104 protein-coding genes, 1 other RNA gene and 1 riboswitch (1 of these 106 only partly in view) are annotated in these 114,133 nt (G+C 63.1%); of the genes, 64 read left to right on the plus strand and 41 right to left on the minus strand.

Annotated features, from left to right (window positions below; all coding sequences use genetic code 11):
• A protein-coding gene (locus V4T21_RS01940; RefSeq protein ID WP_332712268.1) for a DUF7133 domain-containing protein crosses the window boundary here: on the plus strand, positions 1-1,629 show its 3' portion. 705 nt of this gene lie to the left of the window's left edge; 1,629 of the gene's 2,334 nt are visible here — the last part of the coding sequence; its start codon lies beyond the left edge, outside the window; the stop codon is at positions 1,627-1,629.
• Between the two features lie 174 nt (positions 1,630-1,803).
• On the opposite strand, the gene uxaC is transcribed toward V4T21_RS01940, so the two are convergent.
• Genes uxaC through uxuA form a run of 3 tightly spaced genes read right to left on the minus strand, consistent with a single transcriptional unit; the run spans position 1,804 to position 5,969 of the window.
• Positions 1,804-3,210, minus strand: coding sequence for a glucuronate isomerase (uxaC, locus tag V4T21_RS01945; protein ID WP_332712271.1), 1,407 nt, complete (start codon positions 3,208-3,210; stop codon positions 1,804-1,806).
• 43 nt (positions 3,211-3,253) lie between these two features.
• Positions 3,254-4,726: a mannitol dehydrogenase family protein gene (locus tag V4T21_RS01950; RefSeq protein WP_332712274.1), complete on the minus strand. Its 1,473-nt coding sequence runs from the start codon at positions 4,724-4,726 to the stop codon at positions 3,254-3,256.
• Between the two features lie 49 nt (positions 4,727-4,775).
• Complete coding sequence (gene uxuA / locus V4T21_RS01955; protein WP_332712700.1) at positions 4,776-5,969, minus strand: mannonate dehydratase; 1,194 nt, start codon at positions 5,967-5,969, stop codon at positions 4,776-4,778.
• A 156-nt stretch (positions 5,970-6,125) separates the two neighbouring features.
• Here uxuA and V4T21_RS01960 point away from each other — a divergent pair, with 156 nt between their 5' ends.
• On the plus strand, positions 6,126-7,160 hold the full coding sequence (locus V4T21_RS01960) for a Gfo/Idh/MocA family protein (protein ID WP_332712277.1): 1,035 nt from the start codon (positions 6,126-6,128) through the stop codon (positions 7,158-7,160).
• Positions 7,153-8,172, plus strand: coding sequence for a Gfo/Idh/MocA family protein (locus V4T21_RS01965; protein ID WP_332712280.1), 1,020 nt, complete (start codon positions 7,153-7,155; stop codon positions 8,170-8,172). Before V4T21_RS01960 ends, V4T21_RS01965 begins: the two co-directional genes overlap by 8 nt.
• Before the next feature lie 15 nt (positions 8,173-8,187).
• Here V4T21_RS01965 and V4T21_RS01970 read toward each other — a convergent pair whose 3' ends face one another.
• On the minus strand, positions 8,188-8,376 hold the full coding sequence (locus tag V4T21_RS01970; RefSeq protein ID WP_332712283.1) for a DUF3008 family protein: 189 nt from the start codon (positions 8,374-8,376) through the stop codon (positions 8,188-8,190).
• A 192-nt stretch (positions 8,377-8,568) separates the two neighbouring features.
• Here V4T21_RS01970 and amaB point away from each other — a divergent pair, with 192 nt between their 5' ends.
• The gene (gene amaB / locus V4T21_RS01975; RefSeq protein WP_332712286.1) at positions 8,569-10,062 is read left to right on the plus strand and encodes an L-piperidine-6-carboxylate dehydrogenase; all 1,494 of its coding nucleotides are present in this window, start codon (positions 8,569-8,571) and stop codon (positions 10,060-10,062) included.
• Positions 10,063-10,186: 124 nt separating this feature from the next.
• On the opposite strand, the gene V4T21_RS01980 is transcribed toward amaB, so the two are convergent.
• Both V4T21_RS01980 and V4T21_RS01985 read right to left on the minus strand, forming a co-directional pair.
• A complete protein-coding gene (locus V4T21_RS01980) occupies positions 10,187-10,591 on the minus strand; it encodes a MerR family transcriptional regulator (protein WP_332712289.1) in 405 nt (134 codons plus the stop codon).
• Between the two features lie 4 nt (positions 10,592-10,595).
• A complete protein-coding gene (locus V4T21_RS01985) occupies positions 10,596-12,308 on the minus strand; it encodes a long-chain-fatty-acid--CoA ligase (protein ID WP_332712291.1) in 1,713 nt (570 codons plus the stop codon).
• A gap of 328 nt (positions 12,309-12,636) precedes the next feature.
• Here V4T21_RS01985 and V4T21_RS01990 point away from each other — a divergent pair, with 328 nt between their 5' ends.
• From V4T21_RS01990 to ykgO, 9 genes are all read left to right on the plus strand, one after another.
• Positions 12,637-15,120 carry an acyl-CoA dehydrogenase gene (locus tag V4T21_RS01990; RefSeq protein ID WP_332712294.1) on the plus strand — a complete coding sequence of 828 codons (2,484 nt, stop codon included), beginning with the start codon at positions 12,637-12,639 and terminating at the stop codon, positions 15,118-15,120.
• A gap of 63 nt (positions 15,121-15,183) precedes the next feature.
• On the plus strand, positions 15,184-17,145 hold the full coding sequence (locus V4T21_RS01995; RefSeq protein ID WP_332712296.1) for a 3-hydroxyacyl-CoA dehydrogenase NAD-binding domain-containing protein: 1,962 nt from the start codon (positions 15,184-15,186) through the stop codon (positions 17,143-17,145).
• 3 nt (positions 17,146-17,148) lie between these two features.
• A complete protein-coding gene (locus V4T21_RS02000) occupies positions 17,149-18,435 on the plus strand; it encodes an acetyl-CoA C-acetyltransferase (protein WP_332712299.1) in 1,287 nt (428 codons plus the stop codon).
• 267 nt (positions 18,436-18,702) lie between these two features.
• Positions 18,703-20,295: a peptide ABC transporter substrate-binding protein gene (locus V4T21_RS02005; protein ID WP_440589606.1), complete on the plus strand. Its 1,593-nt coding sequence runs from the start codon at positions 18,703-18,705 to the stop codon at positions 20,293-20,295.
• A gap of 114 nt (positions 20,296-20,409) precedes the next feature.
• Positions 20,410-21,333 carry an ABC transporter permease subunit gene (locus tag V4T21_RS02010; protein ID WP_332712302.1) on the plus strand — a complete coding sequence of 308 codons (924 nt, stop codon included), beginning with the start codon at positions 20,410-20,412 and terminating at the stop codon, positions 21,331-21,333.
• On the plus strand, positions 21,333-22,244 hold the full coding sequence (locus V4T21_RS02015) for an ABC transporter permease (protein ID WP_332712305.1): 912 nt from the start codon (positions 21,333-21,335) through the stop codon (positions 22,242-22,244). Before V4T21_RS02010 ends, V4T21_RS02015 begins: the two co-directional genes overlap by 1 nt.
• A 3-nt stretch (positions 22,245-22,247) precedes the next feature.
• Positions 22,248-23,240, plus strand: coding sequence for an ABC transporter ATP-binding protein (locus V4T21_RS02020; protein ID WP_332712307.1), 993 nt, complete (start codon positions 22,248-22,250; stop codon positions 23,238-23,240).
• A complete protein-coding gene (locus V4T21_RS02025) occupies positions 23,240-24,268 on the plus strand; it encodes an ABC transporter ATP-binding protein (protein ID WP_332712309.1) in 1,029 nt (342 codons plus the stop codon). The genes V4T21_RS02020 and V4T21_RS02025 overlap by 1 nt, the downstream gene beginning before the upstream one ends.
• Positions 24,269-24,409: 141 nt before the next feature.
• The gene (ykgO, locus tag V4T21_RS02030) at positions 24,410-24,535 is read left to right on the plus strand and encodes a type B 50S ribosomal protein L36 (RefSeq protein ID WP_332712312.1); all 126 of its coding nucleotides are present in this window, start codon (positions 24,410-24,412) and stop codon (positions 24,533-24,535) included.
• A 681-nt stretch (positions 24,536-25,216) separates the two neighbouring features.
• Here ykgO and pyk read toward each other — a convergent pair.
• Both pyk and V4T21_RS02040 read right to left on the minus strand, forming a co-directional pair.
• Entirely contained in the window at positions 25,217-26,653 is a 1,437-nt protein-coding gene (pyk, locus tag V4T21_RS02035; protein WP_332712315.1) for a pyruvate kinase, read from the minus strand.
• Positions 26,650-27,129: a DUF1036 domain-containing protein gene (locus V4T21_RS02040; protein ID WP_332712317.1), complete on the minus strand. Its 480-nt coding sequence runs from the start codon at positions 27,127-27,129 to the stop codon at positions 26,650-26,652. The genes pyk and V4T21_RS02040 overlap by 4 nt, the downstream gene beginning before the upstream one ends.
• Before the next feature lie 232 nt (positions 27,130-27,361).
• Here V4T21_RS02040 and V4T21_RS02045 point away from each other — a divergent pair, with 232 nt between their 5' ends.
• Positions 27,362-27,643: a DUF2312 domain-containing protein gene (locus V4T21_RS02045; RefSeq protein WP_332712320.1), complete on the plus strand. Its 282-nt coding sequence runs from the start codon at positions 27,362-27,364 to the stop codon at positions 27,641-27,643.
• Between the two features lie 307 nt (positions 27,644-27,950).
• Here V4T21_RS02045 and dxs read toward each other — a convergent pair whose 3' ends face one another.
• From dxs to V4T21_RS02065, 4 genes are all read right to left on the minus strand, one after another.
• Entirely contained in the window at positions 27,951-29,894 is a 1,944-nt protein-coding gene (gene dxs, locus V4T21_RS02050) for a 1-deoxy-D-xylulose-5-phosphate synthase (protein WP_332712323.1), read from the minus strand.
• 120 nt (positions 29,895-30,014) lie between these two features.
• Entirely contained in the window at positions 30,015-31,658 is a 1,644-nt protein-coding gene (locus V4T21_RS02055) for a peptidoglycan L,D-endopeptidase MepK (RefSeq protein WP_332712325.1), read from the minus strand.
• Between the two features lie 477 nt (positions 31,659-32,135).
• A complete protein-coding gene (locus V4T21_RS02060; protein WP_332712328.1) occupies positions 32,136-33,770 on the minus strand; it encodes a L,D-transpeptidase family protein in 1,635 nt (544 codons plus the stop codon).
• A 160-nt stretch (positions 33,771-33,930) separates the two neighbouring features.
• Positions 33,931-35,418 (minus strand): sigma-54-dependent transcriptional regulator, encoded by a 1,488-nt coding sequence (locus V4T21_RS02065; protein WP_332712331.1) that lies wholly within the window; start codon positions 35,416-35,418, stop codon positions 33,931-33,933.
• A gap of 169 nt (positions 35,419-35,587) precedes the next feature.
• On the opposite strand from V4T21_RS02065, the gene V4T21_RS02070 reads away from it, so the two are divergent.
• From V4T21_RS02070 to V4T21_RS02105, 8 genes are all read left to right on the plus strand, one after another.
• A complete protein-coding gene (locus V4T21_RS02070) occupies positions 35,588-37,393 on the plus strand; it encodes a M3 family oligoendopeptidase (protein WP_332712333.1) in 1,806 nt (601 codons plus the stop codon).
• A 42-nt stretch (positions 37,394-37,435) separates the two neighbouring features.
• Positions 37,436-37,609, plus strand: coding sequence for an aa3-type cytochrome c oxidase subunit IV (locus tag V4T21_RS02075; RefSeq protein ID WP_332712336.1), 174 nt, complete (start codon positions 37,436-37,438; stop codon positions 37,607-37,609).
• A gap of 57 nt (positions 37,610-37,666) precedes the next feature.
• Positions 37,667-39,097 (plus strand): Re/Si-specific NAD(P)(+) transhydrogenase subunit alpha, encoded by a 1,431-nt coding sequence (locus V4T21_RS02080; RefSeq protein WP_332712339.1) that lies wholly within the window; start codon positions 37,667-37,669, stop codon positions 39,095-39,097.
• Entirely contained in the window at positions 39,097-39,393 is a 297-nt protein-coding gene (locus V4T21_RS02085; protein WP_325486371.1) for a proton-translocating transhydrogenase family protein, read from the plus strand. Before V4T21_RS02080 ends, V4T21_RS02085 begins: the two co-directional genes overlap by 1 nt.
• 7 nt (positions 39,394-39,400) lie before the next feature.
• The gene (locus V4T21_RS02090; RefSeq protein WP_332712706.1) at positions 39,401-40,801 is read left to right on the plus strand and encodes an NAD(P)(+) transhydrogenase (Re/Si-specific) subunit beta; all 1,401 of its coding nucleotides are present in this window, start codon (positions 39,401-39,403) and stop codon (positions 40,799-40,801) included.
• Positions 40,802-40,865: 64 nt separating this feature from the next.
• Complete coding sequence (locus tag V4T21_RS02095; protein WP_332712347.1) at positions 40,866-41,615, plus strand: hypothetical protein; 750 nt, start codon at positions 40,866-40,868, stop codon at positions 41,613-41,615.
• Between the two features lie 85 nt (positions 41,616-41,700).
• Positions 41,701-42,345, plus strand: coding sequence for a DsbA family oxidoreductase (locus V4T21_RS02100; protein WP_332712350.1), 645 nt, complete (start codon positions 41,701-41,703; stop codon positions 42,343-42,345).
• A gap of 53 nt (positions 42,346-42,398) precedes the next feature.
• Positions 42,399-43,202 carry an alpha/beta hydrolase gene (locus V4T21_RS02105; protein WP_332712352.1) on the plus strand — a complete coding sequence of 268 codons (804 nt, stop codon included), beginning with the start codon at positions 42,399-42,401 and terminating at the stop codon, positions 43,200-43,202.
• Positions 43,203-43,389: 187 nt separating this feature from the next.
• Here the strand turns inward: V4T21_RS02105 and rpsU are convergent, their stop codons facing one another.
• The 3 genes from rpsU to purE form a co-directional block, all read right to left on the minus strand.
• Positions 43,390-43,611 carry a 30S ribosomal protein S21 gene (gene rpsU / locus V4T21_RS02110; protein ID WP_332712709.1) on the minus strand — a complete coding sequence of 74 codons (222 nt, stop codon included), beginning with the start codon at positions 43,609-43,611 and terminating at the stop codon, positions 43,390-43,392.
• A gap of 151 nt (positions 43,612-43,762) precedes the next feature.
• The gene (locus tag V4T21_RS02115; RefSeq protein WP_332712355.1) at positions 43,763-44,854 is read right to left on the minus strand and encodes a 5-(carboxyamino)imidazole ribonucleotide synthase; all 1,092 of its coding nucleotides are present in this window, start codon (positions 44,852-44,854) and stop codon (positions 43,763-43,765) included.
• Positions 44,847-45,311 (minus strand): 5-(carboxyamino)imidazole ribonucleotide mutase, encoded by a 465-nt coding sequence (purE, locus tag V4T21_RS02120; protein ID WP_440589611.1) that lies wholly within the window; start codon positions 45,309-45,311, stop codon positions 44,847-44,849. Before purE ends, V4T21_RS02115 begins: the two co-directional genes overlap by 8 nt.
• Positions 45,312-45,490: 179 nt before the next feature.
• Here purE and V4T21_RS02125 point away from each other — a divergent pair, with 179 nt between their 5' ends.
• On the plus strand, positions 45,491-47,758 hold the full coding sequence (locus V4T21_RS02125; protein ID WP_332712359.1) for an AI-2E family transporter: 2,268 nt from the start codon (positions 45,491-45,493) through the stop codon (positions 47,756-47,758).
• A gap of 97 nt (positions 47,759-47,855) precedes the next feature.
• On the opposite strand, the gene V4T21_RS02130 is transcribed toward V4T21_RS02125, so the two are convergent.
• Entirely contained in the window at positions 47,856-48,668 is an 813-nt protein-coding gene (locus tag V4T21_RS02130; protein WP_332712361.1) for a siderophore-interacting protein, read from the minus strand.
• Between the two features lie 29 nt (positions 48,669-48,697).
• The gene (locus V4T21_RS02135; protein WP_332712363.1) at positions 48,698-48,913 is read right to left on the minus strand and encodes a YdcH family protein; all 216 of its coding nucleotides are present in this window, start codon (positions 48,911-48,913) and stop codon (positions 48,698-48,700) included.
• A 124-nt stretch (positions 48,914-49,037) separates the two neighbouring features.
• On the opposite strand from V4T21_RS02135, the gene V4T21_RS02140 reads away from it, so the two are divergent.
• A complete protein-coding gene (locus V4T21_RS02140; protein WP_332712366.1) occupies positions 49,038-49,214 on the plus strand; it encodes a YdcH family protein in 177 nt (58 codons plus the stop codon).
• A gap of 68 nt (positions 49,215-49,282) precedes the next feature.
• On the opposite strand, the gene V4T21_RS02145 is transcribed toward V4T21_RS02140, so the two are convergent.
• The 3 genes from V4T21_RS02145 to V4T21_RS02155 form a co-directional block, all read right to left on the minus strand.
• On the minus strand, positions 49,283-50,095 hold the full coding sequence (locus tag V4T21_RS02145) for a sulfite exporter TauE/SafE family protein (RefSeq protein ID WP_332712368.1): 813 nt from the start codon (positions 50,093-50,095) through the stop codon (positions 49,283-49,285).
• Positions 50,096-50,163: 68 nt separating this feature from the next.
• Positions 50,164-50,895: a DUF1013 domain-containing protein gene (locus V4T21_RS02150; protein ID WP_332712371.1), complete on the minus strand. Its 732-nt coding sequence runs from the start codon at positions 50,893-50,895 to the stop codon at positions 50,164-50,166.
• Between the two features lie 120 nt (positions 50,896-51,015).
• Positions 51,016-52,035 carry an alpha/beta hydrolase gene (locus tag V4T21_RS02155; protein ID WP_332712374.1) on the minus strand — a complete coding sequence of 340 codons (1,020 nt, stop codon included), beginning with the start codon at positions 52,033-52,035 and terminating at the stop codon, positions 51,016-51,018.
• A gap of 206 nt (positions 52,036-52,241) precedes the next feature.
• Between V4T21_RS02155 and V4T21_RS02160 the strand changes: the two genes are divergently transcribed.
• Positions 52,242-52,424 (plus strand): DUF1192 domain-containing protein, encoded by a 183-nt coding sequence (locus V4T21_RS02160; protein ID WP_332712377.1) that lies wholly within the window; start codon positions 52,242-52,244, stop codon positions 52,422-52,424.
• Between the two features lie 337 nt (positions 52,425-52,761).
• Positions 52,762-53,274: a protease adaptor protein RcdA gene (rcdA, locus tag V4T21_RS02165; protein ID WP_440589607.1), complete on the plus strand. Its 513-nt coding sequence runs from the start codon at positions 52,762-52,764 to the stop codon at positions 53,272-53,274.
• A gap of 104 nt (positions 53,275-53,378) precedes the next feature.
• On the opposite strand, the gene rpmE is transcribed toward rcdA, so the two are convergent.
• Positions 53,379-53,603 carry a 50S ribosomal protein L31 gene (gene rpmE / locus V4T21_RS02170; protein ID WP_332712382.1) on the minus strand — a complete coding sequence of 75 codons (225 nt, stop codon included), beginning with the start codon at positions 53,601-53,603 and terminating at the stop codon, positions 53,379-53,381.
• A 212-nt stretch (positions 53,604-53,815) separates the two neighbouring features.
• Here rpmE and V4T21_RS02175 point away from each other — a divergent pair, with 212 nt between their 5' ends.
• A complete protein-coding gene (locus tag V4T21_RS02175; RefSeq protein WP_332712384.1) occupies positions 53,816-55,627 on the plus strand; it encodes an ABC transporter transmembrane domain-containing protein in 1,812 nt (603 codons plus the stop codon).
• An 81-nt stretch (positions 55,628-55,708) separates the two neighbouring features.
• Here the strand turns inward: V4T21_RS02175 and V4T21_RS02180 are convergent, their stop codons facing one another.
• From V4T21_RS02180 to V4T21_RS02200, 5 genes are all read right to left on the minus strand, one after another.
• Positions 55,709-56,734: a peptidoglycan -binding protein gene (locus V4T21_RS02180; protein ID WP_332712387.1), complete on the minus strand. Its 1,026-nt coding sequence runs from the start codon at positions 56,732-56,734 to the stop codon at positions 55,709-55,711.
• A 12-nt stretch (positions 56,735-56,746) separates the two neighbouring features.
• On the minus strand, positions 56,747-57,751 hold the full coding sequence (locus V4T21_RS02185) for a flagellar motor protein MotA (RefSeq protein WP_332712390.1): 1,005 nt from the start codon (positions 57,749-57,751) through the stop codon (positions 56,747-56,749).
• A gap of 136 nt (positions 57,752-57,887) precedes the next feature.
• The gene (locus tag V4T21_RS02190; RefSeq protein WP_332712392.1) at positions 57,888-58,679 is read right to left on the minus strand and encodes an inositol monophosphatase family protein; all 792 of its coding nucleotides are present in this window, start codon (positions 58,677-58,679) and stop codon (positions 57,888-57,890) included.
• A 227-nt stretch (positions 58,680-58,906) separates the two neighbouring features.
• Positions 58,907-59,470 (minus strand): elongation factor P, encoded by a 564-nt coding sequence (efp, locus tag V4T21_RS02195; protein WP_332712395.1) that lies wholly within the window; start codon positions 59,468-59,470, stop codon positions 58,907-58,909.
• Positions 59,471-59,568: 98 nt separating this feature from the next.
• Complete coding sequence (locus tag V4T21_RS02200) at positions 59,569-60,177, minus strand: hypothetical protein (protein WP_332712398.1); 609 nt, start codon at positions 60,175-60,177, stop codon at positions 59,569-59,571.
• A 67-nt stretch (positions 60,178-60,244) separates the two neighbouring features.
• Between V4T21_RS02200 and V4T21_RS02205 the strand changes: the two genes are divergently transcribed.
• Entirely contained in the window at positions 60,245-60,601 is a 357-nt protein-coding gene (locus V4T21_RS02205; RefSeq protein ID WP_332712400.1) for an MmcQ/YjbR family DNA-binding protein, read from the plus strand.
• On the opposite strand, the gene V4T21_RS02210 is transcribed toward V4T21_RS02205, so the two are convergent.
• Positions 60,602-61,132, minus strand: coding sequence for a dihydrofolate reductase family protein (locus V4T21_RS02210; RefSeq protein WP_332712403.1), 531 nt, complete (start codon positions 61,130-61,132; stop codon positions 60,602-60,604).
• A 49-nt stretch (positions 61,133-61,181) separates the two neighbouring features.
• On the opposite strand from V4T21_RS02210, the gene V4T21_RS02215 reads away from it, so the two are divergent.
• The gene (locus V4T21_RS02215) at positions 61,182-61,754 is read left to right on the plus strand and encodes a TetR/AcrR family transcriptional regulator (RefSeq protein WP_332712406.1); all 573 of its coding nucleotides are present in this window, start codon (positions 61,182-61,184) and stop codon (positions 61,752-61,754) included.
• Positions 61,755-61,761: 7 nt separating this feature from the next.
• Here V4T21_RS02215 and V4T21_RS02220 read toward each other — a convergent pair whose 3' ends face one another.
• The 4 genes from V4T21_RS02220 to V4T21_RS02235 form a co-directional block, all read right to left on the minus strand.
• Positions 61,762-62,829, minus strand: a complete 1,068-nt coding sequence (locus tag V4T21_RS02220) for a tetratricopeptide repeat protein (protein ID WP_332712409.1) — start codon at positions 62,827-62,829, stop codon at positions 61,762-61,764.
• Complete coding sequence (locus tag V4T21_RS02225; RefSeq protein WP_332712411.1) at positions 62,826-63,398, minus strand: thiamine phosphate synthase; 573 nt, start codon at positions 63,396-63,398, stop codon at positions 62,826-62,828. The genes V4T21_RS02220 and V4T21_RS02225 overlap by 4 nt, the downstream gene beginning before the upstream one ends.
• Positions 63,399-63,557: 159 nt before the next feature.
• Positions 63,558-64,580, minus strand: a complete 1,023-nt coding sequence (locus V4T21_RS02230) for a class I fructose-bisphosphate aldolase (RefSeq protein ID WP_332712414.1) — start codon at positions 64,578-64,580, stop codon at positions 63,558-63,560.
• A gap of 154 nt (positions 64,581-64,734) precedes the next feature.
• Entirely contained in the window at positions 64,735-65,940 is a 1,206-nt protein-coding gene (locus V4T21_RS02235) for a phosphoglycerate kinase (protein WP_332712417.1), read from the minus strand.
• A gap of 180 nt (positions 65,941-66,120) precedes the next feature.
• Here V4T21_RS02235 and V4T21_RS02240 point away from each other — a divergent pair, with 180 nt between their 5' ends.
• Entirely contained in the window at positions 66,121-66,603 is a 483-nt protein-coding gene (locus V4T21_RS02240; protein ID WP_332712419.1) for a hypothetical protein, read from the plus strand.
• A 97-nt stretch (positions 66,604-66,700) separates the two neighbouring features.
• On the opposite strand, the gene gap is transcribed toward V4T21_RS02240, so the two are convergent.
• Together gap and tkt are read right to left on the minus strand one after the other, a co-directional pair.
• Entirely contained in the window at positions 66,701-67,708 is a 1,008-nt protein-coding gene (gap, locus tag V4T21_RS02245; protein WP_332712421.1) for a type I glyceraldehyde-3-phosphate dehydrogenase, read from the minus strand.
• A 64-nt stretch (positions 67,709-67,772) separates the two neighbouring features.
• Positions 67,773-69,746, minus strand: a complete 1,974-nt coding sequence (gene tkt / locus V4T21_RS02250) for a transketolase (protein WP_332712423.1) — start codon at positions 69,744-69,746, stop codon at positions 67,773-67,775.
• Positions 69,747-69,941: 195 nt separating this feature from the next.
• Here tkt and V4T21_RS02255 point away from each other — a divergent pair, with 195 nt between their 5' ends.
• Both V4T21_RS02255 and V4T21_RS02260 read left to right on the plus strand, forming a co-directional pair.
• Entirely contained in the window at positions 69,942-70,238 is a 297-nt protein-coding gene (locus V4T21_RS02255; RefSeq protein ID WP_332712426.1) for a DUF4164 family protein, read from the plus strand.
• The gene (locus V4T21_RS02260; RefSeq protein WP_332712428.1) at positions 70,231-70,611 is read left to right on the plus strand and encodes a cell division protein ZapA; all 381 of its coding nucleotides are present in this window, start codon (positions 70,231-70,233) and stop codon (positions 70,609-70,611) included. Before V4T21_RS02255 ends, V4T21_RS02260 begins: the two co-directional genes overlap by 8 nt.
• A gap of 108 nt (positions 70,612-70,719) precedes the next feature.
• Here V4T21_RS02260 and V4T21_RS02265 read toward each other — a convergent pair whose 3' ends face one another.
• Positions 70,720-71,247: a YcxB family protein gene (locus V4T21_RS02265; protein WP_332712431.1), complete on the minus strand. Its 528-nt coding sequence runs from the start codon at positions 71,245-71,247 to the stop codon at positions 70,720-70,722.
• 170 nt (positions 71,248-71,417) lie between these two features.
• On the opposite strand from V4T21_RS02265, the gene ssrS reads away from it, so the two are divergent.
• The 5 genes from ssrS (at position 71,418) to V4T21_RS02290 (ending at position 75,352) form a co-directional block, all read left to right on the plus strand.
• A non-coding RNA gene (ssrS, locus tag V4T21_RS02270) (6S RNA) lies at positions 71,418-71,576 on the plus strand.
• Between the two features lie 23 nt (positions 71,577-71,599).
• The gene (locus V4T21_RS02275; protein ID WP_332712434.1) at positions 71,600-72,190 is read left to right on the plus strand and encodes a 5-formyltetrahydrofolate cyclo-ligase; all 591 of its coding nucleotides are present in this window, start codon (positions 71,600-71,602) and stop codon (positions 72,188-72,190) included.
• Positions 72,187-73,005: a TIGR00282 family metallophosphoesterase gene (locus V4T21_RS02280; RefSeq protein ID WP_332712437.1), complete on the plus strand. Its 819-nt coding sequence runs from the start codon at positions 72,187-72,189 to the stop codon at positions 73,003-73,005. The genes V4T21_RS02275 and V4T21_RS02280 overlap by 4 nt, the downstream gene beginning before the upstream one ends.
• An 82-nt stretch (positions 73,006-73,087) precedes the next feature.
• Complete coding sequence (locus V4T21_RS02285) at positions 73,088-74,503, plus strand: alanine/glycine:cation symporter family protein (RefSeq protein WP_332712712.1); 1,416 nt, start codon at positions 73,088-73,090, stop codon at positions 74,501-74,503.
• A 102-nt stretch (positions 74,504-74,605) separates the two neighbouring features.
• A complete protein-coding gene (locus V4T21_RS02290; protein ID WP_332712440.1) occupies positions 74,606-75,352 on the plus strand; it encodes a YebC/PmpR family DNA-binding transcriptional regulator in 747 nt (248 codons plus the stop codon).
• 64 nt (positions 75,353-75,416) lie between these two features.
• On the opposite strand, the gene V4T21_RS02295 is transcribed toward V4T21_RS02290, so the two are convergent.
• Entirely contained in the window at positions 75,417-76,220 is an 804-nt protein-coding gene (locus V4T21_RS02295; RefSeq protein ID WP_332712442.1) for a GGDEF domain-containing protein, read from the minus strand.
• Positions 76,221-76,405: 185 nt separating this feature from the next.
• Between V4T21_RS02295 and ruvC the strand changes: the two genes are divergently transcribed.
• The 7 genes from ruvC to tolR all read left to right on the plus strand — a co-directional run bounded on the left by ruvC (position 76,406) and on the right by tolR (position 80,873).
• Positions 76,406-76,909, plus strand: a complete 504-nt coding sequence (gene ruvC / locus V4T21_RS02300; protein WP_332712445.1) for a crossover junction endodeoxyribonuclease RuvC — start codon at positions 76,406-76,408, stop codon at positions 76,907-76,909.
• Positions 76,906-77,523 (plus strand): Holliday junction branch migration protein RuvA, encoded by a 618-nt coding sequence (gene ruvA / locus V4T21_RS02305; RefSeq protein ID WP_332712448.1) that lies wholly within the window; start codon positions 76,906-76,908, stop codon positions 77,521-77,523. Before ruvC ends, ruvA begins: the two co-directional genes overlap by 4 nt.
• A 43-nt stretch (positions 77,524-77,566) precedes the next feature.
• Complete coding sequence (gene ruvB, locus V4T21_RS02310) at positions 77,567-78,607, plus strand: Holliday junction branch migration DNA helicase RuvB (protein WP_332712451.1); 1,041 nt, start codon at positions 77,567-77,569, stop codon at positions 78,605-78,607.
• Positions 78,604-79,110: an NUDIX hydrolase gene (locus V4T21_RS02315; RefSeq protein WP_332712454.1), complete on the plus strand. Its 507-nt coding sequence runs from the start codon at positions 78,604-78,606 to the stop codon at positions 79,108-79,110. The genes ruvB and V4T21_RS02315 overlap by 4 nt, the downstream gene beginning before the upstream one ends.
• Positions 79,107-79,532, plus strand: coding sequence for a tol-pal system-associated acyl-CoA thioesterase (ybgC, locus tag V4T21_RS02320; RefSeq protein WP_332712457.1), 426 nt, complete (start codon positions 79,107-79,109; stop codon positions 79,530-79,532). Before V4T21_RS02315 ends, ybgC begins: the two co-directional genes overlap by 4 nt.
• Positions 79,533-79,713: 181 nt before the next feature.
• Positions 79,714-80,418 carry a protein TolQ gene (gene tolQ, locus V4T21_RS02325; RefSeq protein ID WP_332712714.1) on the plus strand — a complete coding sequence of 235 codons (705 nt, stop codon included), beginning with the start codon at positions 79,714-79,716 and terminating at the stop codon, positions 80,416-80,418.
• Positions 80,418-80,873 (plus strand): protein TolR, encoded by a 456-nt coding sequence (gene tolR, locus V4T21_RS02330; protein ID WP_332712460.1) that lies wholly within the window; start codon positions 80,418-80,420, stop codon positions 80,871-80,873. Before tolQ ends, tolR begins: the two co-directional genes overlap by 1 nt.
• Here tolR and V4T21_RS19250 read toward each other — a convergent pair.
• Positions 80,816-81,673, minus strand: a complete 858-nt coding sequence (locus V4T21_RS19250; RefSeq protein ID WP_502256349.1) for a hypothetical protein — start codon at positions 81,671-81,673, stop codon at positions 80,816-80,818. The two genes, tolR and V4T21_RS19250, sit on opposite strands and share 58 nt — an antisense overlap.
• On the opposite strand from V4T21_RS19250, the gene tolA reads away from it, so the two are divergent.
• The 11 genes from tolA to V4T21_RS02385 all read left to right on the plus strand — a co-directional run bounded on the left by tolA (position 81,660) and on the right by V4T21_RS02385 (position 95,799).
• Positions 81,660-82,049, plus strand: a complete 390-nt coding sequence (gene tolA / locus V4T21_RS19255) for a cell envelope integrity protein TolA (RefSeq protein WP_502256351.1) — start codon at positions 81,660-81,662, stop codon at positions 82,047-82,049. The genes V4T21_RS19250 and tolA overlap by 14 nt on opposite strands.
• Before the next feature lie 214 nt (positions 82,050-82,263).
• Positions 82,264-83,592 carry a Tol-Pal system beta propeller repeat protein TolB gene (tolB, locus tag V4T21_RS02340; RefSeq protein WP_440589608.1) on the plus strand — a complete coding sequence of 443 codons (1,329 nt, stop codon included), beginning with the start codon at positions 82,264-82,266 and terminating at the stop codon, positions 83,590-83,592.
• 250 nt (positions 83,593-83,842) lie between these two features.
• Positions 83,843-84,340, plus strand: coding sequence for a peptidoglycan-associated lipoprotein Pal (pal, locus tag V4T21_RS02345; protein WP_332712469.1), 498 nt, complete (start codon positions 83,843-83,845; stop codon positions 84,338-84,340).
• 152 nt (positions 84,341-84,492) lie between these two features.
• Entirely contained in the window at positions 84,493-85,521 is a 1,029-nt protein-coding gene (ybgF, locus tag V4T21_RS02350; protein WP_332712472.1) for a tol-pal system protein YbgF, read from the plus strand.
• 5 nt (positions 85,522-85,526) lie between these two features.
• A complete protein-coding gene (gene tilS, locus V4T21_RS02355) occupies positions 85,527-86,810 on the plus strand; it encodes a tRNA lysidine(34) synthetase TilS (RefSeq protein WP_332712475.1) in 1,284 nt (427 codons plus the stop codon).
• 105 nt (positions 86,811-86,915) lie between these two features.
• On the plus strand, positions 86,916-88,853 hold the full coding sequence (ftsH, locus tag V4T21_RS02360; RefSeq protein WP_332712478.1) for an ATP-dependent zinc metalloprotease FtsH: 1,938 nt from the start codon (positions 86,916-86,918) through the stop codon (positions 88,851-88,853).
• A 109-nt stretch (positions 88,854-88,962) separates the two neighbouring features.
• Positions 88,963-89,952: an ABC transporter substrate-binding protein gene (locus V4T21_RS02365; RefSeq protein WP_332712481.1), complete on the plus strand. Its 990-nt coding sequence runs from the start codon at positions 88,963-88,965 to the stop codon at positions 89,950-89,952.
• A gap of 892 nt (positions 89,953-90,844) precedes the next feature.
• Positions 90,845-92,602 carry a methyl-accepting chemotaxis protein gene (locus tag V4T21_RS02370; protein ID WP_332712484.1) on the plus strand — a complete coding sequence of 586 codons (1,758 nt, stop codon included), beginning with the start codon at positions 90,845-90,847 and terminating at the stop codon, positions 92,600-92,602.
• A gap of 85 nt (positions 92,603-92,687) precedes the next feature.
• The gene (locus tag V4T21_RS02375; RefSeq protein WP_332712487.1) at positions 92,688-93,542 is read left to right on the plus strand and encodes a class I SAM-dependent methyltransferase; all 855 of its coding nucleotides are present in this window, start codon (positions 92,688-92,690) and stop codon (positions 93,540-93,542) included.
• Between the two features lie 91 nt (positions 93,543-93,633).
• Complete coding sequence (gene glmM, locus V4T21_RS02380) at positions 93,634-94,977, plus strand: phosphoglucosamine mutase (protein ID WP_332712490.1); 1,344 nt, start codon at positions 93,634-93,636, stop codon at positions 94,975-94,977.
• Positions 94,978-95,079: 102 nt separating this feature from the next.
• On the plus strand, positions 95,080-95,799 hold the full coding sequence (locus V4T21_RS02385) for an outer membrane protein (RefSeq protein WP_332712492.1): 720 nt from the start codon (positions 95,080-95,082) through the stop codon (positions 95,797-95,799).
• 21 nt (positions 95,800-95,820) lie between these two features.
• Here the strand turns inward: V4T21_RS02385 and V4T21_RS02390 are convergent, their stop codons facing one another.
• Positions 95,821-97,020, minus strand: coding sequence for a benzoate/H(+) symporter BenE family transporter (locus tag V4T21_RS02390; protein ID WP_332712494.1), 1,200 nt, complete (start codon positions 97,018-97,020; stop codon positions 95,821-95,823).
• 298 nt (positions 97,021-97,318) lie between these two features.
• On the opposite strand from V4T21_RS02390, the gene V4T21_RS02395 reads away from it, so the two are divergent.
• From V4T21_RS02395 to serA, 6 genes are all read left to right on the plus strand, one after another.
• Positions 97,319-97,459 (plus strand): hypothetical protein, encoded by a 141-nt coding sequence (locus V4T21_RS02395; RefSeq protein ID WP_332712496.1) that lies wholly within the window; start codon positions 97,319-97,321, stop codon positions 97,457-97,459.
• A 74-nt stretch (positions 97,460-97,533) separates the two neighbouring features.
• On the plus strand, positions 97,534-98,631 hold the full coding sequence (locus V4T21_RS02400; protein ID WP_332712498.1) for a DUF418 domain-containing protein: 1,098 nt from the start codon (positions 97,534-97,536) through the stop codon (positions 98,629-98,631).
• A gap of 40 nt (positions 98,632-98,671) precedes the next feature.
• A complete protein-coding gene (locus V4T21_RS02405; protein WP_332712500.1) occupies positions 98,672-99,781 on the plus strand; it encodes a THUMP domain-containing class I SAM-dependent RNA methyltransferase in 1,110 nt (369 codons plus the stop codon).
• 112 nt (positions 99,782-99,893) lie between these two features.
• Positions 99,894-101,516 (plus strand): ABC-F family ATP-binding cassette domain-containing protein, encoded by a 1,623-nt coding sequence (locus V4T21_RS02410; RefSeq protein ID WP_332712501.1) that lies wholly within the window; start codon positions 99,894-99,896, stop codon positions 101,514-101,516.
• Between the two features lie 849 nt (positions 101,517-102,365).
• A complete protein-coding gene (locus V4T21_RS02415) occupies positions 102,366-103,556 on the plus strand; it encodes a phosphoserine transaminase (protein ID WP_332712506.1) in 1,191 nt (396 codons plus the stop codon).
• 63 nt (positions 103,557-103,619) lie between these two features.
• Entirely contained in the window at positions 103,620-105,209 is a 1,590-nt protein-coding gene (serA, locus tag V4T21_RS02420; RefSeq protein WP_332712509.1) for a phosphoglycerate dehydrogenase, read from the plus strand.
• Between the two features lie 46 nt (positions 105,210-105,255).
• On the opposite strand, the gene V4T21_RS02425 is transcribed toward serA, so the two are convergent.
• Complete coding sequence (locus V4T21_RS02425) at positions 105,256-106,230, minus strand: DMT family transporter (protein ID WP_332712512.1); 975 nt, start codon at positions 106,228-106,230, stop codon at positions 105,256-105,258.
• A gap of 130 nt (positions 106,231-106,360) precedes the next feature.
• On the opposite strand from V4T21_RS02425, the gene V4T21_RS02430 reads away from it, so the two are divergent.
• A complete protein-coding gene (locus tag V4T21_RS02430; protein ID WP_332712515.1) occupies positions 106,361-107,650 on the plus strand; it encodes an adenylosuccinate synthase in 1,290 nt (429 codons plus the stop codon).
• Between the two features lie 59 nt (positions 107,651-107,709).
• Complete coding sequence (locus V4T21_RS02435; protein ID WP_332712517.1) at positions 107,710-109,896, plus strand: hypothetical protein; 2,187 nt, start codon at positions 107,710-107,712, stop codon at positions 109,894-109,896.
• A gap of 6 nt (positions 109,897-109,902) precedes the next feature.
• On the opposite strand, the gene V4T21_RS02440 is transcribed toward V4T21_RS02435, so the two are convergent.
• From V4T21_RS02440 to thiB, 3 genes are read right to left on the minus strand one after another with little or no spacing between them, the layout of a single operon-like run.
• On the minus strand, positions 109,903-110,535 hold the full coding sequence (locus tag V4T21_RS02440; RefSeq protein WP_332712520.1) for a thiamine ABC transporter ATP-binding protein: 633 nt from the start codon (positions 110,533-110,535) through the stop codon (positions 109,903-109,905).
• Complete coding sequence (locus V4T21_RS02445) at positions 110,522-112,120, minus strand: ABC transporter permease family protein (protein ID WP_332712523.1); 1,599 nt, start codon at positions 112,118-112,120, stop codon at positions 110,522-110,524. Before V4T21_RS02445 ends, V4T21_RS02440 begins: the two co-directional genes overlap by 14 nt.
• Before the next feature lie 4 nt (positions 112,121-112,124).
• A complete protein-coding gene (gene thiB, locus V4T21_RS02450) occupies positions 112,125-113,132 on the minus strand; it encodes a thiamine ABC transporter substrate binding subunit (protein ID WP_332712526.1) in 1,008 nt (335 codons plus the stop codon).
• Between the two features lie 92 nt (positions 113,133-113,224).
• Positions 113,225-113,323, minus strand: a riboswitch (TPP riboswitch).
• A 32-nt stretch (positions 113,324-113,355) separates the two neighbouring features.
• Between thiB and V4T21_RS02455 the strand changes: the two genes are divergently transcribed.
• Positions 113,356-114,018, plus strand: a complete 663-nt coding sequence (locus tag V4T21_RS02455; protein ID WP_332712529.1) for a thiamine diphosphokinase — start codon at positions 113,356-113,358, stop codon at positions 114,016-114,018.
• Positions 114,019-114,133 lie beyond the last annotated feature (115 nt).

Consider the following 114,133-nt stretch of genomic DNA (forward strand, 5'->3'; position numbering starts at 1 on the left):
CGCATCCTGCGCCAGGGCAACTCCGCCGCACCCTCGATGAGCTACGTTCCCGATCATTATTATGGCCGCAGCACCGTGTTCACGCGCAACCGCGGCAATCATGAGTGGATCGGCGGTCCGAGCCGCGACGCCAACCGCGTCTGGCCCATCCGCCCCACCCCGGGCATCAACCGCGGCTATGTCGATGGCGTTCTCGACGAGAACGGCGCGATGATGGAGCTGACCTCGGCCGGCGGCCTGGCCGTGCACCGTGGCACCGCCCTTCAGGGCAGCGACTATGGCAATGTGTTCGTGCCCGAACCCGCGGCCCAGCTCGTCACCATGAGCACGCTTCAGGACAGCGGCGCGGGCATCTACCTGCGCAAAGCCTATGAGCGTGGTGATTTCCTCACCTCCACCGAAGAGCGTTTCCGCCCGGTTTACACCATGACCGGTCCCGACGGCGCGCTCTATGTGCTCGATCTCTACCACGGCATCATTCAGGACGCCGTGTTCCTCACCAACTACCTCAAGAATTGGGTCGACGAGCACGATCTTGGCGACACCCACGGTGCCAACGGCCGTATTTACCGGGTAAGCCACGAAGACGGCACTGCGTCCGAAGCCGTCGATCTCACCCAGTCCTCGCCCGAGGAACTGGTGGGCCTGCTCGAGAATGAAAACGGCTGGTATCGCGATCACGCACAGCGTCTGATCGTGGTGCAGCAGCAGGCCGACGCCGTTCCGGCGCTGACCGAGCTGTTCAACTCCGATGCCGACGACGTCGCCCGCCTCCACGCCCTGTGGACACTCGATGGTCTCGATGCGGTCGATCCCGAACTGGTCATCGCCGCGCTCGGCGATGCCAACCGGGATATCAAGGCAGCCGCCCTGCGGATTTCCGAAGGTTTCCTCAGCGAAGGAAACGCGGAAGTCGTGGAAGCTGTCCTGGGCCTTATCGGTAACACCGCCAATGATTGGCAGGTTCAGTACCAGCTCGCCGCTTCGGTCGGTGAATTGGACGATGCCAACCGTCTCGATGCGATCATCGACGTCATCGATATGTACGGCGCCGACTATATCGCCCTCGATGCCGCGCTGAGCGGTGTCCGTGACGAAGAGGTCATCGATCTGCTCCACGCTCTGTTCGCGCTGGAAAACGGTAGCGCTGGCGTTCGTAACGCCATCACGACCGTGACCTCGGGACTTGCCCGTGTCGGTTCGGCCGACGACGTCACCGATATGCTTTCGGCGATTGGTGCGTCCGAGCGTCCGGCCTGGCAGCGTGAAGCGGCCCTTCTGGGTCTCGAAGTTGTGCTCGCCGGCGTTGCCGATCCTGGTCTTGCCCCTGCGCTGCCGCGCAGCCAGGCCGGTTCCTGGACGGTTGGCGATCTTGGCGAGCGTGCGTTTGCCGATTTCAACGCGGAAGTGAACGCAGCCGATGCCGAGGCGGCCGAACAGCTTGCCGAACAGCGGGCTGCCAATGCTCCGCAGCGCGAAGAATCGGCAATGACCGAGATCGACGGCATCCCGATGCTGGCCCTGGAAGAAGCCCCCGAAGACTTCCTTGCCCTGGGCGAGGATGAAGCGGTGGCCGGTCGCATCGCAGGCGTTACCGCGCTGATGACCTGGCCCGGCAAGGACCAGTAACGTCCAAAACTGCACGAGATGGAAAGAGGGGCTTCGGCCCCTCTTTTTTGTTGCGCGGTCCGCGCGGCTTTTCGAGGCGCCAGCCCGGTTCGTTTCGGCGGTGTATAAATGATTGAGCCGGCCCGAAGCTATCGGGCCGGCTCAATCGCAATCATCGTATTGGTTTTCGGTCTCTTAGAGCCGATAGGCCTTCTTGGCCAATCCATAGGACAGCTCTTGGATCAGCCCCGCCGCCTCGTCTTCCCGAATGCGGTGGTCGGCGACCAGACGCGCGAGGAATGCGGAATCGACGCGGCGGGCGATGTCGTGCCGGGCCGGGATCGAGGGGAAGGCGCGGGTGTCGTCGTTGAACCCGACGCTGTTGTAAAAGCCCGCCGTCTCGGTGGTCAGCTCGCGATAGCGCCGCATGCCTTCCGGGCTGTCGTGGAACCACCATGCCGGCCCGAGCTTGAGCGCCGGATAGACGCCGGCCAGCGGCGCCAGTTCGCGCGAATAGGCCGATTCATCGAGCGTAAAGATGATGAAGGTGAGCCGTGGGTCCAGTCCCACCGCCGAGAGCAGGGGCTGCAGCGCCCCGACATAATCGGTGCGCGAGGGGATATCGAACCCCTTGTCGCGTCCGAAACGCCCGAAGATTGCGGAGGAATGGTTGCGGAAGGAGCCTGGATGGAGCTGCATCACCAGCCCGTCGTCGAGGCTCATCTTGGCCATTTCGGTCAGCATCTGCGCCCTGAACAGCCGGTGGTCCTCGGCGTTCGCCTTGCCGGCGCGCACGCGGTCGAACAAATCGCCCGCCGCGTCGTCGGAAAGATTGGCCGTATCGGCGGTCGGGTGTCCGTGGTCGGACGCCGTGGCGCCGCGCTGCTTGAAGAAGGCCCGGCGCTTGCGATGGGCGTCGAGATAGCCCTGCCAGCGTCCGGTGTCGCAATCGGTGAGGTCCCCGAATGCGTCGAGATTGGCGGCAAAGCCTTCGAAATCGGGGTCGATCACCGCGTCGGGACGATAGGTGGTGACGACTCGTCCCTGCCAACCGCTCGCCTTGATTTCATCGTGCCATCGCAGGTCGTCGAGCGCCCCTTCGGTGGTGGCGATGACCTCGATGCCGAAGCGCTCGAAAAGCGCGCGCGGCTTGTAATCGTCTTGCGCCAGCCGTTCGGCGATGCGGTCGTAATAGGCGTCGGCGTTCTTGAGGCCCAGCGGTTTGTGAAGGTCGAACAGGGTCTCGAACGTATGGTCGAGCCACATGCGCGTCGGCGTGCCGGCGAACAGATGATAGTGTTCGGCAAAGCGCCGCCAGATGGCGCGCGGATCGGTTTCCACCGGTTCGCCGCTCAGCGTGGCGATGCCGATATCCTCGAGCCGGACGCCCTGGCTGAACAGCATCCGGAACACATAATGGTCCGGAACGACGAGCAGTTCGGCGGGATTGGCGAAATTCTCGTTGCGGGCGTACCAGCGCGGATCGGTATGGCCGTGCGGGCTCACGATAGGCAGGTGGCTGACGCTCTCGAACAGGTTCCGCGCGATGTCGCGCTCGATGGGATTGGCCGAAAAAAGCCGGTCAGGGTGCAGCAACGACATGGAACCTCCTTGATTTGAGCCGGGGCCATTCGCCCCGGTAAAATTAGCTCCCCGCCCGCGCGAGCGCCGCCGTGATGGCCGGCTCGACACCTTCGGCTTCGAGCAGCGCGACGTGGCGCTCCACGGGCTCGCGCACAAGCGCGACGTCCGCCAGGTCCTCACCGAAGATTTCGGTGATCGAAAAGATCGCGGCGACGAGACTCGCAATGTCGGTGCTGCCGCGCACCGCCTGCTGCAACCGTTCGGCAAGGGGATCGCTCAGCGTTTCCTCGTTGCGAACCGTGCGGGCAAGATAAGCGATCCACCCGGCGAGGGTGAGGCAAAGCAATTCGATCGATTGCCCGTTCTCCAGCCGCTCGCGGATCGGCATCAAGATGCGCTGGGGCAGCTTCTGGCTGCCATCCATGGCGATCTGCGCGCAACGATGCTGCAGCGCGGGGTTGGAAAACCGCTTAAGCAGCCTGTCGCGATAGTCTTCCAGATCAATGCCCGGCACATCCAGCGTCGGGATCACTTCCTGGCTCATCAGCGCGAACAGCAGGCTGCGGATCGTATCGTTCTCCACCGACGTCGAAACGAAATCATAGCCCGCGAGCTGGCCCAGATAGGCAATTGTCGAATGGGAGCCATTGAGCATGCGCAGCTTCATGAGCTCGAAAGGTTCGACATCGGCCACAAGCTGCACGCCGGCCGATGCCAGATCGGGGCGCCCGGCGGCGAAATCGTCCTCGACCACCCATTGGCTGAACGGTTCGGTGATCACCGGCCAGGCATCTTCGAACCCCAGAATCTCGCCGACATCGTCCTTGTCGCTTGCCGAAAGTGCCGGCACGATCCTGTCGACCATGGTGGAGGGAAAACTGACATTGGCCTCGATCCAGTCGGCCAGCGAGGCGTTCCAGAGCCGGGCGAATTCGAGAACCGTCCGGCGGGCGATCTGCCCATTGCCCTGCAGATTGTCGCAACTGAGAACCGTCACTCCCGGACGCCCATGCGCGCGCCGACGCTCGAGCGCGGCGACGATGATGCCGGGCACGCTGCGGGGCTGGTTGGGGTGGGAGAGATCGTGGATGATGTCGGGGTGGTGGGCCAAAAGATGTCCGCTGGCGGAGTCGTGGCAATAGCCCTTTTCGGTCACTGTCAGCGAAAAGATGCGGATCGCCGGATCGGCCATGCGCGTGATCAGCGGCTGGGTGTCCTGGGAGGCGTCGAGGATATCGATCACCGACCCGACCACCCGCGTCTGCGCGCCCTCGGCATCCCTGGCTGTCACCGAATAGAGGTAGTCCTGCGGCGCCAGAGCGGCCTTGGTGTCGGGCCGCCGCACGCTCGCCCCGACAATGCCCCAGCTCGGATCGGTCGCCAGCATGTCGTCGATATAGACCGCCATATGGCCGCGATGGAACGCGCCGATCCCGATATGGACGATGCCCGCCGTTACGCTTTGCCTATCATAGGCGGGGATTGCGACAGCCGGCGCGAGGCCGGTCAGCCGGGCGGAATTGAGACGCTGCATCGTGGACCTCATGGCTGTCGCTGGCGACAAATCGATTGCTCCGGATTGCTTATGCCAAAGCGTGCATCACGCCGCGCAGTTCGGCCAGCCCCTTGAGCCGTCCGACTGCCGGATAGCCGGCACGCGCGCCGCGCGCGGCATCGTCAAGCAGGTCGTGGCCGTGGTCGGGGCGCATGGGAATCTGCCAATCGCCCCGGCCTTCGGCAACGCGCCGATCCTGCTCGCGCAGAAGCGCGTTGACCACGGCAACCATGTCGATATCGCCACCCAGATGGTCGTCCTCGAGAAAGCCCGTGGGCGTGCCCTCGTGATAGCGGGTCACGTTGCGCAGATGCGTAAAGAAGATTTTCGAACCCAGCCGCTCGACCATGCCGGGCAAATCATTGTCGCCACGCGAACCGAGCGAGCCCGTGCAGAAGGTGATGCCGTTGGCGGGGCTGTCGACGGCTTCGACCAGCTTGCGATAGTCGTCCTCGGTCGAAGCGACCTTGGGCAGGCCGAGCAGCGAGAACGGGGGATCGTCCGGGTGGCAGCAAATGCGCACGCCCAGCCGTTCGGCCGTCGGCACGACCTGTTCGAGGAAATCGAAGAGATGGCGGCGGAGCTGTTCTGAATCGATGGCGCTATAGAGCGCGAGCTGGTCGCGAAGCGTATCGACAGTCCAGTTCTCGACGGCGCCGGCAAGACCGGCGACGATGGCGTCGGCCAGTTCGGCCTTTTGCTGGTCGGTCATCGCGTTGGCGCGGCGCTCGGCTTCCTTGACGATATCGGCCGGAAAATCCTCGGCGGCACCGGGGCGCGCCAGGATATGGATGTCGAAAACCGCGAAGGCCGCAAGGTCGAAACTCATCGCCGTGCCGCCATTGGGCAGCACCTGGCGATGGTTGGTTCGCGTCCAATCGAGGATCGGCATGAAATTGTAGCAGATCACCTCGAGGCCGGAGGCAGCGAGGTTTTCAAGGCTGGTATTCCAGTTGGCGATGTGCTCGCGCCAGTCGCCGGTCTGGGTCTTGATGGCCTCGGAAACCGGCAGGCTTTCCACAACTTCCCACGCAATTCCGGACGCCGAACCATCAGGGCCCACAAGGGTTTCCTGCTGGCGCTTGGTGATTTCGTCCGGCGTCCAGATGGTCCCGGGAGGGACGTGATAGAGGGACGTGACGATTCCCTCGGCCCCCGCCTGGCGCGCATCGCGCAGGGTGACCTTGTCATTGGGTCCGAACCAGCGCCAAGTCTGTCGCATCAGCCGCTTTTGCACACCATCCTCCTTCTGCCCCTCTCCGTTCAAGCGGCGGGGTTGTCTCTTATTCGCACGTAGGATACTAGGATACATATTGTACTAAAGATTGTCTGGCAAGCGCGGTTCTGCACACTATGCCGGGTAAAACAGGAGGAAGAGATGGTCGGGATCGGGATTGTCGGCGTGGGCATGGTGGCGGGCATTCACGCCCGGGCGCTTCAGGATCTCTCGGACATCGCCGAGGTCCGCGCCGTCTATGACCGGGACGAGGGTCGTCTGGGCGAATTTTGCGAGAAATGGAGCGTGCCGGCGGCCGCCAGCCTCGATGAATTGCTCGGCCATAAGGATATCGAGGTGGTGATCGTTCTCACCCCGCCCAACGCAAGGCGCGATATCGTTGCAGCCGCCGCCAAGGCCGGCAAGCACATCCTTCTCGAAAAGCCCTTGGAGCGCGACAGCGTCGCCGGCCAGGAACTCGTCGATATCGCGAGCGCCGGCGGGGTTACGCTGGGCGTCGTCTTCCAGCACCGCTTCCGGGAAGCCTCCCTCAAGCTCAAGAGCCTCATCGAGACCGGCGCGCTGGGCAAGCTCGGCATCGCGCAGGTCAATGTTCCCTGGTGGCGCCCTCAATCTTATTACGACGAGCCGGGCCGGGGCACCTATGCCCGTGACGGCGGCGGGGTGATGATCAATCAGGCGATCCACACGCTCGATCTGCTGCAGGTCTATACCGGGCCGATCAGCGAAGTTATGGCGCTGATGGGAACCTCCTCCATCCACAAGATGGAAGCGGAAGATTTCGTCGCCGCCGGCGCCCGCTTCTCCTCGGGCGCAATGGGCTCGATCGTCGCGACCACCGCCGCTTATCCCGGCGGCGCCGAAACCATCGAACTGGGGTTCGAGAACGCGGCGGTTCACTTGGGCTCGGGCGTCCTCACCGTTTCCTATCATGATGGCCGCACCGAAAGCTTCGGCGAAGAGGCGGGCACCGGCGGCGGCGCCGATCCCATGGCCTTCCCCCATGATTGGCACACCTCCGCCCAGCGCGATTTCATCGAGGCGGTCCGCGATGGCCGTCAGCCCACTGTCACCGGCGCCGAAGCCCTCAAGGTCCACCGGCTGATCGACGCGCTCACCCTTTCCTCGCGCGAAAAGCGCGCGGTCGCGCTCAGCGAGGTGGGTGCCGATGAGTAATGCCGATGTGGTGATGGGCGTGATCGGCATCGATCACCGCCATATCTATGGAATGTTGGCCGGCATGGTCGATGCCGGCGCGCGCTGCAAGGGCTGGTGGACCGAGGGCGAGCCCAAGACGCTGGCCGGCTTTGACAAGCGCTTCGGCGATCTGCCCCGCGCCGACGATTACCGGCGACTGCTCGAAGATCCCGAGATCAACCTCGTGCTGATCGCAGCCCCGCCCCAGCACCGCGCGGCGCTCGCCATCGAGGCGATGGAGCATGGCAAGGACGTCATGCTCGACAAGCCCGGCTGCATCGCGTTCTCCGAACTCGAAGCCATCAAGGCCGCCGTGGCGCGCACGGGCCGCATCTGGTCGGTGGATTTTTCAGAGCGCTTCGAAGTTCCCGCCTCCATCAAGGCGCTCGAACTTGTGAGGGCAGGGGAGATCGGCAAGATCGTCCAGACTCTCGCCGTGGGGCCGCACCGGCTCAACCGCGCCACGCGCCCTGACTGGTTTTTCGACAAATCGCTTTATGGCGGCATCCTGGGCGATATCGGCACGCACCAGATCGACCAGTTCCTGACCTTCACCGATTCCGACGACGCCGAAATCGTCTCGGCCAGTGTCGGCAATTATGCCAATCCCGACGATCCGGCCTTCCAGGATTTCGGCGAAATCCTCCTCAAGAGCGACAAGGCGCGCGGTTACGCCCGGCTCGACTGGTACACTCCCGACGCGCTGCCCAATTGGGGCGACGGGCGCCTCTTGGTCCTGGGGACCGAAGGCTATATCGAATTGCGCAAATATGTGGACGTTGAGGGCCGCCCGGGCACCGACCATCTGTTCATGGTCAACAACACCCGCTCGACTCATATCGATTGCTCGGCCGTCCCGCTCACCTATTTCCGCGATCTCGCCGCCGATGTTCTCGAACGCACCACACGGGCGCATACGTTCGAGCACGCCGCGACCGTAACGCGGCTGGCGCTTCAAGCCCAGCAGATGGCCGAGGAGGCGTCGCATTAACCGGCGATAAGGCGCTCAGGACTCCGATTTGTGCTCGGGCTTGCCCTTGCGCTTGGTCGAGGCCATCTCGTCAAGCTCTTTTTCGCTCATGGATTCGTACATCGATTTCGATGCACCCTTGAGTTCCTTGACCTTGGTGTCGCCGCGCTTGGCAGAGAGCGCGGCGCCGGCCGCCTTCTGCTGTGCTTTCGATTTTGCAGGCATGGTATTCTCCATCCGGGCCATGATGGCTCAGCAAAACAACATCGCTTCCGCCTCGCGGGTTCCTCGGGCCGATATCAGTCCCGCTCATCAAGCGATCACCAATCATCGTTTTGCCCTCGCGTGGGCTTCCTCTAGACTTGATACCAAGCAGGCCCGCAGAGGCCGGCAATCAGGAGCAAGAGGAACCCGTCCATGTCCCATGCCGATATTCTCAAGGCCGCCTTTCTCGATCCATCCGATTTGACCGGCGGCGCGCTCGCCGCGCACAGCCCGATCGATGGCGCGCTGATCGGCGAGGTGGCGACCCATGACGCAATCGAGGTCGAAGCGATGATCGCGCGGGCGCGAACCGCGTTCGCCGAATGGAAACTGGTGCCCGCGCCGCGCAGGGGGGAATTGATCCGCCTGTTCGGCGAGGAATTGCGCGCCGCCAAGGACCAATTGGGGGCGCTGGTTTCCCTCGAAGCGGGGAAAATCCTTCAGGAAGGGCTCGGCGAAGTCCAGGAAATGATCGACATCTGCGATCTTGCCGTCGGCCAGTCGCGGCAACTTTTCGGGCTAACCATCGCGTCCGAGCGTCCCGGCCATTCCATGCGCGAGACCTGGCATCCGCTGGGCGTGGTCGGCGTCATCTCGGCCTTCAATTTCCCCGTCGCGGTCTTTGCCTGGAATTTCGCTTTGGCCACGGTCTGCGGCAACACGACGATATGGAAACCCTCTGAAAAGACTCCCCTGACGGCGCTGTCGGTCAAAAGAATCTTTGAAAAGGCGCTGGCCCGGTTCGGCGATGTGCCCGCGGGCCTGTTGCAGGTGGCGATCGGCGGGGCCGATGTGGGCGAAGCGCTGACCGGGTCGAAACACGTGCCGCTCGTCTCGGCCACCGGCTCGACCCGCATGGGCCGCGCGGTGGGTCCCAGGGTCGCCGAACGGTTCGGCCGGACCATCCTCGAATTGGGCGGCAACAACGCCATGATCGTCGCCCCCTCGGCCGATCTCGACAATGCTGTCCGCGCCGTGGTCTTTTCGGCCGTCGGCACCTGCGGCCAGCGCTGCACGAGCCTGCGGCGGCTGATCGTCCATGAGGATATCCGCGACCAGCTCGTCGAGAAGCTCAAGACCGTCTATGCTAGCCTGCCCATCGGCAACCCGCTCGAAACCGGCGTGCTCGTCGGCCCCTTGATCGATGGGGGAGCGTTCGAGGCCATGCAGCATGCTCTCGACAAGGCGAAAGGGCAGGGCGGCAAGGTCACGGGCGGCGAGCGGGTCGAGGCCGTCGAGGGTGGCCATTACGTCCGCCCGGCCATCGTCGAAATGGTCGAGCAGGCCGATATCGTAAAGCACGAAACCTTCGCGCCGATCCTTTACGTGCTGACCTACAAGACCCTGGATGAGGCCATCGGGCTCCAGAACGACGTGCCCCAGGGGCTCTCGAGCTGCATATTTTCCACCGATGTGCGCGAAACCGAGACGTTCCTTTCAGCCGCCGGTTCGGATTGCGGCATCGCCAACGTCAACATCGGCCCCTCGGGCGCCGAAATCGGCGGCGCGTTCGGCGGCGAAAAGGAAACCGGCGGCGGCCGCGAAAGCGGCTCGGACGCCTGGAAAGCCTACATGCGGCGCCAGACCAACACCGTGAACTATTCCCGCGACCTGCCGCTGGCCCAAGGGATCAGGTTCGATATTTAGGGCTTCATCCGGTCAGGCCCAAATCCCCCTTCGTCGTCCTCGGGCTTGACCCGAGGACCCACGCAGCGCTTCAACGCCCTCAACGAAAGTGAGAACCGAGGGGCCGGTTCGCAACGCCAAAACCCTACCCCTCATCCCCCGCCCGCAACCTCTCGTCGGCCAGATTGCGGATTTCGCTCAACTCCTCGATCGTCGTCTCCAGATCGGTCAGTTGCGCCCGCAACAGGCCCAACCGCTCATCGACCTTGTCGATCAACAGCTTCACCTGCGCGGTCCGTGTGCCATCCGCATCGTAGAGGCTGAGATATTCGGAAATATCGCGCAGGGAAAACCCTAGCCGCTTGCCGCGCAGGATCAGGATCAGCCGCGCCCTGTCGCGGCGGCGGAACACGCGGGTCGAACCCAACCGATCCGGTTTCAAAAGCCCCTTGGTTTCATAAAACCGGATGGCGCGGGTCGATATGCCGAATTCCTTGGCAAGATCGGCGATGGCGAACAAATCGCGCTTGTCGGCATCGAGCTTGTTCAACGTTTCATCCCCCGCTCCTGACGGTCTTTTCGTAATCCTCGCGCAAATCCTTCTTGGAGAGCTTGCCGATCATGGTCTTGGGCAACTCGTCCCTGAAGATGATCTCGCGCGGCATTTCGAGCTTGGAAAGGCGCTCCTTGAGGAAGGATTTGAGTTCGTCCGCGCCCAGCGTCTCGCCTTCCTTGAGCTTGACATAGGCCACGGGCGCCTCGCCGCGATAGGTGTCCTTGACCCCGATCACATTGGCCTCGTCGATGCCCGGATGCTGGTAGATCGCATCCTCGATGGCGCGTGGATAGACGTTGAAGCCCGAACAGATGATCAGATCCTTGATCCGGTCGACAAGAAAAACATAACCGTTCTCGTCGAAATGGCCCACATCGGCGGTGCGCAGATAGCCCTCGGCCGTGAAGGCCTGTCGGCTCGCTTCCGCATTGTCGTAATAGGCCGCCATCACCTGCGGCCCCTTGACCACCAGTTCGCCGCGTTCACCATGCGGCACTTCCTTTTCCGGATCATCGAGGTTCATGAAGCGGATGTCGGTGGCGGGAATGGGCAGGCCGATCGAGCCGGGCGGTGAAGCGGAATGGAGCGCGGCGCAGGTTACCACCGGCGAGGCCTCGGTCAGCCCGTAGCCCTCGGCTAGCATGGCGTCAGATTTCTTTGCGAAGGCCTCGCGCGTTTCGCTCGAAAGACTGGCGCCGCCCGAAATGGCAAATTGCAGCGGCGCGAGGACTTCGGCGGTCACCGCCTTGTTGCCGGCCAGGGCGTGCAGCAGTGTGGGCACGGCCATCACCACATTGGGCCGTGTGCGCTTCATCAGCGCGATGAAGGCCTTCATCTCGAACCGGGGCAGCATCACCACCTGCGAACCACTGCAGAGCGGCAGGTTCATGCAGGTGGTCATCGCAAAGATATGGAAAAAGGGCAGGACGGCGACGACCTTGGTTTTGGGGTTGAACAGCCCGCACCCCCAGATTTCGAGTTGGGCCCGGTTGGCCGCGATATTGGCATGGCTGAGCATGGCCCCCTTGGGCTGGCCCGTGGTCCCGCCGGTATATTGCTGCACGGCGATATCGGATTGGGGGGCGATGGACACCGGGGAGGGCGTGCGCGCCAGCGCGATCAGCTCATCGAAGGACACCACCGATCCCTTGACCTGAGATTCCTCGGGCTTGGCGAGGTCGCGGGCCTTGAGGGTCTTATAGAGAACGCGCTTGAAGCCCGGCAGCGCATTGGGAAAATGGCCCACGACAAGCTTCTTGATCCCGCCGTTCGCCGCCAGTTTCTCGGCGCTGGCAAAGGTCACCTTGAGATCGAGGGTGATGAGGATTTCGGCGCCCGAATTGGAAATGATGTGGCTCAATTCGGAGAGCGAATAGAGAGGATTGCAGTTGACCACCGTCGCCCCGATCTTGAGCACCGCAAAATAGGCGATGACGTAATAGGGCGTATTGGGCATCAGCAGCGCCACCCGATCGCCCTTTTTTACGCCGAGTTCGGTTTGCAGCGCGCCGGCGAGGGCATTGATCCGCTCCGCGAGTTGCCGGAACGATGTCGTCGCCCCTAGAAAATCGAGCGCCGGCGCATCGCCCATCCGGGCGCAGGAGGCCAGAAGCTGCTCATGGACCGGCGTCGTGTCGATCGACGCATCCCAATCTATCCCCTCGGGATAGGATTGCGTCCAGGGGTGCTCCGCGGTGGCAGGTCTATCCATATTTCTCCTCCTCGGGGACGGCTCGTCCGATCCTTGTTTTAACCGAACAATGTCACGGCCTGACGTTAGCGTCAAACATCTCCCCCAACGTCATGCTCCATTTCCATGGCGCATTTACGGCCTCTCGAAATACCGGGGCGTGCCGGCAAAATGGAAACGAATCCGCCGGCGAGGCGTTGTAGCCTCGACCGCGACTTTTCCGCAGCGGCGCCACATGGGACGGCATGGGTATGACCTTAAAGGCATTATATTGACGTTTACGTCCATAGATTTATGCTCACAGCACTCGACAGGCGCCGCACGCAGCTTCGGCTAGGGGAGACGACCCATGGTTCTTGCTCTTATTGTCCTGAGCATCATCGCTTTCTTCGTCATGGCCATCCGCCAGTCGCCCCTCTGGCAGTGGGCCATCGCTGCCGCGGTGATCGGCATCCTCGCCATGCTGCGCCCGGAAGAAGGGCTGGCGTTTTCCGCCAGCGCCGGCGGCTGGATCGTCGCGCTGCTCCCCGCAATCGTCCTCGGCCTGCTCTGCCTAGCGCCCATCCGACAATTGGTCCTCACTGGCCCGGCCTATGGAATGGTCAAATCCATCCTGCCGCGCATTTCGCGCACCGAGCAGGAAGCGCTCGACGCCGGCACCGTGGGTTGGGACGCCGAGATTTTTTCGGGCTCTCCGGATTGGGACAAGCTCTTTGCCATCCGCAAGCCCGACCTCACGCCGGAAGAACAGGCCTTCGTGGACGGCCCCTGCGAAGAAGTCTGCGCGATGATCGACGATTGGGACACGCGCCACAACCGCATGGATCTGCCCCCCGAGGTCTGGCAATTTCTCAAGGACAAGGGCTTTTTCGGCATGCTCATCGGCAAAGAGCATGGCGGATTGGGTTTTTCCGCCCAGGCCCAGAGCCAGATCGTCTCCAAGATCGCCTCGCGCTCGGTCGCTGCCGGCATCACGGTCATGGTGCCCAATTCGCTCGGGCCGGGCGAATTGCTGGAAAAATACGGCACTCCCGAGCAGCAGGGCCAATATCTGCACCGCCTCGCCAAGGGCGAGGAAATTCCCTGCTTTGCGCTCACCGGCCCCCATGCCGGCTCGGACGCCGCCGGCATGCGCGATGTGGGGGTGGTGACCCATGGCGAATATCAGGGCCAGCAGGTCCTTGGCGTCAAGCTGAGCTGGGACAAGCGCTATATCACCCTCGCCCCCGTCGCCACGCTTCTCGGCGTCGCGTTCAACCTCTACGATCCGGACAATCATCTGGGCAAAGGCCAGGAGATCGGCATCACGCTCGCGCTTATTCCCGCCGATTATCCAGGCGTTGAAATCGGCCGCAGGCACATGCCTGCTCGCGCCGCCTTCATGAACGGGCCGACCTCGGGCAAGGACGTCTTCATCCCCATGGAGTTCCTGATCGGGGGTACCCAATATGCGGGGCAGGGCTGGCGCATGCTCATGGAATGCCTGGCCACCGGCCGCGCCATTTCGCTCCCTGCCATCGGCACGGTTTCGATCAAGGGCGCGCTGCGCGTCACCTCCGCCTATGCCCGCATCCGCCGCCAGTTCGGCATCGCCATCGGCATGATGGAGGGCGTGGGCGAAGCCATGGCCCGTCTGGTCAAATCGGCCTATCAGTTCGAGGCCGCCCGCGCCATGACGGCGGCCATCGTCGATGACGGCCAGAAGCCCGCCGTGATCTCGGCGGCGCTCAAATACCGCGCCACCGACGAAATGCGCGGCCGCATGGACGATGCACTCGATATCCATGGCGGACGCGCCGTGCAGGATGGGCCGTCCAATTACCTCTTTTCGGGCTATCAGACCGTCCCGGTCGCGATCACCGTCGAGGGGGCCAACATCCTCACCCGCACGCTGATCACTTTCGCCCAAGGCGCGCTCCGCGCCCACCCTTATCTGCTCAAGGAAGTCCAGTCGGCGCAAAACGCCGACAGGCGCGCCGGCCTTGCCGAGTTCGACAAGGCGTTCTCGGGCCACATCGGCTTCATCCTGCGCAACATGACCGCCTCGTGGTGGCACAATCTCACCTTTGGGCGCTTCGCGTCCTCGCCGGTCGAGCACGAGCTCAAGCGCTGGTATCGCCAGCTCCACCGCTATTCCCAAAGCTTTGCCTTGGCCGGTGACTGGACCGTGGCGTTCCTGGGCGGCGATCTCAAGCGCAAGCAGATGCTTTCGGGCCGCATGGCCGACGTCTTTTCCGACCTTTACCTGCTGTCCACTGCCCTCAAGCGCTATGAGGACGATGGCCGCATGCCCGAGGATATCCCGGTCATCGACGCCATCGCCCGCGACCGGATCGCCGCGATCCAGAAAGGTCTGGGCGAGGTCGTCGACAATTTCCCCAATCCGTTCCTCAAATTCGCGCTCGGCGTGCTCATTTTCCCGCTCGGCCGCCGCGCCCGTCCGTCCTCGGACCGCGAGAATTTCCGCCTCGCCCGCGCCGTCCTGGGCCAATCGAACTTCCGCGACCGGCTGACCCGTGGCGTCTATGTCTCCTTCGACCCCGCCGATCGCACCGGCATCCTCGAAGACGCGCTGGTCAAGGTCGAAGCCGCCGCCGAGATCGAAAAGAAGTTCTTCCGCGCCATCAAGAAGGCCCAGATCGATCGCCGGCTGGATCGCGACGCCATCGCCGACGCCGTCGAAAACGGCATCCTCACGCCCGAGGAAGCGCAAATCATGCGCGATGCGGACGAAGCGACCGATCGCGTCATCGAGGTCGATGATTTCGCACCGGACGAGCTGGCCCGTCCATCACGGCATCGGAGCGATCCGTTTACCGAGGCGGCGGAATAGGCGGTTGCGAACGGCAAGCAATCGTTCCACCCTTCCGCCGCACCAAACCAGAGGAGCTCAGCCTTGGCGCAACCCGATACGCCACAGACCCGGCACTGGCAGTTCTCAACCGATGTCGAGCAGATCGGCTGGCTGACGCTGGACGTAAGGGACAATTCGGTCAACGTCCTCAGCCGCGAGGTGATCGCCGAGCTCGAAACGCTGGTCGCCCATTTCGAAACCCTCGTCAAGGCGGGCGAACTGGTGGGCGTCGTCCTGCTTTCGGGCAAATCGGGCTTCATCGCCGGCGCCGACATTTCCGAATTCGACCAGATGAGCGACCCCGCCGTACTGCCCGAGGCGCTCAAGCGCACGCACGCACTGTTCCAGCGCATCGAAAACCTCAAATTCCCGTTCGTCGTCGGCATTTCCGGCTTCTGTGTCGGCGGCGGGCTGGAGCTGGCGCTTGCCTGCCATTACCGCATCGCCGTCGATGACGAGGCGACGCGGCTGGGCTTTCCCGAGGTCAATCTGGGCATCTTCCCCGGCTTTGCCGGCACCGGGCGCTCCATCCGCCAGGCCGGGCCGGTCGATGCCATGCAATTGATGCTGACAGGAAAGATCGTCCGCGCCAGGCAGGCGAGGGCCCTCAACCTCGTCGACAAGCTCGTCCGCCACCGCGACACGCTGCGCTGGGAGGGTCGCAAGGCGGTGCTCTCAAAGCGTAAGTCCGCCCCGGCACCCTTTGCCAAGCGCCTCATGGCGCTCGGCCCCATGCGGTCGCGGGTTGCCGAAAAGATGCGCGAGGAGGCAAGCAAAAAAGCGCCGAAAAACCACTATCCCGCCCCTCATGCTCTGATCGACCTGTTCGAGAAATATGGCGACGACCCCAAAAAGATGATCGCCCACGAGATCGACGCCTTCGTCCCGCTGATGGCCTCGCCGACGGCGCAAAATCTGCGCCGGGTGTTCTTTCTTTCGGAAAGCCTCAAGCGGCTCGGGCTCAAGGACAAGCCCAAATTCACCCGCGTCCATGTGGTGGGCGCCGGCGTTATGGGCGGGGATATCGCCGCATGGTGCGCCTATCGCGGCCTCTATGTGACGCTGCAGGATATGGATATGGAGCGTATCCAGCCCGCGCTCGACAGGGCCAAAAAGCTCTTCAAGAAGCGCCTGAAAACCAGGCAGGCCGTCGATGCCGCCATGGCGCGTCTGGAACCCGATGTTGAGGGCAAGGCCATCGGCCGTTGTGACGTGCTGATCGAAGCGGTGGTCGAAAAGCTCGAGGTCAAGCAGCAGATTTTCGCCGACGCCGAGCAGCGCCTCAAACCAACGGCGATCATGGCCACCAACACCTCCTCGATCGAGCTCGAACGCATCGCCGAGGCTCTGGACAATCCCGCCCGGCTGATCGGGCTGCACTTTTTCAATCCCGTCGCCCAATTGCCGCTGGTCGAAGTCATCCGCTCGACCCTCAATGACGATGAAGCGATCAGGCGCGGCACGTCCTTCGTCCTCGCCATCGGCAAAAGCCCGGTGGTGGTCAAGTCCGCACCGGGCTTTCTCGTCAACCGGGCGCTCATGCCCTACATGCTCGAATCCATCGACAGGGTGGAAAAGGGCGAAAGCGCGGAACAGCTCGATGCCGCCGCCGTGGCGTTCGGCATGCCCATGGGGCCGATCGAGCTCATGGATACCGTCGGGCTCGACGTGGGGGCATTCGTCGCCAAGGAACTGGGCCAGAAAATCCCCAGCGACAGCCGCTTTGCCAAATTGATCGCGGCGGGCAAGCTGGGCCGCAAGACGGGGCAGGGGTTCTACAAATGGGAAGACGGCAAGCCGGTTAAGGAAAAGCCGCCCGCCCATGGCAACCTCGAAGGGCTGGGCCGCGATCTCGTCCAGCCGCTGGTCGATACCGCCGAAGCTATCGTTTCCGAGGGCGTTGTCGAAAGCGCCGACATGGCCGATATCGGCATGATTTTGGGCACCGGCTTTGCCCCGTTCCTGGGCGGTCCCATCAAGGCACGCCAGGATGGAAGGGCTTAAGAAATGAACCAGACATTGCGCAGGGTCGCCATCGTGGGTTCGGCACGCATCCCGTTCTGCCGCGCCTACACGGGTTATGAAAACGAGAGCAATCTGTCGATGTTGGCCACGGCCATCGGCGGGCTGGTTGAAAAATTCAGTCTCAAGGGCCAGCGGATCGGCGAGGTGATGGCCGGTTCGGTCATCTCCCATTCCAAGGATTTCAACCTCGCCCGCGAGGCTTTGCTCGATGCGGGGCTTTCGCCCCATACGCCGGGCACCACGGTGCAGATCGCGTGCGGCACCTCGCTTCAGGCCGCGCTGATCCTGGCTGCCAAGATCGCCACGGGCGAAATCGACAGCGGCATCGCCGGCGGGTCCGATACGGTCTCGGACAGCCCCGTGGTCCTCGGCCCCAAAATGCAGAAGCGGATGATCGCGCTGTCGCGCGCCCGGACGGCGGGCGAAAAGCTGGCGGCCTTCAAGGGCTTCAATTTCGGTGAAATCGCCCCTGTCGCGCCCTCTACGCAGGAGCCGCGCACCGGGCTATCGATGGGCGAACATTGCGAATTGATGGCCAAGCAATGGGGCATTTCGCGCGAGGCGCAGGATCTTTTCGCCCTGCGCAGCCACCAGAATGCCGCTTCGGCCTATGATGCCGGTTTTCACGACGATTTGATCGTCTCCTGCGCCGGCATCTACAAGGACAACAATGTCCGCCCCGATACCAGCCTCGAAAAAATGGCGACCATGAAGCCCGCCTTCGACAAGCAATCGGGCAAGGGCACGCTCACCGCCGCCAATTCGACCCCGCTCACCGACGGCGCCTCCTCGGTGCTGCTGGCCAGTGAGGACTGGGCGCGCGAGCGCGGCCTGCCCATCCTTGCCTGGCTCACCATGGGTGCGGTTTCGGCCAATGATTTCGCCCATGGGGACGGGCTTTTGATGGCGCCCACCATAGCTGTGTCCGATCTCCTGCGCCGGTCGGGACTTTCCTTTGCCGATATCGATCTGTTCGAGCTCCATGAGGCGTTCGCGGCACAGGTTCTGTGCACGCTCGCGGCATGGGAAGATATCGACTACAATCAGGCCGTTCTGGGGAGGGATGGTCCGCTTGGACCCGTCCCTGTGGAAAAAATCAACGTGTTCGGGTCGTCTTTGGCGTATGGCCATCCCTTTGCCGCCACGGGTGCACGCATCCTGGGCATGACGGCCAAGATGTTGAATACGCTGGAAAAACAGCGGGCGCTCGTTTCGGTTTGCACGGCTGGCGGCATGGGCGTGGCCGCCATTGTTGAGCGGGCCGGTTAAACAGTGCTTGTCAAAGTCAATTGCGCAAGGATAGGCTCCGCTTTCAGATCAACGGGGAAAGTTTTTCCCCGTTGATCCGCATTTGAGCTGCTCCATTTCAACAAAAGAGAGCAGCCGATGGGCTGGAAGCATCACCTGGAGCGTTCCCGGCAAAAGTGGAGCTCACTTTTGCGGTTAGGGAGCGCGACAAAACAAAGATTTAGAGCAGTCTAGCGATTCGAAGAAAAGCGAGAATGCTTTAGGTTGCAGTCAAAGGAGACGACCATCATGTATCTCAAGCACGTCCTTGCGGGCGGCGTCCTTGCCGGCCTCATGGCAGTGGCAATGGCGGGTACCGCCTCGGCGGAAACACTCAACGTGTTCAACGGCGGCGAGCCGGCCTCCATCGATCCGCACCGCGTGTCGGGCGATTGGGAAAACCGCATCGTCGGCGATTATCTCGAAGGTCTGATGACCGAAGATTCGCACGCCGAGCCGATGCTGGGCCAGGCTTCCGATTACACCGTCTCCGACGATGGCCTGGTTTACACCTTCACCATCCGCGAAGATGCCGTCTGGAGCGATGGCGAGCCGGTCAAGGCCCAGGATTTCGAATACGCCTTCAAGCGTCTGCTCGATCCTGAAAGGGCGTCGGACTACGCCTATCTGCAGTACCCCATCAAGAACGCCGAAGCGGTCAACGCCGGCGAGATGGAAGCCGACGAGCTGGGCATAAGTGTAATCGATGACAAGACCATCGAATTCACGCTCGAGCAGCCCACGCCTTATTTTGTCGACGCGCTCACCCACTACACCGCCTTCCCGGTGCCTATGCATCTGGTCGAAGAGTTCGGGGATGAGTGGATTCAGCCGGGCAACATCGTTTCCAACGGCGCCTACACCATCGTCGAATGGATTCCCAACAGCTACATCCGTTCTGAAAAGAGCGAGACCTATTACGATGCCGAAAACGTCGACATCGAAGAGGTCTATTACTACGCGATGGATGATATCTCGGCCGCCTTCCAGCGCTTCCGCGCCGGCGATTTCCACATCCTGACCGACTTCCCGACCGATCAGTACCAGCTCCTGCAGGACCAGTATCCCGGCCAGGCGCGCGTCGATCCGTTCCTGGGCGTCTATTACTACGTCATCAACCACAACAAGGAGGAGCTGGCCGATCCTGCGGTTCGCGAAGCCATGTCGATGGCCATCAACCGTGACGTGATCGGGCCCAACATCCTGGGCACGGGCGAATTGCCGGCCTATGGCTGGGTCCCGCCGGGCACCGCGAACTATGATTTCGAGGGTTACGTTCCCGATTGGGCCGACCTCGAATATGGCGAGCGTGTCGCCGAGGCCGTGTCGATCATGGAAGCAGCTGGCTATTCGGCCAGCAACCCGCTGACCCTGCAGCTTCGCTACAACACCAATGAAAACCACCAGCGCATCGCCGTGGCCATCGCCGCCATGTGGGAGCCGCTGCACGTTCAGGTCGAATTGTTCAATTCCGAAGTCGCCGTCCACTACGACGCGCTTCAGAACAATGATTTCGACGGTGTTGGCCGCGCGGGCTGGCTGATGGACTATAACGATCCCATCAACATGCTCGAACTGCTGCGTTCGGACATCATCTACAACTACGGCCGCTACAACAATCCCGAGTTCGACGAACTGCTGCGCGAGAGCGCCACGATCCTCGACATGGATGCGCGCGCCGAAGTGCTGCGTGAGGCCGAAGTGATCGCCATGAGCGAAACCGCCGCCTTCCCGCTTTACTACTACGTTTCCAAGAACGTGGTGTCGCCGGAAGTCGAAGGCTTTGAATCCAACGCCAAGGACATCCACCGCACGCGCTGGTTGTCGATGTCGGAAGACTAGGTTAATATACGATTAAGCATGGCCGCGGGGCTTTGTCCCGCGGCTTTGCCGTATTGAAAAACGGGCATCGGCTGTGTTTACCGGCACCGCCCGTCAAAAGATCGGTACCTCACTATGATCAGATATGTGCTGCGCCGCATACTTGCGGCGCTCCCCATCGCGTTTATCGCGATCACGCTCTGCTTTATCGTGCTGCGCCTGGCTCCCGGCGGCCCCTTCGACGGTGAGCGGCCCCTGCCTCCGGCCGTGCTTCAAAACGTTTTGGCGCACTACAATCTCGATAAGCCCATCTGGGAGCAGTATCTGCTCTACGTTGGCGGCGTGCTGCAGGGCGATCTCGGCCCCTCGATGACGTCCTATGATTTCTCGGTCAGCCAGCTTCTGGCCATCGGGCTGCCCTTCACGCTGATGCTGGGCTTCACAGCCTTCGTTCTGGCCACCACCATCGGGGTGATCGCCGGCATCATCGCGGCGGTGAACCAGAACAAATGGCCCGATTACGCGCTGGTCTTTTTCGTCATGATCGGGGTAATCGTCCCCAACTTCCTGATCGCGGCGCTGTTGCAGCTCTGGTTCGGCGTCTATCTGCGCTGGCTGCCGGCCGGCGGTTTCCCCTATTTCTCCATCGCGCATTTGATCCTGCCGGTGATCGTCCTGTCCTGGCCACACGCGGCGCGCATTTCGCGCCTGATGCGCGGCTCGATGATCGAAATCCTGGGCACCAATTATATCCGCACCGCCAAGTCCAAGGGCATCGGCGAGCGGCTGGTGCTGGCCCGCCACGCCATCAAGCCCGCGCTGCTCCCGGTGGTTTCCTATCTCGGGCCGGGGCTGAGCTATCTGCTCACCGGATCGCTGGTCGTCGAACAGGTGTTCGGGCTTCCCGGCATCGGGCGCTATTTCATCAACGCCGCGCTCAACCGCGATTACGGCCTCGTTCTGGGCACCACGATCTTCTACGTGATCCTCATTCTCATCCTCAATCTCCTGGTCGACATCGTCTATGCGTGGATCGATCCCAAAGTGAGGTACCGCTGATGGCCGGCCTGACTGGTAAAGACACCGTGCTGACCGAGTATGCCGAGCAGCTCGAAACCCCGCAGGGCCGCTCGCTCACCCAGGATGCGCTCTATCGCCTCTCGAAAAACAAGGCGGCGATGATTTCGATCTTCGTCCTCCTGGCGATCATCCTTGCCGCCTTCATCGGCCCGTTCTTCGTGCCCTGGGGCGTGGGCGAGGTCGACTGGACCGCCATGCGCCAGCCGCCCAATTGGGAAGCTGGCCACTATCTGGGCACCGACCAGAACGGCCGCGACATGCTCGCCCGCCTCTTCCAGGGCACGCAGATGAGCATCATTGTCGCCGCCGTCGCCACCTTCGTCTCGGTGTTCATCGGGGTGATCTACGGTGCGGTAGCCGGCTATTTCGGCGGGCGGGTGGATTCGCTCATGATGCGCTTCGTCGACATCATGTACGCGCTGCCCACCATTCTGTTCATCATCATCCTTGTGGTGATCTTCGGGCGGTCGCCGGTGCTGCTGTTCGTGGGCATCGGCATGCTCGAATGGCTCACCATGGCCCGCATCGTGCGCGGCCAGACCCTCTCGCTCAAGGAGCGTGAATTCATCGAAGCGGCAAGAGCCGGCGGCGCTGGCCCCTTCACCATCATCATGCGTCACATCGTGCCCAATCTGACCGGCCCGGTGGTGATCTATGCGACGCTCACCATCCCCGAGATCATCCTGACCGAGAGCTTCCTTTCGTTCATCGGCCTGGGCGTGCAGGAGCCGCTGACTTCGCTGGGCACGCTGATCTCCAATGGCGGGCCGGTGGCCGAGGTCATGCCGTGGCTGTTGATCTACCCGGCGATCGTCCTGGTCTCCATGCTGTTGTGCCTCACCTATATCGGCGACGGCCTGCGCGACGCACTCGATCCAAAGGACCGTTGATCCATGACTGAGAATGTTTTGGAGGTCAAAGACCTCTCGGTCACCTTCCAGTTGCAGGACCGGCAGGTGCAGGCCGTTCGGGAAATGAACTTTTCTTTGAAGGCCGGCCAGACCCTTGCGGTGGTGGGCGAAAGCGGCTCGGGCAAGAGCCAGGCGTTCCTCTCCATCATGGGGCTGCTGGCCCGCAACGGCACGGCCACCGGCAGCGCCAAAGTGGCGGGCACCGAGCTCGTGGGCATGCGCCCGCGCGATCTCGACGCGATCCGGGGCAAGGACATCGCGATGATCTTCCAGGATCCGATGACCTCGCTCAACCCCTATATGCGGATCGCCGACCAGATGGTCGAGGTGCTTATCCGGCACAAGGGCATGAACCGCAGGCAGGCGCTGGAAAAATCCGAGCAGATGCTGCGCACCGTGCACCTGCCGGACGCCAAGCGCGTCATCCGCGCCTATCCGCACGAGCTCTCGGGCGGCCAACGCCAGCGCGTGATGATCGCCATGGCGCTCCTGTGTGAACCCAAGGTTTTGATCGCCGACGAACCTACGACCGCCCTCGACGTAACGGTTCAGGCCCAGATGCTGCGGCTCTTTAAGGAGCTGACCGAAAAGTTCAACACAGCGCTGGTGATGATCACCCACGATCTGGGCGTCGTCGCGGGTCTCGCCGACACCATGATGGTCATGTATGGCGGTCGTGCCGTCGAAAAGGGCACCGTCGAGGAGCTGTTCTACAGCCCCCGCCACCCCTATACGCTGGGACTCCTGCACTCGACTCCCCGCGTCGAAGCCAAGCGTAAGCGTCTCGATCCGGTCAAGGGGCAGCCGCCCAACCTCACCAATCTGCCGCCCGGCTGCTCGTTCAATCCGCGCTGCGCGTTCCGCACGGAAATCTGCGTCAAGGAACGCCCGGCGCTGATGCCGCGCACCGACGGCCGCGTGTCGGCCTGCCACCATGACGATGCCGTCAAGAATACCAACGAAAAGGTTGCCTGATGAGTGATCAAACAGGCGTATTGCTGAACGTCCAGAACCTCACCAAGCGCTTCGCCATCGAAGTGGGCCTGTTCAAGAAGCCCTTGATGCTGACGGCCGTCGACGATGTGAGCTTTACGGTCAATCGCGGCGAAACGCTGGGGATCGTAGGCGAGTCCGGCTGCGGGAAATCCACGCTCGGCCGTTGCATCCTCCAGCTCATCGAGCCCGACGACGGCAAGGTGATCTGGCTGGGGCGCGACCTCACCGAGTTCAAGAAGGACGAGATGCGCCGTGCGCGCCAGGACCTCCAGATCATCTTCCAGGACCCGCTGGCCTCGCTCAATCCGCGCATGACGGTGGGCGAGATCATCGCCGACCCCCTGCGCACCCTCAAGCCGGAGATGAACAAGAAGCAGCGTCTCGCCCGCGTGCGCGAGGTGATGGATGCGGTGGGGCTGCTGCCCGAAATGATCAACCGCTACCCGCACGAGTTTTCCGGCGGTCAGGCCCAGCGCATCGGCATCGCCCGGGCGCTGGTCACCGGCCCCAAGCTCATCTTGTGCGACGAGCCGGTCTCGGCCCTCGACGTTTCGATCCAGGCGCAGATCCTCAACCTTCTGGCCGATCTCAAGGATGAGTTCGGGCTGACGCTGATCTTCATCAGCCACGACCTTTCGGTGGTGCGCCACGTCTCTGATCGTATCCTCGTGCTCTATCTGGGCCGTATCGCCGAGCTTGCCGAATCCGAAACCCTCTACAACGACCCGCGCCACCCCTATAGCCGGGCGCTGCTTACCGCCGTGCCGATCGCCGATCCCCGGCAGGCGCGCGAGCACCGGATCGAAGGGCTGGAGGGCGAAATCCCATCGCCCATCAATCCGCCTTCGGGCTGCTATTTCCGCACCCGCTGCCCCTATGCCATCGACCGCTGCGCCGAGATCGTCCCGCCTCTGGAAGTGACCGACAACGGCTCGCAGGCTTCGTGCATCCGCTGGGAAGAAATCGCCGCCGATCCGGTCGGAACGCGCACGCGGGCGCGGAATTGAGGGCAGGGCGGAGGCTCGCAAATTGTCGTTCCCGAGCCTTCCGACTCGCGTTGACAGTTCGGGGCTTTGCCCCTATGTTCCGCCCAACTTCTTAAGCGGTGCCTTGAGCTCCGCCGATCTTTTATTGTCTGAGAGATAAAAATGAAAATCCGCAACTCGCTCAAGGCGCTCATGGCCCGTCACCGGGACAACAAGCTGGTCCGTCGCCGTGGCCGCGTCTATATCATCAACAAGGTCAACAAGCGCATGAAGGCCCGCCAGGGCTAACCTGCCGCTTCATCGGCTTTAAAAAGGCTCGCTTCGGCGGGCCTTTTTGTTTGCCGATTGTGCAAATGCGCGAAGTGTAAGCGAAGGCCCGCGGCCACACGCTCCGCCCCTCCACCTCGTCGTCCTCGGGCTTGACCCAGGGACCCACGAGGCTTCGACACCCCCAGCAGAAGTGCATCCCCAAACCCCTCCTGCATTTTCTTGCAGCGTTGCGGATTGTCGGGTCACGCCCGACAATGACGAGGAGAGATTAGCGAGACGCTCGAACCCCGCACTTGGGGCCGCTCGATGACAGGTGCACCACCATCGCCCAATCAAACCCCTGTCACCCCCCCGGCTCTCCGGCCGGGATGACTCCGTGGGTAAGGGCGCGCCGAGCTTGCCCGAAGCGGAGAGAGCTTTGGCGAACCGTTCTCCAACCTCGCTGTCCCGGGCTTGACCCGAGGACGATGCAGCGCTCCCACCTCCTCAGAGGAAGTGTGATCCCCAGCGCTCGTGGCAGCTCAGCTCACCGCCCCTGCGGGGCCTTCTCGCCTCAAGGGGAGAAGGGGTGATTGGGCAAGGCCAAAGCAGGAACTCAAACGCTGCCACGCGCTACCCTTCTCCCCTTGAGGGAGAAGGTGGGCCGGCGAAGCCGGGTCGGATGAGGGGTGCCAGCGCCTGCCGGAAGCGCAGCGTCCCCTAAGACCCCCCAGCCCCATCCTGCCCCACGAACGCAATCCGCAGCATATTGGTCGCCCCGGGCGTTCCCAGCGGCACGCCGGCGGTGATCGCCACGCGGTCCCCCGGTCGCGCCAACCCTTCCACATAAGCGATTGAGCACGCCCGATCGACCATGTCGTCGAGCGAAATCGCGTCCTCGGTCTGCACGCAATGCAGCCCCCAGACGATGGAAAGCCGCCGCACCGTCGAGAGCTTGGGCGAAAGCGCGATAATGGGTTTGGAGGGCCGCTCGCGGCTGGCGCGGATGCCCGTCGAGCCCGACGAGGTGTAGGTGACGATGGCCGCCAGATCGAGCGTTTCGGCCACCTGGCGCGTCGCCGCCGAAATGGCGTCGGCTGCCGTTGCCTCGGGCTCGGTGGCCTGGGCGCGGATGATGCCGGGGTAGAGCGCGTCCTGTTCGACCGCCTCGGCAATCCGGTTCATTGTGGTCACCGCCTGCACCGGGTAGGAGCCCGAGGCGCTTTCGGCCGAAAGCATGATGGCGTCGGCGCCCTCGAACACGGCGATGGACACGTCCGAAACCTCCGCGCGGGTGGGCACAGGCGCGGTGATCATGGATTCGAGCATCTGGGTGGCCACCACCACGGGCTTGCCCAGCCGGCGGCACATGCGGGTAATGCGCTTTTGCATGCCTGGCACCGATTCGAGCGGCATTTCCACGCCCAGATCGCCGCGCGCGATCATGATGGCGTCCGAAAGCCTGATGATTTCCTCGAGCCGTTCGATGGCCTGGGGCTTTTCGATCTTGGCCAGAACCCCGGCGCGTCCCTGGACGATCTTGCGCACGTCGATCATATCTTCGGGGCGCTGCACGAAGGAAAGGGCGATCCAGTCGATCTCCTCGGCCAACGCGGCCTGCAGGTCCGATCTGTCCTTGTCGGTCAAGACGCCGACGGCCAGAATGGTGTCGGGCAGCGAAACGCCCTTCTTGTTGGAAAGCTTGCCGCCATAAACCACTGTGGTGTTGATGGCCTCGGGCGAGATCGCCGAAACGCGCAATTCGATCTTGCCGTCGTCGAGCAGCAGCCGGTCGCCGGTCTTGACTGAGGAAAAGATTTCCGGATGCGGCAGGTAAACGCGTGTCTTGTCGCCGGGCTTGTCGGAGGCGTCGAGCGTAAAGGTCTCGTCCTTGGCCAGCATCACCGAGCCCTCGGCAAAGGTGCCGACCCGGAGCTTGGGGCCCTGCAGATCGACCAGAATGCCGATGGGATAGCGCACGACGCGCTCGACTTCGCGGATCTTGGCGACGGTTTCGCGCATCAATTCATGGCTGGCATGGCTCATATTGATGCGGAACACGTCGGCGCCGGCGCGCACGAGCTCCTCGATGACCTTGGGGTCGTTCGAGGCCGGTCCAAGCGTTGCGACGATCTTTACGCGGCGCGATCTCTTCATTGAACATCCAGACTGGTTGAATTGTTTTCGGTCAATTGCATGGTCCAATCGGTACGGCCCTGCGTATCGATTTCAAAAAATCCGGTGCGCTCATAGCCGCGCGCCAGGCAATCCTCGACGCCGAAGATGGTAAAGCTCGAATCTTGCGTGCACATGAACACCGAGCCGTCCCATGCGCCGCCGGCCATGTCGTCGACGGCGTAGAGGTAATAGTACCGCGAGCCCAGATCCCCCTGATAGACCGTCGCGCAGGCTTCCGGGTTGGCAACCCACCAGCCTTCCGATTGCCAGCCGGAATCGGCCCGATATCCGAAGGCGATGGAAATCGTGCTCTGGGTCTGGTTGCAGACCCGCAGATCGGCCAGCGCCGGCCGGGGCAGGGCCACCGACGCCGGCAGCATGACGAGGGCAGCGATCGCGAGGGTGCGGAGCATGGACGACACGGGGTTGGTTCGCGTGGGTGAAAAATGAGCCATGGTGTTTCTGATCAAGGGGTTCGCTTATGTCAATGGGCAGTGAGCTTCATGCTATTATAGGCCTTGGCGCGCTGGGCCGGGCCTGCCGCTCTAAACCGGCGGCGGGGCAAAAATAGGTTGGGGCGCATCGCGCTTTCCACACCCTTTCACGAATTTGATCACGAGCCTTGAACTCGCCCCGCCGATGGGATTGATAAGCGGCAAGGAACTTTACTTTTGGAAAGTGTGATTCATGGCTGACCACGGCATCGCGCGCGACCAGTTGCGCGCCTTCATCGAACGGATCGAACGCCTCGAGGAAGAAAAAAAGGCCATCGCCGACGATATCAAGGAAGTCTATGCCGAGGCCAAAGGGTCGGGTTTCGACACCAAGGTCATGCGCACCATCGTCCGCATCCGCAAGCAGGACCGCAACGAACGCGCCGAGCAGGAAGCCATCCTCGACCTCTACCTCCACGCCCTGGGCATGGCCGATCCCGGTTCGCAAGCCGAATACGACGAAGCGGCGGAATAAGGCCTACGGCGTGGGGATAAGGCGAAGCGGTGCCTCAAACACCTGCGCTGTCATTCCGGGTCTTATTCCCGGAATCCAGCCTCAGCGCTTCCCCATCCCCCGAGGTTTTGACACGCTCATTTCCTCCACCTCGTCGTATTCGGGCTTGACCCGGAGACCCGCAAGGTTTCCACGCAACTCAGAAGAAGTGTGTCCTCCAACCCCTCCCGCACCTGGGCAGCGTTGCGGATTGTCGGGTCACGCCCGACAATGACGAACTGAAAGGTCGGAGCAGGCCCTAGCCTGCAGGGAGAGCGACCGCCCCCCTCTAAACCGCCTCATGCCCGGCAGCCCGCAGGGCACGTAACGCGTTTTCCTGATCGCCCAGCGCCAGCAGCGCCGTTTCCACGATCCCGTTCCGGTCCAACCCCGCCTCGGCGTACATGTCGGTCTGCCCCGCCTGTTCGATATAGCGGTCGGGCATAACCAGCGGCCGGAACTTCAGCCCATGATCGAGCAGCCCGAGCTGGGCCAGCCGGGTCGCGACGTGCGAGCCGAACCCGCCGATCGCGCCTTCTTCCACGGTGATCAGCACCGCATGCCCGCGTGCCAGCCGGGCCAGCAGGTCCTCGTCGAGCGGCTTGGCGAAGCGTGCATCGGCAACCGTGGTCGAAAATCCATACGTTCCCAGCGTTTCCGCCGCCGCAAGGCATTCGGAAAGCCGCGTGCCCAGCGAGAGCAGCGCCACGGTCGTGCCCTCTTTCAAAACCCGCCCGCGCCCGATCTCGAGCGGGGTCCCGTGTTCGGGCATTTCCACCCCCACGCCCTCGCCGCGCGGATAGCGGAAGGCGATGGGGCCTTCGTCATAGGCGGCGGCGGTCGCCACCATGTGGCGCAGTTCGGCCTCGTCGCCCGCCGCCATCACCACAATGCCCGGCAGCGCCGAAAGATAGGCGACGTCGAACGAGCCCGCATGGGTCGGCCCGTCGGCGCCCACATAGCCGGCCCGGTCGATCGGGAAACGCACCGGCAGGTGCTGGATCGCCACGTCGTGGACCAGTTGATCATAGGCGCGCTGGAGAAATGTCGAATAGATGGTGCAGAAGGGTTTCAGCCCCTCGGTCGCCATGCCCGCCGCAAAGGTCACCGCGTGCTGCTCGGCGATCCCCACGTCGAATGTGCGCTCGGGAAACCGCTTTTCGAACTTGTCGAGCCCGGTCCCCGAGGGCATCGCGGCGGTGATCGCGACGATCGCCTCGTCGCGCTCGGCCTCGTCGATCAGGCTCTCGGCAAACACCGATGTGTAGGACGGCGCGTTGGTGGAGGCCTTGGCCTGCGCCCCGGTGATGACGTTGAACTTGGAAACGCCGTGATATTTGTCTGCCGCCTGCTCGGCGGGGGCGTAGCCCTTACCCTTCTGGGTCACCACATGGATGAGGATCGGCCCCGTCTCGGCGTCGCGCACATTCCTGAGCACCGGCAGCAGATGATCGAGATTGTGCCCATCGATCGGCCCGACGTAATAGAACCCCAGCTCCTCGAACAGCGTGCCTCCGGTCCAGAACCCCCGCGCATATTCCTCGGTCTTGCGCGCCTTGTCCTTGATGAAGGGCGGCATCACGCTTTCGACGAATTGCTTGGCGGCGCCGCGCAGCCCGCGATAGGCGGGGCCGGATACCAGCCGCGCCAGATAGGCGCTCATGGCGCCCGTGGGCGGGGCGATCGACATGTCGTTGTCGTTGAGGATGACGATCAGCCGGGCGTCCATCGCCCCGGCGTTGTTCATGGCTTCATAGGCCATGCCCGCCGAGATGGCGCCGTCGCCGATCACCGCGATCACGTTGCGCTTTTCGCCCTTGAGCTCGGAGCCCACAGCCATGCCCAGGCCCGCCGAGATCGAGGTCGAGGAATGGCCGGCGCCGAAGGGATCGTACTGGCTTTCCCCGCGCTTGGTGAACCCGGAAAGCCCGTCCTTCTGGCGCAGCGTGCGGATGCGGTCGCGCCGTCCGGTCAAAACCTTGTGCGGGTAGGCCTGGTGGCCGACGTCCCAGATGATCCGGTCGTTGGGGGTGTCGAAGACATGGTGCAGCGCCACGGTCAGCTCCACCACGCCCAGCCCGGCGCCCAGATGCCCGCCGGTCACCGAAACCGCGTCGATCACTTCGGTGCGCAGCTCGTCGGCGAGCGTCGTCAGCTCCTCGCGCTTCAAACCCTTGAGGTCGGCGGGCGAGCCGATGGTATCGAGCAGCGGAGTGGCTGGTTTTTCGGACACTTGGGTTGCCTTGTGAACGCTGTGTGAGGGCGGCGTAACCGTATTGTCACATTTTCGGGTCGCGCCCGCCTGATGTAGTCAGGCGGAGGCTTTTTGGCAACCAAAGAGGACCGAACTGTGTCAGTTGGCCTGCGGATCGTAGTGGACCCAGATGGTCTGGGCCGGCCCGAACGTGCCGCTCGACTGGCCCACCGACGCGGTGCGGGTGAACCCGGTGGCCGCAACGATCTCCTCACCGCCCGATCCGGCGCTCGAAGCCTCGCCCGCAAAGGCGAAGTGATCGCTCGAAAGCGCCGCCGGCGCCAGAAGCGTATCGGTCACCGTTTCGAGCTCGGGGGCGAACAGCGTACCCTCGGCAACCGTGATGGTGCCCATGGCGTTTTCGGTCGCCGTGTCGATACCGGCCGGCTCGTCGGCAGGCATGGCGGCGTTTTCGAACAGCGAGGCAAAGGCGTCGAGATCGGTTTGCTGGCTCGATGAAGCAGCCTCGATGGCCGCATCGAACCCGGCGCGCAGCGGCACTTCGGGGGCAGCAGTCTGCGGATCGATCGCAGCGGTGACGGCGGGCGTGAACTGCGGACGCGGCTGGGGCACCGGCGCTTCCTGGATCGCGGCGATCTGGAGCGTGCCCCCGCCCGTGGGCGCATAGGCCGAAGGCGTTTCGGCGCGCAATTCGGCCAGGGCGCGAGACATCGAGGGCGGCAGCGGCGCGTCGTCGATTTCGCCGGTGTCGGCCATGGCGACCTGCCGGGTCATTTCGGCGGCGTCGATCACCTGGAAGGGGATCGTTTCGGGCACGGCCGGCCCATCGGCCACCATGGTTCCGGCGATGAGGTCGGCGGGGCGGACCGGCGGGGCAGGGGGCTCGGCGGAAACCTGCTGCACCGCAGCGACCGAAGCCGCCGGAGCCGCAGCCGCCTGTGCCGGCGCGGCGGCCGCCACGGCAACCGGAGCGGCCTGCTGCTGAGCCGCCGGCTGTTCATTGCCGCCGGTGATCATGTCCCAAAGCGTGCGCGGGCGGTTGCCATCGGCCACCTGCACCGCGCCATTCATCGAAGCGCCGGCGTTGCAGGGCACGCGGTGGCAGCGCTCCCATTCGGCCTGGGCGACCTGATAGCCTTCCTGGGAGAGCACACGTCCGTTGGAGGGGATGTGCAGCGTGCGGCCATCGGGAAAAATCTCGCGCAATTGCGCCTCGGTCATGCGCGGCCAGGCGCGCACCGAGCCGGTGTCGAGATGGACGAACGGGCTGCCCGATGTGGGATAATAGCCGACCCCGCCCACCTGAATACGCATGCCCAGCGCGCGAAGCGTCGAGATCGGCACGCCGGGAATGTAGAAATCGATCGCCTTGCCCTTCATGTGCTGGGAATTGTCGGCGACCCCAGAAGAATTGGAGGCCAGCATCGCGTTGGTGGCCGGCGAGCGATAGGCGGAAACGATATGGATGGGCTGGCTGGCGCCGGCCTGCTGATAGACTTCCCACAGCACGTCGAACAGCGCGGGGTCCATCTTGGCGGGCTCGTTGCGCCGCCAATCACGCAAGAACACGTTCAGCCGTTCGAGCGCCGACTGGACGAAGCGTCCGTCGCGCTTATAGACGATCCTGATCGTTTCCTTGGTGTGGGTATAATAGAGATAAAGCTCGCGCTCATTGGCTGCCTGGGCCGGCACGATCATCGCCAGAATGGATGCCAGTGCGATGGTTGAGGCCAGAACGGTCCGCATGAAACGGTTGACTGAACTCGATACACTACGCGTCACGCCGCTTTGCCCGTATTTGATTTAAAACCCGGCGGCACCCTACCAGCAACCCCTGCGAGAAACGTTAACGCTAACGGGAAGTGTACGTGCCCCTGTGCCTTGCCCATATCCGCCCAAGCTGAGGGCTAAAGGCGGCGCGAGAATGGCGAAATTGTTACCGAAGGCTTAAAGGCGGAGAAAATCCACCTCCCCCGCACGCCGATGCGTCGGCGAAAGACACAACCGCCAGAAACATACCCCGACCCTTCCCCACTCCCACCGCCGTCACCCCGGGTTTATCCCGGGGCAACAAGTGGGTGTTTGAGGGGAGAAGGGGGCTCTCTTGGTTAGCTCCAATCCTTCCCCAACCTCAGCTCCCCTTCTCCCCTGGTGGGAGAAGGTGGCCGCGAAGCGGTCGGATGAGGGGGGCGCTGAGCTGCCGCAACCTCATCGTCAGATGGAGAGCAAAGAAAGCCACCGGAGCGGCAGCCCGGCCCCTCACAACCCCAGCATCTCGATAATCGCCGCGTTATGCCCGTAAAGATCGCCAAACGAGCGCACCGTCCCATCCGCCCCCACCCGCAGGGTGAAATAGGTGAGATGCACGGGCACCTGCCGCTCCATGTTGAACCAGCGCTCGCCACCCCCCAGCGTATTTTCCAGCGACGCCACGGTAATGGCGGGCTCGTGTTCGAGCAGCGCTTCGGCAAAGCCGAACGGGTCCTCGACCCGCACGCAGCCATGGCTCAGCGCCCGCATCGAGCGCTCGAAAAGATAGCGCGCGTTGGTGTCATGCAAATAGACGTCATGGCTGTTGGGGAAGAGGAATTTCACCTGCCCCAGCGCGTTGGACGTCCCCGGCTTCTGGCGCACGCGGAACATTCCCGGCGTGGCGCGCGACCAGTCCACCATCCAGGGGTCCACGGCGCTGCCCTGATAGAGCAGTTCCATGTTCTGGCTGGCGATGTAGTTGGGATTGCGCGCCACCTGCGGGAAGATTTCCGCGCGCAGGATCGAGGAGGGCACGTTCCAATAGGGGTTGGTCACCACGTGCCGGATCATGTCGGAAAACAGCGGCGTCTGGTTTTCCGCCGTGCCCACGATGATGCGCGTGTTCCACACCGAGCGGCCGTCGCGGTTCACGTCGAGACGGAATTCGGGAATGTTGACGAAGACGTTGAATTCGCCCAGATCCTCGGGCATCCAGCGCCAGCGCTCCATATTGGCAACGATATCGGCGCGGGTTGCTCCATTGGCCCCGTTGATCGCGGCAACCGTCGCCGGCCCCACAACCCCATCGGGGTTGAGGCCCATTTCCTCCTGGAACGCCTCGACGGCGGCGGCCAGGGCTTCGTCATAGATCGCGGGATCGGCGCCGGGCGCCAGCGTCACATCCATCCGCTCGCGCAGCATGGGCACGCGCAGATCGGTCATGCCCAGTTTGATCAGCTTGCCCTCTCCGATGGGCGGCAGATCCTCGATTTCACCTTCATAGTGCTCAGCCAGAAGCTCGCGCAGCGCGCCGAATTCGGGATGGGTCGGGTGATAACCCATCAGCACCACCGCCGGATCGGAAGCCTCGGCCAATGCGGAAAACAGTTCGGCCTCGTCCACCGGCTTGGGGTCGAGGTCGATAAAGCCCGACACCGTGCGCGGATCGAGCCGGCCCGAATGGGCGTCATTGGCGTAGCGCAGAATGGAGGCTGAAAATTCAGCTTCGAGCGCGGCCAGCGCATCGGGATCGTCCCCGGCGTCCAAATCCAACCCGTCGGTCATATAGTCGGCCGGGTCGAGCCCTTGAAGATGGGCCTTTTCGAACAGCGAGACGATCTTTTCGGCGGCATCGGAAAAGACGATGCCGTCATCGGTTTCATTAAGCCACAGCGGCTCGAAATGGCGGGCGCCGTAGAAATAATAGAGCCGGTCGGCATCGGCCTGTTCGCGGCTGCCCGAGGCGTCGGCCATCGCGGCGCGCAGTCCGTCGCGTATCGTGGTCGCCAGTTCCGTCTTGGGCGGGGCGATCAGGATGCGCGTCGCCTCGACGCCGTTGACGACGACCGTCTCATAGGCAAACGCGCCCGAGGAAAGAAGGGAAACAGACGCTACCGCTCCCAAAAGGAGCCTTTTGAACACCAAGCCCAAATCGTCCACCATGCCGCACCAAGCCATCCGCGCATCCGTCCGCCCGTCCGGCGAATCTTTGTGCGCGCAATGATTAAATTTTATCGGCTTTGCCGAGTCCCGCAAGCAAGGTGCCGCGGGCGTGATCTGCAATCCCCAGGCGTTGCGGCATTCAGGCAACATGTTGCGCTCCCATGGCTTCCAGCCCATATTCCTTGAGCTTGCGATAGAGCGTCGAGCGCCCGATGCCCAATTGCCGCGCCACCTGCGCCATGCGCCCGGCGTTGTGGTCGATGGCAAAGGCGATCAGTTCGCGTTCGATTTCGGCCAGCGGCAGAAGATTACCGGTCCCGTCGATAAACCTGTCGGGCACCGCCACCGGGGTTGGGTCGGGCAGGCGGGGCAGGGCCATTGCATTGTCGATGTGGATCGGCTCGGCCGGCGTAAACCCGGTCGCCCGGTCGGCAAGCGCCGCCTCGCGCCCCTTTTCGGCGACGAGAATCTGGGGAAAGTCCTCGGGCTGGAGCACCGGGCTTTCGGCCAGCACTACGGCGCGGAAGATGGCGTTTTCGAGCTGGCGGATATTGCCCGGCCAGTCGAAAGCCATCAGCATGTCGAGCGCCTCGGGCGCGATCGCAATCACCCGCCGGCCTTCCTCGGCCGCGAAGCGGGCGATGAAGTGGTCGACCAGCGCGGGGATATCGTCCTTGCGCTCGCGCAGCGGCGGCAGGTAGACGGGAAAGACGTTGAGCCGGTAATAAAGGTCCTCGCGGAACGCCCCGTCGCGGGCGAGGTTCAAAAGCCTTCGGTTGGTCGCCGAAATCACCCGCACGTTGACCTTGACCGGCTTTGCCGCCCCAACCGGCTCGATCTCGCCCTCCTGAAGGGCGCGCAACAATTTCACCTGCGTTTCGAGCGGCAATTCCCCAACCTCGTCGAGAAACAGCGTCCCGTTATGGGCCTCGCGGAATTTCCCCGGCGCGTCGGCGGTCGCCCCTGTGAAGGCGCCTTTGACGTGCCCGAACAGGGTCGATTCGACCAGGTTTGCCGGGATAGCTCCGCAATTGACCGTGACGAAGGGCTTGCCCGCCCGCTCGCCCGACCCTTGTATGGCGCGGGCCAGCAGCTCCTTACCGGTGCCCGATTCCCCTTCGATCAGCACGGGAATGGTGCTCGCCGCCGCCTTTTTCCCCAGCGTCATGGTCCGGGTCATGGCCGGGCTTTTGGTGACGATATGGGCGAAGGAAAAATGGCCGTTTTTCCGCGCCCGCTCGGCCTTGAGGCTGGATTCGAGCGTGCCGAGCTTTAGGGCATTGCGCAGCGAAATGGTGATCCGCTCGGGCGCCACCGGCTTGACGAAAAAGTCCACGGCCCCCAGCCGCATGGCCGAAATCACGGTGTCGAGCGAAGTCTGGGCCGTCTGGACGATGACGGGCAGCGCGGTTCCCCGGCGCTTGAGCGCTTCGAGCACGCTCATCCCGTCCATTTCGGGCATCACCATATCGAGGATCATCGCCCCGATACCGCCGGTCCTGGCCAGCACGTCCAGCGCCTCGGCGCCCGAATGTACGGCCAGCGGGATAAACCCGGCCTTTGCGACCACTTCCGAAGTCAAACGAGATTGAATGGGATCATCGTCGACGATCAGAACCTTATGCATAAGCGAAAGCCACTTCCCCAATATTCTGGGCACTCCCGCGAATCGTGGTGTGCCGATTTGGGTCAGGCTAGGCCCGATCTTTTAACAGGGCTTTAAGCAAGGCCCTCGCCTTGGCAGCCGCCGGTCGCCCCGATAAGGTGCGCGCCAAATCAAACCAAGCGGAGTATCCATGTCCTCTCCCGCCCCGCAATCGACCCACAACCAGTTCGGCCAGCTTCCCGAATGGGATTTGTCCGACCTTTACCCCGGCGTCACCTCGCCCGAGCTCGCCGCCGACCTTTCGTTCCTCGAAACCGAGACCGCCGGGTTCGAGGCCGATTATAAGGGCAAGCTCGAAGCGCTGGCCCGTGAGGGCAGGCTGGTCGAGGCGGTCGGGCGCTATGAAAAGCTCGATGAGGTCATGGGCCGGCTGGGTTCGTTCGCCTATCTCAACTACGCCCAGAACACCGGCGATGGCGACCGCGTCAAATTCCTGGGCGACACGCAGGACAAGCTGACCACCCTGTCCACCCGTGTGTTGTTCTTCACCCTCGAAATCAACCGCATCGAGGATGCCGTCCTCGATGCCGCGTTCGAGGCGAATGCCGACCTTGCCCGCTATCGCCCGTGGTTCACCGAGTTGCGCAAGGCGCGTCCGTATCAGCTCGAGGATCGCGTGGAAGAGCTTTTCCACGACAAATACGTCACCGGCCACGCCGCCTGGAATCGCCTGTTCGACGAGACCATGGCTTCGCTCGAATTCGACGTCGCGGGCGAAACTCTGGGGCTCGAACAGACCCTCAACCTTCTCTCCGACAAACAGGAAGGCAAGCGCTCGGCCGCCTTTCATGCGCTCAGCGCCACGCTTACCGAAAACAAGAAGCTCTTTGCCCACATCACCAATGTGATGGCCAAGGACAAGGAAATCGCCGACCGCTGGCGCGGCTATGAAGATGTCGCCGACAGCCGGCACCTTGCCAACTCGGTCGAGCGCGAAGTTGTCGACGCGCTGGAAAAATCGGTCCGCGAGGCCTATCCGCGCCTCTCGCACCGCTATTACCAGATGAAAGCCAAATGGTTCGGCAAGGACCAGCTCGACGCCTGGGACCGCAACGCGCCGCTCCCCACCTCCGACGACCGCATCTTCGATTGGGAGACGGCGAAAACCACCGTGCTCGACGCCTATGGCCGCTTCTCGCCCAAGCTGGTCGAGATCGCCCAGCCCTTTTTCGACAGCGGCTGGATCGACGCCGCCGTCAAGCCCAACAAGGCGCCCGGCGCCTTCGCGCATCCGACCGTCACCACGGCCCATCCCTACCTCATGCTCAACTATATGGGTCGCACCCGCGACGTCATGACGCTGGCTCATGAGCTCGGCCACGGCGTTCATCAACGCCTTGCGTCAACACAGGGCGAATTAATGGCCTCAACACCACTGACATTGGCCGAAACAGCCAGTGTTTTCGGTGAGATGTTGACCTTCCGCGCCATCCTCGACGCCACGATCGACCCCCGACAGCGCTTCGCTTTGATCGCGTCCAAGATCGAGGACATGCTCAATACCGTCGTGCGGCAGATTTCGTTCTATACGCTGGAGCGGAAGATCCACCTGGCACGCCGCGAGGGCGAGCTAAGGCCCGAGGAAATCGACGCTTTCTGGATGGAAACCTCGCGCGAGAGCCTCGGACCGGGCATCCGGCTCAACGATGGATATGAAGTTCTCTGGAGCTATATCGGCCATTTCATCCACGCCCCGTTCTATGTCTATGCCTATGCTTTCGGCGATTGCCTTGTGAACTCGCTTTACGCACAGTATGAGAAGTCCAGCGAGGGTTTCGCCGAAAAGTATTTCGAGATGCTCAGCGCAGGAGGCTCCAAACATCACTCCGAGCTTCTGGCGCCGTTCGGGCTGGATGCCCGCGACCCGCAATTCTGGTCGCTGGGGTTGTCCATGATCGAAAGACTCATTGACGAACTCGAAAAAACGCAGCCCTAAACAGGGCATTCAGGGTCAAATTCAGATAAGGGGAAAGCCGCCATGGCCGAAAACCAGGTTGCAACCTATTCGAACGAACCGATCTCCGAGGCGCAGAAGGCCAAGGAATTCGAAGAACACACCAAGACCTATGCCGCGTTCATCGCCGGCAGCAAGTGGACCGTCATCGTCACCGTCGCGATCCTGGTCGGTCTGTATCTCTTTCTTGTCCTGTAAGCCGTTCGTCCGGGGGACTGGCCGATTTAACTTGCGGGCCGCCATAGGTAGGGTTTCATGAAAATTGCCATAATGCGTGAGCGCGCGGGGGGAGAAACCCGCGTTGCTGCGACGCCTGAAACGATCGCCAAGCTCATCGGGTTTGGCGCATCGGTCAGCGTCGAAAAAGGAGCCGGGGAAGCGTCGCGCATCCTCGACCAGCAGTACACCGATGCCGGGGCGAACGTGGAAGCGAGTGCCGCGGCGGCCGTCAAGGGCGCCGATGTGGTCCTCGCCGTTCGCCGTCCCGAGGCTTCGGCCCTGGCCGGCGCCAACAAGGGCGCGCTGGTCCTCGCCATCGCCGATCCCTATGGCAATGAGGCGGCACTCGCCGCGCTCGCCAAGGCCGGGCTCTCGGTGTTCGCAATGGAACTGATGCCGCGCATCACGCGTGCCCAGGTCATGGACGTGCTCTCGAGCCAGGCCAACCTCGCCGGCTATCAGGCCGTCATCGAAGCCTCGCTGGCCTATGACCGCGCGCTGCCGATGATGATGACCGCCGCCGGCACCGTCCGCGCCGCCAAGGTGTTTGTCATGGGCGCCGGCGTCGCCGGTCTTCAGGCTATCGCCACCGCCAAGCGTCTGGGTGCCGCCGTTTCGGCCACCGACGTGCGCGCCGCCGCTGGCGAGCAGGTGGAATCGCTGGGCGCCAAATTCATCATGACCGATGCGTTGAAAGATGCTTCGGGCACCGGTGGTTATGCCCGCGAATTGACCCCCGAAGAGCAGGCCGCGCAGGCCGAACTCGTCGCCGGGCACATCGCCAAGCAGGATATCGTCGTCACCACCGCGCTGATCCCGGGTCGCCCCGCGCCCAAGCTGATCACCAAGGCAATGGTCGAATCGATGGCTCCGGGTTCGGTGATCGTCGATCTCGCCGCCGAACGCGGCGGCAATGTGGAACTGACCGTTCCCGGCCAGACGATCGTCCACAACAATGTGACGATCATCGGTGAGCTCAACCTTCAGGGCAAGATCGCGGCGACCGCTTCCCAGCTTTATGCCAAGAACCTCCTGGCGTTCCTTGAGACGATGATCGACAAGGAAGCCAAAGGCCTCAAGGTCAATTGGGAAGACGAACTGGTCAACGCGACCCTTCTGACCCGCGAAGGCGCCGTGGTGCACGCCAATTTCGCCGGTGCTGCTGCGGCTCCCGCCAGCGCCGCCCCCGCCGCCAAAGCCGAGCCCAAGGCTCCGGCCAAGACCGGCGCGGCGCGCGCGTCTTCCGCCAAGCCTGCCGCCAAAACGACTGCGGCCAAGGCGACCGCGACCAAGGCAACCGCAAAGGCTCCCGCCAAGACCGGCGCCGCAGCCGAAGCTCCGGCCAAGAAGGCTCCGGCGCACAAGCCCGCCGCCAAGGCGGCCGGTGCCGAGACTGCCGCAAAGCCCGCGGCGAAAAAGCCTGCCGCCAAGAAGCCTGCGGCCCCGAAGACGGACGGAGACGCGTAATGGGTATCGATCCCTTTTTCTTTTTCCTTTCGGTGTTCGTCCTCGCCATCTTCGTAGGCTACTACGTGGTCTGGTCGGTGACGCCCGCCCTTCACACCCCGCTCATGGCCGTCACCAACGCGATCTCCTCGGTGATCGTTGTCGGTGCGCTGCTCGCCGTCGGCGTTTCGACCATCGGTGAACCCGGCCCGGCGCGCTGGTTCGGCTTCATTGCGCTGATCCTCGCCTCGGTGAACATCTTCGGCGGGTTCCTCGTCACCCAGCGCATGCTGGCGATGTACAAGAAGAAGGGCTAGGTCCATGATCAATGCAAATATCGCGGCCCTGCTTTATCTGATTGCCGGGTCGCTGTTCATCCTTGCGCTGCGCGGGCTTTCTTCGCCCACCACGGCGCGTCGCGGCAACACTATGGGCATGGTCGGCATGCTCATCGCCGTTCTCACCACGCTGCTGGTCGCCAACATCACCGATCCGTTCGCATGGGTCCTGATCATTGCCGGTCTGGCCATCGGTGGCGGCGCCGGCGCGGTCATCGCCCGCCGCGTGCCCATGACGGCAATGCCCCAGCTCGTCGCTGCCTTCCACTCGTTGGTGGGCCTTGCCGCCGTGTTCGTGGCTGCCGCCGCGCTCTATGCGCCGGTCGCCTTCAGCATCGGTGAGCCCGGCCACATCCACGTCCAGGCGCTGATCGAAATGTCGATCGGCGCGGCAATCGGTGCCTTCACCTTCACAGGTTCGGTCATCGCGTTCGCCAAGCTCGACGGTCGCATGAGCGGCCGGCCGATCCTGCTGCCGGCTCGTCACCTGATCCACATCGCAATCGCCGTGGCGATCGTGGCACTGGTCTGGTACTTCACCGTCAGCCAGGACCCGATGGCGTTCTGGGCGATCACCATCCTGGCCCTGATCCTGGGCGGGTTGATGATCATCCCGATCGGTGGCGCTGACATGCCCGTCGTCGTCTCGATGCTCAACTCCTATTCGGGCTGGGCCGCCGCCGGCATCGGTTTCACGCTGGGCAACACCGCGCTCATCATCACCGGCGCGCTGGTGGGGTCCTCGGGCGCGATCCTCTCCTACATCATGTGCAAGGCGATGAACCGCTCGTTCATCTCGGTCATCCTGGGCGGGTTCGGCAGCGATGATTCCGCCGCCGCTGCCGGTGATATGGAAGAACGCCCGGTCAAGCAGGGTTCGGCCGAAGACGCCGCCTTCATCATGCAGAACGCGTCCAAGGTGATCATCGTCCCCGGTTACGGCATGGCGGTGGCTCAGGCCCAGCACGCCCTGCGCGAAATGGCCGACGAGCTCAAGGCGGCCGGTGTGGAAGTCAAATACGCCATCCACCCGGTGGCGGGCCGTATGCCCGGACACATGAACGTGCTGCTGGCCGAAGCCAATGTGCCGTACGACGAAGTGTTCGAACTCGAAGACATCAACTCCGAGTTCGCGCAGGCCGACGTGGCCTTCGTCATCGGCGCCAATGACGTGACCAACCCCGCCGCCAAGACCGACAAGACCTCGCCGATCTATGGCATGCCGGTCCTCGACGTCGAAAAGGCTGGCACGGTGCTGTTCATCAAGCGCGGCATGGCCGCCGGTTACGCCGGTGTCCAGAACGAATTGTTCTTCCGCGACAACACCATGATGCTGTTCGGCGACGCCAAGAAGGTCACCGAATCGATCGTCAAGTCGATGCACTGACGCATCGGCGCAGATCTGCTAGGGAAGGGGGCTCAATGCCCCCTTTTCTGTTTGGAGGAGACGCATGCGGCCATTTATGCGTGCCGTCTTTCGCACCGTGCTGACCGGGCTATTGTTCATCGTCAGCCAGATCGTTGGAATGGCCTATCTCGTGGGCCTGTTCTTTCCCCGGCGCCTCCTCGCCGTGCTTGTTGCCTACGGGGCGCTTTCGGTTTCGGCCATCGCCGTCGCGCCGCAAACCGGGCGCGTGCCACTGCCCTGCTGGAGCGAGGGCACGCTCAAATCGCAATCGGTGCTCTATTGCCTTTTGCATCGTCACTATGTCGTGCCCGAGCTGCGGGAAGTCGCCCAGGACCTCGCCGATGCCGTCGACGCGCAATTTCCTGGCACGGTGACGCTGACGCTCGATGCCAGCCTGCCATTCGGCAATTTCCCGCTGGTCCCGCATCTTTCCCACAATGACGGCCGCAAGCTCGATCTGGCCTTCTACTATGGAGATGAGACGGGATATCGTCCGGGCGCTACCCGTTCCCCAATCGGCTATTTCGCCTTCGAAGAGGGCCCGACGGCGTGCGAAGCCGATTTGCCAACCATGCGGTGGAACCTCGAATGGCTGCAACCCTTCTGGCACGACCTGTCGCTGGAGGTCGAGCGCACGCGTTTTGCCGTCCAATGGCTGGCCGATGACCCACGGGTCACCCGCATCTTCCTCGAGCCGCATCTGGCCCAGAGCCTGGGCCTTTCCTCGCCCAAAATCCGCTTCCAGGGGTGCAATGCGGCGCGGCATGACGATCACATCCATTTCGAGATTTGATCGCCTAACGTTCCGGTTACATCGCTGTGCGTACTTGCCGGTTTGGGAGTGGGTGTCCATTTTGTGCCCAACAGAAAGGCCTCCCATGACCAAATCCATCCGCATCGACCTTTTCACCGACGTCGTCTGCCCCTGGTGCCTGATCGGCACCGCGCGTCTCGATCAGGCGCTGGCTACGCTCCCCGACGATGTCGAGGTCGAAGTTCTCCACCACCCGTTCCTGCTCGATCCCACAACGCCCGAGGAAGGGCAGAACACCAGGGAACGGCTCGCGGCCAAGTATGGCGGCGATATCGACGCCATGCAGGCACGCGTGCAGTCTGTGGCGCGCGAGGCGGGCGTGCCGCTCGACATGAGCGTTCAACCCATGAGCTATCCCACCATCAAGCCCCACACGCTGATCCGGCTGGCATCGCCCGAGCACCAATACGGCCTCGCCAAGGCCTATGCCGCCGCCTATTTCCTCGAAGGCAAGAACATCACCGACAATGAGCTTCTGGCCGATATCGCCGCCGCTCATGGTTATGAGCGGGACCAGGCGCTGGGCCTGCTCGCCGATGAAAACGAGCACGAAACCACCAAGGCCCTTGCCGTTTCCGCCTCGCAGCAGGGCATCAACGGAGTGCCGTTCTTCATCTTCAACAACCAGTTCGCAATTTCGGGCGGTCAGCCGCTCGATGTCTTCCAGCGCGCCTTCCGCGTCGCCCTGGGCGAAGAGACGCTGAACTAGACGTCGCCCGTTCTCGGCGGTATCAGGGGAAGGATACTGCCGGGAGGACACCCATGTTCAAGAAGATCGCCATCGGCATCGTCGTATTCGTCATTGTCGTTTACGGTGGGCTGGTCGCCTATCTCTACGTCAACCAGCGGGCGTTCTTCTTCTTTCCAGCGGGCGAAACCTTCGATCCTGCCGTCATCGGGCTCGATGCCGAAATCGTCACAATCCCGACCAGCAATGACGAGGTGATCGTCGGCTGGTACGCGCCTCCCACCAACCAGGCCCTTCCCGCCATCCTCTACCTCAAGGGCAATACAGGCAGCTTTTCGGAAGAGCACGAGCGCTTCACCGCCTTCGCCGATGCCGGCTATGGCTTTCTCTCCGTCGATTATCGCGGCTTCCCGCTTTCGCCCGGCGAAATCACCGAAGATCACATCCTCGCCGATGCGATGGCGGCCTTCGATTGGCTGGCGGAGCGCGAGGACAATATCGTCATCTGGGGCCGCTCGCTGGGCGCGTCCCCCGCCACCTGGGTCGCCAGCCAGCGCGATGCCGATGCGTTGCTGCTCGAAACCCCCTTCTACTCGGCCGTCAATGTCGCCGCCGAGCGCTATCCCTTCATTCCCGTCGCCTGGTTCATGCTCGACCAGTTCCGCACCAATGACTGGATCGGCGCGGTGGAAGAGCCGGTCTTTATCGCCCACGGCACCGCCGACCAGACCATCAGCGTCTCCAATGGCGAACGGCTCTACGAGGAGGTGTCCAACCCCTACGAACTCTGGATCGAACAGGGCGCCGACCACGGCGACCTCTGGGCCCGGGGCCTCTGGGACCGGGCACAGCAATTTATCTCGGAGACCGGTTCGTAGGAGATTCTTGCCGTAGCCTCACAGCCTCACCCCTTCTCCCCTTGAGGGAGAAGGTGGCCGCGAAGCGTTCGGATGAGGGGTGCGCTGACGTTGCGCAACACACAACCGCCAGAGCCTTGCCCCCAAAACAAAAACGCCGCCCCAAGGGACGGCGTTTCTTGCAAATACGTTCCAATATCGACGTCGCTTAGCGACGGCCGGTTGCAACACCTGCTTCGCGCTGTGCGCGCTTACGTGCCAGCTTGCGGGCCCGGCGGATTGCCTCGGCCTTCTGGCGAGCCTTCTTTTCGGAAGGCTTTTCGTAATAGTTGCGCAGCTTCATTTCGCGAAACACACCTTCGCGCTGCAACTTCTTCTTCAGCGCCCGGAGCGCCTGATCGACATTGTTATCGCGAACGACTACTTGCACGCGGAACACCCGCCCTTTCGGTTAGAGAAATTCGGTTGAAATCAAACGCCAAAGGCCAATAGGTCCCAGGCGTCGACCGACACATGCCGGTCGCCGTGGTCGCGGTAGTTAACAGAAGAGTCCCGGTTTGTCCACTGGGAGGGGCAGTTTTCTAGGCCTGGGGAAGCTTCACGATATTGAGGTGTCCCATCTTGCGCCCAGCCCGAGCCTCGCTCTTGCCATAGACATGAGGCTGCACCCCGGCGACCGAACGGCGGGCGGTCGCGAAGATTTCGTCGCCGATCAGATTTTCCATCACCACGTCGGCCAGCCGGGTCGTGTCGCCCAACGGCCAGCCTAAAATCGCGCGGATATGGTTTTCGAACTGGTCGGTGACGCAAACCGCCTGCGTCCAGTGCCCCGAATTGTGCACGCGCGGCGCGATCTCGTTGACGAGGATTTCCGGTGCGTTCCCGTCGGAAACCAGGAAGAACTCCACCCCCATCGTCCCGACATAACCCAGCTCGGCCGCGATTTGTCCCGCAATCGTGCGCGCTTTTTCCGCCGCGTTCCGCGAAATCGCGGCCGGCAATGTGGACGTCTTGAGGATATGATCCTTATGGACGTTCTCGGACGGATCATAGGTGACGATGGCACCATCGCCGCCACGCACGACGATCACCGAGATTTCCCTTTCAAACCCGATGAACCCCTCGAGCACCAATTCCACGCCCGACAGCGCCGCGAATGCCTCCTCGGCGTCCTCGCTCGTGCGAATTGTCCTCTGGCCCTTGCCGTCGTAGCCCAGCCGCGTGGTCTTGAGCACGGCGGGCAGCCCGATTTCGGCGATGGCCGCATCGAGATCGGCGCGGCTGTTGACGGCCCGATAGGGTGCCACGGCGATCCCCGCGCGGGTCAGGAACCCTTTCTCGGTCAGCCGGTCCTGGCTGATCTCCAGTGCCTTCGGCCCCGGATGGAGGGGAACGTGCTCGGCGATCACCTTGGCGGTTGCCAGCGGCACGTTCTCGAATTCATAGGTCACCACGTCGACGCCGCCGGCAAAGGCCCGGAGCGCGGCGACGTCGTCATAGCCGGCCACCGTCTTGTGCGGCGTCACCTCGAAAGCGGGGCTGTTCTCGTCGGGGCAGAAGATATGCGTTTTCATGCCCAATTGGCTGGCCGCCAGCGACAGCATGCGCCCAAGCTGGCCGCCACCCAGAATGCCGATGCGCGTGCCCGGGGGCAGGGGGTTGGTTTCAGTCATCGTCCTTGGGAAACTCCGCGACCATATCGGTCTGCCGCTCGCGCCATTCTAGCAGCCGTGATGCCAATTCCTCATCGCCCAGCGACAATATCGAAGCGGCGAGCAGCGCCGCGTTGATCGCCCCCGCCTTGCCGATCGCGAGCGTTCCCACCGGCACCCCGCCCGGCATCTGGACAATGGAGAGGAGGCTGTCCTGCCCGTGCAGCGCCTTGGATTCCACGGGCACGCCCAGCACGGGCAGCGTGGTCATCGCCGCAATCATGCCCGGCAGGTGCGCGGCGCCTCCGGCGCCGGCGATCACCACCTTGAAACCTTCATCGCGCGCACTGGTTGCAAAATCCACCATGCGCAGCGGCGTCCTGTGGGCCGAAACGATCCGTGCCTCATAATCGACCCTGAGCGCTTCGAGCGTTTCGGCGGCAAAGCGCATGGTCGGCCAGTCCGACTGGCTGCCCATGACGATGGCGATGGGGGGAGATGAAACCAAGAGCCCGTTCCTCGCTGAGGCCAAAGCGTGGCTGTAGCGGAAAACCCCACCCCGTTCAAGGCGCCAGGGCCGCGCGCCACGGGAACGAAACCGCCGCCCGGCACGTTCTTGCGGCAGGCCCGGAGGGGGCCTTGGGGAACCTTGATTCTATGGACACACGCCCGCCGACCGCCCCGGCGCCTTCGCCACTGGCAAGCCAGCCGCTGGCGGCAATGTTGACCTTCGTTCTCATCGTCACCGTGCTCTATCTGGGGCGCGGCATCATCGTGCCGCTGGTTCTCGCCGTGCTTTTGGCCTTCGCGCTCGGCCCGGTGGTCAGCGCCCTGCGCCGTGTGCGCATCCCCCATATCGTGGCGATCCTGGCGGCGGTTCTCGCGGCGATGCTGCTCATCGGCGCCATCGCCTATACGGCGGTTTCCCAGTTCATCGCGCTGGCCGCCGATCTGCCGCGCTATCAGGCGACGATCAGCGACAAGCTGCGTCTGGCGCAGGAAACCTTCGGGGGCGGGCAGGTCATCGACAGGATCGTTTCGACCATCGAGCGGGTCGGTGCCCAGTTTGAATCCAACACCGAAGGCGTCGCGGTTGGCGAGGGCGATCCCATCCCGGTCGTCATCGCCAATGCTGGAACCGGCGCGCTGGAAATGGCCCAGTCGGTGCTGTTTTCCATCGTCGGCCCGCTGGCATCGCTGCTGATCGTCACGATCTTTCTGATCTTTCTTCTCCTCGAACGCGAGGAGCTGCGCGACAGGTTCCTCAAGCTCGTCAGCCGTGGGGATCTCCGCTCCTCGACCGAGGCGATGAACGAAGCGAGCGAGCGCGTCGGGCGCTATCTGCTCGCCCAGGCCAGCGTCAACATGGCCTATGGGGTGCTGTTCGGCCTCGGCCTGTTCGTGATCGGGGTGCCCAATGCCATCCTCTGGGGGCTTCTGGCGGCAATCTTTCGCTACATCCCTTTCGTGGGCACGCTGGTCATCGCCTCGGTGCCCATCCTGCTCTCAATCGCCGTCGATCCGGGCTGGAGCATGCTGCTCTGGGTCATCGGTCTCTATCTGCTGCTCGAGGTGGTGAGCAATAATTTCATCGAGCCGCGCCTTTACGGCAATTCCACGGGCCTAACCCCGCTCGCGGTTCTGGTCGCCGCCATGTTCTGGGCAACACTGTGGGGTCCGATCGGGCTGATCGTTTCGATGCCGCTCACCGTCTGTATCGTCGTCATGGCGCGCTACGTTCCGGGGCTGGCGTTCATCGAAACCATATTGGGCAGCGCCCCGGTTCTGCTGCCCCAGGAGCGGTTCTACCAGCGGCTGATCGCCGGCAATGTCGAGGAAGCGACCGAAGTGGCCGATCGTGAGATCGAGGCTGGCGATGTGGGCGAGTTTTACGACGACATCGCCGTGCCCGCCCTGCGGCTGGCCGAGGCCGATATCGCCGGCGGCCTCGCCGATCCCTCGCACCGCCATCGCGTGGTGGAAACGCTCGCGGAGGTGATCGAAAACATCGAAGGAGCGCCAGACGCGGTCGCCGACGAGGAGGAGATGCGCGTCCTCGTCTTCGGCGGCAAGACCGAGCTCGATCAGGCCATCGCGCTCATGATCGCCGAGCGGGTGCGCGCCGCAGGTTTTCCGGTGCGCGTCATGGCACCGGTGACCTTACGCAAGGAGGGCATCACCCAGATCGATTTGTCCCGCACCGAAATCGTCTGCCTTTGCTATCTCGGCGCCAAGCCCGAAATCTACGCGCGCTACGCGGCCCGGAGGCTGAAGCGTATCAGGCCGGGGCTCCACGTCATCGCGGGCTATTTCCACCCCGATCTGCGCCTTTCGGACCGTGAGAGCATCTCGGAGGATATCGACGTGGTCGCCCACACCATCGCGCTGGCCGAAAGCTCCATCGCAGCGGCCCTTGGCGCCGATGGTGCATTGGCCTCCGGCCCGCTTCCCTCGCTGGAAGAAACGCGCACAGCGGCGCGAGCGCTCTCGGCCCGTGCCGCCGCCGATCCGGCCATCGCCCGCAGCCTGCGCCGGCTGGCCAAATCGGTGGAAACCACAGTCGCCATGATCACCGTGGTGCCGTTCGAGGACGAATTCGCCGACGACCAGGGCATCAGCCACGCCGAGCACCTTGCCCGCGAGGTCCTCAAGCGCAAGGGCACGCTCATCATCGAGGATCTGCAACATTCCCCCTACGCCCATCTGCGCAGCGTCGTCGAAAGCGGGGTGCGGGCCTATGCGGGGGTGCCGGTCGTTCTCGACGACCGGCGGATGGGCGCGGTTCTCGCGGTTTTCGACCAGGAACCCCGGCTCTACGAGGAAGCCCAGATCGACCTCATCGAACAGGACGCCCAACCGCTCGCCGCCGATCTGCAAACCCTCCTCGTCCGCCGCGACGCGGAAGAAAAGGAAGCGATCGACTGAGGGGAGGGCGACAGGTATCCACCAGCAGTGCCGGAATTGCTCCCTCTCCCCTCAGGGTTGAGGGGCTGCAGCGCCAGACGTGGCCCCCATCATCCCCTCAATGGGCATGCCCGTCGTCGAAATCCTGCGTCCCGGCCTGCCAATACCCAGCCGCCTTGATCCAGTCCGGATTGTGCCCACACTCATCGACGAAATAGGCGCGCACCGCCTTGCTCATCGCGCTCTCGCCGGCGATGAAGATATAGCCATCCCCCTGCGGCAGTTCGATGGTCTGCGCGGCGGCGAGCAACAGGCTCGGATCGCCCGGTTCGGCGCCCTCGCGGCTCACCCATTTGATCTCGGCCCCAGCCGGAGCGTTAATCGTCTGGACCTCGTCGGTGTCGGCCACCTCGATCAAGGCGATCACCCTGGCATCGCGCGGCAATTCCTCGAGCCGGCGCGCGATGGCGGGCAGGGCAGTTTCGTCGCCCACCAGCAGATACCAGTCGAAATCGCCACGCAGGACGAACGAACCGCGCGGCCCGCCCACCCCGATCGCATCGCCCGGCCTGGCATTCTGCGCCCAGCTCGAGGCCGGTCCGTCGCCATGCAGAACGAAATCGAGCGTCAGCGTTTTAGCCGCGTTGTCATAGAAGCGGGGCGTATAGTCGCGCGATTGCGGCCGCTGGCCGGCGGGAAACACCAGCCCGTTCTCCCCGCGCGTCGGCACGGGAAAATCGGCCCCTCCGGCATCGGCGAAAAACAGTTTGCAGTGATCGTCATAGCCAAGTGAGACGAAACTCGACAATTCCTCGGCCTCAACGGTGATCCGCGCCATCTTCGGCGTCAGGCGTTCGGTGGCGACCACCTTGGCGACGCGGAACTTGAGTTCGTGGCGCACGCGCTCGACGAAGCGTGACTGGTCTGTCATCTGCATTGGTCCTTAGCTTAAATTTATTGTCACGCGATGATGTCGGGCAGGATGATCCGCTCGATCTCCACGATGCGGTCCTTGAGCACCAGCTTGCGCTTCTTGAGCCGCTGGATCAGCGTCGCGTCGGCAAGTCCCGATGCGGAAAGCGTGTGGATCGCGGCGTCCAGATCGGCGTGTTCCTGGCGTTTTGTGGCCAGTTCGAGCCCCAGTTTGGCCTCGATCTGCTTGTCCAGTGGCAGCATATATCCCCTCTCCCACCGAAAGGCCGCGCGACAACATATATGTGATACTTGCCACAGATTTGCCATTGGACAAAGCCGGCAAAGAGTGTGACGATATTGTCGTCCAATGATGAAAGGAGTGACTATGACCTCACAGACTTACATCACCTCCCTGGAGCGTCGGCATCAGGATCTTGAACGCAAGATCAGCGAGGAAATGCGCCATCCCTCGCGCGACGCGCTCCTGATCGCCTCCCTCAAGCGAAAGAAGCTCGAAGTCAAAGACCAAATGGTACAAGCTCATCGCGACAGTCCCAATTAGGGGGCTGTATTCCAGGCGAGTTCTGTGAGGCCACGGCGCAAGCTGCGGCCTTTTTTAATGCTCCCGGACTATCCCCAGATCCCGACGATCCCGTCATAGATCAGCTTGAGCGAGAGCAGGAAGATCAGCACATAGGCCACGCGATAAAAGATCGCCGGGTCGATGCGCCGGACGAGGAACACCCCCAGCAGCATGCCGGCAATGGCGACCGGCACGAGATAGACTGCCGTCTGCATATTGGCCCATGAAAGCTGGCCGAGCACCAGATAGGGGGGGATCTTGATCGCGTTGACCACGGCGAAAAACACCGCATTGGTGCCGGCAAACAGCGCCGGGGTCAGCCGCAGGGGCAGCATGTAGATCTGGATCGGCGGTCCGCCCGTATGGCTGACGAAACTGGTAAATCCGGCGACCGATCCCCAGAACGTTCCCCAGATGCGCGACGGCGGCAGGCCCTCAAGCTTCTTTCGCAGCGGCAGCCAGGCGTCGAGCACGAACAACAGGGTGATGATGCCGATCGCCAGCCGCACCATCGCCTCGCTCACCACTGCCGAAAGCGAAAATGCGATGACGGTTCCCACCAGCGCGCCGGGCAGGAGGATCAGGAAGATCCGCCAGTTGACTTCGCGCCGATAGGCAAAGAGCGCGATGATGTCCATGACGATCAGCAGCGGCAGCATCATGCCCGCCGCGTCGCGGGCCGGCATCACCAGCGTCAGAAGCGGCACGCCGACCACGCCGAGGCTGGCGACCAGCCCGGATTTGGAGAGCCCGACCATGAAGACGGCCAGCGCGGCGACGAGAAAGAAGGTGGGATCGGGCATCAGGCTTGAGGTGAGGCGGGCAGGGTTGGTGCCATAGCGCCGCCAAACCGGGCGCATGTCAAGCTTGGCAAAAAAGAACGGCCCGCTATCGAAATAGCGGGCCGTCCGTGGGATCGGAGAAAAGATCAGTCGCGATCATCGGCTTCGGGATCGCTGCCCTTTAAGGATTTGAGCTTGGCAAACACCGACTCGGCCTCGCGCTCGGCATCGAAGGCATCATCGGTGGGCGCTTCGGAAGCTCCCTCTTCGCCCTCGGGGGCGTATTGGGCGCGGCTGAGCGCTTCCTCTGCGGTGAGCAGGCGCGTGCCCTCGGGCGCGTCCTCGGTGATACCGGCCTGGCGGGCCGCCTTGCGCACTTCCATGTCCAGCTCGATCTGGCTGCACAGGCCCAGCGTCACCGGGTCCATGGCGGTGAGGTTGGCCGTGTTCCAGTGGGTGCCTTCGCGCACCGATTCGATTGTCGACTTGGTGGTGCCCACCAGCCGCATGATCTGGGCGTCCTTGAGCTCGGGATGGTTGCGCACCAGCCATTTGATGGCGTTGGGGCGTTCGTGCCGGCGCGAGGTCGGCGTATAGCGCGGGCCGCGGCGCTTGGGGGCGGCAACCTTCACCTTGGGCTCGGAAATCCTGAGCCGGTAGTTTTCGTCCGCTTCGCCCTTGGCGATTTCCTCGCGGGTCAACTGCCCGTTCTGGACCGGATTGACGCCCCGGATGCCGCCCGCCACGTCGCCATCGGCAATGCCCTGGACCTCGAGGGGATGCAGGGTGCAGAAATCGGCGATCTGCTTGAAGGTCAGCCCGGTGTTCTCGACCAGCCAGACGGCGGTCGCCTTGGGCATGAGCAATTGTGTGGCCATGGATAAATCTCTCCTGTGCTGCGGCCCGGTCTTCCTCCGGTCCGCCCGCCTCGTCGATCTTGGATGAGGGGGAATTTGGCCCGCAATATAAGTGCTAAGCACCGCTCATGCAATTGTTAATCATACGGCTCCGCTCTGCATCGGATCTGGCGAGCCCGCCGGGGCGTGCACCGGCGCGGTGGTGGGCGGCGGGGCAGGGCTGTCCGCGAAGGGGTCGGGGCTGCCTACCGGCCCTTCGAGGGGCGTCGGCGGGGTTGGCTCGGCGCCGGCGGCCAGCGGATCGGGAGTGCCCACCGGTTCGCTCTGCGGGGTGGGCTCGGGCGGATAGCCGTTGAGCACGATGTCGAGAATTTCGGCGTCGCGCATCCCGCGCAAATTGAGGTGGTCGGCATCCTCGACCGACATGAATATCCCGTGGGGAGCGGCCGCATAAAGCCGACGCCCCAGGAACGCGGGCACCACCGTGTCGCGCTCGCCATGGACGATGACGATGGTGTCGGCCTGCGCTCCGGCGATCCGGCGAGCGGAAACGAAGGTGTCGTGCATCAATTGTCCGGGCAGGAACGGCATGGTCGCCGCCACGACGTCGGGCAGTGAGGAGAACGGCGCTTCGAGCACCAGCCCCATCGAAGGATAGCGTTCCGACATGGCCACCGCTACACCGGTCCCCAGCGAATGGCCCATCAGCACCAGCGGGCTGCCCGGCGCGTGCTCGCGCACATAGGTTATGGCCGCTTCCGCGTCGAGCAGCAGCCCTTCTTCGCTCGGCGTGCCGGTCGAGCCTGGATAGCCGCGATAGGCAAAGGCGATCACCCCGAACCCGGCATCGGCCCAGGGTCCACGCCCGAAGCGCACGGCCATGGGCTCGGGCACGCTGCCATTGCCGTGGAAGGCCACCACCACCGGCGCGCCCTGGCGGGGCGGTTTGAAATAGGTCTTGAGCCGTTCGCCATCGGCGGTTTCCAGCGAAAACCGCTCGAACTCGGAGCTTACCATCATGGCAAAGGGCGCCGCGTTCACGAACCGGCGCGGAAACACCATTTCGCGCTGGAAGGTGTACGCGAACGCCACGACGAGGCCGTAAAGGATAATGGAGACAAGGGCGATACCGCCGGCAAGGCGAAGGGCAGTCTGGGTCATCCCACCGTCAATCAGAAATTCGAACACCGGTTGCGCCCCCAGCTGCCATTAAATTGTCACAAGGCGGAAGCGTCGCAAGTGTGAACTGGCGGTCTGACGCAATCGTGACCGAACCGTGGCATCTCTGCCGCAGCGGCAAATGTCGTGGACGCCGGCCCGATCGCGCGCCACAATGGGGCCGGATATGGTTTTGAAAGGAACGCGACATGGATGAGGACGAGGTCCGCCGCGCGCCGGTCCATGAGGTTGGCATGGCGCTCGATACGCTCTCGGTCGATGAACTCACGCAGCGCATCGCCATTCTCAGGGACGAGATCGCCCGGCTCGAACAGGCCATCGAAACGAAAAACCACAGCCGCTCGGCGGCCGATGCCGTGTTCAAGTTCTGAAACCGGGCGTGTCTCCCGGGCGACAGGGAAGGGGCATTTTCCGGTAAGGTTAAAAAAGCGAGTCTCGTTAAGGAAAATTTTACGAGTTCGGTTTAGGTTTTCCTCATCCAGTTTTTGCGCTGGAGTTTTTCAGAGCGGTTTCTTCCCTCTGTTTGACGCCTCCCTGTTAACTTTCGAGAGCCGTTCACCTGACGGCTCTTTTCTTTTTTTCAGGCCAGGCGTTTCCGGAACCGATTTGCGTTAAGCCTAGTTGCAACTCGCGTCGCACGCCGGGATGACGGGTGCGGCGATTGGGCTTAATATGGCGGCCCCAGCATCGATCGATCAAGGAGTGCCCGTGGACGAGGTCATGTCCCCAGCCGTAGCGTTGACGCCGAGACTTTTGTCGTCGGGCGGATTTGACCTTTTGTATCGCGAGGGCATGGGGTTGATCGAGGAGGTCGCCGCCTATCTCGATGGCGACGGACGCGCCCAGAGCAAGGCGCTGGGCCGCGAGGCGTCCTTCCTTTACGCGACCGAAAGCATGCGCCTGACCACGCGCCTCATGCAGCTTGCCTCCTGGCTGCTTCTTCAGCGCGCCGTCAATGAAGGCGAGATTTCGCCCCAGCAGGCGCTCGACGAAAAGGCCAAGGTCAAGTTCTCGGCGCTCCCCGCCGATCGCGGCGGGCCGGGTTGGGACGAGGTTCCCGACCGCATGAAGCACTATATCGACAAGGGCGACAGGCTGTTCGAGCGCGTCGTCAAATTCGACCGGATCGAGCGCGGCGAGGAACTGCCTTCCGAGCCCACCGGCGAAAATGCCCTCAGCGCCCAGATGGACCGCCTCAAGGCCGCTTTCGGCGGCAAATAAAGCCTCTCCCGCTCTCCACCGCCCAATATCGACTGCCGTGCCTCAAAAACAAAAAGCCCGGCACACCGGCCGGGCTTTCGCATTTCCAAGACAATCGAAAGTTCTTACGAACCCAGGATGCCCTTGAACTTTTCCTTGAAGCGCGACACGCGCCCGCCGCGGTCGACGAGCTTGCCCTGACCGCCGGTCCAGGCCGGGTGGGTCGTGGGGTCGATGTCGAGGGTCAGGGTATCGCCTTCCTTGCCGTAGGTCGAACGGGTCTTGTAGGTCGTCCCGTCGGTCATCGTCACGGTGATGAAGTGATAGTCGGGGTGGATGTCTTTTTTCATTGGATCGGGCCCTAAATCAAACGGGCGCTCAAGCGCCCGGACGAAACGTCTCGCAAACTGGTTGGCGGCCTTTTACCGAAAGCGCGCGCAATGCGCAAGGGCCGGCTAACAGGCCCCGCACCTTTGCGCAAGGTTGCCCTTCGGGCGCCAAGGGCTTATCTAGGCGGCAAACATAGAAAGCCCGTTTCATGGCTGACGCAAGACCTTCCGACATGACAACACCGTCCCAGGCCGAAATCCCGCGCCTTAGCGTGGGCGCCAAGCCGAGCTCGTTCTCGCCGCTGCGGCGCCTCGTTCCGTTCATGACGCGCTATCCGGTGCGGCTGTCGCTCACCTTCGCCTTCCTGCTGATCGCGGCGATCACTTCGCTGTCGCTGCCCTATTTCGCTGGCGACTTCATCGATCAGGGCTTCGTCACCCAAAATCTCGACGTCGTTTCCTCCTACGCTTGGCTGGTGATCGTCATCGCCGCCATCATGGCTGTTTCGGGCGGCGCGCGCTTCTATCTCATTTCGGTTATCGGCGAGCGCGCCATCGCCGATCTGCGGCGCGAGGTGTTCGATCATCTGCTGACGCTCGATGCCACCTTCTTCGACGTCAACCGGGTGGGGGAATTGACCTCGCGGCTCAATGCCGACGTCGCCACCATCCGCTCGGCGGTCGGCTCGTCCGCTTCGCTGGCGCTGCGCTCGTTCATCCTGATGGTGGGCGCCATCGTCATGATGTTCTTGACCAGCTTCCAGCTCGCGCTCGGCGTCATCGTCATCATCCCCATCATCGTCGTGCCCCTGGTCCTCATGGGCCGGCGCATGAAGAAGGTTTCCAAGCGCACCCAATCCTCGCTGGCCGATCTCTCGGCGATGATCACCGAGACGCTGTCCTCGGTCAAAACGGTCAAATCCTTCACCCAGGAGGAAAGCCAGCAGGAACTGTTCCGTGGCTATGCCGAAACCAGCTACCGGGCCGAATTGTCGCGGCTCATGGCCCGTGCGCTGATGATCGGGCTGGTGCTGTTCGTTTCCATGTGCGCCATGGTGGGGCTGATCTGGCTGGGCACCCAGGCGGTGTTTGCCGGCATGATCACCGTGGGCGAGGTCACCCAGTTCGCAATCTATGCGGTGGTCGCGACGTCCGCGCTCACCAATATGAGCGATGTGTTCGGCACGCTTCAGCAGGTTTCCGGTGCCACCGAGCGGCTTTTCGAAATCCTCGACACCCGCTCGACCCTGCCCATCAAGGCTAGTCCCACGCCCATGCCCGTGCCGTCTTTGGGCACCGTGGCGTTCGAAGCCGTCGATTTCACCTACAAGACGCGCGATGACGCGCCCATCCTCTCGAACCTGTCCTTCTCGGTTCAAAAGGGCGAACAGGTCGCGCTGGTCGGCGCGTCGGGGGCGGGCAAGACCACGGTCTTTGCCCTGTTGCAGCGTTTTTACGACGTCAATGCCGGCCGCGTGCTGGTCGATGGCCTCGACGTGCGCGACGTCAACCCGGCCGAACTGCGCCAGCGATTCGCTTCGGTCGATCAGGAGCCGGTGATTTTTGCCGGCACCATCGCCGACAACATCCGCTTCGCCAAGCCCGAGGCGAACATGGACGAAATCCGCGCCGCCGCCGATGCGGCTCTGGTCACCGGTTTCGTCGAGGATCTGCCCTCCGGTTTCGACACCATGGTGGGCGAACGCGGCGTCATGCTTTCGGGCGGCCAGAAACAGCGCGTCGCCATCGCCCGCGCGCTTTTAAAGGACGCCCCGATCCTGCTTCTCGATGAGGCGACTTCGGCGCTGGACGCGCAAAGCGAGCATCTCGTGCAAAAGGCGCTCGAGCGCCTGATGGAAGGCCGCACCACCCTGGTCATCGCCCACCGCCTCGCTACCATCCGCAACGCCAACCGCATCCTGGTCCTGGAAAAAGGCTGCCTGATTGACGAGGGCACCCACACCCAACTGGTCCAAAAAGGCGGCCGCTACGCGGAGCTGGCCAAACTCCAGTTCCGCATGAACGAGGAAGCGCTGGCGGGGTAGGGCGAACTCTTCCACGGCATGTGCCGTTCCGATGCGCTTGCTGTGAGCTACCCTTCTCCCCTTGAGGGAGAAGGTGGGCCGCTATGCCTCGGTCAGCTTGAACTCGATCCGCCTGTTCCGCCGATACGCCTCATCGCTGTCCCCGGGATCGAGTGGTGCGAACTCCCCGAAACCCGCCGCCAGCAGCCGGTTGGGCGAAACTCCCTGTTCCACCAGAAGCTTGGCCACGGCAATGGCGCGGGCCGCCGACAATTCCCAGTTGGAGGGAAATTGCGGTGTCGAGATCGGCCGGCGGTCGGTATGTCCGTCAATGCGCAGCACCCAGGGAATATCGGAGGGGATTTCCGTCTCCAGCTCGAGAATGGCGTCGGCCAGCGAAGCGATCTGCACCTCGCCCTCGTCGGAAATCACCGCCTGCCCAGCGTCGAACAGCACTTCGGACTGGAAGACGAAACGATCGCCCACCACCTGCACGTCCGAGCGGCCTTCGAGAATTTCCCGCAACCGCCCGAAGAAGTCCGACCGATAGCGCGACAGATCCTGCACCCGCTGGGCCAGCGCAACGTTCAGCCGGCGTCCCAGATCGGCGATCTGGGTGCGGCTTTCGACGTCGCGCAATTCGGACGCTTCGAGCGCCGCTTCCAGCGCCCCGATCTGCTGGCGCAGTGCGGCGAGCTGCTGGTTCAAAAGCGCCACTTGCGCCTGCGCTTCCGAGGACAGCTCGCGTTCGTCGGAAAGCTCGGCCTCGAGCCCGGCGATGGTCGCGTCGTATTCGCCGATTCCCACGCCGATGCCCGCCAGTTCGCTCTGGAGAGAGTCCCGCTCGCTTTCCACTCCCGAGAGCGTCGCGGAAAGCGAGGCGATCGAAAGTTCCAGATCCTCGGAATTGGCGCGTTCAAGCTGCAGCAATTCGGTCAGTTCGGCAATCTGGGCATTGAGTCGGGAGAGCGCGCTGTCACGGCCCAGAATTTCCTGATTGAGGAAGAACTGGGCGATCATGAACATCGAGAGCATGAAGATGATGACCAGTAGCAGGCTCGACAGGGCGTCGACATAGCCGGGCCAGGAATTGACGCGTTCGGTGGAGCGCCCTCTGACGAGTGCCATAGGCCGTCGTCCTTAATTGTGCCCGTCGCGCGGACGGTCGGCGTCCTGCAACAGGGTGTCGATCAGCCGGTTCAGGCGCTTGTTCACCTCGGCCTGCTCGGCGATATGGGCGCGCAGATCCTCCTGCTCGGCCCTGATGTGCTTAACCAGCCCGTCGATGCCCTTGGCGAGTTCCGCCATGGCACGGATGGCGTTCTGGGATGAATTCTGGGTCTGCATGGTGGCGCCCAGCCGCTCGAACATCTGCTGCATCTCGCTGCCCGAAACGCCGAAATTGTTGGCCTGCAGGGTGGCGATGGGGTGGTCGAGCTCGGTCATCGAACTCATCCAGTCTTCGAGGTCGGTATAGAATGAATTCTGTGCCTGACCGGTCTGAAGGTCGAGAAAGCCCAGCACCAGTGAGCCGGCAAGGCCGAACAGCGAGGAGGAAAACGCCGTCGACATCCCACCGAGCGGGGCTTCCAGTCCCTCGCGCAGATTGGCGAACAGACTTGTTGAATCCCCCGAGGTCACGTCCAGCCCCTGGATCACGCCCGCAACTGCGCCAACGGTGCCCAAAAGGCCGTAAAACGTGCCCAACAGGCCGAGAAAGACCAGCAGGCTGGTGAGATAGCGAGAGGTTTCCTTGGCTTCGTCGAGCCTGATGCCCACCGAATCTAGGATCGAGCGCATGGAGGCGGGGGTAATCACCGTTTCCCCCAGCCGGTCGCGCATGATGGCGGCGACGGGCGAAAGCAGCACCGGTGCGCGGCGCAACTGGCCCGCATTGCCCTCCTGGAGCGAATTGACCCAATGGACCTCCGGGAACAGCCGGATCACCTGCCTAAAGCTCAAGACGATCCCCACCAGCAGCGCGAATAGGATCAGCCCGTTGATGAAGGGCGAGGACCAGAACGCTTCCAGAAGCTGGGGCAGGATGATGACCGCGACCATCCCCACCAGAACGAGGAAGATCACCATCTTGATGAGATAGACCAGCGGACTGGACAGGCGATAGGGATCGTAGGGTTGCGTCATTAAACAGGCGGCTCCACGCGGCGCTGTCGCCAGCGCCATGAATTTCGCGCCAGCTTAGTCAGACCATGATGTCCTGACAATGACTTGAGACGTGGTTAAGGAAAAGTGACCAAAGGAAAATCCCTCGTCACGCCCGTTATTTGACCGACTGGATGGTCTTGAGCAATTCGGCCTGGATCACCTCATTGCCGGCGACGACTTCACCCTTGGCAACGGAATCGGTGCCCCCGGCATAATCGGAAACGAACCCGCCCGCCTCCTTGACCAGCAGCAGGCCGGGCGCCACGTCCCAGGGCGACAGCCGATCCTCCCACACCCCATCCAGCCGCCCGGCGGCCAGCCATGCCAGATCGATCGAGATCGACCCCGTGCGCCGGATACCGCCAACCGCGGGTGTCAAATGCGCCACCTGGCGCTGGGCGATGGAATCGGTCGCCTTGCCGGTCAGCTTGATGCCGGTGGCCAGCACCGCATCGGCCAGATGCCGGCGCGTCGCCACGCGCAGGCGGCGGTTGTTGAGCCAGGCGCCATTGCCCTTTTCGGCGCTGTAGAGCTCGTCCATCACCGGGTTGTAGATCACCGAGGAGACGATCTCGCCATTGCGTTCGAGCGCGATGGCGACTGCAAACAGCGGAATGGCGTGCAGGAAATTGGTGGTGCCATCGATGGGGTCGATGATCCAGCGGTGCATCCCATCGGTGCCCTTGATCTCCCCGCCTTCCTCCATGAGGAAAGAATAGGTGGGGCGGGCCTTCATCAACTCGTCCATGACGATCTTTTCGGCGCGCTTATCGGCCACCGAGACGAAATCGGCGGGACCTTTACGCGAAACCTGCAGGTTCTCGACCTCGCCGAAATCGCGGATCAACCCCTTGCCAGCCTTCATTGCGGCATTGACCATGATGTTCATCAGCGCTGAGCGGGCCATGGGCGAATTCCTGTTCGATGAGGTGGACGATTATTCAAATAAGCGGCGAAGGCGTCTGGCGCAACCGCTGCGCACCCCTCATCCGACCGCTTCGCGGCCACCTTCTCCCTCAAGGGGAGAAGGGGAAGAAACGCAAACGCCCGCAAAAAGAGCCCCCCTCTCCCCTTGAGGGAGAGGGGCCGGGGGTGAGGGGTGCGCAGCGCTTGCAGGCACCCCGACGCGTGCGATCAATCCGCCCGGCGGATATAGGTCACTTCGCTGGTATCGACGATGATCTTCTGCCCGATTCCCACGAACGGCGGCACCATGGTCTTGACGCCGTTTTCCAGCGTTGCGGGCTTGAACGAGTTGGCCGCCGTCTGGCCCTTGACCACGGGCTCGGTGTCGGTCACCTCCAGCGTCACCTGGGCGGGGAGCTGGATGCCGAGCGGGGTGTCCTCGTACATTTCGACTGTCACCATCATGCCGTCCTGAAGAAACGCGGCGCGCTCGCCCACGAAATCGCTTTCCAGCTCGATCTGCTCATAGGTCTCGGTGTTCATGAACACGAGCTGCTCGCCCTGGGCGTAGAGGAACTGGAAATCGCGCTGTTCGAGCGTCACGCGCTCGACGGTTTCGGCCGAACGGAAGCGTTCGTTGAGCTTGGTGGTGCCCTGAATGGCCTTCAGCTCCACCTGAGCATAGGCGCCGCCCTTGCCGGGCTTGACGTGGTCGACCTTGACAGCGACCCAGAGCCGGTCCTGGTGCATGATCACGTTGCCGGGACGGATTTCGTTACCGTTGATCTTCATTTGTGGTCTTTTCGTTGTGCGCCCGCGCGAGAGGGCGCGCAAGGCCAAGATGACTGGTGCGCAGGCTTTTGCCCCAGAACGGGGCGGCTTTCAAGCCTTTACGACGTCGAGCCCGCGCCCTCCGGCGCTGAAAGCTCCCCGATCAGCGCCGCAAAATACCGGTCGGCACCGCCGTAATCGGTCACATCGACCAGATCGATCCCTCGCTCGCGCGCCGCTGCAACCAATGCCCGGTTCTCTCGCAGGGAGCGCTCGATGAATTTGTCGATGGCCCGTTTCATCTCGTCGTCTCGCTTCTCATGCCCGCTCGCCGCCATTATCCTGCCACGCAGCACGGCGTCATCGGCGAAAAGGCACAGCGGGTGAACCCCATCGAGATCCCAATCGTCCAGATGTTCAGGGCGGAGCGCCGCCCCTTCCAGAACGAAACCGCCTGCACGCTTCGCCTTTTCGATTGCATCGCCGATGAGCGGCCTCATGTTCTGATGGTGCACGTGCAGAAACCAATGAATGGCGTCGTCAGATAGCCCCAGATAGAATTCGATTACAGGATCGGGCGCACCCGCCCATGGGCGTCCAGGATGGCGGCTCAGCGCGTCGGTGGATATGAGGCGCCAGTCCAATGCCGCCGCGAGCCCGGCTGCGGATGTCGATTTTCCCGCATGGGATGTTCCCAGCAGCAGCACGCCTTTTGGTTTCGTCATCATGCCCCGTTTTTCTCTTCGCCTCGATCTGCCATGATGCCGAAATCCAGCGGCCCGGAGCATAGCGGTGATGACAGTTTTTACCAGAACCGGCTTCGATGCCTTTGCCGAAACGTTCAAGGGCAACACGCTGCACGATCAGTGGGATGCCCGCGTTGCCAAGGTGGGCGGCAAGGTCTATGCGGTTTTCGGCGAGCGCGAGGATGGCACGGCGACCATCGTCTTCAAATGCCCCCAGGAGACGTTCGAAATCCTCACGGCGCTTTCGGGCATCACCCAGGCACCCTATTTCGCCAAGCGGCAATGGGTGTCGGTCGCCTCGGACGCGGACCTTTCCGAAGACGAGGTCTGCCAGTACGTCACCAACTCCCACCGCCTAGTCGCCGCCGGCCTCACGAAAGCCAAACGGGCCGAAATCGGTCTTTGATCAGGTTTCGAAGCTGTAGTGCAACCGCACGCAGCCCTTGTCGATTTCGGCGGCGCTCAACAGTTTCGGGCTCGCCCGTAAACCGGTGGCTGGAAACAGCGGACGCCCGCCGCCGATGATTTCGGGGATGACGTAAATCTCCAGTTCGTCCAGCGCGTCTTTTTCCATAAACGCCATCTGCAGCCGGCCCCCGCCCAGCATCCAGACGTCGCCATCGTCGAGCGCGCGCAGCTCGGCGATCAGCGCGTCGATATCGCTGCGGATCTCAAGCGCCGCCGGAGGATTTTCGATCGGCGTCGAGGTCATCACAAAGCATCTTTGTTCCCCATAGGCCCAGGGCGAGGGGTCGTTGGCGAGAAAATCATAGGTGCCGCGCCCCATGACCACGGTGCGGATGCGCTTGATGAAGGTGCGATAATCGTGCTCGCCCAACTCCATGTCGTTATAGGCGAACAGCCAGTTGAGATTGTCGTCCTTGTCGGCAATGAAGCCATCGAGGCTCGCGGCGATATAACCGAGAATTCGTGCCATGATGCATTCTCCCTTGATTTATAAACAAACGTACGTTTATAAATCAAGCATGGCAAGACCCAAAACCATTTCCGACCGAACCCTTCTCGATACCGTGCTGGGGCAGGTCGCCGCCGTCGGCCCGGCCAATCTGACGTTCGCGATGGCGGCCAAGGCGGCGGGACTGTCGCCGGCTACCCTCGTGCAGCGCTTCGGCGACAAGGAACGCCTCCTCGAAGCGGTGCTGCTCCATGCGTGGGATCAGCTCGATGCGGAAACGGCGGCGGCCGACCGCGAGGAGCCGATCACTCGCGAAGGGGCGATTGGCCTGTTGCTGCGCCTTGCCCCCGGCGTGGATGCGGAAACCAGCGAGGCCGATGGCTTGCAATTGCTGCGCGAAGATATCCGCAACCCGGTGCTGCGCCAGCGCGGCGCGGCCTGGGGCGCGGCGCTCGCTTCCGCGCTCGGGCGCCGACTGGCGGGGGAGGGGGGCGACGCCCAGGCGCTGGGCTGGCAGATGGCCAATGCGTGGTTGGGTGCGCGGCTCTGGTGGGCTTTTACCCGTCACGCGCCGTTCGAAATCGCCATAAGGCACGCTCTGGAAGCATGGTGCGACACCGCCCTGGCTGCCCGCCGACCTTGACCGCGCGTTATTCTTGGCTCGTCAGTTCTTCGAGTGCGGGGGGCAGGGTGTCCAGCGTTTCGGGCATCGGCTCGTCGGCGGCATCTTCCTCGCGGGTGGCTGGCTGCGGCTCGTCTTGCGGCGGAACACCGGGCCAATAGCGGGCGCGTTCCTCGCCCCGGGCCAGCGCGTCGGGGTCCGCGCCGTGCAGCAATTGCTCCAGCGCCTCGTCGGTCAGCCCCTGCCGCCGGGCCAGCGCGCGATACATCGCTGCGGTTTCGATATCCTCGGCCACGCCCTCGGCGGCGGCCAGCATCATGGCATAGCGCACCTGGCCCACGGCGTTGCCGGTTTCCGCGGCCCGGCCATACCATTGGGCGGCGCCCGCCGCGTCGCGCACCCCGCCATCGGCGCCCAGATAGAGCAGGGTGGCCAGTTCCACCTGCGCGGCGGGCAGGCCCTGTTCAGCCGACAGCCTGAGCAGGTCGAGCGCCGCTTGGGTATTGGGCGCCACGCCCGCGCCTTCGAGCAGCATCACAGCATAATCATATTGCGCTTCGGGCAGGCCCGCCGCGGCTGCATCCCCGATCAGTTCGGCGGCGCGCACCAGATTGGGTTCGGCATAAAGCCCTTCGACGTGCAGCAGGCCCAGATTGTATTTGGCGGCAATATGTCCGCCCTCGGCGGCCTTTTGGAACAGCGCTGCGGCCCGTTCGCGGTTGCGGGTTACCCCGCTTCCATTCTGGTAGATCATCGCCAGTTGAAATGTCGCCTGAATGTCGCCGTTCTGGTCGGCCTGGGCGTACCAGCTTATGGCGCGGGGAATGTCCTGGGGCACGCCCAGCCCGTTGGCGTGGATTTCCCCGATCAGCGTCTGGGCCACGGCGTCGCCATTGGCGGCGCGGCGCTCGGCCAGCCGCAGGGCGGTCAGATAATAGCCGCGCTGGAACGCGCCATAGGCAAGGTCCACGCCTTCGGGCGGGTCCAGCAGCAGGCGGGAAATGTCGAGCGCCTCGTCCATCTGCTCGGTCTGGGCCGATGCCGTCATGGGCACCAACGCTAGCCCGCAGGCAAGCAGCGCGACGATCGTCCTCATGCCCCGTCTCCGAGCAGCTTTTCGATGTTTTCCCAATCGGCTTGGGCGAAGGCGACAAATTCGCTGGCGCGCTCCCAAAGCGTTCCCGCGTCGGCTTGGCTCGCGAAATAGACCGAGGGCACCTCAAAGGTTTCCGCCCACCAATCGGCCATTTCGCGCCCGTCGAGTTCGGGGTCGTCGCGATCGCCGAACATCAGGTAGTCGATATCGAGTTCGCCGCGCACCATGGCTTCGTGGCGCGATCCGATATCGCCGGTCCCAACGATATAATCGGGCTTGAGCGTCTCGATGGCTTCGCGCAGGGCCGTGATCCCGCCCGACATGTGCACGCCATCGGCGCGGGCGGATTTGACCAGGCTCGGACGCCCGTCGAGGATCGCCGCGCAATCATGGGCCTGGGCGATGGGCGCCAGCGCCTTGGCGCGCTCCACATAGGCATAATCGTCGGCCTCGCCGGCGGCGATCAGCACTGCGGCCGCGTTCACCCGCTCGAGCGTCGCCTTGAGCAGCGCCGCCGTCCGCTCCAAATCGGTTTCCGGGTCGGTGATGAGGAAGATGTCGACTGCCATGGCGCCCTAGTAGATATTGGGGTTCCCTTGCCGTCAAACCATGACGAAAAGAGGGACGCCGTTCGCTTACAGCGTCCCTCCTGAATTGGAAAGGGTATTGGGGCTGGCAGAGCCACGCGATGGAAGGCGGGCGTCATGTATCGCCTACGCCAACGAGGATCAGGCCGCCTTATCGAGCTCCGGCGCCCACTGTCCCAATGAAGCCAGCGAGTTCATCTTGGCGCGATGGGTAAAGGCCTGACGCGCAGCCTCGACGTTCTCGGGCTTGCCGCCCCACGTCTGGAGCGCTTCGGCCTGCAATGCGCGGCCATACGAGAAGGTCAGCGCCCAGGGCAGCTTGCCGATATGGTGCATGGCCGAAAGGTTGGCGCTCGCCTGCTCGGAGGTCTGCCCGCCCGAAAGGAAGGCGATGCCCGGAACGATGGCCGGCACTGTCGCCTTCAATGTCCGCACCGTGCGTTCGGCCACTTCCTCGACCGAAACCTTGGGTCCGTTGACGCCGGGGATCACCATGTTGGGCTTCAAAATCATCCCGTCGAGCGCAACGCCGGCGAGGCGGAGCTGTTCGAACACTTCGCCCAGCGTATCGGTGGTCACCTTCTCGCAGGTTTCGATCGTGTGGTCGCCCGGCTTGCCGTCGGCCAGCACTTCGGGCTCAACGATCGGTACGATGCCCGCTTCCTGGCACAGCGCCGCATAGCGGGCCAGCGCATGGGCATTGGCATGCACCGAAGCGCGGGTGGGTTTATTGGGGCCGATGCCGATCACGCCACGCCATTTGGCGAAGGCCGCGCCGATCTGGGCGTATTCGTTGAGCCGTTCGCGCAACCCGTCCAGTCCTTCGGTCACCGTTTCGTCGGCGAAGCCGGGCAGGGGCTTGGCGCCGGTATCGACCTTGATGCCGGGCAGGCAGTTGTTGGCGCGCAGCATCTCGACGAACGGGGTGCTGTCGGCGGCCGATTGGCGGATGGTTTCGTCGAACAGGATGACGCCGGAGATATAGCGGCTCATGGCCTCGGTGGCGCCGAACAGCATCTCGCGATAGTCGCGCCGCGCCGTTTCCGTCGATTGAAGCCCGATGGTGTCGAACCGTTTCTTGATGGTGCCGGTGGATTCGTCGGCGGCCAGAATACCCTTGCCGGGCGCTACGAGCTGGTGGGCAATCTCGCTCAGTCGAGACATCGGACGGAAAACCCCATGAAATGTGAAGATGGGGCAAAATACCAAAATCACGCGGCTCTTATCGATTAGACGTTCGGGTATTGGACGAATTGACTAGGCGAGAGGCAGGAACCCGTCACACGGCCGCCGTGCCCATTGCCGAATCGCCCGAGCGTCAGTCCTGCTTCAGCGCATCGACCCCTGGCAGGGGCTTGCCTTCCATCCATTCGAGGAACGCCCCGCCCGCCGTCGAGACATAGGTGAACTGGTCCTTGACCCCCGCATGGGCAAGCGCCGCGACCGTATCCCCCCCGCCGGCCACAGAGGTCAAAAGCCCCTTGCGCGTCCGCTCGGCCGCATGGCGCGCCACTTCGACGGTCGCCGTGTCGAACGGGGTCATCTCGAAGGCGCCCAGCGGGCCGTTCCAGACAACGGTCTTGGCTTCATTGATCGCCGTCTTGATCTTTTCGACCGATTGCGGCCCGGCGTCGAGCACCATGCCGTCCTTGTCGATGGCGTCGAGCCCATAGATCCGGCTGGGCGTATCGGCCTGGAAGTGCCAGGCCACCACCCCATCGATGGGCAGGATGATGGCGCAATGGGCGTCCTCGGCCTTGTCCATGATCCGCAGTGCGGTTTCCTTTAAATCGCGCTCGCAAAGCGATTTTCCCACGTCATAGCCCAGCGCGTAGATGAAGGTGTTGGCCATGCCCCCGCCGATCACCAGCGCCTCGACCTTGGTGACGAGATTTTCGAGCAGGTCGATCTTGGTGGAAACCTTGGCGCCGCCCACGATGGCGATCACCGGCTTTTGCGGATTGCCCAAGCCGGCCTCGAGCGCTGTGAGCTCGGCCGCCATCGCCCGCCCAGCGGCGGCGGGCAGCTTGTGGGCCAGCCCTTCGGTGGATGCGTGCGCGCGGTGGGCCGCCGAAAAGGCGTCGTTGACGTAGATATCGCCCAGCGATGCCATCCGCTCGACCAGTTCGGGATCGTTCTTTTCTTCACCGGGATGAAAGCGCGTGTTTTCGAGCAGGATCACCGATCCCTTTTCGGCGCCCTCGATCGCCGATTTCGCCGCGCTCACATCGATCCAGTCGGTCCTTGCGAACGTCACCGGCTTGCCCACGATCCGCTGCAGCTCGTCGACCACCACCTCAAGGCTCATCGCAGGATCGACCTTGCCCTTGGGTCGCCCGAAATGGGCCAGGAGAATCGGCAGTCCGCCCTTGTTGGCGATTTCCTGGATGGTATGCGCCACGCGCTCGATCCGGGTCGCGTCGGTCACCTTGCCGTCCTTGACGGGCACGTTGAGGTCGACGCGCAGCAGCACGCGTTTTCCGTCGAGGTCGAAATCGTCGAGAGTCTTGAACGCACTGGTCATGCTGCACCTTTTCTGCCCGGGGCGCGTCCCGCAAGAATGGATACCATCTTTGCGGCTATAAAGCGCGGCCCACCTGCCGCATAGCAGAGTGGCACGCGGCGCGGAAGCCCCGACACCGCCCCATTGCCGCCATCCCCACGCCCCAGGATGCCCGCCGCGAAACAAAGCCGGTCCACCGCCATGAAGCCAACCCTGCCGTTCCTGACGCTCATCGCCCTTGCATCGCCCGCCATCGCCCAGGAACCGTCCCCGATCTGGGGCGGCCATTTCAACATGGGAACGTTTGCCGCCGGAGGCGGCAGTGCGGCCAATGGCCATCTCAGTCTCTCATGCGCCGGCGAGGGTCTTGCCGATGCCGGCGCCTTCTTCCTGCAACTGGACCCCGCCGCCGACATCGAGCCTTTCGCAAACGTGCCGCCTGAGCTCGAGTTTATTGTCGATGAGGAGGTCTTCACACTCCCGGTCACCGATTACAGTGGCAGGCTGTTCTTCTACAGCGCCGATCCCGATGACGACGCGCTGGCTGTCCCGCTCATCAAGGCCTTGCGCGGCGGCCAGCACCTGATCGTCTCCGCGCCCGAGCTCGACATCGCCGAAATCGCGCTGGACGGCTCATCGGAGGCGCTGGTTTACGTGGCGCAATGCGTGGCCGAGAACAATTGAAAACAAGAGCCGCGCGCTCTTCACCCGCCATAATGCCAAAGCGGCCGTCCCGATATCACCGGTCCGGCCGCTCCGAAGTCTTGCCTGATGGCGTCGCTTAAAGCGTCTTTGCGAACGCAACCGCCGTATCGCTCATGCGGTTGGAAAAGCCCCATTCGTTGTCGTACCAGCTTAGGATACGCACGAAATTGCCGTCCATCACCTTGGTCTGGTCCATGTGGAACACCGAGGAATGGGGATCGTGGTTGAAATCGGTCGAAACCAGTTTTTCGGTGGTGAAGCCCAGAATGCCCTTGAGCTTGCCTTCCGCCGCCGTCTGGATCGCCGCATTGATTTCTTCGACGCTGGTCGATTTCTTGGCGATGAATTTGAAATCCACCACCGAAACGTTCGGGGTCGGCACGCGCACCGAAAATCCGTCGAGCTTGCCGTTGAGTTCGGGCAGCACCAGACCCACTGCCTTGGCCGCCCCGGTCGTCGTCGGGATCATCGAGAGCGCGGCGGCGCGGCCCCGATAGAGATCCTTGTGCATGGTGTCGAGCGTGGGCTGGTCACCGGTATAGGAGTGGATCGTGGTCATGAAGCCCTTTTCGATCCCCACGGCCTCGTTGAGCACATAGGCGACCGGCGCCAGGCAGTTGGTGGTGCACGAGGCGTTCGAGATCACCGTGTGATCGCTCGAGAGCTTGTCGTGGTTTACCCCATAGACAACCGTCAGGTCGGCGCCGTCGGCAGGTGCCGAAACGACCACTTTCTTGGCCCCGGCTTCGATATGGGCCGAAGCCTTTTCCTTGGAGGCGAAGATGCCGGTGCATTCCATGACGATATCGACGCCCATCTCCTTGTGGGGGAGTTCGGCGGGGTTGCGCACTGCGGTCACCTTGATCGGTCCGCGTCCCACATCGATCGTGTCGCCCGAAACCGTCACCGTGCCGGGAAACCGGCCATGCACCGAATCATAGCGGATGAGGTGCGCATTGGTTTCCACCGGGCCGAGGTCGTTGATGGCGACGATCTCGATATCGGTACGGCCGGATTCGACGATGGCACGCAAAACGTTGCGGCCGATGCGGCCAAAACCGTTGATGGCGACGCGGACGGTCATGAGCGGCTCCTTGATAATAAATGCCGAGCGGGAAGGAAAAAGGGGCGCTGGCGCGCCCCGGTTCTTAAAGCTGTGCCTTGGCCGCTTCAACAACGGCTTTGGTCGTAATACCGAAGTGTTTGTAGAGGTCGGAAATCTCGCCCGAGGCGCCGAACCCGGTCATGCCGACGAACCGGCCTTTCTCGCCCAGGAACTTGCTCCAGCCCATCTCGATCCCCGCTTCCACGGCGACCCGTGCCCGGGCCTTGCCGAAAACGGTCTGTTTGTAGTCGTCGGACTGGGCGAAGAACAATTCCATCGAGGGCACCGAAACCGCACGTGCGGACGTGCCCGCTTCAGTCAGTTCCTTTGCAGCCTCCACGGCGATCTGGGTTTCCGAACCCGTGCCGAAGATCACCACTTCAGCATCGGCATCGCCCCAGATGGTGTAGGCGCCGCGCAGCGAGAGGTTTTCGTCCGAATACTCGGTCCGAAGTGCCGGCAGGCCCTGGCGCGACAGCGCGAGGATCGAGGGCTGCTTTTGGCGCTCCAGGGTGATTTCCCAGCACTCGGCAGCTTCCATGGCATCGGCCGGGCGGAAGACCAGCAGATTGGGGATGGCGCGCAGCGCGGCAAGATGCTCGACCGGCTGGTGGGTCGGCCCGTCCTCGCCCAGCCCGATGGAATCATGGGTCATCACATACCCGACCCGAATGCCCATCAGCGCCGAAAGGCGGATCGAGGGGCGGCAGTAATCGGTGAAGGTCATGAAGGTGCCGCCATAGGGGATCAGCCCGCCATGGAGCGCAATCCCGTTCATGGCAGCGGCCATGCCGTGCTCGCGGATGCCGTAATGGATGTAGCGGCCCGAGTAATCATCAGCCGTAAACGGCAGCGTCTGGGACGTATTGGTGTTGTTCGAACCGGTCAGATCCGCCGAACCGCCCAACGTCTCGGGCACCACGCCATTGATCACTTCAAGCGCGTTCTGGGACGAGGCGCGGGTCGCCAGCTTGGGCTTGTCCCCGGCCAGCTTGCGCTTGTAATCGGTCATCGCGGACTTGAGCGCTTCAGGCAGCTTGCCATCCATCCGGCGTTCGAACTCGGCCCGCTCGCCGGCCGATTGCAGCCGTGCGGTCCATTCGCTGCGGGCCTGGGCACCGCGCGCACCGGCTTCGCGCCAGTTTTCGACGATCTCGGCGGGCACTTCGAAGGGCCCGTATTCCCAGCCGAGCTGCTTTTTGGCGGCGGCCAGTTCCTCGTCACCCAGGGGCGAACCGTGCACCTTGTTGGTGCCGGCCTTGTTGGGGGAGCCGAACCCGATGGTGGTCTTGGCCGAAATCAACACCGGCTTGTCGGATTTCTGCGCGTCCAGCAGCGCCTTTTCGATCTGTTCGGGATCGTGGCCGTCGATTTCGACGGTCGCCCAGCCCGACGCCTCGAAGCGCTTGCGCTGATCGGTCGAGTCGGCCATCGACACCTTGCCGTCGATGGTGATGTCGTTGTTGTCCCAGATGACGATGAGCTTGTTGAGTTTCAGATGCCCGGCCAGCGAAATCGATTCCTGGGAAATGCCTTCCATCAGGCACCCGTCGCCGGCATAGACGTAGGTGAAATGGTCGACCAGCTCGGCGCCGAACTCGGCGCGCAGCTTGGCTTCGGCGATCGCCATGCCCACGGCATTGCCCAGGCCCTGGCCCAGCGGGCCGGTTGTGGTTTCGATGCCTTCGGCGTGGCCATATTCGGGGTGGCCGGCGGTCTTGTAGCCGAGCTGGCGGAAATGCTTGATATCGTCGAGTGTCATATCCTCATAGCCCAGCAGGTAGAGCGAGGAATAGAGCAGCATCGAGCCGTGGCCGGCCGACAGCACGAACCGGTCGCGGTCGGGCCAGTGGGGGGCTTGGGGATCGAATTTCATCACCTTGGAAAACAGCACGGTGGCGATGTCGGCGCCGCCCATGGGCAGGCCCGGATGACCCGAATTGGCGGCCTGCACGGCGTCCATGGAAAGGGCGCGGATGGCGTTGGCCATTGCATCGTGTTTGGCTCTGTCAGTCATGGATTTCCCGAAGCGTTCGACCAAGAAAAAGCGAGGCGCCGGATCGCCCCAGGCCGGGGTCCGTCGCGCGTGGCAGACACATAACAGGTCCGGTTATCGAGTCAATGTCGCCTCCAACCCGCCGGCCTTGCCATTTCCGCCACTTTTGGGGTTATTGTGAGGGGGAAAGACACCAGATTCGAAGGACGCGCCGAAGTGTCATCGCCATCATCGTCAGAGAGTTTTTCGGCGGCCATCGAGCGGCTGGATCGGGCGCTCAACCGGCTCGACACTTCCGTACGTTCGCTCTCGGGGCGGCTTCGGTCCTCGACCCAGCTCCAGGCCGAAGGTCAGCGGCTGGCCGCCGACCGCGCGCGGTTGGCCGGCGATCTCGACAGGGCCACGGCCCGCGCCGACCGGCTCGACCAGGCGGCCGACGAGGTTTCGCGCCGGCTCGATGATGCGATGGCGACCGTCCGGTCGGTGCTCGAACAAGGAGAAGCCCGTGGCTGAAGTCAGCGTCGAAATCAACGGCCGCAAATACCGCATGGCGTGCGAGGACGGGCAGGAAACCCACCTTTCCTCCCTCGCCGCGCGCTTCAATCGCTATATCGACGAGTACAAGGGCTCGTTCGGCGAGATCGGCGACAATCGCCTGACGGTCATGGCGGGCATTGCGGTTGTCGACGAGCTTGTCGAAGCCGAACGCAAGCTCGACCAATTGCGCTCCGAACTCCAGACGGTCACCAAGGCCGGCAGCGATGTGGCGGCGGAAGCCGAATCCATGGAATCCAAATTCGCCGCCAAACTCGCCGACGTCGCCCGCCGCATCGAATCCATCGCAACAGCGGTGGATAGCGCAGGGCAGGAACAGCAGGCTAACTGAGCGCTGAGGCGGCAGCGAGCTGCCTCAAACAAACCCTTTGTCATTCCGGGATTTATTCCCGGAATCCAGCAACAGCGCTTGCCGGAAGTCCAAGCGAAAGCCGTAAATCTAGATCCGCCTGAGCCCCGAGCGCTCGACCGCCTCGATGAGATCGGCCAATTGCGCGTCGGTCAGCGCCTGGCGCGGCAGCATCTGGAACAGCACCTGGGACTGCATGAACAGCACCATCCTGTCATCCAGGCTCCAGCCGTAATAATCGGTCCAGACGACGACACTCGTCACCGTCTCGGTGGAGGCCGTATAGCCGGCCTCGTCCCACGATGCTTCCACCGGTTGATGCAGGGTCTTTTGCTGCGCATAGACCTTGCGCGCCTGGCGCGGCAAAAAGACGAAATAGGCCAGCAGCGGCAAGATGACGGCGCCGATCATCCCGCCGATCGCCATGCTGGTCCAAAGTTCGTCGAACCCGGTCAGAACCATCGCCAGTATGGCGCCCACGAAGACCACGAGCATGAACAGCTTGGGCCCCCACCGCGTCACCCAATAGCGCCGCATGTGCAGGCGCAACGCGTTCGCGTAATCCTCTGCCGTGAGCGTGAAACGAACGAACGGATGACCTGGCGGAAGGGTGCTCATGGGCAAAACATGTCCCGAACCGGGCCGGTCCTGTCAAGGCGGGGGGCGATATTTGCGTAAGGGAGGCCATATATGCCGGTTGTGCCGGGGGCGGACCGATTTTGCGGGCGGGATCGCGAAGAAATGCGTCGACGGCCCCTTTGCCGCCACGGCAATTGGGCCTATATGAACCCTTGCTGCCCGGCGCGTGTAGGATACTGCATCCCCGGGGCCTTATCGATCCTTAAGGGAGCTGTCCCTGACCGGGCCCGTGGGCTCGGACACACGGCGCCCACCTACGTGAGTAGGTTCCCGGGATCGACACATCCCACGGCCAGGGCGGCACAAGAATTTTGGCAAGGAAGTGAACGGCTTGATCGATAGCGAAGCCCATCTCGAAGAGCAGAAGGCCCAGCTTCGCACCGAGGCGCTCGCCCGCCGCCAGGCGGTCCCCCAGGCCGACCGCGCCGATGCCGCCCGTTTCGCCGCGCAACACTTTCTCGAAGGCGTGCCGCTCCATGCCGGGCAGGTGGTTGCCCTCTACTGGCCGATCCGCGACGAGATCGATTGCAAACCGCTTCTGACCAAGCTTGTCGATTCCGGCCAACCCGTTGCCCTGCCAGTGGTTCTGGGCGAGGACCTGCCGCTCGAGCTGCGTTTATGGGAGGAAGGCCAGCCGCTTTATCCCTCCGGCTTCGGCACCCTGGCTCCGGCCGAAACCTCACCCCTGGCCGAACCCGATATCGTCGTCATCCCCTTGCTGGGCTTCGATAAAACCGGCACCCGGCTGGGCTATGGCAGGGGCTATTACGACCGCACACTCGCGGCGATTGGCACCAAGCCGCTGCTGGTGGGCTATGCTTTCGCCGATCAGGAACTCGATTTCATTCCCCGTCAGTCGCACGATCTGCCGCTCGATCTCCTTGTCACCGAAACCGGCCTTCGCCGCTTCGGAGGCGCATGAGACTTCTGTTTCTGGGAGACGTGATGGGCCGGGCCGGACGCGACGCCGTTTCCGAACGGCTGCCCGGCCTGATCGAACAATACGGCTTTGATTTCGTTATCGTAAATGGCGAAAACGCCAGCCATGGGCGCGGCCTTACCGAAGCCCATTTCGAGTTGCTGCGCGACGCGGGCGCCGATGTGGTCACCCTTGGCGATCATGCCTTCGACCAGCGCGAACTGCTCACCGCCATCGAGCGGCACGACACATTGGTCCGCCCGATCAATTATCCGCCCGGCGCGCCGGGGCGCGGCGCGGCGCTGGTCACAGGCCGCAAGGGCCATCAGGTGCTTGTCGTCAACGCGCTGGGCCGGGTGTTCATGCCGCCCATGGACGATCCTTTCCGCGCGCTCGACGCCGCCATCGCCGCCTGTCCGTTAGGCGAGCAGGCCGACGCGATCGTTGTCGATTTCCACGCCGAGGCCACCTCGGAAACCCAGGCGGTCGGCCATTATTTCGATGGCCGCGTTTCACTGGTGGTCGGCACGCACACCCACATCCCCACCTCCGATCACCGGATTCTGCGCGGCGGCACCGCGCTGATGGGCGATGCGGGCATGTGCGGGGATTATGACAGCGTGATCGGCATGGAGCCCGACGAACCGCTCAACCGGTTCGTGACTGGCCTCGTCTCCTCGCGCTTCACCCCCGCCGAGGGTGAGGCGACGCTATCGGGCGTAGCCATCGAAACCGACCCGAAAACCGGGCTTTGCACCTCGGTCCACCCCATCCGCATCGGCGGTTCGCTCTCCCAGGCTTTCCCACAATTTTCCTGAACCGCCTTGCGTTTCGCGCGCAGGGGCCAAACACTGTTCCCTGAACTTCGACGCGGTGAGGCGCAGCGAAAGGGTGGGGATGATGGATACGGTCATCGATTTCATCAACGGTATCTTGTGGGATTATGTTCTGATTTACGGGCTGCTTGCCGTGGGCCTCTATTTCACGGTTCGGCTCGGCTTTCTCCAGTTCCGCCGTTTCCCCGAAATGTTCAGGACGGTGCTGAGGTCGAAATCCACCGACCGGGCCGGCATCACCCCTTTCCAGGCCTTGTGCACCAGTCTTGCCTCCCGCGTGGGCACCGGCAACATCGCCGGGGTGGCCGTGGCCCTTTATCTGGGCGGTCCCGGCGCGATTTTCTGGATGTGGATGGTCGCGCTCGTGGGCATGGCGACCGCCTATTCGGAAAGCACGCTCGCCCAGCTCTATAAAATCCGTGACGGCGAAGGTCATTATCGGGGCGGCCCAGCCTTTTACATAGCTCGGGGGCTGAAGGCGCCCTGGGCCGGCGCGATCTTTTCGGTCTGCCTGATCCTTGCCTTCGGGCTGGTCTTCAATGCCGTGCAGGCCAATTCCATAGCCGATTCCATGGAAGTGGCGTTCGGCCTGCCCAAGGTCTGGGTCGGCGTGGCCCTGGCGGTGGTGGCGGGCATCGTGGTTTTCGGTGGCATTGCGCAGATCGCCAACGTTGCGCAGGTGATCGTCCCGTTCATGGCGGCGATCTATCTTCTGGTCGCGATCTTCGTGGTGGTCACCAATTTGTCCGAAGTTCCCGGCGTTTTCGCGCGGATATTTTCGGGGGCGTTCGGGCTCGACGCGGCAGCCGGCGGCATTCTTGGGGCTCTGATGCAGGGCGTGCGCCGAGGATTGTTTTCCAACGAGGCGGGCATGGGGTCGGCCCCCAATATCGCGGCCGCCGCCACGCCCGATCCGCATCATCCGTCCTCGCAGGGCTTCGTCCAGGCCCTGGGCGTCTTCATCGATACGCTGGTGATCTGCACGGCAACCGCGCTGCTGATCCTGCTTTCGGGCGCGCTGGTTCCCGAAAGCGGGCTCACCGGAACCCAGCTCACCCAGGCGGCGATGACCGAGCATATCGGCGGGCTGGGTACCTATTTCGTGGCGATCGCCATCCTGTTTTTCGCCTTTACATCGATCATCGGCAATTATGCCTATGCGGAGAGCGCCATGGTGTTCATCGGGTTGGGCGGCCGCGGCGGTCTTCTCGCACTGCGCCTGCTGATGCTCGCCATCGTGGTCTGGGGTGCCTATGAGAGTGTGCAGACGGTGTTCAACGCAGCCGATGCGGCCATGGGCCTTATGGCGACCGTCAATCTCATCGCCATCGTCCTCTTGTCGGGCACCGTGGTCAAACTGACCCGCGACTACACCAGCCAGCGCGAGAAAGGGGGCGAGCCCGTGTTCCATGCCGCCGATTATCCCGAACTGGGCGGGGCCATCGACAAATCCATCTGGGACAGGAACGATCAGGGGTAGGCGGAATAAGGCGCCGCTTTTTCCATCCCCGTCTTTATTTTCGTCATGCGGAAGACTATAAGCCGCCCATTCCAAACCGATCAGTGAGGGAACTGTCAGCCTATGGCCGGCCATTCACAGTTCAAGAATATCATGCACCGCAAGGGCCGCCAGGACGCGGTGCGGTCGAAAATCTTCTCCAAGCTGGCGCGCGAAATCACCGTCGCTGCCAAAGCAGGACTGCCCGATCCTGCCATGAACCCGCGCCTGCGCCTGGCCATCAACAACGCCAAGGCCCAGTCCATGCCCAAGGACAATATCGAGCGCGCCATCAAGAAGGCGCAGGGCGGCGAAGGGGACAATTACGAGGAAGTCCGCTACGAGGGCTATGGCCCGGGCGGCGTGGCGGTGATCGTCGAAGCGCTCACCGACAACCGCAACCGCACGGCATCCAATGTGCGTGCCATCTTCTCGAAAGCCGGCGGCGCCCTGGGCGAAACCGGGTCGGTGGCGTTCATGTTCGATCGCGTCGGGGAAATCTACTATCCCGCCAAGGTCGGCGATGCCGACAAGGTGATGGAAGCAGCCATCGAAGCGGGCGCCGAGGACGTTCAGTCCGACGAGGAAGGCCACACGATCTACTGCGCTTTCGAGGATATCGGGGAAGTTTCCTCAGCCCTCGAAGCCGCGCTCGGTGAAGCCGAAAGCGTCAAGGCGATTTTCAAGCCGCAGAATTCCACCCCGGTCGATGCCGACAAAGGCGCGAGCCTGATGCGGATGATCGACAATCTCGACGACGATGACGACGTCCAGAACGTCTATGCCAATTTCGAGATGAGCGACGAAGACCTGGCCAAGCTCTCGGCCTGATTTCGCGATCGGCTTGCATGGATCGTTCGATCCTTTCGAAAGGCGGCTCTTGGAGCCGCCTTTTTCATGCCCTGAGCTTGATCTTGGGTTCGCGATAGAGTCTGCCGGCTCCCACCGACGGTCCTGTGGGCATCGCCACGATATCGATCCCGTTGCGCCCGGTTTGCTTGACCTTATAAAGCCGCTCGTCGGCCAGCCGGAACAGGCCGCCGAAATCGACGGCACTTTGGGCAATCGCTCCCCCGATACTGACCGAGAGCGTGCAGCTTTGGTCGTCGGCGGTGAATTCGATTTTCCGGACGGCCTGACGGATCGCCTCGGCGGTGCTTCGGGCCGGCTCGATATCGGACCCGTGCAGCAATACGCCGAATTCCTCTCCGCCCAGCCGTCCGATGATATCTTGCGGCTCGACCGAGGCGGCGATGGCGGTGACGATCAGCTTGAGCGCTGTATCGCCGCTAGCATGGCCGAAGCGATCGTTGATGGATTTGAAGTGATCGGCATCGATCACCAGCAACGTCCCGCCGGGATTGGCCTCATCCGTGAGCGCGGCGGTCGCCGCTTCGACGAAAGCACCGTGATTGAAGCAATTGGTGAGGCTGTCGCGCGCCGCCGCGGCCTCCAGCCGTTCATAGGCCATCTGCAACTGGAACTGGCGCATCGTCATGCCGAATACCATCGGCCCGCCCAGGATGATCGGCGCCACGACGGCCGCGATCAGCCCGACCTCGTTTATCCCCTGGGAAAAGATTTCGAGCAGCGCGGAGGAGACGATGGCGGAGATGATGACGGCAAACACCGTATATTTGGTGGTCCGTATTGCGATTTTCGCCCAGGCCTGCCGTGGCAGTCTGAATTCCCGCTTCATCCATGCTGTCCTGAAAATTTCCGCGTCCGGGGCGGACACTAGGACTTAAGGGGTGAACACAATCTTGCGGCCATCGCGCAAATGCCGCCTATCGCGCGGAATCCACAGGAAGTATCAACAGGAATGTTTTCGCTTTGTTCACTTTGTTCTTTGTAGGGTCATATCCGTTGGCCTAGACTGGGAGCATGTTGGAAGTGGTGCGAATCATGGGGATCGATCCGGGGCTTCGGCGGACCGGGTGGGGAATCATAGAGGCCGAGGGCAATCGGCTTCGGTTCATAGCCTGTGGCGTGCTCACCCCGGCCGTCGATGAGGAATTGGCGCTGCGGTTGGTCCATCTTCATGAAGGGTTGATGCGGCTGATCGCCGAACATCACCCCACCGAAGCTGCGGTGGAGGAAACCTTCGTCAACGCCGGGGCGCGGTCCACCCTGCTGCTCGGTCAGGCGCGCGGCATCGCGGTGATGACGCCGGCCTCGATGGGTCTGCCGGTAGGCGAATATTCGGCCAATCTGGTCAAGAAGTCGGTCGTGGGCACCGGACACGCGGAAAAAAAGCAGATCGAGTTGATGGTCAAGACGCTGATGCCGGCCGCCAATTTCAAATCGGCCGACGCCGCCGATGCGCTGGCCATCGCCATCTGTCATGCCCACCACCGGCAACACCGCAAGCTGGCCAAGAGCGCATGATCGGAAAGCTCAAGGGGATCGTCGAGACCATCGGCGACGACATCGCGCTCATCGACGTCAACGGCGTCTGCTACGAGGCCCATTGCTCCGGCCGCACGCTACAGGCGCTGCCGCGCGTGGGCGAGGCGGCGGCGCTGTTCATCGAGATGATCGTTCGCGAGGATATGATCCGGCTCTATGGCTTTGCGACCGAAACCGAAAAGCTCTGGTTCAAGCTGCTGATGACCGTGCAGGGAGTGGGTTCGCGCGTCGCGCTTGGCATCCTCTCCACGCTCTCGCCCTCGGATCTGTCCTCGGCTATCGCGCTGCAGGACAAGGCGATGGTCGGCCGTGCCCCCGGCGTGGGTCCCAAGCTCGCCCAGCGCATCGTCTCCGAACTCAAGGGCAAGGTGCCTGCGCTCGGCGCGGTGGACGCCGGCGTCATCGGCCTGCAAACCGCGTTGGGAGAGGGCGTCGCCGGCAGCAATGTTTCCGACGCCGTCTCCGCCCTCGTCAATCTCGGCTACGCCCAGGCCCAGGCATCGGGCGCCGTGGCGCGCGTGGTGGCGAAAGAGGGCGAGGACACGGCGACCGAAAAGCTTATCAGGCTGGGGCTACGGGAATTGAGTTCGTGAGTGGGGCGTTGCAATCGCGGGCCTCGAGCAATAGCAAGGCACAATGACCGACCTCACCGACGCCGCTTCCGGGCGCGACGACAGCCTCGACGTATCGCTTCGCCCCTCGGGTTTTTCCGAGTTCATCGGGCAGGAGGCGGCGCGCGCCAATCTGCAGGTGTTCATCGAGGCCGCGCGGCAGCGCAAGGCGGCGCTCGATCATGTGCTGTTCGTCGGCCCTCCGGGCCTGGGCAAGACGACGCTGGCGCAGATCATTTCGCGTGAACTCGGCGTCGGGTTTCGGGCAACATCGGGTCCGGTGATCGCCAAGGCTGGCGATCTGGCCGCGCTGCTCACCAATCTCGAAGAGCGCGACGTGCTGTTCATCGACGAAATCCACCGTCTCAACCCGGCGGTGGAAGAAATCCTCTATCCGGCGATGGAGGATTTCCAGCTCGACCTCATCATCGGCGAGGGGCCTGCGGCCCGGTCGGTGCGGATCGATCTGGCCAAGTTCACGCTCGTCGGCGCCACGACCCGCGCGGGACTGCTGACCACTCCGTTGCGCGACCGCTTCGGTATTCCGGTGCGGCTCAACTTCTATACGCCCGAGGAGCTGGTCAAAATCGTCGAGCGCGGCTCGCGGCTGATGGGCATGGCGATGACGCCCGACGGGGCCATGGAAGTGGCCCGCCGCTCGCGCGGAACGCCCCGTATCGCCGGGCGGCTTCTGCGCCGCGTTACCGATTTCGCGCTGGTCGAAGGCGCGTCGGAAATCGACCGCAAGGTCGCGGACCGGGCGCTTTTGCGCCTCGATGTCGATGCCAGGGGGCTCGACCAGCTCGACCGGCGCTATCTCAAGACCATCGCCGAGTTCTACGGCGGCGGGCCGGTGGGCATCGAAACCATCTCGGCGGCGCTTTCCGAACCGCGCGACGCCATCGAGGAGATCGTCGAGCCCTATCTGATCCAGCAGGGGTTCATCCAGCGCACGCCGCGCGGACGCATGATGACGGCGCTGTCCTTCCAGCACATGGGCTATGCAGTGCCCCAGGGTTTTGTGGGCCTTCAGGCAAGCCTTTTCGAAGAGGACAGCGGCCAATGACCTTCGCCCGGCAGATGATCAGCATCGATCTGGGCGGTGGCCGGTTCAATTTTCGCGCGGCGGGCATCGCGTTGCGTCATGGCCATGTTCTCGTTCACCGCGCGCAATGGGACACCCATTGGTCGCTGCCCGGCGGGCGTGTCGAGATCGGGGAACAGAGCGCGGTGGCCCTGGCGCGCGAGATAGAAGAGGAACTGGGCGTCATCGCCGATATCGGCCCGCTGCGCTTCGTCATGGAAAACTTCTTCAGCTATAACGATACCAATTTCCATGAACTCGGCTTCTATTACGCCGTGATCTTGCCCGAGAGCTTTCCGTTCCGCGACGATGGCGGCATTTGTCACGAATGTGCAGACGGCGATGCCCGGCTCGAATTCAAATGGGTGAAAGCGGAAGACGCCATTCTTACCGAGATCGAATTCCAGCCGGCCAAACTGCGCCCTCGCCTCGGGAGAACGAGCGAGGAACCGGTTCACATCACCCATGACGAGCGCGCGCCATGACCGTTTTCGGTGGCGAAATCGGCCCGGATGGCGTCCATCGCTTCCCGGTGCGGGTTTATTTCGAGGACACCGATTTTTCCACCAACGTCTATCACGCCGCCTATCTGAAATTCTTCGAGCGGGCGCGGACCGAATTCCTGCGCGCCCACGGCATACATCACTCCGAATTGATCGCGGACGGCCTCGCCTTCGCGGTGCGCGAGATGACCATTTCCTATGATCGCCCGGCCCATATCGACGATCTGCTCGAGGTCGAGACCCGAGTGGCCGAAACCGGCGGAGCGCGCCTTGTTCTGGGGCAAACGCTGCTGCGCGATGGCGAGGTGATCTGCCGGGCCGGCGTCACCGCCGTGCTGCTCAACGCCGGGGGCCGACCAGTCCGCCTGCCGGACCGGCTCAAGGGCCTCATGGCACCGTGTTGAGCGGTTCTTAACCTTTTCTTGACCATAAATGGGGCAAGCGGCACCGCGTTGTCGCAGCGACCCCGATGTCGGCATTTGTCTCTCACTTTTGACAAATTTGACCGCCAACGCTCGGGTCATTGCTGGCGGCGGGGCACCCATCGGCAAGGACCATTTCCGAGGAAAGACTGATATGGAAGCAATGGACGCAGTGGGCAGCGCGGCCGCGCATACGGATTTTTCGCCGCTTGGCCTGTTCCTTATGGCCGACATCGTCGTCAAGCTCGTGATGCTGGGGCTGTTGGCCGCGTCGATCTGGTGCTGGGCCATCATCATCGACAAGGCGATGCTGTTCACCCGGCTGCGCCGCGACATGAACCAGTTCGAGCGCACCTTCTGGTCCGGCCAGTCCCTCGAAGAGCTCTACCAGACGCTTTCCCAGCGCCCCACCACGGGTCTGGCTTCGGTGTTCGTCGCCGCCATGAAGGAGTGGAAGCGCAGCCATGAGCAGAACGCCTCGAGCTATGTGGGCGTCCAGGCCCGGCTCGAAAAAGTGCTCGACGTGGCGATCTCGCGCGAAAGCGAAACGCTCGAAAGGCGCCTGTCGTTTCTCGCCACCGTCGGTTCTGCCGCGCCGTTTATCGGGCTGTTCGGCACCGTCTGGGGCATCATGAACGCGTTTTCCTCGATCGCGGCCTCGCAAAGCGCCAGCCTGGGCGTGGTCGCCGGCCCCATCGCCGAGGCGCTGTTTGCCACCGCCATCGGCCTTGTCGCGGCCATTCCGGCAGTTATTGCCTACAACAAGCTTTCGGGCGACGCCAACAAGCTCATCGGCCGGCTCGAAGGGTTCGCCGATGAATTCTCGGCCATTCTGGGCCGCCAGCTCGAAGCGCGGAGCCGCAAATAATGGGCATGGGTGTTGCAGGAGGCGGAGGCGGCGGACGCCGCCGTCGCGGCCAGCGCAATCGCATGATGAGCGAGATCAACGTCACCCCGTTCGTGGACGTGGTGCTGGTGCTGCTGATCGTCTTCATGGTTGCCGCCCCGATGATGACGGCGGGGGTTGCCATCGATCTGCCGCAGACCGCGGCGGGCGAACTGGAATCCACGCGCGAGCCGATCACCGTTTCGGTTACCCCCGATGGGGCGATCTATGTTGGCGAGGACCCCGTCGAGGCCGGCGGCCTGGTCGCGGCAGTCGAGGCTTTGGCCCAGAGCACCGAGGACCGCATCTATGTGCGCGGCGACACTTCGGTCAATTATGGCGCCGTGATGCAGGTCATGGGCAGGCTTTCGTCGGCGGGTTATTCGCGGATCGGGCTGATCACCGAACAGGCGCCCGCCGAAAATTCGGGACAATAGCCTATGCGGATCGGGACCACCGTATCGGTCGTCGGCCATGTCGCGGTTCTGGCGCTGACCCTCGTCTCATTGTCGAGTGTCGAGCGCCTGAACCCCGACATGGACCGCGCCATCACGGTCGATCTGGTTCCGGTCGATGAATTCTCCAATATTCGCGTGGGCACGCTCCAGAGCGAAGTGGTGGACACCGAAACGCCCTCGGCCGTCGAAACCGAGCAGGAAGCCGAACTCGCCGAGCGTACGGGCAATACGCAGGAAGACCAGCCGACGCCCGAGATCACTCCCGACGAATCGCCGGCTCCCACTATCGAAACGGCCCCAGCGCCCGAACCGGAAGCCGCGCCCGAGCCTGAACCCGAACCCGAGCCGGCCCCGGAACCAGAACCCGAGCCGCAGCCCGAGCCGACGCCGCCCCCCCAGCCCACGCCCCGGCCGGAGCCGACTCCCGAGCCTGAACCGGCGCCCGAACCCGAGCCCGCTCCGGCCCCTGAGCCGGAGCCCGAGCCTGCTCCCACACCGGAGCCGACGCCTGAACCCGAGCCTGAGCCAGAACCGACACCGGAGCCTGAGCCCACGCCCGAGCCCGAACCGGCGCCTGAGCCCGAACCCGAGCCCCAGCCGGCCGCGCCGGTGCCGCCCCGCGTCACCGCGAGCGTCGATGAATTGCGCGAGCAGTTCGCCCAGCAGCAGCGCGCCCAGCAAGAGGCGGAGAGCCAAGAGGCCGAGCAGCCGACGACACCGGCCGACCAGCCCACCGATCCGCTGTCCGACGACCTTGCTGACCGCATCGCGGACCTCATCAACGAGGATACCTCGCGCGGCACGACAACCGGGCAGGGCGGGCAGCAGAGCCTTGGCGCGCCCTCCGGCACGTCGGCCACGCTCACCCAGTCCGAGCAGGCGGCGCTTGCCGCCGCCATGCGCCGGTGCTGGAACCCGCCCATGGCGGCGACCAGCACGCCGGGGCTGACAGTGCGGCTGATGGTGAGCTTCAATCAGGACGGTTCGGTTGCCGGTGCCCCCGAAATCCTCTCGGCGATGACCGACGACCTCACGCGCTCGACGGCGCTCGCGGCCCAGCGCGCGGTGCAGCAGTGCGGCCCCTATACCCTTCCGGCCGAGAAGTACGAGAGCTGGCGGCAGGTCGATGTCACTTTCGATCCGCGTGATCTCTGAACGGATGGAAACTATGTCCCAAACCGGCAAAGTCACCTCAAGATTTAACGCAAACGCTTCCGTGAGGTGCAAGCGTGGCCAATTTGCCATAATGGATCGAAAACTTACCGCTTACCGATATTCAGCCAAGTTTTGACGGTAATCGGCGCAACCAGTAATTGGCCTCTCCGGTTGGTGTCCGGATCGAAGGCGACGGCCGATAAGGCCGTGCAACATGGAGACTGACGTGCAGAACACTCTAATCAACCGCCGCGCGGCGCTCAAAATGGGATTGTCGGGAGCCGCCATGCTTGCCGCCGGCCCGGCGCTCGCGCAGCTGCAGATTACGGTCACCGGCGGCAATTTCACGCCGTTCCCTATCGCGGTGCCCAATTTCAATTCCGGCGATCCCAATTTCGGCGCCGAAGTCGCCCAGGTGGTGCGCAACAATCTGACCGGCTCGGGCCTGTTCCGCCTCGTGGACCCCGCCGGCTATCCGCAGGCGACCGGCGACCCCAACGCGACGCCCGATTTCGCCGCCTGGCGCACGACCGGGGCCGATGCCGTGGTCATGGCCGACGTCAACAACCCCGGCCAGTTGCAATCGAGCCTGCGCCTGTGGGACACCACGGCGGGCGCGCAGGTCACCGGCAAATCCTACGGCGCGGACGCCAATTCCTGGCGCCGCATCGCCCATATGGCGTCCGACGCCATCTATACCGGGCTGACCGGTGAGACGGGATATTTCGATTCCCGCGCCGTCTTCGTCGCCGAAAGCGGCCCGCGCGCCAACCGCGTCCGGCGCCTTGCCATCATGGATCAGGATGGCGCCAATATCCGCTATCTTTCGGATGGCGCCCAGCAGGTATTGACCCCGCGCCTTTCGCCCGATGGCCAGCTCGTCGCCTATATGGTGCTGGACGGGCCCAATTCCTCGGGCATCTACATCCTCAACCTGGCGACGGGCCAGACCCAGTCGCTGGGCCGGTTCGGGCAGATGAGCTTTGCGCCGCGCTTTTCGCCCGACGGGCGGCGGCTGGTCTTTTCGGTCACCAATGGCGCGGTCACCAATATCTACGGGATCGATCTGGCAGGCGGCCAGCCGCAGCAGCTTTCGACGGGATCTGCCATCGACACGTCCCCATCCTATTCGCCCGACGGCCAGCGTCTCACCTTCGAATCCGACCGGGGCGGGCGTCCGCAGGTTTATGTCATGGGCGCGGGCGGCGGCGGCGCGGAGCGCATCTCCTATGGGGATGGGTCCTATTCGACGCCGGTCTGGTCACCCAAAGGTGATCTCATCGCCTTCACCCGCCAGTCGGGTGGCCAGTTCTCCATCGGCGTCATGAACCCCGATGGTTCGGGCGAGCGCATCCTGGCCTCATCCTATCACGCCGAAGGCCCCACCTGGGCGCCGAACGGACGCGTCCTGATGTATTTCCGCGATCCGGGCGGCAATGACGGCGCGCAACTCTATTCCATCGACATCTGGGGCCGCAACGAACGGCGCATCCCCACCGAAGGCTTTGCGTCGGACCCGGCCTGGGGTCCGTTGCTGTCGTAACGCACTGACGTTGCTGCTCTCTCCCTCAAGGGGAGGGGGCTTCAGCGGCGAGTGCTCTTGGTTGGCTTGCAACTTTGCAACACTTGCTTTGCGTCCCGATGCGGGACGCCGTTTTGCCGGTCGCGCGCCGCATTTGCGCCCGATTAGCACAAGATTAACCATGATCGGACACGCGCGATTAAGATAACGCGCTGTAAAACCGGTAACCACAATTTTTCCGTTTCTGGAGCGTTTCGCTATGGGTTCGACCATGCCCCTTCTTCGCTTTGGCAAAGGCCTCCTCATCGCGGTCTTGCTTGTTGCTGTCGCAGCCTGTGCCCGCACGCCGACCACCGGCGTGGGCAATATGGGACCGGGTGGTGCGGGCGGCGTTGGAGGCGGCGGCGCCCCGGGCAGCCAGCAGGAATTCCTGGTGTCGGTCGGCGATCGCGTGTTTTTTGAAACCGATTCCTCGGTCCTGACCGCAGACGCCCAGGCCACTCTCGACAAGCAGGCCCAGTGGCTGCAGCAATATCCGCAGTATCGCATCGTCATCGAAGGCCATGCCGACGAGCGCGGCACGCGCGAATACAACATCGCGCTCGGCGCCCGCCGCGCCACGGCGGTGGTCAACTATCTCGTCAGCCGCGGCATTCCGCAAAACCGGCTCTCCACAGTTTCCTACGGCAAGGAACGTCCGGTGGCGATCTGCAACGATATCTCGTGCTGGAACCAGAACCGCCGCTCGGTCACAGTGCTGACAAACTGACCATCCAATACCGCCCGATCTGGAGGCATAGCGTCGGGACCGCGTATATGGTCCCGGCGCTTCTTTTTTGCCAAAAATCTGCTTTAATCGCGCATCCTTAAAGGATCGATCGCGTTGCCCGTAGAAGACGGGGCGCAAAAGGAGAATTTGCCGTGTTAGGACTTTTCAGTGCGCCGGCGAAGCGATTGCGGCAGGGTGCCGCCGTCGCCGCGACAGCCGGACTGCTTACCTTCACCATGACCGTTGCCGGGCAGGGGCAGGGAAACGACCTTGCCAGCCTGCAGGTGCGGCTCAGCCAGCTCGAAGAGCAGGCGCGCATCAATTCGGGCCAGATCGAAGGCCTTCAGTTCCAGCTCACCCAGCTCCAGAGCCTCCTCGAGCGTCAGCAGGAAGACAATGAATTCCGCTTCCAGCAGCTGGAGGGCGGTGGCCTGGGGGAAACTGATGCGGTAACCCCCTCCGGCGGCGAGATGCCTGCCGATCGGTTACCGCAGGAAACGGCGCCCCAGGATACCCAGTCGCAAACCAATCAAGGCGTTCCCACGGTGATCGATCCGCTGGTCGGCGATTCCGACCTGATGGACGGAACCGAAATGGGCAGCGACGACAATCTCTATGCCCGCGATGTCTTTGGCCCACAGGGGGAAGGACAGGGACAGGGACAGGGACAGGAGCAAGGCCAGACTCAGGGACCTGACGGCGTCATTCTCGGGCCGCCTGAAGGCCAGCTCGGCGCTACTCCGCCCTCCCAGCCGCTCGATTTGACTTTCGATCCGGACACGGCGCCGCTCAATGATGGCGATGCCAACGCCCAGTATCAGGCCGGTTACGAGGCCGTGGTGCGGGGCGAGTATGCCTTTGCCGAAAACCAGTTCCGCCAGTTCGTCGAGAGCTTCCCGGACAATTCCCAGGCTCCCGATGCCACCTATTGGCTGGGCGAGACGCTGATCCAGCGTGCGGCCTATGGGGAAGCGGCGGAAGTGCTGCTCGAAGGTTTCGAGCGGTATCCCACCTCGAACCGGGCGCCCGACCTGCTGCTCAGTCTGGGCGTGGCGCTGCATGGGGCGGGTGAATTCGACACCGCCTGCCGCACCTATGGCGAGGTGTTGCGGCGTTACCCAGACTCCACCCAGGCCTTCCGTGACCGCGTGACGGCCGAGCAGGCGCGGGCAGGGTGTTAAGCGGAATGGATCCGGCGCGACTGTTCGCGCCGGTCGCTCACGAAAAAATCATCGGCCTCGCCGTCTCCGGCGGGGCCGATTCGCTTGCGTTGATGCTGCTCTATGCCGCCTGGGATCATCCCGAAAAGCCGGCGGCCGTGGTTTACACCCTCGATCATGGGCTGAGACCCGAAGCGCGCGGCGAAGCCGAAATGGTGGTGCGCGAGGCCGAAAGGCTTGGGCTTGTCGCGCGCCTTCTCACCTGGAGCGGGGAAAAGCCCAGGGCGGGCAAGCAGCAGGCAGCCCGCACGGCCCGCTATCGGTTGATCGGCGCCGCGATGCGCGCCGATGGCGTGCGGTTGCTGCTCACGGCCCATCACCGCCGCGACCAGGCCGAAACCCTGCTCATGCGGCTCGCTCATGGCAGCGGGGTTTCCGGGCTGGGGGCCATGCGCCGGTTCTCGCGGGTGGAGGATGTCGATGTCTTCCGGCCCTTGCTCGACATTTCTCCCGATACGCTCGTGGCGTTCGTCGCCGATGCCGAGCTCTCGCCGGCCATCGATCCCTCCAACGCCGACCCCAATTACGAACGCACCCGCTGGCGCAACGCGCTCGGGCCATTGGACAAGCTGGGCCTCACCGAAGCCGAATTGAGCCGCACCGCCCATCGCCTGCAGCGTATCGACCAATTGGCCGAACGCGTCGCCGACGATTTCGCTTCCGCCCACCTGACGCGCGACGATTTCGGGAGCCTGCGGTTGTCCCGCTCCGCGTTCGCCCAGGCCGATGCCGAAATCGCCATTCGCGTGCTGGCCCGTGCCATGGCCGCCGCGTCGGGCAATCGGTCCTATGCGCTCTCGCGCATCGAGGCGCTGGCCGAACGCATTGCGTCGGAAACGCGCTTTGCCACCACCCTTGGCGGCGCGCGGCTGGAAGCGGGGGACGACACCCTGCTCGTTTATCGCGAGGCCGGCCGCACGGGCATCGCGCCGGTCGATCTGGCGCCGGGCCGGACCCAGATGTGGGATGGACGTTTTGCAATCACGCCCGCCGTGCCCGTCCTTGTCGAGCCGGCCACGGCCATGACGCGCGAGGGTTTCGCAGCGCTCGCCGGCACGCCGCTGGCCGGGCCCGTCGCCGCCCTGCGCGCCGCCCCGTTGATTCGAGATCGGCAAGGCATCGTTCTGGCGCTTGGCGCGTTGAAGTTAAAGCCGGGGGTGGGGGTCGCCCAGCCGCCGTTAACCGCTTGGCATGCAAACTGCGGCAATCGGCCACCAGAGAGCCCCGGCGCCCTTGTATCGCCTGAATGACCGCCTTACATTCGGGCTCAGCAATTTGAGCACATGTGTGCCGCGCGGGCTTTAGCCAAAGGCCGCTGCCAACCCCCGGGCCTTCGCCCGACCAGGACAGGATTGATGAACGGCAATTTCCGCAACTTGGCCATCTGGCTGGTGATCCTCTTCATGCTTTTGGGGCTGTTCCAGGTCTTCCAATCGTCGACCAGCACGGTTTCGACGGTGGAGCGGACCTATAGCCAGTTCGTTTCCGACGTCGACAATGGCCGCGTTCAGGAAGTCACCATCATCGACAACACCGTCCAGGGGCGCACCAATGAAGGTACGCGCTTCGAGGTGACCATCCCCGAAGGCGCCAATCTCGTCGAGCGGCTCGAAAACCAGGGCGTGGCGATCACCGCCCGCGCGCCGGAGGGCTCGCCCTTCTGGTCGATCCTGCTCTCAAGCTGGCTGCCCTTCATCGTCTTGATCGCCGTGTGGTTCTTCTTCATCCGCCAGATGCAGGGCGGTGGACGTGGCGGCGCCATGGGTTTCGGCAAGTCGCGCGCCAAGATGCTCACCGAATCCTCGGGCAAGGTGACCTTCGAAGACGTCGCCGGCGTCGAGGAAGCCAAGCAGGATCTCGAAGAAATCGTCGAATTCCTGCGCGATCCCGGCAAGTTCCAGCGTTTGGGTGGCCGCATTCCGCGCGGCGTGCTGCTGGTGGGCCCCCCGGGCACCGGCAAGACCTTGCTGGCCCGCTCGGTGGCCGGCGAAGCCAATGTGCCGTTCTTTACCATTTCGGGCTCCGACTTTGTTGAAATGTTCGTCGGTGTCGGCGCCAGCCGTGTCCGCGACATGTTTGAGCAGGCCAAGAAGAATGCCCCGTGCATCATCTTCATCGACGAAATCGACGCCGTGGGCCGCCAGCGTGGCGCGGGTCTGGGCGGCGGCAATGACGAGCGCGAGCAGACCCTCAACCAGCTCCTGGTGGAAATGGACGGCTTCGAGGCCAATGAGGGCATCATCCTGATCGCGGCGACCAACCGTCCCGACGTTCTGGACCCCGCTCTGCTGCGTCCGGGCCGTTTCGACCGTCAGGTCGTCGTCCCCAATCCGGACGTCGCCGGACGCGAACGCATCCTCAAGGTTCACGTCCGCAAGGTGCCGCTCGCTCCGGACGTCGATCTCAAGGTCCTGGCCCGCGGCACGCCCGGCTTCTCGGGTGCCGACCTCATGAACCTCGTCAACGAGGCCGCGCTTCTGGCCGCGCGCCGCAACAAGCGGTTCGTGACCCATGCCGAGTTCGAGGACGCCAAGGACAAGATCCTGATGGGCGCCGAGCGGCGCACCATGGCGATGACCGACGAGGAAAAGGCACTGACCGCCTATCACGAGGCCGGTCACGCGCTGATCAACCTCAAGCTCGCCGGCAAGCTCGACCCGATCCACAAGGCCACCATCATCCCGCGCGGTCGCGCGCTGGGCATGGTCATGACCCTGCCGGAAAAGGACAGCTATTCGTTCTCCCGCGAAAAGGCGGTGGCGCGGCTGGCCATGCTGTTCGGTGGACGCGAGGCCGAAATCTACAAATTCGGTCCCGAAAAGGTCACCTCGGGCGCTTCGGGCGACATCCAGATGGCGACCAACCTCGCCCGCTCGATGGTCATGGAATGGGGCATGAGCGAAAAGCTCGGCCGCGTGCGCTACAAATCGAACGACCAGGAAGTGTTCCTGGGCCATTCGGTCACCCAGAGCCAGCACATGTCCGACGAGACGGCCAAGCTGATCGACGAGGAAGTGCGCAAGCTGGTCGAGGATGGCGAAACCGCTGCCCGGAACATGATCCGCGACAACATCGACCAGTTCGAAACCCTCGCCCAGGCACTGCTCGAATACGAGACGCTGACCGGCGACGAATTGCGCGGGTTGATGGACGGCAAGCAGCCGGTCCGCGATATCGACAACGACAATACACCCAAATCGACGGGCGTTCCCAAGGCGGGCAAGGCGCACAAGAAGCGCAGCGGCGATCAGGACGAGCCTGACGCCGGCCTCGAACCCCAGCCGGGTACATGAAATAAAGGGCCGCTCCCGGAGCGGCCCTTTTCTTTTGATGCATCATTTAACTTGACTAAAGAAGTCCGGATAAAGCAAAAAGCGGCGATAGTTTTCGGGGGAGGGTCCCATGATGTTCAAGAGCCCGAGCGTCGCGCTCATTGCTTTTCTCGCCTTTGCCGCACCAATTGCCGCTCAGGATTTTCCGGTCACCGTCGATCACGTCTATGGAACGACGACCATCGAGGCCCAGCCTCAACGCGTGGTTTCGGTGGGTCTGCACGAACAGGATTTCCTTTACGCGCTCGGCGTGGCTCCGGTGGGCGTCAAGGAATGGTTCGGCGATAAGCCCTATGCGACCTGGCCCTGGGCCGATGACGAGCGCGCCGCGCTCGGCGCCGAGCCCGAAATCATGTCCGGCGATGGCATCAATTTCGAATGGGTGCTGGCGCAGGACCCCGATCTGATCGTCGCCATCTACTGGTGGCTGGAACAGGACGATTACGATCGGCTCTCGGCGATCGCCCCCGTGGTCGCGAGCCCCGCCGGTTACGATGTCTGGGCGGCTCCCTGGCAGGCCGAACTGGCGGTTATCGATCAGGCGACCTCGGGCACGACCGAACGATCGGACGCGATCATCGCCGAGTTCGATGCCCGTTATGCCCAGGTGCGTGCCGATTATCCCGAACTCGAGGGCATGACCGGCACCAATATCTATTACGAAGACGACGGCAATTTCACCGCCTGGGGTCCCAATGATCTGGCCAGCAAATTCCTCGTCGATCTGGGCCTGGTCTTCCCGCCCCAGCTCGAGGGGCTGGCCGCGGCGGACAATAGGATAACGATCAGCGCGGAAAACGCCGATCTGCTCGAGATGGATGTCGTCGTCTGGCCGGTTGCGGAAGGCAGCGAAGTGCAAAGCGTCGTCGAGGCCTTGCCCACCTACCAATCGCTGGAAATTGCCGAGGAGGGCCGCTCCCTATGGCTCGACGACGGCGACGGCCTGGCCTACGCCGCCATGAGCTGGCAAACCCCGCTTTCGCTGGGCTACCTGCTCGACATCCTCCCCGCCCAACTGGCCGCCGCCGCCGACGGCGATCCGGCGACGGACGCGGAGTAGGGGGCGCCGAGGTTGGGGTGTGGGGCTATCGCCAGAAACATCCCCCCGAACCTTGCCCACCCCACCGCCGTCACCCCGGGTTTATCCCGGGGCAAGGTACGCTCGCCGTCCTCGGCTCCTTCTCGAACATCTGCCAAGCACCGCTGCCGCACTTCACCTCTCTTCGGGAAAGAACCGACACCGGCGCGCATACCTCCCCCCGGGATAAACCCGGGGTGACAACGGTGGAGAGGGGCAACGCTGGGTTTTTGAGGCAAAGCGCTGCCCCTCTCCACCCTGTCATTCCGGGATTCATTCCCGGAATCCAGTTTCAGCCTCGCCACTCGCTCCACCGTCGAGACCACCGCACAGCACTTGCCAAGTGCTCCCTTCTCCCCTTGAGGGAGAAGGTGGCCGCGAAGCGGTCGGATGAGGGGTGCGCTGAGCCTGCGCCAAACGCCCTCTTCAAAACTTATCCCCGTCCCCAAAACCCACGCCATAGTATGCCCACGACCCCGCACTCATGGACGCAAGCGCAACGAACGTTTGGGCGGGATCGGTTCGGGTCCGTTGGCGGTCGCGTCAGCGGAGGCAGAAACGTTCCCAGCGCCGACCCACGGCACGGTCGAGGGTGTACTGGCGAAAGCCAGCGGGGATTGGCCCCAGCATGAGAGAACGACCAGGCCCAAAATCCCGGATGCATGGGGCGATGACCGCTTCATACTAACTACCAAAGCACGAGGCGTTCATCGCCCCATGCCGTCTACCCTCATCACCCGAGGCTCACCGCCGTCGGGCGCTTCCCTGTGCGACTAACATAGGTGAACAAACTAATTACATCTCTAAACCGGCCTTTAACGTTCCTGACGAAGTGTGGGCGAAGGCGCAAGGTTCGTGCGTTGGGGGGCAAAACATGTTCAAAAGATTTTCCAAAGGCGCGACGGCGGCACAGGCCCAGTCGATAATCGATGCAATCGATCGCTCGCAGGCCGTCATCGAATTCGCCCTCGATGGCACGATCCTCTCGGCCAATGACAATTTCCTCACCGTCATGGGCTACGGCCTCGGTGAGATCGTGGGCCAGCATCACAGTATGTTCGTCACTCCTGAGCACGCGGCGAGCGAGGCTTACCACGCTTTCTGGAAAAACCTCGGACAGGGAAATTTCCAGGCCGATGAATTTGAACGGATCGGGAAAAATGGCCGCACGCTCTGGATACAGGCCAGCTACACCCCAATCCTCGACAAATCGGGTGCGCCCATCAAGATTGTCAAATTCGCGACCGACATAACGGCCCGAAAGCTGCGCGCCGCCGATCACGCCGCCCAGATCGCCGCGATAAGCCGGGTCCAGGCCGTGATCGAATTCACCCTCGAAGGCAGCGTCATCACCGCTAATGAGAATTTCCTTTCAACCCTGGGCTACGGGCTCGAAGAGATCGCGGGCCGGCGGCACGCCATGTTCTGCGATCCGGCGTATGCCGCGAGCGCCGATTACGCCGCCTTCTGGGAGAGGCTCCGTGGGGGAGAATTCGTGGCGGGAGAATTCCGCCGCCGGGGCAAGGATGGCAGGGATATCTGGATACAGGCGAGTTACAATCCGGTGCTCGACCCCGCCGGCAAGCCGGTAAAAATCATCAAGTTTGCGATCGACATTACCGAGCGCAAGCGCGCCGAAGCGATCATCGACCAGATGACCCGCAGCCTCGAACGCCTTTCGGAAGGCGATCTGCGCGGCCGGATCGACCAGAGTTTCACGGGGCAATACGAGGCTTTGCGCCTCGCCTACAATAAGACGCTCGATCAACTCGTTACCATCGTCGCCCAGCTCAAATCCACTTCGCGCACCGTCAAGACGGCGACGGGCGAATTGCTCACCGGCACCAACGACCTCTCCGAGCGCACCACACGGCAGGCGGCGACCATCGAGGAAACCTCCGCCGCCATGGAACAGCTTTCGAGTTCGGTGGTGTCGAGCGCCAACGAAGCCCGCATCGCCGCCGAAAAGGCCAGGGCCGTCGCAGCAAGCGCCAGCGAGGGCGGGGCGGTCATGGAGCAGGCAAACACGGCCATGGATCGCATTTCCGCATCGTCGGACCGGATATCCTCGATCATCGGCATGATCGACGACATCGCCTTTCAAACCAATCTTCTGGCGCTCAACGCATCGGTGGAAGCGGCCCGGGCCGGGGAGGCGGGCAAGGGGTTCGCAGTCGTGGCCATCGAAGTGCGCCGGCTTGCCCAGTCGGCGGCCGATGCATCGGGCGAGATCAAGGGCCTGATCGAAACCAGCGCCGGCGAAGTGGCGGGCGGCTCGCGGCTCGTCGAACAGGCGGCCAGCCGGCTGCTCGATATCTTGAAGGGCGCCGAGGAAAGTTCGGGCGCCATCGATGCCATCGCCAGGGCCGCCTCCGAGCAATCGGCGGCGATCGCGGAGGTCAACGCCGCCGTGCGTCAGCTCGACGAGATGACCCAGCACAACGCCGCGCTGGTCGAAGAGACCAATGCGGCCATCGAACAGACGGAAAGCCAGGCGGGCGAGCTCGACCGCATCGCTTCGATCTTCACGCTGGCCGATGGCGCCGCCGCGCCGGTATCGGTGCTTCGTTCCCGGCCCGTTGCGATCACCAGTGGCAGTACGGCGATCAGCGCGGATTGGGACGAATTCTGACCACATTGGCGGTCCAGATCGGCGCCTCTTGTCATGGCATGCCCGCTCCGCTACCCAAGGCGCGGGCATCAAAGAGGAGCCAAGCGTGGCCAAGATCGATACCAAAACCGAAGGACTTGATCTCTACGTCTATGTGGCCAAGACCTTTGCGGACAGCCCCTGGCTCCACTACGGCCTCTGGGAGCCGGGCGAAAAGCCCAATATCCCCCAGCTGCGGATGGCCCAGGAGCGTTATGTCGACAAGCTCCTCGCTCTCATCCCGCCGGCCCCGGCCCGGCTGCTCGATATCGGCGGGGGCACCGGCGAGATGGCCAAGCTCCTGCTCGACAAGGGCTATACGGTCGAAATGCTCACCCCGAGCCATCTACAGGCCGAAGTGGCGGCTCAAAAGCTCGGTCCCAACGCCCGTGTCCATGAGAGCAAGTTCGAGGATTTCGAGGGGCAGGGCCCTTACGATGTGTGCCTGTTTTCCGAGAGCTTCCAATACGTAAAGCTCGACGTCAGCCTCCAGAAGCTCAAGGATATCCTCGCCCCCAATGGCCGGATTATCATCGCCGACTGTTTCCGTTCGGAGGGCTACAAGAAAGGGCAGAGGCAACCGGGGGGCGGGCATAGATATACCCAATTCGTCGAAGCGGTGGAAAAGGCCGGCTTCCGGATCGTTGCCAATGAGGATGTGACGCTTGCCGCAGCGCAGAGCATGGCCATCGACCAGAACGTCTATCGCGGGTTTGTGGCGCCGACCGTCGAACAGGTGCGGGCTCTCCTCTCCCACAAGCGGCCGGTTCTCTATTGGTTCGCAAAGACCGCGTACAATCTTTTCGTGCCCCGCAAGGAACGCGAGAATATCGTCGCCCGTCTCAAGGCCGATTATCGTTCGCCCGAAGTGTTCGCCTCGGCAAATACCTATCGTTTCCTGGCTCTTGAGCGCGCCGGCTGACGGCAGGATCTATTGTCACACGGCCTTTGCCTTTTTTTTGCACATCGGCCGGTATAATTTGGCTCGCTGCTGACGAAACGGAACATTCTCCATGGCTCGTAAATATTTCGGTACCGACGGCATTCGCGGTCTGGCCAACGGCTCCAAGCTCACGCCCGAACTCGCGTTGCGGGTCGGCATGGCGACCGGGCTGGCCTTCAAGCGGGGCGATTACACGCACCGCGTCGTGATCGGCAAGGATACGCGCCGCTCCGGCTATATGATCGAAAACGCATTGACCGCCGGCTTTACCGCCGTGGGCATGGATGTCCTGTTGCTCGGCCCGATGCCGACCCCGGCTGTCGCCATGCTCACCCGCTCGCTTCGGGCCGATGTCGGGGTGATGATCTCGGCCTCGCACAATCCCTTCGCGGACAATGGCATCAAACTCTTCCGTCCCGATGGCTACAAGCTCTCCGACAGTTTCGAAGCCGAGATCGAAAACCTTATCGATTCCGATCTCTCGCCGCGTCTGGCGCGCGGCACCACGATCGGTCGGGCGCGCCGTGTGGAAGAAGCGCGGACGCGCTATGTCGAATATGCCAAGCGCACCCTGCCGCGCGATATCGACTTCACCGGCCTGCGGGTCGTTGTCGACTGCGCCAATGGCGCCGCCTACAAGACCGCTCCCGAAGTGCTGTGGGAATTGGGCGCCGAGGTCATCTCGATCGGCGTCGCGCCGGATGGCTACAACATCAATGACGGCTATGGTTCGACGGCTCCGGGCGCGTTGATCGAAAAGGTCAAGGAATTGCGCGCCGATATCGGCATCGCGCTCGATGGTGACGCGGACCGGGTGCTGGTCGTCGACGAGAAGGGGAATGAGGTCGATGGCGATCAGCTGATGGCGGTAATCGGGGCATCCTGGCACGCGCGTGGCCAGTTGGCCGGCGGCGGGATCGTGGCCACGGTCATGTCCAATCTGGGCCTGCAGCGCTATCTCGAAGGGCAGGGGCTTTCGCTCGAGCGCACCAAGGTGGGCGATCGTTATGTGCTCGAAGCCATGCGCGGCAAGGGGTTCAACGTGGGCGGCGAGCAGTCCGGCCACATCATCCTTTCCGATTTCACCACCACGGGCGATGGTCTCGTCGCCGCCCTGCAGCTTCTTGCCGTGGTCAAGCAGGAGGGCAAGCCGGTCTCTGAAGTGTGCCACCGGTTCGACCCGGTTCCGCAATTGCTTCAGAACGTGCGTTTTCAGCGCGGCAAGCCGCTCGAGGACAAATCCGTCCGCGAGTTGATCGCCGATGCCGAGGCGCGGCTAGGCAAGACCGGGCGGCTGATCATTCGCGAGTCGGGCACCGAGCCCGTCATCCGTGTCATGGGAGAGGGCGACGACGCCAAGCTCGTGTCCCAGGTGGTTAACGAGATTGCGACGGCCATCGGAAAGGTGGCCTGATTTCGCCTTCGACGTTAAGAAATACGGTTAATCGCACTTTAAGAAACTTCCCCTAAGTTCGGCTCAATCCTAAAATTTGATCCGCTCAGGGGGACAAAGCGCATGAAAAAGCTGTTCGGTTCGACTGCCCTTGGGGCAGTCGTGCTTTTCACCACGGCGGCTTTGGCCGCCGATCCGGTTTATCCCGTCTACAAGGACTTTGTTCCGCCCTATATCCCGCCCGTCGACGAGGGACTGCAGGGTTCGTTCTACTTGCGCGGCAGCGTTGCCGGCAACACGAGCTGGGCGCGTGAAGCGGTCCATACCGGGACGGGCGATAGTTTCTCGATCATCGAAAACGGCTGGGGCTACAGCGCCGGTATTGGCGCGGGCTATGAAACCGGAACTGGTCTGCGTTTCGACGCGACTGTGGATTACCTCTCCAACCGTGGCATGACAGCAGAACTGCCCGATGGAGACCATGAACTCGACCTACGTTCGACTATCGTTTTGGCCAACGCTTATTATGATTTCGGTTTGACCGACCTGGGCCTTTCGGCCGCCGGCGGTGCGTTCGGCTATGTGGGCGCAGGTGTTGGTGTCGCCTTCAACGAATCCCGGGTCGAAGACAGTGTCGGCTATGGGCCCTGGGGTTCGAACACCAGCCTTGCGGCAGCGGGCATGGCGGGCGTCGGGTACGATTTCGGAGCACTGGTCGCCGATTTGGGCTACCGGGCGCTCTATATCGACGAAATCGAGAACACCAATGAGGTGCCGGACGAATATCGAATCGATGACACCTGGGTTCACGAGGTTCGCGCCACGCTGCGCTATCGCTTCTGAGCCTCGTCTCGATCCCGATTTTCAGGGGCGGTCCTTGTGGCCGCCCTTTTGCTTGAGCAGCAGATAAACGGCGCCTCCGACGATCAGTCCCCAAAACGCCGCGCCAATGCCGAACAGGGTTAATCCCGAAGCGGCGGTGACGAAGGTAAGGACTGAAGGGATGCGGAACTCCTCGTCGGCGACGGCTCCCATGAGAGAGGTCGCCAGCGCGCCGATCAGGGCCAATCCTGCCACGGCTTCGATCAGCAGCGGTGGGGCGGCGGAAATGAACGCGGCGGCAACACCTGCGCCCAGGGCCAGAAGCACATAGCCGCAGCCTCCGGCGATTGCGGCGATATAACGTCGGGATGGGTCGGGGTGCGCATCGGGTCCGGCGCACAGCGCTGCAGTGATCGCCGCCAGATTGATCAACTGACCGCCCCAGAATGCCCCCAGCCCGCTCACAATGCCGGTCGAGATGAAGACCGGCCGAACGTCTGGATTATAACCGTTAGAGCGCAGCACCGCCAAACCCGGAATGTTTTGGGACGCCATGGTCACCACGAACAGCGGGATGGCGATCCCGACGATCGCGTCGAGGTTGAGCGTGGGCGCGACGAAGACGGGATTGGGCAGCGGATTGGCGAACAGATCGGGCGGCAGATCGGTGGAGATGGCGATCATCACGGCGGTAACGGCCACGGCGACCGGAACTGCCCAAAGGCGCGCGAAACGGAGCATCAGCGCCCAGACGAGGACGATGGGCAATGCAAGCGAGGGCAGTTCCGCCACCGCGCGCACGGGCGCCAAACACAGGTTAAAGAGGATGCCGGCCAGCATTGCGCTGGCGAGGGGCATCGGTATGGCCGCGACGGCGCGGCTGAAGCCTTTCCAGCAGCCGGCGACGACGACCAGCCCTGCCGCAACGATGAACGCGCCCACGGCCGCGGAAAATCCTCCGGTGACGCTGCCGGTTGCGATCAGGAGTGCTGCGCCGGGTGTCGACCAGGCGATCGCCAGCGGTATCCTGGTTATCGCGCTCAGGACGATGCCGACGATGCCCATGCTCAACGTCAGCGCGAAAAGACCGGAGGCCGCCTGCTCCTGAGTCGCGCCCAGTGCCGTAAATCCCTGCAGGACAATGGCAAACGAGCTGGCAAAACCCACCACTGAGGCAAGAACACCGGAAAAGACGGGTTGGACAATGCCGACCGGGCGAGACGACTGCATTTGTTGGGACATATCGGCGCTCTCGAGAAGATCGGACGGGTTGGTCAGGCAAAGGCGGCAAATCTGCCTTTTCGACGCCATTTTTGGAGCATCGGGGCCGGCGATTCTAGATAAATTTTTGTCCTAATTCTCTGATTGCGCACGTTTTTCCTGATGATCACATTTTCGTCATCCTCGATCACCACTGTTTGAACGTCAAAACAGTACCGCTCCTGGGTTGAAATTGGCCGATCGCGCCGCAGCCCTACGAAAATGGGAACGATTCCCGCCATCGGTCATTTTGTTTGGCGAAAGATAAAGGAGACCACCAATGCGTAAGTTTCTTGCCCTTCTGGCTCTTCCCCTGATGCTGGCCGTCGCTGCATGCGACATGCCGCCGGAAGATGGATCGGCACCTGCCGATCCGGCTGTGACCACCGAGCCGGCGGCTCCGGCCACCCCGATGCAGTAAGCGCATCGATATATTTTCGATGAAAGGGGCGTCCAATCGGGCGCCCCTTTTGCTTTGCCCAATGGATCGGCGAGATGAGCGCAGCCGCACAGACCAGTGCCGCAGGAGCAAGAATCGGCGGCGTGGACGCTGCCCGGGCGCTGGCCGTCATCGGTATGCTGATGGTGCATGTGGGGCCGCGCGGCGCCGATACACTGGCGGAAAGCCTTTATAATCTTCCCCATGGCCGCGCTTCGATCCTTTTCGGATTTCTCGCCGGCATCGGCATGGCGCTCCTCTCCGGTCGGCCCGGCAAACGCGATCTGGCCAGATTGCGGCTGGGATGGACGGCACTGGTGTTTTTGCCTCTCGGTCTCGTGCTGCAACGGCTCGATCATGGCATAGCGGTTATTCTTCATCACTATGCCCTCTTCTATCTCCTGGGGATTTTGATGCTCGGCCTCGGACGCCGGCAGCTTTTTGCCAGTGCCGCAATCCTCTCGATTGCCGGCCCTCTCATCTATTTTTTCTGCAAGGCCCACTGGCCCGATCTGGTCGAGCGCACGCCCGTCGAAGCGGGGGATACGCTGGGGGACATAATCGCCGGGTTGCTGGTGACGGGGCCTTATCCTCTCGTGACATGGAGCGCGGCTTTGGTCTGGGGCATGTGGGTCGGTCGGCTCGATCAGCGCGCCCCTTGGCTCCAACGGCGGCTTACCATTGGTGGAACGATTGTCGCAATTGTTGCCGGCGCGCTCGCGTTTCTGCTGGCGCCGCTCGTTGAGGGTGCAGGCGACGCCGGTGACTGGCGGCAATTGCTCGATGGCGCCGCGCACAGCCAGATGCCGCTTTGGCTCATCGGGGCGACCGGCAGCGCCATGGCGGTGACCGGAGGCATGCTGATCGCCGTACGGCGTTGGCCCGATCTGTTGGCGCCATTGGTGATGCTAGGGCAATTGGCGCTCAGCTTTTATGTGGCACATCTGTTCCTGCTGCATTTTCTCACCGATATCGTCAGGCACCGGGATGTCGGCGGGGCGACGATTTCGGTGATCGTAGTGAGCGGTCTGGCGATGGCATTTGCGGTTTGGTGGCGCCGGCGCTTTGCACGCGGCCCACTCGAAGCGCTGCTGGTCTGGCCGTTCCTCCCGGCGCTTGCCGCCAAACCCCAGAACGCGCCGCGCACACCATAAAGTGGTCGCTCCGGCGTCCGGTTCGGTCTATTGAGGCGAGATGAATACCGACCCTCTCGAAATTTTCCTCGTCGCCATGCCCGGGCTTGAAAATGCGCTGTGCGCGGAAGCGAAATCGCTCGGCTTTGCCGATCCGCGCCCGGTGCGGGGCGGGGTGAAAATTTCGGGCGACTGGCCCGAGGTCTGGCGCGCTAATCTCGAGCTGCGCGGTGCGGGACGGGTGCTGGTGCGGATCGCCAGCTTTCGGGTCAATCATTTGGCGCAGCTCGACAAGCGCGCGCGACAGGTGCCCTGGGGTGATGTTCTCAGGCGCGATATTGCGGTCAAGGTCGAGGCCAGTTGCCGGAAATCGAAAATCTATCATTCCGGTGCCGCCACCCAGCGGATCGAGAACGCCATCGCCGAGGAATTGGGCGCTCCCCTTTCCGATGTCGCCGATGTGCGGGTGCTGGTTCGCATCGAGAACGATCTGTGCACGATCAGCGTCGATACCTCGGGCGAAGGTTTGCACAAGCGGGGGCACAAGGCGGAGGTCAACAAGGCCCCGATGCGCGAAACGCTGGCCGCGCTGTTCCTGCGCGAGTGCGGATATCGCGGCACCGAACCCGTGCTCGATCCGATGTGCGGGTCGGGAACTTTCGTGATCGAGGCCGCCGAGATGGCGCTCGGGCTGCAGCCGGGACGGGCGCGAAGTTTCGCATTCGAAAAGCTGGCGACGTTCAAGGCGGGGCAGTGGGCGAACATGCGCTCGGCGGCAGGGCAAGGATCGACGGACCTCCTTTTCCACGGCAGCGACAGGGATGCCGGTGCGGTGCGGATGAGTATCGCCAATGCGGAACGCGCGGGGGTAAGCTCGATCACCCGCTTTGCTCAGTCGCCGATCGAAACCCTTGAGCGGCCGGAAGGAGCGGCGGGGCTGGTGATCGTCAACCCTCCCTATGGGCTGCGGATCGGGAACCGCAAGAAACTGTATCCGCTCTATGGCGCGCTGGGGCAGGTGCTGCGCACGCGGTTTTCCGGATGGCGCGTGGGGCTGGTGACGGCCGATCCGGCGCTGGCCCGGGCAACCGGCCTGCCGTTCGATACCCCAGGGGAGAGCGTGGACAATAACGGCACGCGGATCGCCCTTTACAGGACCGGCGCGCTGTAAGGATCGCGCTGCGCGCAATCGCCGTCTTGCATCTGTCGCGATGAAATGATTTACGGCAGTTCAAATCCGGCCGCTCCCTGTGGGGCGGCCTTATCGTTGAAGGCCGCCTCCCATGATCCGTTTCGAAAATATCGGCAAGCAAAACGGCAAGCAGATCGTTTTCATCGAAGCGTCCGCCGCGTTGCAGCGCGGGGAAAAGATCGGGCTTGTGGGGCCAAACGGGGCGGGCAAGACGACGCTGTTTCGCATGGTCACCGGCGAGGAAGCGCCCGATGAGGGGCAGGTGTCGATCGATCGGGGGACGACGATCGGATATTTCTCGCAGGATGTGGGCGAAATGGCCGGACGGTCCGTTGTGGCCGAAACCATGGACGGGGCCGGTCCGGTGGCGGCGCTGATCGCCGAAATGCGTCAGCTCGAAGCCGACATGGGCGACCCCGACAAGGCCGACGAGATGGATGCCATCATCGCGCGCTATGGCGAGGTGCAGGAACAGTTCGAGGAACTCGACGGATATGCGCTCGATGGGCGCTCGCGTGAGGTTCTCGACGGGCTCGGTTTCTCACAGGCCATGATGGATGGCGATGTGGGCGCGCTTTCGGGTGGGTGGAAAATGCGTGTCGCGCTGGCCAAGATTCTGCTCGCACGGCCTGACGTGCTGCTGCTCGACGAGCCCTCCAACCACCTCGATATCGAAAGCCTGATCTGGCTCGAGGAGTTCTTGAAGAACTTTTCCGGCGCGTTGCTGATGACCTCGCACGACCGGGCGTTCATGAACCGGGTGGTCAACAAGATCATCGAGATCGATGCGGGGAACCTCACCTCCTATAGCGGCGACTATGAATTCTATCAGGAGCAGCGGGCCATCGCCGACCGTAACCAGCAGGCCCAGTTCGAGCGTCAGCAGGCGATGCTGGCCAAGGAAATCGCCTTCATCGAACGCTTCAAGGCGCGGGCCAGCCACGCGGCGCAGGTTCAGAGCCGGGTGAAAAAGCTCGACAAGATCGATCGCGTCGAGCCGCCAAAGCGCCAGCAGAAAGTGGTGTTCGAATTCCGCCCTGCGCCGCGCTCTGGCGAGGACGTCGCAGTGCTCAAGGGCGTTTCCAAAGGATATGGCGAGCGCACCATCTATGACGGGCTCGACTTTCACGTGCGGCGCAAGGAGCGCTGGGCGATCATGGGGGTGAACGGGGCCGGAAAGTCGACGCTTTTGAAGCTGGTGACGGGAGCAGCGGACCCGGACGCGGGAACCGTCAACCGTGGTCCCAGCGTCAAGATGGCTTATTTCGCCCAGCACGCCATGGACCGGCTGGATGGGGATTTGTCGATCTTCGACATGCTGCAAAGCGAATTCCCGCAGGCCGGGCAGGCCCCCTTGCGGGCGCTGGCCGGGTGCTTCGGGTTTTCCGGCGACGAGGTCGAAAAGAAATGCCGCGTGCTTTCGGGTGGGGAAAAGGCGCGGCTGGTCATGGCCATGATGCTGTTCGATCCTCCCAATTTCCTGGTGCTGGACGAGCCCACCAACCACCTCGACATCGCCACCAAGGAAATGCTGATCGAAGCGCTTTCGAGCTATGAGGGCACCATGCTGTTCGTGTCCCACGACCGGCATTTCCTGAGCCAGCTCTCCAACCGTGTGCTTGAAGTCTCGCCCGAGGGGGTGCGCACGTTCGGGGGCGGATACAAGGAATATGTCGAGAGCACGGGGCAGGAGGCTCCGGGGTTGAGGCATTAGTCGAGGGCGCTGAGGCGGCGCCAAATGGAACCGCCGGCAATCTGTCTCACCCTCGTCGTCCTCGGACACGCACGCCCCCACTCCTCCCGCACCCCTTGGGACAGCCTTGTGGATTGTCGGGTCAAGCCCGACAATGACGAAGGAGAGGTTGGGGACGACGGACAGAGAGAATAATAGCTTCTTGCCGCAGCCCTCGCCCCAATCACCCCTTCTCCCCTTGAGGGAGACTTCGAGCTGTCCTTTGGCCAATCGTGCCGGTGGCACGATTGGAGGCGAGAAGGCCATGAGAGCTATGCTCGAATGGCAGGCCGCGAAGCGGTCGGATGAGGGGTGCGCTGAGCTTGCGCCAAGCACCCTCGTCAGAAACTTATCCCCGCCCCTCTAACCCACGCCATAGTATGCCCACGACCCCGCGCTTATGGACGCAAGCGCAACGAACGTTTGGGCGGGATCGGTTCGGGTTCCTCATGGGTCGCCATGGGGAAGGCCCAAAGCGGACGGATGGCCGGATGTGGACACCAGGTGGGGCAACCCTCCCACGTCGCACCGGGGAAACCCGGAGGGGCAGCGAGAAGGCCGCAAGGCACTCCCAACAACCCCCAGCCCGAGACGCCGCCATAAGCCCAAAATCTCGAACGCATGGGGCGATGACCGCTTCATACTAACTAATACAGCACGAGGCGTTCATCGCCCCATGCCGTCTATCCATCATCAACCGAGGCTGATGGCCGTCGGAGATTTCGGCGTGCGCGTCAATCTCGCCCTTGCCAACCTCCCCATCGTCCAATATACGCATCGACGGGCCATCCCTCCCCAACGAGGGACGCCCATCTGTAAGGATGGAGCAACATGACAGATATTTCTGCCGCCACGACCGTGGCGAAGCCGGATGTGCGTCCGGAAAATCCCAATTTCTCTTCAGGTCCTTGCGCGAAGCGTCCCGGGTGGACGGTGGAAGCGCTTTCCGGTGCGCTGGTCGGACGGTCCCACAGGGCCAAGCCGGCCAAGGCCCGCATTCAGCGCGCTATCGAATTGACGCGCGAGCTGCTTGAAGTGCCCGAAGATTATCTCATCGGAATCGTGCCGGCGTCCGATACGGGTGCCGTGGAAATGGCGCTCTGGGGCATGTTGGGTGCTCGCGGGGTCGACATGCTGACCTGGGAATCGTTCGGGGCCGGCTGGGTCACCGACGTTCAGAAGCAACTCAAGCTCGACGATGTGCGCGTGCACAAGGCCGAATATGGCGAGCTGCCCGATCTCACCCAGGTCGATTTCACCCGCGACGTGGTGTTCACCTGGAACGGCACGACTTCGGGCGTCCGCGTGCCCAATGGCGACTGGATCCCCGCCGACCGCGAGGGACTGACGATCTGCGACGCCACCTCGGCCGCGTTCGCGCAGGATATGGATTTCTCCAAGCTCGATGTGGTGACCTTCTCCTGGCAGAAGGCGCTGGGTGGGGAAGCCGCGCATGGCATCCTGATCCTGTCGCCCCGTGCTGTCGAACGGCTGGAAACCTTTACCCCTGCCAATCGGCCGCTGCCGAAAATCTTCCGCCTCACCAAGGGCGGCAAGCTGATGGCCGACGTCTTTGAAGGCGCGACGATCAACACGGTTTCGATGATCTGCATCGAGGACGCCGTCGATGCCATGGAATGGGGTCTCGAAGTCGGTGGACTCAAGGCGCTGCAGCGCCGCGCCGACGCCAATGAGAAGGCGATTGCCGACTGGGTTGCCAGGACCGATTGGGTCGATTTCCTCGCCGCCGATCCGGCGGTGCGGTCCAACACTTCGGTGTGTCTCAAGATCGTCGATCCGGAAGTGACCGCGCTGTCCGATGAGGCGCAGGCCAAGCTTGCCAAGGCTGTGGTCTCGCGTCTCGACAAGGAAGGCGTCGCCTATGATATCGGCGGCTATCGCGATGCGCCGACCGGCTTCCGCATCTGGTGCGGGTCGACGGTCGAGACGGCCGATCTCGAAAAGCTCGTGCCGTGGCTCGATTGGGCGTTTGCCGAGGAAAAAGCGGCGGCGCTGGCCTGATTTCGCGTGCGCGCCGGACGGGCGCGCCGCTTCCCCACAGTTTCAGATTTGATGGAGGGCGCAATGCCCAAGGTACTCGTATCGGACAAGATCAGCCCGGCGGCGATCGAGATTTTCAAGGCAAACGGGGTCGAGGTCGATTACCTCCCCGATGTCGGCAAGGACAAGGACAAGCTGGCCGAAATCATCGGTCAGTATGACGGACTGGCCATTCGCTCGGCGACCAAGGTGACCGACAAGATTTTGGCCAGCGCCAACAACCTCAAGGTGATCGGCCGGGCCGGCATCGGGGTCGACAACGTCGATATCCCGGCGGCGACGGCCAAGGGCGTGATCGTCATGAACACCCCGTTCGGCAATTCGATCACCACGGCCGAGCACGCCATTTCGCTGATGCTGGCGCTGGCGCGGCAGATTCCGGAAGCCGATGCCTCCACGCGCGCCTCGAAGTGGGAAAAGAACCGCTTCATGGGCGTCGAAGTCACCAACAAGACGCTGGGGCTGATCGGGGCAGGCAATATCGGCTCGATCGTCGCCGATCGCGCGCAGGGGCTCAAGATGAAGGTCCTGGCCTATGATCCGTTCCTGACCCCCGAACGCGCCGTCGATCTGGGCGTCGAAAAGGTCGAGCTGGACGAGCTGCTGGCCAAGGCCGATTTCATCACGCTCCACACGCCGCTGATCGATGCGACGCGCAACATCATCAATGCCGACGCCTTCGCCAAGATGAAGGACGGGGTCCGCATCATCAACTGCGCGCGCGGCGGGCTGATCGATGAGGCGGCTCTGAAAGAGGCTTTGGAATCGGGCAAGGTCGCTGGCGCGGCGCTGGACGTTTTCCTGGAAGAACCGGCCAAGGAGAACCCACTGTTCGGCGTGCCGAATGTCATCTGCACCCCGCATCTGGGTGCGTCGACCACCGAAGCCCAGGAGAATGTGGCGTTGCAGGTGGCCGAGCAGATTTCGGCGTATCTGATGACCGGCGAGATCACCAACGCACTCAACTTCCCCTCGATTTCGGCGGAAGAAGCGCCCCGGCTCACCCCGTTCGTCAAGCTCGCAGAGTTCCTGGGTTCATTCGCGGGCCAGCTCACCGAAACGGCGATCAAGGAAATCCGCATCGAGTTCGAGGGCGACGTGGCCGCGCTCAACACCAAGCCGATGGTTGCCGCCGGGCTCAACGGCGTGCTCAAGCCGCTCCTCGGCGACGTCAACATGGTTTCCGCACCGGCCCAGGCCAAGGAACGCGGCATTGCGGTGGAAACCACGACGCGCGAGCAGGTCGGTGCCTATGACAACCTCATTCGCCTGACCGTCGTCACCGAGCGCCAGGAGCGCAGTGTGGCCGGCACCGTTTACGGCTCCAAGGCGCCGCGTATCGTCGAGATCAAGGGCATCACGCTTGAGGCGGAACTGACGCCGGCCATGCTCTATATCACTAATGAGGACAAGCCGGGCTTCATCGGTCGTCTGGGCACGCTTCTGGGCCAGCTGGGCATCAACATCGCCAACTTCAACCTGGGCCGCGTGGAGCAGGGCAAGGACGCGATCGCGCTGGTTTCGATCGACAGCAATCTAAGCGACGAGCAACTGGCCGATATCGCTGGGCTCGAAGGCGTGGTGCAGGCCAAGCGGCTGGCCTTTAACGTCTGACCGAGCCACTGAAATCGAAAAGGCCGGCAGCGACGCCGGCCTTTTTTCATTGCGGTTTCAATATCTGCTTGAGGTTGCGCCGCGCCGCGTATTCGGCAAGGCCGATGCCGGCGATGATGAAAGCAGCGGCGATGAGGTGGAACGTCTCAAGCCGTTCGCCCAGCATCAGCACCGCGAGCAGCGCCCCGAACACCGGGATCAAATTGATGAACAGGCTGCCGCGATTGGGACCGATCAGCTCGACCCCCTGGGCATAGGTCATCTGGGCGACGATCGAGGGGAGAAGCGCGACATAAGCCACGACCATCCAGCCACGCGGGCTCATCGAAACGGTGGCATCGACAAGGCCGGAGAGGCCTGACGAAAACAGCGATTGATAGACAAGGGCCGATAGGGCGGCAAAAAAGCTGGTGGTGGCGATGAAGGTCACCCAGCCGATCTTCGGCTTGTAGCGCAGCATCAGCGAATGGAGCGCATAGAGCAGCGAAGCGGCCAGCATCAGCGCGTCGCCCAGATTGACGTCGAGCCCGATCAGGCGGGCCGGGGAGCCGTGGGTGGCGACGTGGACGACGCCGTAAATGGTGAGGGCCACGCCCACGATGTGGAGCGCTGAGGCCCGGACGCGGAAGATCAGGAAATTGCCCACCATCACCAGAACCGGGATGGCGGCCTGGATCATGGCGACATTGACGGCGGCGGTAAAATTGGTCGCGCCATAGAGCAGGGCGTTGAAGCTGGTGAAACCGATGACGCCGTAAAAGGCCAGCCATCCCATGCCACGCCGGATTTCCGGCCATTCGGTACGCAGCGAGCGCCAGGCGAAGGGAAGGATGACGAGGAAGGCCACGATCCAGCGCAGAGCCGAAAGCTCGAACGGATCGAGTTCGCCGATGGCATATTTGCCCGCAATGATATTGGCGCCCCAGAACAGCGCCGAGAGCGTGAGCAGCAGGTAAGGCTGGTTCATTACGCGTGCGAAGCGATCGGTCGCAGGCTGAACGGGCTGGGTGGTCTTTGTCATAACGGGCCTTGTGCTTTATAGAGCCCGGACTTATCAGCGTTTCAGCCCTTGGCGAAGACCAAAAGTACCATGGGCTCTCTCCGGCCATCTGCCGGCGGAAAGACGGACACGAAAAGGAAAGCTAAGCGCAATGGCGAATGTTGTGGTGGTCGGCTCGCAATGGGGCGACGAGGGCAAGGGCAAGATCGTTGACTGGCTTTCCGAGCGCGCCGATGTGGTGGTGCGCTATCAGGGCGGCCACAACGCCGGCCATACGCTAGTGATCGACGGGGTGAGCTACAAGCTTTCGCTGCTGCCCTCGGGACTGGTGCGCGGCAAGTTTTCGGTGATCGGTAATGGCGTGGTGATCGATCCGCATCATTTCGTGAGCGAAATCGAAAAGCTCACGGCCCAGGGCGTTTCGATCACGCCCGATGTGCTGCGCATCGCGGAAAACGCGCCGTTGATCCTCTCGCTGCACCGCGAGCTCGACGCGTTGCGCGAGGATTCCAATTCCGGGCTCAAGATCGGCACGACGCGGCGCGGCATCGGGCCGGCCTATGAGGACAAAGTGGGGCGCCGGGCGATCCGGGTGTGCGACCTGTCCGAGCCCGAGACGCTGATGGACAAGATCGAGCGGCTTTTGACGCATCACAACGCCCTGCGGCGCGGCATTGGCGCCGAGGAGATTTCTGCCGACGCGATCCACGACGAACTGCTGGCGGTAGCCGACAAGATCTTGCCGTTCATGGACAGGGTATGGGAACTGCTCGACGAGCGGCGCAAGAGGGGCGAGCGTATCCTGTTCGAAGGGGCGCAGGGCGCGCTGCTCGACAATGACCATGGGACGTATCCGTTCGTCACCTCTTCGAACACGGTTGCAGGGCAGGCGGCTCCGGGTTCGGGGCTCGGGCCTACGGCGGTCGATTATGTATTGGGGATCACCAAGGCCTATACGACGCGCGTGGGCGAGGGACCGTTCCCGACCGAGCAGGACAATGAGGTCGGCCAGTTCCTGGGCGAGCGCGGGCACGAGTTCGGGACGGTCACGGGACGCAAGCGGCGTTGCGGTTGGTTCGACGCGGTGATCGTGCGCCAGACGGTGCGCACCTCGGGCATCCACGGGATCGCGCTGACCAAGCTCGACGTGCTCGATGGCATGGACGAGATCAAGGTCTGCGTCGGCTATGAGCTGGACGGCCAGCGGATCGACCATCTGCCTGCCTCAATGGGAGCACAAAGTCGAGTCAAGCCGATTTACGAAACGCTGGAAGGCTGGAAGGAAACGACCGCAGGCGCGCGGAGCTGGGCGGAACTGCCCGCTCAAGCCATCAAATATGTCCGGCGCGTCGAAGAGTTGATCGGGGCGACCGTGGCGCTATTGTCCACCAGCCCGGAACGCGAAGACACGATTTTGGTCCAGGACCCGTTTCAAGATTGAATTTTATTGTTTAGAAACAATTTGGTTTGACGACGGCAGAAAGTGACGTTGAGTAGATAATGGCCGATTATCGCGAACTCTTGCGCAAGGCGATCGATGCCCTGCCGGAAAATACCGGGGCCAATCGCCGGGCGGTCTATGAGAAGGCGCGCAGTGCCCTCGTTGCGCAATTGCGTGCAATCGAGCCGCCGCTGCCAGCCCGCGAAATCACCACTCACCGCCTCAATCTCGAAGACTGTATCCGCGAAGTCGAGCACGAAGCGACCGAGAAGCTTCTCGGCCGCTTTCGCGCCGTCGAGAACGAGCCGGAGCCCGAGCCTCAACCCGAACCCCTGATCGAAGAAGAGAGCGGGCCTGTCGACGACCTCCCGGTCGAGGAAACCTACGCGGAAGTCGAGCCGTATAGCGACGAGCCTGAAATTTCCGGGGAGCAAGCCGAGCCTGACGATTTCGAAGCTCCGCCGGCAGAAAATTTCGAGCCCGAGATCGAGCAAAGCGAGCCGCGTTTCGACGATGGCGAGCCCGAGCCCATCGAACCCGAGCCGATCTGGCCACGCGAGGACGACAGCGAGAGCGTAGCGGACGAAGACGACAGGTTCGACCACACCCGCAGCACGCCGCTTTTTACCGAACCGCTGGAAGAAGAGCCCGTCGAGGAGGAACCCGACGCGCCAGAACCCGAGCCCGAGACGCGCGAATCCTATGGCGGGGGCTCGATCGAAGATATCATCGCATCGGCTGAACGTGCGGCGAAGAGCGAGCCGGTTCAGGAACCGGAAGAGCCTGAAGAGCAGGCTCAGGACGACGATCGCGTCATTCCCTTTCTGTCGCATGTCGAGCACACGTCCTTCGAACCCCAACAGGACAGTTCGAGCGAAAAGCATTTCATTCTTTCGGAAGCCGACGCAGAGCCACGCAGCACGGTTTCGCTGGTCGATCTCCATGGCCGGCCTTTGGGTGGCGAGGGAGCGAAAGCCACCGAACCCGAAGCGGCGATGTCGAGCGTGCGCGAGGTCGACCTTGAGCCCGGCATTATCGCGCGGCCGGAAATTTCCGATGCGCAGGTCGCCATAGACCGGGCGATCGCTGCGCTGGACCGCGAAGCGCGCGGAGATACCGGAGAGGCGCTCGAGGCCGAGGCCGAGCCGGCCGAGGAAACGGCTGCTGCCGGCGAAGCGGGCGAAGAGCGCCCCAAACGATCCAGCGGGTTCGGGGCCTTTACGATTTTTCTCGTGATTTCGGTGCTGCTTCTGGGCGGCGGCGGGGTTGCCGGCTATTGGGCGTGGCGCGAGGGTTATATCGACCTCAACGCGCTGTTCGCACAGGGCGAAACGCAGCCGACCACCGAGGTTGGGGAGGCGGAAACGCCCGAACCCATTGGCGAGGAAACGCCGGAGCAGAACCCGGCCAACAACACCACCCCCGAAGTGCCCGCCGCCAGTGGCGAGGTCAGCGGATCGCCGATGCCAGGGGAAAATCTTCCCTTTACCGAAACCGAAACACCCACCACCGAGCAGGCCGAACCCGAAGCTACGTTCGAGGATCGCCTGCCGGCCGAAGCCGAAACGCCCATCGAACCGGACGCCGAAATGCTCGAAGAGCCCGGCATCGCGCTTTCGGCCGAGGGCGCGCAATCGCTGCTGCTCGAGGAGCAGACGGGTGGTTCGACGGGCGCGGTGCCCTATTCGGGTAGCGTTGAATGGTCGCGCGGCACCGATGAACTCGGCCACCCGACGATCATCGCCGAGGCATCCATTCCGGCGCGCAATCTCGAAGTCGGCGTGCTGCTGCGCCGCAATGCCGACGCCAATCTGCCGGCCAGCCATCTGATGGAAGTCAATTTCACGGTGGCCGAGAGCTTTATCGGTGGATCGATCGCCAATCTGCCGGGCGTGTTGCTCAAGAACGAAGAGCTGGTGCAGGGGCAGCCGCTGACGGGGGCTTCGGCCCGCATCGTGGGTAATTCGTTCCTTTTCGCGCTCTCTAGCGCCAGCGATATCGACGTCGATAACAATATCGAGCTCCTGACCGAACGGGACTGGATGGATTTGGCCATGGTCTACGGCACGGGCCGGCGCGCCATCCTCACGCTGGAAAAGGGCGAGGACGGCGAGGCGATCTTCCAGGACGTGCTGGCTGCCTGGGCCGCGCTCGATGCGGAAGCGGCGGCCGAAACCCCGGCGGAGGACGAGGTGGCACCTGTCAACGATGCTTCGGAAGCCGCCGAAGGCGCTACTGACGCGTAGGGGCGATCAGGCTGGAACAGTGCTGCCGTTTTCCATGCGATAGACGCGCTCTGCCAGCGCTTTGACGTCTTCGGCTTGGTGCGAGACGAAGATGGCATGCCAGCCGTTCTCGCGGACCAGCCGGGCCACCAGATCGCGGATGGGGCCTAGGGTCTGTTGATCGAGGCCGGTGAAGGGTTCATCGAGCAGCAAGACCGGCCTGTTGCGCAGCAGCGTGCGGGCGAGCGCGACGCGCTGCTTCTGGCCGCCCGAGAGTTGGGCTGCGCGACGATCCGCCAATCCACCCAGATCCATGCGTTCGAGTGCTTCGATCACACTGCTGTCGTCGGCGCGGGCACGGCTGCCCAGGCCCAGGGCGACGTTGGCGCCGGCGGAAAGATGGTCGAACACATTGTCGGATTGAAAGAGGATGGAGACCGGCCGTTGCTCGGGCAATCGGCCGAGGATCGAAGCTCCGTCGAGGCGGATATCGCCGGAGGCGGGTTGGAGGAAACCGGCGATAAGGTCGAAAAGGGTCGATTTGCCCGCCCCTGAAGGGCCTATCAGCCCCACGATTTCGCCGGGCGCGACGGTCATATCGAACGAGAAACCGGTTTGTGCGCCCGGATAGCGAAAGGTGATCTGATCAATCTCGAGCATTGGTCAACCGGTCCAGCAGCTTGGGAATGAGGATAAAGGCCGAAACCGACAACAGCAAAAGGATGGCCGCGATCGCCTCGGCATCATTGGTGCGGTAGGCGCCGAAGGCGCGGTACATCAGCCAGGGGAGGGTTGAAAATTCCGAGGTTCCGAACAGCGAGATGACGCCGAGATCGCCCAGTGAGAAGACGAAGGCGATGGCGAGAGCGTAACCTATGGGGCGACCGATCAAGGGCCATTCGATGCGGCGCCACTGGGCGAAAGATGACAGCCCGAGCGAGCGGATGAGGCGGTGGTGCCGCAGCGCCAGCGCTTCGAGCGGCGGCGCGAGAGTGGTGAAAACGAAGGGCAGCGCAAGCAGCGCATTGGCCAGAACGAGGACCAGCGGCGCGACCGTTGTTGGAGAAAGGCCGGTCAGCCGGGCGAGGAGGAAAAAGCCCAGCGAGAGCACCACGGCGGGCACGGCGAGGTAAGCAAAGACCGGGAAGCCCAGGAGGGCACGTCCGGCAGTTGCGCGCGGTTGCAGCGCGCGGGCCATGCCCAGCGCAATGCCCAGGCCCACCGAAACCAGTGCGCTGGCCGTGCCAATGGCGAGGCTGGTGGCGGTTGCCTGCCAGAACGATGCCTGGATGAGAATGGACCCGATGGCGGCGAACCCTTCGCCCAGCACGGCGGCGAGGGGCGCGAGGAAGCCCGCGACGAGGAGGATGAGGAGGAACGCCTGCAGGACTGAGAGCCAGCGCGTTTCAGGCCAGTGGAAATTGGTGCGCTGACCAAACATCGCGGCGGTTGGCGCGAGAGTGGTTGCCGGAATGACGATGGCGGCGCTGACGAGAAGTTGGACGAGGGCGAGGTGGACAGCAGCGCCGAGGTCGAAATCGAGACGGACCGCTTCGTAGATGGCGACTTCCAGCGTCTGGTTGGCGGGGCCGCCGCCCAAGGTCAGAACGATGGGAAAGCTCGTGAAGCACAGGAGGAATATGGTTGCCGAAATGCCTGGGATCGACGCGGCGAGGGCCGGGGCGTCGATGATTGCGAGGCGCTGGAGCGGCCCGAGGCCCAAGCTGCGTGCCAGCTTGAGCTTTTCGGGCGGGATCGCGGCCAGCCGATCGATGAAAATGCGGGCCGAAAAGGCTCCGTTGAGGACCACATGGGCCGCGACGATGCCCCAGAGGCCGAAGATCGATGAGCCCGTTTCAAGCCCGAAAGGGGCAAGCAGGGTGTTGATCCAGCCATTCCGGCCCCAGATGGCGAGAAGGCCCGAGACGATCACCAGCGAAGGCATGACGAGCGCCGTGGACAACAGCCCGATGACGAAGCCGCGCCCGGGAAAATGCAGGCGGTCGAGCGTCCATGCCAGCACCAGCCCGGCAAGGATCGAAAGGGCTGTGGAAAGGCCGGCCTGAATGGCCGACATGGTGAGCAGATGGCGGATGTCGGGCGCGTTCGACCCGGTGCCGGGAAAGCGCTGTCCGGCGACGGAAAGCGCGATCAGCAGGGCAGCGATGAGGATGGCAATCGCGATTGCCACCGAAGCGCCGGCGAGACGGCGGCCGGGACGCCAATTGCCTGCGATCCCGGCCATGGGGTTACCTCAGGGTCGAAAAGGCTTCGTCGATCCAGGCGCGTGTGTTGGCCGTCACCTCACCGGCATCGAGCAGCAGCGCGGGGTCGGGATCGATCATTTCGGCAAAGCCGGGGTTGAGGCCGCCGGCGGGTTCGAGCACCGGGTACATCCAGTTGGTCTCGGGTAGGGTGGCTTGTGCCTCGCAGGTGACGAGATAGGCGAGGAATTGGCGCGCCAATTCCTGGTCGGGGCTAGAGGCAAGGATGCCGGCCACTTCGATCTGGGTGTAATGCCCCTCGCTGAACCGCGCCGCCTTGTAGCGGTCCTCGTCTTCGGCGATGACGTGATAGGCGGGCGAGGTCGTGTAGGAAAGGACCATATCGGCTTCGCCGGCCAGAAACAGATCGTAGGATTCCGACCAGCCGGTGGTGACGGTCAGGATGTGGGGCGCGAGGCCTTCCCAGATTTCGTGCGCGCGATCGCCATAGGCGGCCTTGATCCAGAGGATGAGACCGAGGCCCGGCGTGGAAGAGCGCGGGTCCTGGATCACGATCTTGAAATCGTCGGGAAGCGCGATCAGCTCTTCGAAGCTGGTGGGCGGGGTCGGTTGGGTTTCGGCATCATAGACGAAGGCGAAATAGCCGTAGTCGACGGGCACAAAAATCTCATCGGTCCAATCGAGCGGTAGCTCGAACTGAGGCAGATCGATCCCGTGTTCGGCGAAAAGCCCGGTGGCCTTGCCTTCACCGATCGTCGCGGTATCGAGCCCGAGGACGATGTCGGCCTCGGTGGTTTCGCCTTCGAGCTGCACGCGTCGCAGCGCGGAAATCGAATCCTCGGCAGAGACGAACTCAAGCGTGCAGCCGCATTGCGCCTCGAACCCTTCAGCGAGGGCCGGGCCGGGCCCCCAATCGGCGGCGAAGGCATCGTAGGTATAGACGGTGAGGGTGGGATTGTCCTGGGCGAGTGCAGGGAGCGCGAGGGCTCCCAGCACAACCGCACACAGGCTTGTCTTGATCGGATGGATCATGGATATCAACTCCATTCGCGCAAAATGCGCCAAGCCGTGGTTGCGGTCACAAATGGACGAGGGGAAAGGTGAGCCAATGGCGGGCGCGAACGCCCTTGCCATCTCGAACTTCCTCCGCCAGCATGACCTGGTTCAGGTTCTATGGGTTTTTCTCAGCCTGTCCTTTCGGATGGGCACCCCAGCGAGACGAGGCGACACTATAGGCGTGCAGGGTCCAGTGCAAGTGAGCCGAGCAGGGAAGACCCTGCAGTTCGATGGCATGTTGCTGATCGTTGGGGCAGGGGAAGTCGAGCCAGAAATGCTTCGGCATCTGGCCGCGCGGGCGAGTGGAATCGTGGGGGCGGACCGAGGGGGCGACATCCTTATGGCGGCGAAGCTGGTGCCCGATGCGGTGATCGGGGACATGGATTCGGTGGCCGACCGGGAGCGGTTTCCCGAGCGCACGCAGATCGTCGCGCTGCCCGAGCAGGAAACAACCGATTTCGAAAAGTGCCTTTATTCCACAGAGGCGCCGGTGACGGTGGCCCTGGGAATGACTGGGGGGCGGTTCGACCATACGCTGGCGGCGCTGCATGCGGTGGCCCGGTATGCGGGCGAACGGCGGATCATCCTCGTCGATGGGCACGATCTGGCGATCGGGGTGGCCGGATCGATCTCGCTCGACGTGGGTGCGGGGGAGCGGGTTTCGATCTATCCGCTCGGGCGTACGCGTTTTGCGCGCTCGCAGGGTCTATTCTATCCGCTCGACGGGCTGGACATGGCGCAGGGCAAGGCGATCGGGACCTCGAACCTTGCCACAGAGGACCGGATCGTGATCGAGGCAGAGTCGGAGCAGGACCCGTGGCTGCTGATTCTGGATCGCAATCTGCTCGATGGGGTGCTGTAAGCCCGCTTGGCTGGTGGCTGCGGAAAGGCTGATACTGGACCCCGGGAATAAATCCCGGGGTGACAATTTTGTGGGTGGAACACTGCTTTGCCCCTACTCAGGGCAGAGCGCCTAT

Origin of the sequence: Pelagibacterium mangrovi (assembly GCF_036662815.1) — a bacterium.
Taxonomy (GTDB): Bacteria; Pseudomonadota; Alphaproteobacteria; order Rhizobiales; family Devosiaceae; genus Pelagibacterium; species Pelagibacterium mangrovi.

Excerpts from the sequence above, each read along its gene's own strand:
- V4T21_RS02100 (WP_332712350.1), top strand. The coding sequence starts at position 41,701 with ATGACCAAATCCATCCGCATCGACCTTTTCACCGACGTCGTCTGCCCC.
- V4T21_RS02070 (WP_332712333.1), top strand. The coding sequence starts at position 35,588 with ATGTCCTCTCCCGCCCCGCAATCGACCCACAACCAGTTCGGCCAGCTT.
- ykgO (WP_332712312.1), top strand. The coding sequence starts at position 24,410 with ATGAAAATCCGCAACTCGCTCAAGGCGCTCATGGCCCGTCACCGGGAC.
- tkt (WP_332712423.1), bottom strand. The coding sequence starts at position 69,746 with ATGACTGACAGAGCCAAACACGATGCAATGGCCAACGCCATCCGCGCC.
- V4T21_RS02410 (WP_332712501.1), top strand. The coding sequence starts at position 99,894 with ATGATCCGTTTCGAAAATATCGGCAAGCAAAACGGCAAGCAGATCGTT.
- V4T21_RS02190 (WP_332712392.1), bottom strand. The coding sequence starts at position 58,679 with ATGGCCCGCTCAGCGCTGATGAACATCATGGTCAATGCCGCAATGAAG.
- V4T21_RS02180 (WP_332712387.1), bottom strand. The coding sequence starts at position 56,734 with ATGGCACTCGTCAGAGGGCGCTCCACCGAACGCGTCAATTCCTGGCCC.
- pyk (WP_332712315.1), bottom strand. The coding sequence starts at position 26,653 with ATGAAGAGATCGCGCCGCGTAAAGATCGTCGCAACGCTTGGACCGGCC.
- V4T21_RS02370 (WP_332712484.1), top strand. The coding sequence starts at position 90,845 with ATGTTCAAAAGATTTTCCAAAGGCGCGACGGCGGCACAGGCCCAGTCG.
- ruvB (WP_332712451.1), top strand. The coding sequence starts at position 77,567 with ATGACCGACCTCACCGACGCCGCTTCCGGGCGCGACGACAGCCTCGAC.
- V4T21_RS02295 (WP_332712442.1), bottom strand. The coding sequence starts at position 76,220 with ATGAAGCGGGAATTCAGACTGCCACGGCAGGCCTGGGCGAAAATCGCA.
- uxuA (WP_332712700.1), bottom strand. The coding sequence starts at position 5,969 with ATGCGACAGACTTGGCGCTGGTTCGGACCCAATGACAAGGTCACCCTG.
- V4T21_RS02220 (WP_332712409.1), bottom strand. The coding sequence starts at position 62,829 with ATGAGGACGATCGTCGCGCTGCTTGCCTGCGGGCTAGCGTTGGTGCCC.
- V4T21_RS02025 (WP_332712309.1), top strand. The coding sequence starts at position 23,240 with ATGAGTGATCAAACAGGCGTATTGCTGAACGTCCAGAACCTCACCAAG.
- V4T21_RS02415 (WP_332712506.1), top strand. The coding sequence starts at position 102,366 with ATGACAGATATTTCTGCCGCCACGACCGTGGCGAAGCCGGATGTGCGT.
- thiB (WP_332712526.1), bottom strand. The coding sequence starts at position 113,132 with ATGATCCATCCGATCAAGACAAGCCTGTGTGCGGTTGTGCTGGGAGCC.
- V4T21_RS02365 (WP_332712481.1), top strand. The coding sequence starts at position 88,963 with ATGATGTTCAAGAGCCCGAGCGTCGCGCTCATTGCTTTTCTCGCCTTT.
- V4T21_RS02010 (WP_332712302.1), top strand. The coding sequence starts at position 20,410 with ATGATCAGATATGTGCTGCGCCGCATACTTGCGGCGCTCCCCATCGCG.
- ybgC (WP_332712457.1), top strand. The coding sequence starts at position 79,107 with ATGACCGTTTTCGGTGGCGAAATCGGCCCGGATGGCGTCCATCGCTTC.
- V4T21_RS02205 (WP_332712400.1), top strand. The coding sequence starts at position 60,245 with ATGACAGTTTTTACCAGAACCGGCTTCGATGCCTTTGCCGAAACGTTC.
- V4T21_RS02140 (WP_332712366.1), top strand. The coding sequence starts at position 49,038 with ATGACCTCACAGACTTACATCACCTCCCTGGAGCGTCGGCATCAGGAT.
- V4T21_RS02200 (WP_332712398.1), bottom strand. The coding sequence starts at position 60,177 with ATGATGACGAAACCAAAAGGCGTGCTGCTGCTGGGAACATCCCATGCG.
- tolB (WP_440589608.1), top strand. The coding sequence starts at position 82,264 with ATGGAGACTGACGTGCAGAACACTCTAATCAACCGCCGCGCGGCGCTC.
- ruvC (WP_332712445.1), top strand. The coding sequence starts at position 76,406 with ATGTTGGAAGTGGTGCGAATCATGGGGATCGATCCGGGGCTTCGGCGG.
- ruvA (WP_332712448.1), top strand. The coding sequence starts at position 76,906 with ATGATCGGAAAGCTCAAGGGGATCGTCGAGACCATCGGCGACGACATC.
- V4T21_RS01960 (WP_332712277.1), top strand. The coding sequence starts at position 6,126 with ATGGTCGGGATCGGGATTGTCGGCGTGGGCATGGTGGCGGGCATTCAC.
- V4T21_RS02440 (WP_332712520.1), bottom strand. The coding sequence starts at position 110,535 with ATGCTCGAGATTGATCAGATCACCTTTCGCTATCCGGGCGCACAAACC.
- pal (WP_332712469.1), top strand. The coding sequence starts at position 83,843 with ATGCCCCTTCTTCGCTTTGGCAAAGGCCTCCTCATCGCGGTCTTGCTT.
- V4T21_RS02080 (WP_332712339.1), top strand. The coding sequence starts at position 37,667 with ATGAAAATTGCCATAATGCGTGAGCGCGCGGGGGGAGAAACCCGCGTT.
- purE (WP_440589611.1), bottom strand. The coding sequence starts at position 45,311 with ATGGGCAGCCAGTCGGACTGGCCGACCATGCGCTTTGCCGCCGAAACG.
- V4T21_RS02235 (WP_332712417.1), bottom strand. The coding sequence starts at position 65,940 with ATGACCAGTGCGTTCAAGACTCTCGACGATTTCGACCTCGACGGAAAA.
- V4T21_RS02185 (WP_332712390.1), bottom strand. The coding sequence starts at position 57,751 with ATGACGCAACCCTACGATCCCTATCGCCTGTCCAGTCCGCTGGTCTAT.
- V4T21_RS02015 (WP_332712305.1), top strand. The coding sequence starts at position 21,333 with ATGGCCGGCCTGACTGGTAAAGACACCGTGCTGACCGAGTATGCCGAG.
- V4T21_RS02130 (WP_332712361.1), bottom strand. The coding sequence starts at position 48,668 with ATGACAGACCAGTCACGCTTCGTCGAGCGCGTGCGCCACGAACTCAAG.
- V4T21_RS02435 (WP_332712517.1), top strand. The coding sequence starts at position 107,710 with ATGGCCGATTATCGCGAACTCTTGCGCAAGGCGATCGATGCCCTGCCG.
- V4T21_RS02240 (WP_332712419.1), top strand. The coding sequence starts at position 66,121 with ATGAAGCCAACCCTGCCGTTCCTGACGCTCATCGCCCTTGCATCGCCC.
- ftsH (WP_332712478.1), top strand. The coding sequence starts at position 86,916 with ATGAACGGCAATTTCCGCAACTTGGCCATCTGGCTGGTGATCCTCTTC.
- amaB (WP_332712286.1), top strand. The coding sequence starts at position 8,569 with ATGTCCCATGCCGATATTCTCAAGGCCGCCTTTCTCGATCCATCCGAT.
- V4T21_RS02210 (WP_332712403.1), bottom strand. The coding sequence starts at position 61,132 with ATGGCACGAATTCTCGGTTATATCGCCGCGAGCCTCGATGGCTTCATT.
- V4T21_RS02145 (WP_332712368.1), bottom strand. The coding sequence starts at position 50,095 with ATGCGCCCGGTTTGGCGGCGCTATGGCACCAACCCTGCCCGCCTCACC.
- V4T21_RS02125 (WP_332712359.1), top strand. The coding sequence starts at position 45,491 with ATGGACACACGCCCGCCGACCGCCCCGGCGCCTTCGCCACTGGCAAGC.
- V4T21_RS02225 (WP_332712411.1), bottom strand. The coding sequence starts at position 63,398 with ATGGCAGTCGACATCTTCCTCATCACCGACCCGGAAACCGATTTGGAG.
- tolR (WP_332712460.1), top strand. The coding sequence starts at position 80,418 with ATGGGCATGGGTGTTGCAGGAGGCGGAGGCGGCGGACGCCGCCGTCGC.
- serA (WP_332712509.1), top strand. The coding sequence starts at position 103,620 with ATGCCCAAGGTACTCGTATCGGACAAGATCAGCCCGGCGGCGATCGAG.
- V4T21_RS02290 (WP_332712440.1), top strand. The coding sequence starts at position 74,606 with ATGGCCGGCCATTCACAGTTCAAGAATATCATGCACCGCAAGGGCCGC.
- V4T21_RS02000 (WP_332712299.1), top strand. The coding sequence starts at position 17,149 with ATGAACCAGACATTGCGCAGGGTCGCCATCGTGGGTTCGGCACGCATC.
- V4T21_RS02385 (WP_332712492.1), top strand. The coding sequence starts at position 95,080 with ATGAAAAAGCTGTTCGGTTCGACTGCCCTTGGGGCAGTCGTGCTTTTC.
- V4T21_RS02175 (WP_332712384.1), top strand. The coding sequence starts at position 53,816 with ATGACAACACCGTCCCAGGCCGAAATCCCGCGCCTTAGCGTGGGCGCC.
- V4T21_RS01990 (WP_332712294.1), top strand. The coding sequence starts at position 12,637 with ATGGTTCTTGCTCTTATTGTCCTGAGCATCATCGCTTTCTTCGTCATG.
- V4T21_RS02065 (WP_332712331.1), bottom strand. The coding sequence starts at position 35,418 with ATGCATAAGGTTCTGATCGTCGACGATGATCCCATTCAATCTCGTTTG.
- V4T21_RS02005 (WP_440589606.1), top strand. The coding sequence starts at position 18,703 with ATGTATCTCAAGCACGTCCTTGCGGGCGGCGTCCTTGCCGGCCTCATG.
- V4T21_RS02040 (WP_332712317.1), bottom strand. The coding sequence starts at position 27,129 with ATGGCTCATTTTTCACCCACGCGAACCAACCCCGTGTCGTCCATGCTC.
- V4T21_RS02075 (WP_332712336.1), top strand. The coding sequence starts at position 37,436 with ATGGCCGAAAACCAGGTTGCAACCTATTCGAACGAACCGATCTCCGAG.
- V4T21_RS02285 (WP_332712712.1), top strand. The coding sequence starts at position 73,088 with ATGGATACGGTCATCGATTTCATCAACGGTATCTTGTGGGATTATGTT.
- V4T21_RS02135 (WP_332712363.1), bottom strand. The coding sequence starts at position 48,913 with ATGCTGCCACTGGACAAGCAGATCGAGGCCAAACTGGGGCTCGAACTG.
- V4T21_RS02230 (WP_332712414.1), bottom strand. The coding sequence starts at position 64,580 with ATGTCTCGACTGAGCGAGATTGCCCACCAGCTCGTAGCGCCCGGCAAG.
- V4T21_RS02265 (WP_332712431.1), bottom strand. The coding sequence starts at position 71,247 with ATGAGCACCCTTCCGCCAGGTCATCCGTTCGTTCGTTTCACGCTCACG.
- tolQ (WP_332712714.1), top strand. The coding sequence starts at position 79,714 with ATGGACGCAGTGGGCAGCGCGGCCGCGCATACGGATTTTTCGCCGCTT.
- V4T21_RS02150 (WP_332712371.1), bottom strand. The coding sequence starts at position 50,895 with ATGGCCACACAATTGCTCATGCCCAAGGCGACCGCCGTCTGGCTGGTC.
- V4T21_RS01985 (WP_332712291.1), bottom strand. The coding sequence starts at position 12,308 with ATGGATAGACCTGCCACCGCGGAGCACCCCTGGACGCAATCCTATCCC.
- V4T21_RS02445 (WP_332712523.1), bottom strand. The coding sequence starts at position 112,120 with ATGGCCGGGATCGCAGGCAATTGGCGTCCCGGCCGCCGTCTCGCCGGC.
- V4T21_RS01965 (WP_332712280.1), top strand. The coding sequence starts at position 7,153 with ATGAGTAATGCCGATGTGGTGATGGGCGTGATCGGCATCGATCACCGC.
- V4T21_RS19250 (WP_502256349.1), bottom strand. The coding sequence starts at position 81,673 with ATGAGGTCCGCGATGCGGTCAGCAAGGTCGTCGGACAGCGGATCGGTG.
- V4T21_RS02105 (WP_332712352.1), top strand. The coding sequence starts at position 42,399 with ATGTTCAAGAAGATCGCCATCGGCATCGTCGTATTCGTCATTGTCGTT.
- rpmE (WP_332712382.1), bottom strand. The coding sequence starts at position 53,603 with ATGAAAAAAGACATCCACCCCGACTATCACTTCATCACCGTGACGATG.
- V4T21_RS01970 (WP_332712283.1), bottom strand. The coding sequence starts at position 8,376 with ATGCCTGCAAAATCGAAAGCACAGCAGAAGGCGGCCGGCGCCGCGCTC.
- V4T21_RS02155 (WP_332712374.1), bottom strand. The coding sequence starts at position 52,035 with ATGACCCAGACTGCCCTTCGCCTTGCCGGCGGTATCGCCCTTGTCTCC.
- V4T21_RS02020 (WP_332712307.1), top strand. The coding sequence starts at position 22,248 with ATGACTGAGAATGTTTTGGAGGTCAAAGACCTCTCGGTCACCTTCCAG.
- V4T21_RS02430 (WP_332712515.1), top strand. The coding sequence starts at position 106,361 with ATGGCGAATGTTGTGGTGGTCGGCTCGCAATGGGGCGACGAGGGCAAG.
- V4T21_RS02400 (WP_332712498.1), top strand. The coding sequence starts at position 97,534 with ATGAGCGCAGCCGCACAGACCAGTGCCGCAGGAGCAAGAATCGGCGGC.
- glmM (WP_332712490.1), top strand. The coding sequence starts at position 93,634 with ATGGCTCGTAAATATTTCGGTACCGACGGCATTCGCGGTCTGGCCAAC.
- V4T21_RS02390 (WP_332712494.1), bottom strand. The coding sequence starts at position 97,020 with ATGTCCCAACAAATGCAGTCGTCTCGCCCGGTCGGCATTGTCCAACCC.
- V4T21_RS02215 (WP_332712406.1), top strand. The coding sequence starts at position 61,182 with ATGGCAAGACCCAAAACCATTTCCGACCGAACCCTTCTCGATACCGTG.
- V4T21_RS02315 (WP_332712454.1), top strand. The coding sequence starts at position 78,604 with ATGACCTTCGCCCGGCAGATGATCAGCATCGATCTGGGCGGTGGCCGG.
- V4T21_RS02115 (WP_332712355.1), bottom strand. The coding sequence starts at position 44,854 with ATGACTGAAACCAACCCCCTGCCCCCGGGCACGCGCATCGGCATTCTG.
- V4T21_RS02085 (WP_325486371.1), top strand. The coding sequence starts at position 39,097 with ATGGGTATCGATCCCTTTTTCTTTTTCCTTTCGGTGTTCGTCCTCGCC.
- gap (WP_332712421.1), bottom strand. The coding sequence starts at position 67,708 with ATGACCGTCCGCGTCGCCATCAACGGTTTTGGCCGCATCGGCCGCAAC.
- V4T21_RS02045 (WP_332712320.1), top strand. The coding sequence starts at position 27,362 with ATGGCTGACCACGGCATCGCGCGCGACCAGTTGCGCGCCTTCATCGAA.
- V4T21_RS02425 (WP_332712512.1), bottom strand. The coding sequence starts at position 106,230 with ATGACAAAGACCACCCAGCCCGTTCAGCCTGCGACCGATCGCTTCGCA.
- V4T21_RS02280 (WP_332712437.1), top strand. The coding sequence starts at position 72,187 with ATGAGACTTCTGTTTCTGGGAGACGTGATGGGCCGGGCCGGACGCGAC.
- efp (WP_332712395.1), bottom strand. The coding sequence starts at position 59,470 with ATGAAGATCAACGGTAACGAAATCCGTCCCGGCAACGTGATCATGCAC.
- V4T21_RS02395 (WP_332712496.1), top strand. The coding sequence starts at position 97,319 with ATGCGTAAGTTTCTTGCCCTTCTGGCTCTTCCCCTGATGCTGGCCGTC.
- V4T21_RS02405 (WP_332712500.1), top strand. The coding sequence starts at position 98,672 with ATGAATACCGACCCTCTCGAAATTTTCCTCGTCGCCATGCCCGGGCTT.
- tilS (WP_332712475.1), top strand. The coding sequence starts at position 85,527 with ATGGATCCGGCGCGACTGTTCGCGCCGGTCGCTCACGAAAAAATCATC.
- V4T21_RS01950 (WP_332712274.1), bottom strand. The coding sequence starts at position 4,726 with ATGCAGCGTCTCAATTCCGCCCGGCTGACCGGCCTCGCGCCGGCTGTC.
- V4T21_RS02160 (WP_332712377.1), top strand. The coding sequence starts at position 52,242 with ATGGATGAGGACGAGGTCCGCCGCGCGCCGGTCCATGAGGTTGGCATG.
- uxaC (WP_332712271.1), bottom strand. The coding sequence starts at position 3,210 with ATGTCGTTGCTGCACCCTGACCGGCTTTTTTCGGCCAATCCCATCGAG.
- V4T21_RS02095 (WP_332712347.1), top strand. The coding sequence starts at position 40,866 with ATGCGGCCATTTATGCGTGCCGTCTTTCGCACCGTGCTGACCGGGCTA.